Source organism: Marinococcus halophilus, from assembly GCF_900166605.1.
Lineage (GTDB): Bacteria > Bacillota > Bacilli > Bacillales > Marinococcaceae > Marinococcus > Marinococcus halophilus.
The window spans coordinates 115343-216814 of record NZ_FVZD01000003.1 but is presented as its reverse complement, the minus strand read 5'-3'; the positions used below and the strand labels follow the sequence as shown (position 1 = coordinate 216814).

Below are 101472 nucleotides of genomic sequence, written 5' to 3'. Positions count from 1 at the left end.
TAAAAGCAGTTTCTTGTGCCAATATTGTCCCTCCACCATTAAAGTAATTAGTCTAATGAGAGTACTCTGTAAGAATGTTTTTCACAGTGTGATAATAAAAATTTGTGCCTTCAATAATGTCTTGTTCGGAGCTATATTCTAGTGGGTTATGACTAATCCCGTCTTTGCATCGCACAAAAATCATCCCGTAATCACATACTTTAGAGAGTGGCATAGCATCGTGAAACGGCCCGCTCATTAATTTCGTGGTTTTTATTTTCAAGTGCTCGGCTTGATTTGTCATGATATTTTGTATCCAATCGGCGCAGTATCGGGGCTCGCTATTAGTATCCTCTTGAATATCGAGTTCTAGATTGTGGTTGGAAGCTATTTTTTCTAATTCTATTCGTAACTCTCGCTCGCATTCATTTCTGCGCTCTAAATCAATATCACGCAGATCGATTGTAAAGCTTACTTCCTCTGGGATAATATTGCGGGAATTAGGGAAAACTTTAACGTGTCCGACTGTCCCTACTGTTGAAGCTGGCTGGCGTTTTTGTACTATAGTGTGCAATGCTTTTGTGGCTTCACTAGCGCCGAGGAAAGCGTCTTGACGAAGGTGCATAGGGACTGACCCTGCATGGTTAGATGTTCCCACCATATGGGTTGATCTTTATTTAAAGCCTAAATCATAAGACATTACCAGCGAGCGGTGACCACCTTCTTGCGGGTGTAGAACTCCACGCCGTCCTTGCCGTTCGCATGCAGATCACCGTAGAAGGAATCCTTCCAGCCGGAAAACGGGAAGAACGCCATCGGGGCCGGCACGCCCACATTGATGCCGAGCATCCCGGCGTCGATCGTTTCCCGGAATTCACGGACGCTGTGCCCGGAGCTCGTGAACAGGCAGGCACCGTTCGCAAACCGCGACTCGTTCGCCCAGGCAATGCCGGCGGTCAGGTCCGGCACGCGCACAATGGATAAGACCGGCGCGAAGATTTCGTCCTGCCAGATCGTCATCGTCTGCTGCACGTGGTCAAAGATGGTCGGACCGATAAAGTAGCCGTCCTTCGCCACCTCGTCCTCGCGGCCGTCGCGCACGAGCGTCGCGCCTTCTTCCACGCCCTTGTCAATGTAGGCCTTCGTTTTCTCGAGGTGGCCCTCGCGGATCACCGGCCCGAGGAACACGTCCTTCTCGCGGCCGTTGCCGATGGTGACGTCGTCGGCATACGCCTGGATCTTTGCCACCAGCTGGTCGGCGACGCTGTCCTGCACCGCGACGACGGAGGCGGCCATGCACCGCTCCCCGGCGGAGCCGAAGGCGGCGTTTAAAATCTGCCAGGCGGCGTTATCCAGATCCGCATCCTCCATGACGAGGGTGTGGTTTTTCGCCCCGGCGAGCGCCTGGACGCGCTTGCCGTGCGCCGTGCCGGTGGTATACACGTACTCGGCGACCGGCTGGGAGCCCACAAAGGAAATCGCCGGCACACCGTCGTGCTCGAGCAGGCCGTTCACGACGTCATGCGCGCCGTGCACCACCGACAGGACGCCCTTCGGGAGTCCCGCTTCCTCGAACAGCTCGGCGAGCCGGTTCGCCAGCATCGGCGTCCGCTCGGACGGCTTCATCACGAACGTGTTGCCGCAGGCGATCGCGAGCGGAAACATCCAGCACGGCACCATCATCGGGAAGTTGAACGGGGTGATGCCGCCGACCACACCGATCGGGTAGCGGTACATCCCGGACTCGATGTTGGTGGCAATGTCCGGCAGCTGGTCGCCCATCATAAGCGTCGGGGCCCCGGCGGCAAATTCCACGCATTCGATCCCGCGCTGCACTTCGCCTTTGGCTTCCTTCAGGTTTTTGCCGTTTTCGAGCGTAATGATCTCGGCCAGCTCGTCCCAGTGGCGGATGAGCAGCTGCTGGTAGGCAAACAGGATACGGGCCCGCTGCGGGACGGGCTTTTGGGACCAGTCGCGGTACGCCGCCTGGGACGCCTTCACGGCCTCATCCACTTCGTCCTTGGAGGAAAGCGGGACGTGGGCGATCACTTCACTGGTGGCCGGGTTGTACACCTTGTCGGTGGCGGACCGGGACTCCACCCATTCGCCGCTGATAAAATTCTTTAAGGTCGTTACTGCTTGTTCCTTCATCATATCGCTTCCTTTTCATTATTAGTTTAGAAGTAGTACCCTATTTCAAAAAACTAAAGTTCTGTATTAAAGCCTTTATCAATTTTTTCTACAATTGCCTCAAGATCTTTGTCTGAAATAGATAAGGGAGGAGCTAATGTGATAATATTATTGAAATCTTTGACAGTATCTCCATTTTTGCCAACAATCAAGCCTGCTGACTTACAATTTGCAATAATAGAAGCTACTACTTCGTTAGAAGCAGGAATTTTTGTTTCTTTATCTGCTACAATTTCAAAGCCAAATAGCAAACCTTGATGACGAATGTCACCTACATTTTGATGTTCTTCTAAAAAAGAAAGTTTGGACCGTAATTTATTACCAAGTTCATTTGAGCGTTCTGGGAGGTTTTCTTCTTCCATAATTTCTAAATTTCTCAAAGCTACCTCACAAGCGGCAGGATTTCCACCAAACGTATTAACATGACGAAAATGAGCGTCTTCCTCTTCAGTGGCAAAAGCTTGATAAATTTCTTCTTTAACTGCGGTAGCAGCTAAGGGCAAATATCCACTAGTTATTCCTTTAGCCATAGAAACAATATCGGGTTGAACATCGAAGTGCTGATAACCGAATTTCTTTCCAGTGCGACCGAAGCCACAAATAACTTCATCTATAATTAGTAAAATTCCATATCGTTGGCATATTTCTTGTACTTTTTTTACGTAAGAAGGGTGAGGAATAAGAATACCGCCGCCTGTAATTATCGGTTCCATAATGAAGCCCGCTACTGTTTCAGGACGCTCGTATCGTATAGTTGCTTCTAATTTCTCTGCACAGATTATGCTCCATTCTTCAAATGTATATTCAGGAGGTTTTCGGTATTCGTCAGGTGCTTCAACGTGGATAAAGCCAGGAGCTAACGGCTCATACATATATTTTCGTTGAGACTGTCCTGTAGCTGATAGGGCCGCAAATGTATTTCCATGATAAGAACGGTACCGGGAGATGAACTTGTAACGTCCTGGTTTAGAATTTTGATGGTAGTACTGTCTAGCAATTTTAAAAGCAGTTTCGTTAGCTTCAGAACCGCTATTCGAGAAGAAAATTTTATAATGACCTTCAAGCCACTCGTTTAATTTTTCTGAAAGCTTAATGGCTGGGAGATGGCTGCTAGAGAGTGGATAATAAGGTAAAGTATTCATTTGATTCTTGGCTGCCTCTGCTAATTCTTCTCTTCCATAGCCAACGTTTACGCACCATAGTCCAGACATACCGTCTAAATATTTGTTCTCTTCAATATCAGTTATCCAAGCATTTTGAGCACTTTTAACAATCATAGTGTTTTGGTTTTTTTTGTAGGGTTTTAAGTGATGCCACACGTATTTTTGATCTTTGTCATAAAAATTTGAATGAGTATTAGTATTCATATTGTCCTCCTAAGTATATTTTTAATTTTAGAAAGCGTTTACAAAAATGGCTTATGAATTTAATGTAAAATATATGTAGTGAAAATTCATTAGTCACAGTGTAAAAAAATTATAATTATTACTTAACATTTGGAGGTCTTATGAATTCGATAACTGTGAATGAAATATTGAAAAATAATTTATTTAAAAAAGCTGAGATCGTTTCGGGAAAGGAAGGATTGGAAAAGAGAGTACGTTGGGTTCATATTATGGAAGTTACTGATTTTTCGTCTTTACTTGACGGTCAAGAAATGATATTAACTACTGGCATAGGATTAAGTAATAGTGAAGTCTCTCCACAAGAGTACCTAGAGCAGCTAATAAAAAAAGAAATTTCATGTATATGCATAGAGTTGGGGACCTACGTTAATGAAGTAGATGCTAAAATGATTGATTTATCTAACAAATATTCCTTACCTATTATTATATTTAAAGAAGAAGTTAAATTTGTAGAAATTACGCAATCTATTAATTCTTTATTGATAAATCGTCATTATAATAATCTAAAGAAGTTAGACAGTTTGTCTCAACAATTCCAATCTTTTGCGGCAGTTCCAAATGGGTATGTGAAGGTTATTAAATGTTTACATGATTATATTAAATTTCCTACAGTATATATTTCTACTAATAATGATATACTCTTTTTTCCTGAATCAGAAAGGAAAGAATGGGAAACATATATTTCAAAAATTCAAGAATTAAACGACCATAATACAAAAAGTATTGATATTAATTTTAGGAATAAAAGAATAGTTTTGAAACGAATAGAAGTTCTAAATCAATTATGGGGAACCTTAGCGATAATAATACCTATAGAAGAACCTAATGAATTAATTAACTTAATGTTAGATAGAGCTTCTATGACTATTAGCAATCAACTATTATATAATAGATTCCAAGAAGAAAAAAAATTACACGAGGAACAAGCATGGGTTAATGAGATTATACATCAAAATATTACTGACGAGGCAACAGCTCGAGCTCAATTAGGCACCTTGAATATAGATAGAAATAAAATAAATTATTTTGTTTTCACGTTAGAAGGTCAAGTGTCAAAAAAGAATTTTGATAATTTTTCTTCAAACAATGCTTACTACCATTTGGCTTTAGTGTTAAGAAACTATTTCAAACAAAAGGGGTATTATCCTTTTATCAATCAAATGAAAGATTCCCAATTTGTAGCCATCATATTAAACTTCGAGTCTAGTAGTATTAATAAGACTGAACTATTAGATATAGAAAGTTTTCTTGAGAAAAATACAAATGAATTTATTAATTATGAATACGGAATCAGTCAAATATACCACCAATTAATTGAAGCAAGTAATGCTTATAAAGAAACCACACAAGTAATTCAAACGGAGCGAATGCTTCAAAATCAAGAAGTAAATCTTTCTCCTTTTTTCAGTGATCTAGGAGCCTACCAGATGCTATACAATTTAAAAGATAATTACGATATTAGCGAGTTTGTAACAGAACAGTTAGGGTCGACGTTTTGGAAGGAATTAAATAAGAATCCCTATCTATATAACACACTTCGTGAATACCTAAGGTGCCAATGTGTAAAGAAAGATACGGCCAAAAAACTATATATTGCTCGACAAACTTTATATTATCGCTTAGAAAAAATTGAAAATTCCTTAGGGTATAAAATAAAAGATAATTATCAAAAAAGATTAGGCTTGGAATTAGCTATCTTGTTTTCTGATATGTTGTCAACGAAAAAATAATTATGCATTATATTACTGCTTTTCCTTGGGGCCAGGGGTCTCAAAGAAAATCTTTTTACAATAATTGAGGTTATAAGTATTGGTTTCTGTATTATTAATCTGCTTAACATTCGCATTCACTTTCCAAAATCGAGCTCCTGACGACGATGGTGCGCCTAAGGATCCGAGAGCGCGAACTAGGCACAGGCGAATAATATTGATAAGGCTGGGAGGGAAGGGGAGAGAAGAGGCGGCTGTGGGAGAAATAAGAAGCTCAGAACTATATCCAGCTATCGAACGCCAGGATGATCACCTACGCCACGCTCGAGCAGTCCCTAGCCGAGGAACGATCAGTGGGTGACCACAAGATGTCTTCCATCGAGCAGCAGCTCTGGGATTATATGATCTAAAACCAAGCAGAGGCGCACAGCCTCTGCTTGGTTCAGATTGTAGACAAAGGCCTCCGAAATCCATTTTCGGAGGCCTTTGTTATGCCGTCGAGAGACAAAAGAAGCCTCCCAAGGGCAAGCACACGTCTGTCGCCACCGCCAGGTGGCGAGTTTTTTGAGGTTCATCGCCGCATAAACAAGCATCGCCTGCGCGGTGTTTCGTGCCCCTCCGGCGAGGAGCGTCCAGCGCAAGCCATGCTTTTGTTTGAGATCTGCAAAAACCCGTTCGATGGTTTCTTTTCGTTCCGCATAGGTCCTCCGGTTCCACGGGGTGTGCCGAAGGTGTTCAGCTTCGTCCAGATCGTCCTGCCAGACGTGGCGGAGGATCACCTTCCGGTGATCCCGGCTTTGGGTGCAGGTCTCGAGCAGCGGGCAGGACTGACAAATGACGGGATCTGAGGCATACTCCTGATAGCCCTCCCGATTCGTGGTGCGGTAGCGCAGGGCCTGATGTTCGGGACAGAGATACGCGTCCAGATAGGCATCATACACAAAGTCCTGTTTGCGCAAACGCCCCGGCGGGCCCTTGGGCCGGGTATAAGGCATCACCGGGCGAATCGCCTGCTCGCGAAGCAGGTGAGCAATCGCCGGGGTTTTATAGCCGGCATCCACCGCGACGGCGTATGGCCGGCCCGCCCGGGCCGTCACCTGGGCCAGCAGTTCATGAAAGATCCGGCTGTCATGCACGTTGGCTCCGGTCACGATCGCTCCGAGCACAAACCCGTGCCGATCGCAGGCGGTGTGCCAGCTGTAGGCAAACATCTTCTCGCGTTCATCTTTCACGTAATAGCCGCTGTCAGGATCCGTCGTGCTTTGTTTGACCTCCCGTCCGCCCGGTTCGCGGCGGGCGGGAGGCAGGGGCTTTTTTCCGTGGACCTCGCGGTCCCGGTGAATTTCGGCGTCCAGTTGATCCTGGTAGGCCCGGGCTTCGGCCGCCAACTGAACCCGATCAAATTTTTTCTTGTTGGCGTTCGCTTTCACGTGGGTGGCATCGATATAAAAGACGGATGGATCCACAAAGCCGGCGGCCACGGCTTCTCCCAGCACCCGTTCAAACATCGCTTCGAACAACCCGCTGTCCCGAAACCGGCGCGTGTAGTTTTTGCCAAAGGTGGAGAAATGCGGCACGGGCTCCAGGAGATCCAAACCGAGGAACCATCGGTAGGCCACATTCGTTTCGATCTCCCGAACGGTCTGACGCATGGAGCGAATGCCGAACAAATACTGGAGCAGCACCATTTTCATCAACCGGACCGGGTCAATACTCGGCCGGCCGATGGGGGCATAGAGGGACGCAACTTCGTCGTAAATAAAGGAAAAATCCAGCGCGGCCTCGATCTGGCGGACCAGGTGGTCCGCGGGCACTAACTGATCCAACTGAATGGTCGCTTCCCGATAACGAGCTTCTTCCGTATTCCGCCTCATCATGCGCCATAACCCCTTTCCAAGCTATTTCTTTTTATCATAGCATAAAAAAACTGCCGACACGCTCTCAATTTAGAGCCATTGTCGACAGTCTGCGGTGGTTCATATATGAAACCACCGTTCAAGTTGTGCTCTTTACTCTCCTTCCAATTCAACATGATATTTGTACCGATCCGCACGGTAATAGATTTCCGCAAATTCGATACCCTCGTGATGATCAAAAGAACACCGTTCGATATAAAGTAATGTCGCATGTTCTTCTAACTCCAATTGGTCCTGTAGCATGGAGGTGGCACTCATGGCTTCAATAGTTTCATTAGCTGTGGTTAAGCGAATATTATGCTCTCGGAGTACCTGATAGAGAGACGCTTGGGGAGAGGCCATGTCGTTTTGAGTGATTTCCGCTTTATCGATAGGAATAAAGGAGCGATGAAACCCTACTTTTTCTCCGTTTATGATGCGCAAGCGTTCAATTTTGTACACTTGAACATCTTCACGCAAATGTAATTTCGTCACCACTTGGAGAGGCGCATCCACAATGTCGAAGGATACTAATTCGGAAAGAGCGTCTCGATTCAAGTTGTCTTCACTAAAGCTTGAAATTTTCTTTAATTGTAGCCCGTGTTTGGTGTTCATCACAATGGTTCCAATGCCCGAATGTTTTTTAACATAGCCATTGGTTTGTAAAATGTCCATCGCCCGACGGATCGTGATACGGCTTACCCCGTACATGTTTTGCAATGCTGGCTCGGAAGGCAAAATATCGCCCTCATGATATTCGTTATGAATAATTTTTTGAAGCAATTCATTATAAATTTGCTTATACAGGGGCTCGTTCGTTTTCGTAGAGTCAATCATAGTAACCTCTTCCAGTCTTATGATATTCGAGAAGCAAGCCGCTGAGCTAGGCTTATGACGTTGAAATCATTTGCCTTCTCGATGAAGTCTATCATATCATAAAATTCCCTGTTTTTCTCACTCATAGCCCCGACGATGGCGCCGACAATGGTGGCTATCGTATCTGTGTCATACCCGATGTTCACCGCATCGATAACCGCTTGTTGAGCATTTCCGCGATTTGCTTTGATAATCCCAAACGCACATGGAACCGCTTCGGAGACATGTAAGCCGCTTCCGATCAGTTGATAGAGTTTTAACAGATTTTCTTCTTTAGAACCAGGTTTATCGACGATATCAAAAGCCAATTTCATTCGTTCAATGACGCTGGCTCCAGCTACGGTTCGGCTAATTTGTTTTCCTAAACGCTCGCCCTCGATAGCCCCATATAACCCCGCTTCCAAGACCTCGTCAAAGGTGATTCCTTCTTTTAAAGAAGCACTAACGGCTGAAGCAACGGCACTAGCTCCAGATATAGCTAAATGATTGTCATGCGTCACTCTCGTGATCGTGATGGCATCTTGGATGGCTGCATCTTGATGACCAGGATGAAATAAGCCTGCTGGAGAAATTTTCATGGCAGCCCCGTTGGTGGCTTTTGATGCATAATCAACGATAACCGCGCCTTCAAGGGGCTGCATTTCTTGTTTTTCGCCTTTGTACATGGCAATAGCGCTTTTCGTAGTAGGCCCGGCAAAACGGTTAAAGTAGATGGGCATGTTGGACCACTTGATCATGGCCTGTTTCACGATTTCGGTAGTAATGATTTGTTCTTTCGTTTCCAAAACCTCTTGGAGAATCAGATAAATTTGGGAAAAATCGTCCGTAACTTGACCTGGTTCATTCCCTAAAGCAAAGGCGGTGTCACCTGGCTTTTGGAATTCCGTGACCTGTCCATGAAATGTTTCTCGAATTTGATGAAACGTAAGGTTTTCAGTGGCGGCTCCCATCGCGTCCCCCATGGCTGCGTAAGCGAGACTCCCTAGAATGTTCTTTTCCATAATAATCTTCTCCTTTTTTATTCTTCTTCCATATTGTTGGATTCTTTAAATCCAAGGATCAACGTCAAAATCATCGCGGAAATAAATGAAATAGTTAATCCAACGATATACGCCCACAAGGTAGGCCCGGCGAAAGCTGGAATGGTTGTCAGTCCTCCAAAAACAAAAGCATATCCGACCACGTTAAAGAAGCCCATAAATGCGCCGCCAATAGCTGCGCCCACACATCCAGCAATTAATGGTGTTTTTAATTTAACGCCCAGACCATAAATGGCTGGTTCCACGATACCGGATAAAAACACCGAGGTGATGGAGGTAATGGAAAATGATTGGAGAGTTTTGCTTTTGCTTCGTAAAAAGACGGCAAACGCTGCACCAGCCATACCGAAATTAGCATTGGCGGCATAGGCGATAATACTTGATTCTCCCGTGGAGGCAATGTTCGGAATAACGACGGTGGTATTTGGAGCCCAGTGAATGCCAAACATGATGAATATGTTCCAAATACCTCCAATGATAGCTCCGGCGACAACACTATTTGACGAAATGATGAGATCAACACCTTGCGCCGATAAAATACTCAAGTAGTTGCCGATAGGTCCAATGACGATCGCCACTAACGGTACCAACAGGAATAATAAGACCGTCGGGATAACCACCATGTGCAAACTTTGCACCAATTTTCCTTTCATGAAGTGTTCTAATTTCGATTGAATCCATACTGTTAGGATAGCCGGTATGACTTGGCCACTGTAATCAAAAATGGGTACTGGAACGCCCATATAACTAATGGATTCCGTTTCGTTTTCTACTAGAGCTAAAAAATCAGGCATCAATAATGCTCCCATGATCGCTAACGCAATATAAGGGCTGGGTTTAAATCGTCTCGCCGCTGTAATCGCGACAAGCAACGGAAGAAATTGAAAAACGGAAGTAGCAGCCAAGGTCAGGATTAAGTTCGTATTACTATCTTCATTCAAAATACCAACCTGGGTGGCTAAAATCGTGAACCCTCGTAATAAACCGGCACCAGCAAATAAGGGTAATAAAGGAGTAATTATCGAAGATGATTTTAAAACATTTTATTTGAACCGTATGAAAAAGAGAATTCGATTGACCGTACTTTTTAGTGTCTTTACCGGTGCAGCTCTTATATTACAACTCATTAACCCTCCTTTTTTTCGTTTGATTATATATACCGCCATGTACGCTTTTTTAATTGCTCTTGGTGAAGTGATTTCTTTTAACTCCCAAGTGAAACAAGAATATCGAAGTAATGCTTCTTTAAAAATATGAACAAAAGTATCAAGCAATGAGCAAGGACTTCGTATGACACAAAAGAAGCTGATATAAAAACAATTCATTGAACAGAGGTATATAAAAAAAGAAAATTGCCGGACATGTTTTTAATTTATATGTCAAAAAACTATGCGTTTGTCATTCCAGAACGGTTTTTAGCTTCTACCTAAGACGTTTCGACGTTTCTGAATATTTTATATAAGCAGGTATATGTTTCTAATAGTTGAAAAAAATATTACATGTGATATATTACATTATACATACACTTAAGTTATATCGATCAGGAGCGAATAACATGAAAAAAACGACCGAAGCGTATTCGTACGTAACAAATAAAAATGTTTCTTCCACTACACATGAAGACTTGGCTTATTTTTCTGCAGAGAAAATCGGCAAAGTCTGGCGATTCCAACAAACTCATAAAAAATATACAAACACTCCGCTTTATTCGTTACGCCATCTGGCAAACTATCTTGGTGTAAAAGATATTAAAGTGAAAGATGAATCGACACGTTTTGGCTTAAATGCTTTTAAAGTCATGGGAGGTATTTATGCCGTCGCTAAATATTTAGCTGAGCTTTTAGATAAAGATGTTGATAACCTTTCCTTTGAAGAGCTGCAATCAGCAGAAACACGAAATGCCCTTGGAGACATTACATTTATTACGGCGACAGACGGGAATCACGGACGCGGATTGGCATGGGCAGCTAGAGAACTAGGCCAGGAAGCTGCCATATATATGCCCAAAGGATCGCAGCCATCTCGATTGGAGGCTATTCAAAATGAAGGAGCATTTGCTGAAATAACAGAGTTAAATTACGATGCGACTGTACGAATGGCTGCAAGACTGGCGAAAGAAAACGATTGGGTAATGGTTCAAGACACGGCATGGGAAGGTTACGAGAAAATCCCTCTCTGGATCATGCAGGGCTACGCGTCGATAGCACATGAAATTGTCCAAGAAATGGATAAAACAGATGAACCAGCACCCACCCATGTTTTCCTTCAAGCAGGTGTGGGTTCATTTGCTGCAGGGATTGCAAGCTATTTGAAGCAACATTATCAAGGTCAAGCGCCTAAAATTATTGTGGTGGAACCGGACAAAGCAGAATGCTATTATCGTTCTTTTTTAAATACTCATAATGAAATGGAAATAGTAGAAGGAGAAATGGATACCATCATGGCTGGTTTGGCTTGTGGAGAGCCGAGCAGTATTGCGTTCCGGCTCTTGAGCCATTATGCTGCTGCTTCGTATTCATGTGGTGACAGCATCGCAGCTTTAGGGATGAGGATTTTAGGTAACCCCCTTCAGGGTGACCCACGAATTATTTCAGGAGAATCAGGGGCGGTACCACTTGGATTACTGTATCGCTTGCGCACGAAGGAACGAGATAAAACATGCGAAGCGATTAACCTGGATCAGGATGCCAGAGTGTTAATTATCAGCACCGAAGGTGATACAGATCAACAGCATTACAGGAACATCGTCTGGAATGGTTGGTTTCCAAATGAGTGCATCTAATAATTATAAGACTACTTCTGCCATTATTAAAAATATTGATCGGTTTTGAGAAACAGCCAATAACTTTTTCTAAATATCGTCCTTTTATCCGGAAATATGGCCATTGTCTTTATACCTGAAAGGGCGTTTCTTTTTCATAATCACTTTGTGCCGTCAAATTGTTGAATGTCCTTATGATTTAAAGGAGGAGCCAGATGACTAGCGAGAAAATATTACGTTTATTGCAAGAATTAATACAAATTCCGTCTGTTAATCCCGGTTTATGCCCGCAGGAAGGTTATAACGAAGAAAAAATTGCAATATATATTGTAGATTGGTTGACCGCCAATGGCATAAAAGCTCGCTTGGAATATATAGAAGGTTCACGTCCTAATGTTGTTGCAGAAGTGGGTGAAGATGATGGGCCTACATTGTGTTTGTGTGCCCACTTAGACACAGTTAGCGCTATGGGAATGGAAATCGATCCCTTTGATCCAAGATTAGAGGCAGGACGTGTTTACGGGAGAGGGAGCTGTGATATGAAAGCTGGTATAGCGGCGATTATGGGTGTAGCCGTTGACATAGCCGAAGAAGGAAAAATAAATGGTAAATTAATCGTGGCCTTAGTTTGTGATGAAGAGTACAAAAGCATCGGAGCAGAGCATTTTGTATCGAAATATAATGCTGATGCATGCATTATCACAGAACCTACGGATATGAAGCTGGTAGCTGCACACAAAGGCTTTTTGTGGGGGAAAATTGCTACACACGGAAAGAGTGCTCACGGAAGCAGGTGGGATTTAGGGCAAAGTGCTATCACGAAAATGGGGCCTATTATTACAGCCCTGGGTCAATTTGATAAGAGTATATTACGCAATAAAACGCATGATTTATTAGGGCCGGCCTCTATGCATGTAAGCCTTATTGATGGAGGAACTGAAATATCCACCTATGCTGCCACTAGTGAGATGCATTTTGAACGAAGAACACTGCCATCGGAAGAATATCAACACACCACCAATGAAATAGAAAGCGTAATAAAAGACGTGGATGAATGGGCTCATATCAATTGGGTATTTGAACGAAAACCATCTGTATGCTCTTTAGATGAATTCATTGTTCAAACAGCTTCTTCGTCTTTTCAAAAATTAATAGGAGAGAAACCAGAGGTAGTAGGATGGGATTTCTGGACAGACGCAGCTGTTTTTCAACAACGGGGTATTCCTTCTATCAATTTGGGCCCTGTTGGTTATGGTTTGCACGAACCCGTTGAATGGGTCGAATTTGATTCTGTGCTTCAAATTCAACGAGTCTTGGTGGATACAGCTAAACGTTTTTTGAAATAAATCTAGTTGCTGAGGTTTTTAGTGAAGACTGGCTCATTCGTTTCGTAATCGCTCATACTACGTCATGTCTAATAATAGGAGTGCATTAAAATGGTGAAGAATGAAGGAATGAAGATAAAACGCACATTCATGCGAGATGAAGCATACAGTATTCTTCGTGAATGGATTATGATTGGAAAGCTTGAGCCTGGTTTTAAGCTTAGAGACCAAGAGCTTTCTGACATGTTAGGAATTAGTCGTACACCGGTTAGAGAAGCTTTGCTGCGGTTAGAAGATGAGGGGTTGGTTGTTACTTATGCTAACCGTTGGACTTTAGTGGCCTCTATTAACCTTGAAGAAGCTGAGCACATTTATCCTATTGTCCAATCATTAGAAAACTTAGCCGTTGAACAAGGGTTCAATTATTTCTCCGCTAAAACCATTGAAAAACTTAAAATGCAAAACGAAGATTTTAAAATAAAGATTAAAAGTGGAGATAAATTTGCTGCTCTACAAGCAGATAATGATTTTCACCATACTATTGTGGAGTTAGCAGCAAACCCGGAACTCACTAAATTACTAACAAATTTAAAAACAAAAGTGCAACGCATGGAGATCCATTATTTTAGTGAGGTGGATAATAGTCTTGAATCTTATGACGAACATGAAAAAGTAATTGAGGCCTTGAAAAGTAATGATAAAACTTCAATTAAAAAAACGGTGAGCGCTAATTGGGAAAATAGCTTACAAAGGATTCGCCAAACTCAAGGTTCTGAATAATCGAGTGATTGTTAAGGAAGGGAAGCATAGACTATATGGAGGAACTAAACTTTACAGAAACCGACATTCGTCAACGAGTACTCAATTGTCAAAAAAAGTTGAAACAAGAAGAATACACCGGTCTTATCCTTTCCGCAGAACCTAATATTAATTACTACTCTGGCTTCCGAACTCATGCGCCCTGGAGTACTATGGCTAGGCCGATATTTCTATTTATAGGTCACACGGGTCTTCCAATTCTCTATGTTCATGTATTTCAATACCCAGAGGCGAAAATGATCGCCAAAGGATGCGAGGTCCGCTATTATGAAAATTTATTTAGTGCCATAGAATCGGAATTGGCAGGGATCATGCAGGAATTAGATATGGCGAAGGGGAAAGTTGGCGTTGAAAAAGGGAAGGAACAATTGATTGGTTTTAATGTAAATGTGTATGAAACGTTAAAAAAGAATTTACCTCAAGCGACATTTTTTGATGCTTCTAAACTGATATGGAGTCAAAGAATGATAAAGTCAGAAAAAGAAATTAATTGCATAAAACGAGCCTGCGATGCCACAAGTTACGCCCATGAGCAAACCTTCGCTGCTATTCAACCAGGGATGACAGAATGGGAAATAGCTCGTTTGGCCCAACAATATATGTTAGAGGGAGGAGCAGACTATCCAGGGTTTGTTCTGATCACTTCAGGTGCAGGTAATTACGATCGTTTAAGCAAAACAGCAACCGAACGTGCGCTTTCCAAGGGAGACTTTATTTTTTTAGATCTTGGAGCCAAATACAATGGCTACTGGTCAGATTTCAGCCGTACAGGTTTTTTGGGCAAGAAAGATGAGCAGCGCAATTTTTATCAAGACAAAGTACATGAAGTAACCATGAATACCATAGAACATATAAGCCCGGGGGTGCCTATGACGGAGATAGTAGATATATGTACTACTGAAATAAGAAAAGCAGGTATTTCCACCAATTTTGAGTGTGGCCGGCTGGGACATGGCATGGGTCTCATGAGTACTGAGCCTCCGTCTATTATGAAAGAGGACAACGCGATTTTAGAGGAAGGAATGATTATTAATTTAGAGCCAGGAATAGTCAATGAGCTTGGGGCTTTCATTCTGGAAGAAGACCTTGTGATTACGAAAAATGGTTGTGAAATTTTATCCGGGGCGAATAGAAATGTTCATTTTATTGTATAGTATAAAAATTATTATGACTTATCTGGGCAAATGTATAAGTTAATAATGACTATTCCTCAGTTTTTGAGTACTCATGGTAGGGGGAGGCAAGTCTCTACTAAATTTAAAGTGATCCCAACAAAGGAAAAAACGCCTATGCGGGCACGATACGAACTCTCGCTAGACTGTTGTCATGTCTCTTGGTAAATGGTCTTATGTTATTATAATAATATATGTACGAATCAACTTTTTCGACTTTAATAGAATAGGTAAGGGGCGTACATCAACGGATGCTAAATGCCTTTAAATTTAGCTAAGGATAGAAGGGTCCGATCTTGGCATTTTTTATGATGTTATGAAAAGCACCTAAAGTTGATCCTAAAAAATTTCAATAATCAAACTGGAAAGGCTCAAAACAATGAAAAAATATCTTTTTTTATTGGGCATTAGTCTCATGTGGGCTTCCCAATTTTATTTCGCCGAACAAGTATTAGACACGGTGGAGCCGATGGCCTTGGCGGCAATTCGTTCGACGATAGGAGCATGCACGTTAACGTTACTTGCGATACTTCTCCCTCATTCTTCAGCTCCAGTGAAAACAGGCCTTCGCTGGCGTCGTTATACTTTATATGTTGTTATCGCTTTACTAGAAGCGGTGTTACCTTTCTTTTTAGTTGCCTGGGGTCAAAACCAGGTGAATAGTAGCCTAGCCTCTATTCTTATTGGGACCACTCCTTTATGGACAGTGTTGATTGTATGGCTATTATTTCGAGAACGGTTACATCGAAATCAAGCGTTCGGAGTCATGCTTGGTTTTATTGGAGTCATGATTATTTTCATTCCCCGTATTAGTTATGCTGAGGCAACAATCTTCTCTGGCGAAACCGCTGGACTGGTAGCTCTTTTGATGGCTGCTGTTAGTTATGCTAGCGCCCTTATTTTGATGCAATATCTTCCGACGGCCTCGGTTGTTCTGTCCATGCGAAATATTTTATGGTGCGCTGTCATTCTCTTATGGCCAGCGGTGTTAGTTATGGATAATTCTTGGCCAAGGCTCTATCCGGCGGATCTTCTCCCCTTATTCATTATAGGTATTTTTCAAACAGGACTCGTGTATTGGTTGTATACGCTTCTAGTTCACAGAGAAGGACCGGTGTTTGCTTCGTTTTCGAACTATTTGGTGCCCTTAGTGGGGATAGTTCTCGGTTCGTTTTTTTTGAATGAAAGCATAACAATATCGATGATCATTGGTGTTATCGTTGTTATTGGTTCAATAATGTTAAGCCGCACACAACCTTACTATTCTTCGTACAACGACAAAATTTAAAGTTCATTTTTCATGATGCTAACGGCAAAATTAAGCTAAACAATAAGAAGCTTATGCGCAAAATGAAATCTTAGTTTTCCGGGTAGTCCATAGTCAGTCTCGGAAACAGCCGCCCACGACTAAGGAAAAGCCTAAGAAGGCGCTGACGATACTCGTGCAAAACATTCAAGCCTGGGGTGGGGGGTTATAACTACTGGCGTAGGGGTCAACATCCAAGCCGTAAACTTGGCCGGTCGATCAACTAAAACGCCTGTACCGGCTCATGAAAATTTACGGTTTTAGGCTGTTGTGGAAAGCTACGACCTAAAAAGCGGTTTGTTCTTGTTCGGGGTATCCCGAGGTTTGAATAACGGTCCCCATGAAAATTTTTTTAAATCACTGAAATTCGAGGAATAATACCTGCCGGATTCGTTTTATATCATTTAGAACAACCTAGTGGAAGCGACTCATCGCTATATTGAATTTTGCAACCAGTAGCAATACCAGGAATATTTAAACGGCTTATTTCCGTTGGATTACCGGAATAAGCCGCTTAAAAGTTTTACTTGCTCTCATTTCTATTTAAAAGGGGGCAGTTTAATAATAAGAAGGTCGTTGTTTTTATAATTTTAGAAGCCTAATGATGCGATTCATTTACTGTTAATCGTTCCTTTAATCAATCAACTGTTGTTATAATTTCGATTTATTTTAATAGCATTCATTAAATAGCATAAATTATAAAAGCAACCGATGGCTCGCAAGGATCCGCCGGTTGCTTTTAGTGCTAGCCAAGTACTGACAAAAGAAAACATATGTTAACTCTAATATATTTAATGTAATTGGAACAGAATAAAGGGAATTATTGGGATGTGAAGCCACCATCAATGACCAGTTCAGCCCCGGTAATAAAGCTCGCTTCCTCCGAAGCTAAGAACAAGACCGCTTGCCCGACTTCTCGGGGTTTTCCTAAACGTCCAAGGGGAGTTGCTCCCACCAGTCGTTGAAGCGTTTCTTGAGATTCCTGCAATCCTTTTGTCATCGGCGTTTCAATCACCCCGGGAAATACGGCATTGACACGAATACCACTGGACCCATATTGCACACTGGCAGCCCGAGAGATGGCTCGTACCGCTCCTTTAGAAGCAGTGTAGACATTCAGTCCCATGCCGACCTGAGCGGTGTAACTAGAAATGTTCACAACGGCACCTTGTTGATGTTTTTTCATATAAGGGACCACGTGCTTCATTCCGGCAAAAGCGCCGAAGCCATTGATGTTCATCATTGTTTCCCAATCAGCTGCCTCTATTTCTTCGATGGTTTTCTCACTGGAAATACCAGCGTTATTAACCAGGACATCAATGCGCTGATACTTTTGATAAACGTCATCAGCTAATTGCCGCCAGTGTTCTTCGTTGGAAACATCCATATATCTAGCGTCAATGCCTTCTTTAGATAAGTCGTTCAGCCTCTGCTCACTCACATCTGCCGCGATGACTGTAGCTCCTTCGGCCTGAAACATGAAAGCCATTTCTTTTCCCATACCCGAAGCTCCGCCTGTAATCATAACTACTTTATTAGCAAATCGTTCCATTGTACCTTCTCCTTCATGTATCATCGTTTATGATAGTTTAAAAGCAATGTTAAACATTCTTTGGCTCGTCATTAGTTTTTCGGTTGATCCTTTCCCAATAGAATTCAGTATAACAAGATACGAACAAACGAAAAGGAGAGCAACATCAATGGCAATAAAAATTCTTATTTTGGGGCTTTTAGAGAATAACCCCTCTCATCCCTATGAAATGAAACAACGGTTGCAACAGCATGGATGGGACCAAATTTTCTCCCTCACAGATGGCAATCTTTATCATGCTACCCGGCAGCTACAAAAACACGAATACATTCAAGCCGTGAAAAGTGAGAAAAACAACAAGCGGCCGAGCCGCACCATTTATCAAATAACTGCGGCTGGGTTCGAGCATCTGCAAACGAGTATTCTCGAGGTGTTTCAGCAACGACGAGATGAGGCAAAGGCGTTATATCCAGCCTTATTGTATATTCATCTTGTTCCTATAGAGCCGGTGAAACAAGCGATTCAAACGTGGATCGAAGAACTGGAAATGGTTGAGCGACAGCACAACAAGTTAAAAGGTTCTATACCTGAACTAATAGCGGATCATTATATTTCTCACCACCAATTTCAAAAAAATTGGTTAGGAAGAGTACAGCAAGTACTTGAGGAGGGTAAGCTCTAATAGGCAGACCAGCCTCCATCCGCTGGAATAACGGCTCCATTAAGAAATGAAGCATGGTCCGATCCTAAAAATAAAGCAATATGAGCGATCTCCTCCGATGTGCCTGCTCGTGGCATTAGATTCAATCCTTTGGTAGCTGCTTTCATTCCGTAGGTATCTGGCGTTTTTCCGCTTTGGGTGATAGCTGTGGGCACTTGACTGGGAGCAATGGCATTGGCTCGTATATGTTGATCAGCATAATGGGCTGCTATATTTTTAGTCATGCCGACCACAGCATGCTTGGAAGCCGTGTAGGCTAAGCCGCTTCGACCTCCAGTAAGTCCTGTAATCGAAGCCATATTTACGATTACGCCTTGTTGCTGCTGTTGGAACAGCTCCAGCATTTTTCTGGTCACACGCATCGTGCCTGTCACGTTAACATTGAAGACGTGTTCCCATGTATCGTCGGGAACACGGTCTGCGGCCTCCATGTTATCCATAACGCCGGCATTATTAATCAGAATATCGATACCGCCAAAATGCTCATAAGCGTTAGTGATAGCGTGCTGCACATCGTTCTCGACGGTCGAATTCATTGGGAGAGTCTGAATCATCGATGGGCCGTATGTTTGGGCAAATGCTTCTTGTGTTTCCCGTAACGCCTGCTCATTGATGTCGGCCAACACGATGTTAGCTTTTGCTTGTCCATAGGCTTCACCAATGGCTCTGCCAATGCCATTAGCTCCGCCGGTAATAAATACAACTTTTCCTTCAAGGTCGGGGTACATAGGACTTCTCCTTTCGTCTTGTTTCCCTTAAAATTAACATATATTATATACTTTGCGCAAAGTATATAATATATTAGACTGAATATGAGCAATAGTTTGAGGTGTATGATGAAACAACAGAAATGGACCGTATGGACGGTTGTTAGTATCAATTTTCTTTTCTTGCTTAACCAATTTTTGCTGATTACAGCTTTCCCTACCATCATGCAGGAATTTCAGGTTAATGCTACCGAAGTTCAATGGTTAACCACTGCTTTTTTACTGACGGCGGCCATCATGATTCCTATTAATGGCTATTTCGTGGATCGCTTTACGCTCCGATTCTTGGTATTCGTATCGCTTGCTTGTTTTTTTGTGGGAACGGTGGCTGGTATTTTGGCCCCGTCCTTTCTACTATTAGTCGTGGCACGGATTATTCAAGCAATTGGCGCTGGCATTATGCTCCCGCTGGCCCAAACGGTGCTTCTATTGGTTTATTCATCGGAGAGACGCGGCCAGGCCATGGGTATTTTAGGATTGGTCATGAACGTAGCACCGGCGATAGGGCCGGCAATGTCCGGTTTGATCATTGATCTCTGGGATTGGCGCATATTGTTTTGGATGATTTTGCTCCCGCTTGTAGGATTAATAGTTATTACTTATTTGTTCCTCCAAAATATAACAGAAACAAAAGCAGCTCAATTCGACGTGTTCTCGTTTATCCTATCAAGTATCGGTTTTGTCGCCTTCTTATTAGGTGTAAGTATGATTAATATGTATTCCTTCGAGGACTTGCGGGTGATAGGTACGATCGGTTTAGGCGCCGGGGCGTTTGTATGGTTCGGGTATCGCCAACTCCGTCTTTCCATTCCTTTGCTTAATATAAAGGTCTTTGCTTATGGTCCGTTTTTATTCGCTACTCTGTCGATATTTTTGATCTCGTTGTTATTACTCTCCGCCGAAACGTTAATCCCATTATTTGCCCAAAGTGTTCAGGGACTATCTGCTTTTACCTCGGGCATGATTCTGATGCCAGGGACGTTCCTGCTGGCTTTATTTTCTTGGATTAGTGGCCTTTTATATGATCGTTACGGCAGAAAGGTGATTGGCGTGGGTTTCGTTCCTCTTTTGATTTCGGTCGTGATGTTTAGTTTGTTTCAGCCAACGACCTCCTTTCTCACCGTCACTGTTGCATTCATGTTTTTCATGTTAGGTATCAGCATCACTATGATGCCTCAGGTGGCATTTGCGATGAACCATTTACCAGCTTCTATCATGCCTCACGGGACAGCGGTGATTAATGCTCTTCGTCAATTTGCCATGGCGATTGGGGTAACAGCGTTGACGACTATTGTAACGGTTTCCAGTCAGGGGCAGGATCATTTATATGAAGGCACGAGAAATGCGTTTTTGACCATGGCTGTATTAGGTGTAATATCATTGGCCTTTTTTGTAGTTAGTAATAAAGGGAATAACAAGAGGGGGACTAGCAAGAATCGTCAGAGGCATGATGTTTAAGATATTGTTAGCTTCCCTGATAGAAAACAATGCCTCTTAAAAGAGTCATTACAAGCATATTGCTAACGGGAGGGGGTAAAAGATGGCTTGCACGACGACGATACAGTACTCTTTATAAAGCGAAAAACGGTGTTTCTATAATATTTTGCTGCGAAGAGAGAAACGTATAATCACGTCCGAGTTTTAAAGGGGCCCCTAGATTACCAGCCGAAGGATCCTTATGAGGAGGGATAATGATGGAAGAGTACCTGGGGCAGTGCAGCGTTTGTGGTAAAGAAATCTACTGCAGGGATGGTTTCTTTGAAGGTGTACATGAAGGTGGGCGTCTGTATTGCTTTGAATGTTTTAAGCAATTACGACAGCACTCGGTTTAGAACGTAACCAAGGGTATACCAATCTTAAAATGTGCTTCTAAGCGGCTTCCTCTGCAATCAAAAAGTTAACTTCTCGGAGAAGTATTTGCGATTGTTTTCTATCAGAGGCCTAAATGAGAAGTCTACAGGGTATAAGAATTTGAGCTTTGAAAGGTTTTCAATTGATAAACAAAGGAGAGGAGCACCATGGATCCTATTCATCGAACAATCCAATTAGCCGAACAAAATGTCGAACGCGGAGGCCGTCCTTTTGCTTGTGTCATTATGAAGGGTGACAAGCTTGTGGCTGAAAGTACTAATCAAGCGGCTCAAACGGATGATCCGACCGCCCATGCCGAAATATTGGCGATTCGGGAGGCCTGTCAAAAAGAACAGACCGAGCATTTAACAGATTGCACGATTTACATTTTGGCTAGCCCTTGTCCCATGTGTTTAGGGGCCATTTATTACTGTAGTCCCGAAAACGTTGTATACGTGGTCTCAAGAGAAGAATACGAACCTTTCTACCGGGACGATCGCAAATATTTTGAGTTAGACAATTTTTATGAAGAATACTGTAAATCCATGAATGAACGACGCCTCCCAGTCCAAAAACACTTTCTTCAAGCAGGTGTAGACGTCTACAAGCAATGGAATCAAAAACATGGCACCAAATACGCTACGTAATATCATCTTATGAATAAACAAGTCTTAAGAAATAATGATTAATGACGAAACCGAATGAGTATTAAAATCAAGACGTTGATTAAGGATTACCCTTAGGGAGGTTTGACGCGTATGCGTTCCCGGACCAGTGAAGATATTATCTTTGAGGAGGCTATTTGACGATGAAACCCTATGTACGCGAATACACGAACGACGAACAAATTCAGCACGATGTGCAAACATTGGCGAATAAAGGCATTGATCGCAACGATATGTACGTCATGAGCCATGACGACGACCGGACGGATCGAATTGCGGGTAGTGTGCATGCTAACGAACCCACCGATGATGAGCTTAATGTTGATTTGGCAAATCGTTTCTCCAAAAAAGGAGACGAGTTGCGCTATAAACTGCAAGAACTTGGTTTCAGCAGTCAGGAAGCAGAAGATCTGGAAGACGAGCTCGATGAGGGCAAAGTATTGTTAATGGTTCAGGGTGATCGAAACCCAGACGAGCTCTTAAAATAGAACAATGTAGTCCAGGCTGGCTTCTTGAAAAGAAGCTAGCCTATTTGTATGTATATTTGCATAAAGCTACTTGCCTAATAGAACGTTAGTTAAGTATCTTCAACCGCCAAACTTTAATAGTGACTGTTGCGGAAAATATCCTGGAGGAAAAGTAGAAAATTGTGCTTAACCGATAACCTCCTGAAGGTTCATTAAGCATTAGTATGAAAAACTTCGTTCCAAGCATTATTATGGTTTTGTGTTACCACTAAACGTATGTTACTTTACAATGATAACTGAAGGATTGTATAAAGGGGTACGAAAGGAAAGTGGTTGTATGAACAGCTTTGATCACGAAAAAATTAAACAAGGCGTCCAATTACTACTTGAAGGGATAGGGGAGGACCCCCGGCGGGAAGGCCTGTTGGAAACTCCGGACCGGGTCTCTCGTTTTTATAAGGAAATCTTTTCGGGTTTAAATAAACCCTCTCATACCTACTTGGACACAAGCTTTACTGACGATCACGAAGAACTAGTGCTCGTGAAAGACATCTCTTTTTTTTTCCGTATGTGAACACCATCTTGTTCCATTCTTTGGCCAAGCACATGTGGCTTACATTCCGAAAGAGGGAGAGGTTACGGGGCTTAGCAAACTCGCAAGAACTGTGGAAGCGGTCGCTCAGAAGCCCCAGCTCCAAGAACGAATGACCTACACCATCGCTAACAATATCATGTCGGTACTCCAACCACACGGGGTCATGGTGATTTTAGAAGCGGAACATCTGTGTATGGCTATGAGAGGCGTTAAAAAACCGGGCGCTGTAACCGTCACTTCTGCCGTTCGAGGCCATTTTGCTCAGGAGCTGGCAGCACGACAAGAAGTTCTTGAGTTAATTAGACATCACAAATAGGGGGCGGTGCTACCTGGATGGAGAGCGCAGCGATGTAGGTTGGGCATATATGAAGATTACAATGAAACGAAGAATAGGCAGAATCTCTACGTTAAGCTTGGAAGGCACGTTCAAGAAAAGCGGGTGATATCATCGCTATGGAACGTAGCATCGCCCGTCGTGAAAGTTAGATCCTGTCTACTTTTTGGCCTTTTAACCGTGAAACAAAGGGGGGGAAGCAAAGGAGAAGAAGGGGGAAGAGAGAAAAAAGAAGGCTCGTTAGAAGCAATGGATATGATGATGAAAAAACGCCAAGTCGGCACAGACTTGACGTTTTTTTTCCTTAATTTTACAAGGGTACATATGAGAATACGTTGATGATATCGTCGTTTGCTATAGAAAGCTATAGAAGACCAACAATGTTATTTTCCTGCATTTACTATGAGAAGTTCGAAACGGGGGCTCGATTACTATCTTTCGTTTTTCTTACGAAAAGAATTAAGAGCTCCGGAAATCTTCAAGCATTCGTTCGATTTGTTCTTTATGGCCGGTTTCATCATCAATCAGATCGTCCAATTGATTTTGGAGTTCGATCATTCCTAATTCTTCCGCCTGTTGTCGACGTTCCATATACCGATTAATGGTCGCTGCTTCGGCGTCTCGAGCGGCTTCCAACATCTCTTGAACGTTAAAAGTTTGTTGAACGGCTGCGGGTTCTGTTACCGGTGTTCCGCCGAGCGTTCGAATCTTGGCGGCTAGATATTGAGCGTGCCCTTGTTCATCCCCGATCTCGGCTTCGAAAAAACTCCGCAGCATTGGGGTATGAATCCCCGAAACTACCGCCGCGTAATTCGTGTACATGATGGCGGAGGCGTATTCGTTCGCCAAATCAACATTGAGCCCATCAATCAGTTTTTGTACCTTTGGATCAAACTGTCGTACTTGTACCATTCGCTTTTCCTCCTTAATGCATTAATCATTCTTTCCTTTTATACCCGGAGAGTGGGCAAGGCTACACATAATTAATCCATAAAAGCTTTGCCCGAACAATTTTTCAATGATCAAATATTCTTCACATGGGTGAAAATTTAAAGATCGCTGAGGCCCATGCTAAGAACTGCTTGGTCATCAGCGACGTTGCTTCTCGTTGGGCCTAACGATAAAGCAATGGCTAATAGCTTCGTGGAGAAGGAAAACCGTAACGACTGCCATCCGTATGCTGCACGTCGTTTTCCCATGGCAATCGATACGTACCGTTTTTTAAATCGTTCATGTACGTATAAGGGGCATCGGTCACTCCTTGCTCCACGGCCACGTACCCACGATGGCCTAATTGATATATATTGTTTTCCACGCCCCAGTGGACACGAGCTTCTTGGGCTAAATCAGGACGAATTTCTCCGGTGATAATCTCATCTGCTCGATTTCCCCCCTGCGTGGTGACGGTGCCTTCGAAATCGACGATCATTGCGTCTCCCATTGAATCATTTACCCCGTCCGTCCCGCACATAGCCACCGAGGCAGTAAAAGCCAAGTTAGTAAAGGCGTTAGCTCGATTCGTAATTTCCCAGGATTGTTGAATTGGAGGAGTGTAACCAGCTGTTCGTAAAATAACATTAGCGCCTTTATAGGCCAATTCTCGACTTACCTCTGGAAACATTCCATCATGGCAAATGGCGAGACCTAAAACACTGCCATTGGGGCCCTGGCAAACAGGCAGACCGGTGTCTCCTGGTTCCCAAGGCTCTGCAGGTACCCAGGGGTGCAGCTTGCGATAGTGTAATTGAATGACACCATGATTATCAATAATAAGACCGGTGTTGTATGGATTTCCATCTGGATTCACTTCCATAATGGAAAAACAGGCCCATTGATTGGTTCGACGACAACTTTCCTGTAGTTGCTGAACTTCAGGGCCGTCAACGCTACACATTAATTCTTTGCTCGTATCCATGGAGAGTCCGTGAAGCATATATTCTGGAAAAACAACAAGATCAATGGGGGCAATAAATTGTTTCGCTTTTTCCATCATGTCACAAACTTTTTGTGTTTGTTGTTGAAGATCTTCCTTCGAATGGATCGTGGGAAGGTCAAGCTGAACCAAGCCCACAACAACGCCATTTGGGGTTTTATTTAAGCCACCTAAACCATTCATGAAACTCCTCCTTATTTGGGATAATAAATATATACGCTCTTGGGTCAAAACTTCTCTGGTTTTTGGACATGATCTTACACCCTGTGTTTTTCCTCTCTATGGTTGATTCAAACCAATACTCTCCAAAACAAAAAGCGTGGAGCAGCGACATAAGTTCTTATACCTTAAGTCCCTTATAAGATGTAACGACTTTGTATTTATTTTTATCTTTAGCATTTACCCCTCTCTCTAACATTTCTAAGACAATTCATTCATGGACCACAGATAATGACGAATTGCGATAGAAGCTCTTGGATCAGTTGGTGAAGAGAAGGTACAAAGTACGGGCAAACTCTTAGCATTTGGCCCTATATTAGAACCATTATGTATCCTCGGGATTTTCAGTTAGCTGCTTAACAAAAACATCGATTGCTTTAGTATAGAAAACCATTTGAGGTATTGCTAAAGAAAATACACGTTTTAAAGGGAAATTCTTTGCTTTAAGAACTACTACTTTATTTAAGGATAATTCATTGTTTAATAATATTGCTCAACCATCAGAAGAATTTGACTTTTCAGCAAAAATGGTTTTTAAAGATCTCAATTGCTGAAGGTGAATGTCCATGTTTGTCTCCTTTGTCAAAAGAAATTATTGTTGAGATTATACGATGAGAATGCCAACATGGGTTCAAACAATCTCGATTTTCAGGGACTGCAAGACCACGGTTGTTAGTCCAGGGGTCATGGCTCGTAGTTGGTCGACGTTGTATATACTGGCGTAGTATTGCACAATCAGTCCGTCGACGGTCGCAACCAATAAAGAAGCTCCGTAAGAGGTGTGAAGCATAGGATACTCCCTTGTTTGATCCAAGTGTTCCAGTTTGGTTTGAAGGCACTGAACCATGTACTGAAAGGATCGGTTAAAGGTGCCTGGATCCATGGTTTGACCCGAATAGTGTCGGAGGACCAGTTGAATATCCGCGAGATGTTGGTCATTATACGTCCAGGAATCATACAAGAATTGTTCGATAAAGTGTTCCACGGTGGTACTCTGGTTATCATCAATGGCTTTGACATAATCGTGCTCGAGCTGCTGCAGGACACGCTCACTATCGCAAGGCTGATCATTAAGGCTCATAAAGGCCCTCCTTTATTAAAGGTGATTGTTGTTGGCTATGCTAATGTGTGAGTCAATCACTTTTGGAGCTTGTCCTTCTCTGAACATAATCAAAAAACAGAATCTAACGGGCCACATTTACGACTATTCGGCCACGGCTCTGGCCTTCGAGGATAGCGGATAAAGCTGAAGGCAGTTCCCGAAGAGATATTTCCCGGCTCATCGACTCGAGTGATGCCGGCTTTAAATCAGTGGCCAGGCGATGCCATAGATGCTTCCGAAGCTTGTTGGAGCAATAGACAGAATCAATGCCGAGCAGATTAACGCTCCGGAGAATAAAAGGAAACACGGTCGTGGGAACGTTAGCACCGCCGGTGAGACCGCTGACGGCTACACTTCCCCCGTACATGGTGTTGCTTAGAATAGAGGCCAGGGTGCGTCCGCCTACCGCATCCACAGCCCCGGCCCATTGTTGAGTTCCCAGGGAACGAATTTTTTCCGGGGCCACGTCTTCGCGGGACAACATGTTTTGAGCTCCCAGCTGCCGGAGATAAGCATGTTCGGACGTTTTCCCGGTGCTAGCGGTCACCTGATAGTGTTTTTTGGCAAGCATGGCGACAGCCATACTGCCGACCCCGCCCGTAGCTCCGGTGACTAATACGTTTCCTGATTCAGGAGTAAGTCCGTTGTTTTCCAGCTGGTAAATGGATAAAGCGGCGGTAAAACCAGCGGTACCAAGCGTCATGGCTTCCTTCAGCGTGAGGTTATCCGGAGCCGGAACAACCCAGTCCCCAGGGACGCTGGCATACTCACTATAACCACCGTGGTGAGAAACACCTAATCCATACCCGGTCACAATCACCCGGTCATCGATCTGATAACGCTCATCTTTCGAAGCAACCACCGTTCCAGCGAGATCCACACCTGGAATGAGGGGATAAGATGGAGCGACCTTGCCTTCCGGATGAGCGGCAAGGCCATCCTTATAATTGACACTGGAATAATGCACGCGTATGGTGACGTCTTCCTGAGGAAGATCGGTAAGAGATAAATGTTCCAATTGACTGGTAAAGTGATCATCGGTTTGGTTGACCATAAGTGCCTGAAACTGGGTTGTCATGGAAAAACTCCTTTCAACAATCAAGTATGAATTGATATTAGTATAACCGAAATTATACTGACTGGTCAATTTAATTCATCCGGATAAATTAAAAATTTGGTTTCGGTCATGTTCCTTTAGTACAATAAGAAAAAAAGCAATGGAGGTAATTGTCGATTATGGCCCAAAAAGCAGAAAGACGAAAAAAGCAACTGTTGAAAGCGGCATTTCAAGCGGCTTTTGAACATGGATATGAATCGGTAACCTTACAGGACATCGCCGATGAAGCAGGCGTGAGTAAAGGGGTGATCAATTATTACTTTCAAAACAAGGCCGACGTTTTTGTGCAGTTATTTTCATGGCTGACGGCGAAAATTTATGAAAAGGAAGCCGCTTCGGTGGAAAATAAATCTACGGCGGTGGAAAAACTGGAGGCATATATCAACCAGGTATTTATCAGTCCGGAAGAAAATAAAGCTTTTTACCGTGTATACCTGGATTTTTTGACCCAAATAAAGCATGACGCACGATATCAGGAAATTAACCAGCAATTTTATGAAAACTGCTGGTCGCTTGGAAGAACTATTATTCATCAGGGCCAGAAAGAAGGAGCATTTTACGTAGAGGATGTGGAACAGTCAGCCATTACACTCCGCTGTATGATCGACGGGAGCTTGATTCAATGGTTGATGCAGGAAGATGATGATTTGCACGGATATTACCGGCATCTTTGTTGGGATGCGATTCTCCGCATATTAAAAGCGTAATGACCCCGTTAACTATCAACGGGGCGACCTCCCCTATTAGTGTTTATCCTAATTGATTAAGTATTGAAATTGTTAATGAAACACGTTGGGTAAATAATTTCTTGAAACCATTCAATTACATAAAGCTTATGGGTGGCTGTTTTCCATAATGAATCGACTTTCAAAAAATTTCATTTATCGTAAAAATTTTCAAAATATAACGTTAAATTGCTATAGCCCCAGGCGTATGACCAGCCAGGGTAACCTAAAAAAGTGGCTGCACTAAAAAAGGTAGCAGCGAAAGATAAACCTAAAACGTAGGGACCAAGGTTCCCTCCGCTAATTGCAAAATCCTGGATTGTTTTTGTTTTTTTTGCAGCGTAAATACTTAAGAAAATCATAACGACAGCAAATAAAGCTATTTGACCCCATAATAAAATCTGTAAGTTTTCCATTACCTTCTCCTTTCTATACGTACTTGACTAATGTAATGCAATAACCATGCCAATGTTCCATACCTATACGTAGAGGGATATTACTGTGAATGAAAAAATATTATGCATTTGTACATAAAAAAGATAGACAATTCAATGTCCATCTTCATTAACGCTTCGTAATTTCGCTAGTTTTCGACTTATCGTTGATTGATTAACATGCAGGGCTTCAGCGATTTGGGTGATGGTAGAATATTTTTCTTGCGCAAGTTTTAGTAGTTGTTCCTCTGCTGATTCTAAGCATGCTTTCAAAGGCATAATATCTTGCACTAATGTAGTGCTCGAGGAGGAAATATTAGTTTTTATGATTTCTGGAAGGTCTTCTGGTTCAATAAGGTTTGATTCAGATAAGACAACCATTCGTTCAATAATATTTTGTAATTCTCTTACGTTTCCAGGCCAATCGAATAGCTGAAGTTCGTTCATAACCTTAGGGGAAAGTTTTTTTGAAGAATTATATTTATCGTTTAACTTATCCATAAAATGAAAAGCTAATGGTGAAACATCTTCTTTTCTTTTACGCAGAGCAGGGATAGATATTGGTATGACATTTAACCGATAATAGAGATCCTCCCGAAAGCTTCCTTTTTTTACTTCTTTTAGTAAATCTTGATTCGTAGCAGTAATAATACGAACGTCAATGGTTATAGGAGTTGTACTTCCTATTCGAGTGATTTCTTTTTCCTGCAGGACGCGCAATAATTTTACTTGGAGCGAGAAGGGCATTTCAGAAATCTCATCAAGAAAAAGCGTTCCATGGTGAGAAAGTTCCATCAATCCCTTTTTGCCAGAGGGGTGGGCTCCAGTAAAAGCTCCTTTTTCATACCCAAAAAGCTCTGCCTCTAATAATGTTTCAGGAACAGCACCACAATTAATCTTAATATAAGGTTTCTTTGAACGTTTACTATTTTCGTGTAAATAAGTAGCTATTTCTTCCTTCCCAACACCGGATTCGCCAGTAATTAATACCGTTGAATCAGCTTGAGCTACTTTATCTGCAATCCGGATGGTTTTTTCCATTTCTTGACTTCGGTAGATGATTTTATTTTCTTTCCGATGTTTTTCTCTTAATGATTCTAATTCGAGTTTGTAAGCTTCAGCCAAGTTTTTTGTTTCGGAAAGCTCAGATTGTAGCTGATTTATCTCTGTAATGTCTCGAGAAGCATTAACTACGCGTTTAATATTTCCTTCAGGGTCTTGTATAGGAGTACCTACGACCATAAGTCTTTTTCCAGTTTTAGTGGATTGGATCGTCGATACTTTTTTTCTTTTTTCTAACACGAGTCTAGTAACTGAGGGGGTGTATACGCCTTCGCTTTCAAGTCGTGAAGTGTTTTTCCCAATAATTTCTTTAGGTTCTTGATCCCATAGTTGTTTTGAAGCAGCACTAACACGAAGAGTTTTTCCTTTATAGTCAGAGACATAAATAACATCAAAAGAAGAATCAAAAATGGCTTTTAAGTCTTCACTATGCTCCTGATATGCATGAATTTGCTGAAGGACTGATTGGTTAATGATCTGAAATATGATTAGGACTTCTTTTTGGCCAAATGAAAAAAAAGAAAAAGTGAATTGTTCTTTTTCTATGGTTAATGTGATATTTTCGATTGATTTTCCCATAGATAAAACTTTTTTAACTTGTTTTGTTACATTGTCGTATTGCAAGAACTCTGTACAACTTAAATGATTTGTCCACTTACAGCGTAAATGCTCGTTGATCAATATGTATTTGAGGTTATTGAAAGTGAAAAGCTCTTGAGACAAATCTTGTTTCTGAAACTCAAAAAATTCTTGTTCGTTTTCCAATTTATTCATCTCCATTCCAATAAAAGGGTTTTAAGCAGTTTAGCACCAAAGAAAAAGAACTGCAATTTTCGTTATGTCTAAACGCATGCATTTAATGCGTATTTGCATAAAGATAGTATTGAAAAATAGAAATAGTGCAATTTATTTTTCATAAATTGGGGGCTTACACGTTTGGTCGATAGATAAATCCTATTATTAGCTTTCTTCGATTTCTATGAAGATTTTCAAAGAAAAACTTGAAAACCTTTATGCCACTGATTGACTTGAATTGAGGGTCTTTCATTTTATAAAAATAGAAGCCTGAAATAAGAAAATGTCAGAAGTCCACAAATAATGAAAACGCATTTATTTCTTTTGGCATAATTATTGCATTAATTTAAAAAGAATTTCTATTGAACAAAAAGGAGTGATATTTTAAAAATCTTCTTAGGCTGAGGAGTTATCTTATATTTATTAAAAGTAATAAAAAGGATGGACGAGGTGACAAGTTTGAAGCATGTAAAAGTAATTGCTACTGGGGGCACCATTGCCTCTCTTCCTAAAAATAATGAGGGGGTTTCTGCTTCATTATCAGGAAAAGAATTAATAAAAAAAATTGGCATTGAAGGAGATATTGAGGTTAAATCTTCTGTGACTCTTGGAAGTTACACTTTTGACTACAAAACTCTCTACTGTATTGCTGTGGATGTAATAGAGGCTTTGAAAGATCCAAATGTGCAAGGTGTAGTTATAACTCATGGCACTGATACTATGGAGGAAACTGCTTATTATTTATCATTGGTGACTAGTAACTATGATAAGCCAATCGTACTTACAGGAGCTCAATTGGATGCTTCTCATAGTTTTAGTGATGGAGCCAAAAATTTAAGCGATGCCATTACCGTAGCAAAAAGCGAAAAATCTATTGGAGTAGGAACATGCGTTGTTTTCGGAGGTTTTATATATGAAGCTCGGGATGTTCATAAGGTTGATACTAATGCATTGGAAGCTTTTTCATCACCAGGATGGGGACCGATAGGCAGAGTAGACAATCAAAAGCTCATATTTAAGAGAAGCATAAATGAATCAATCTTTATACCTTTGGAAGTGCCTGCTCCAGTTGCTCTAGTTCGTTTAGGTATCGGACTAGACGGAGAAGAATTTAAGCGACTAACAAATGGTTATAGGGGAGTGGTAATTCAAGCTTTTGGTAGAGGAAACGCTCATTCTACAATTACTGAGGTAGTAAAGGAACTTGTGTCTAAGGATATTCCTGTAATTGTTACTTCCAGATGTATAAGAGGCTCTGTTTTACCTGTATATAGTAATGGTGGAGGAATAGACCTTGAAAAAGCTGGCGCATGGTTTGCTGGAGATTTAGCAGGAGAAAAAGTTAGACTACTGCTAGGGTTACTAATAGCTAATAAAAAATCCTTCAATACTATGCAAAACATCTTGGAAAAAGTAGTATGAGACGAATTAATAAAAAACAAACGGAGGTTTTTTAATTGGCAGCTAAAGAAATTTATGTATCTTACGGAGTTGACGTTGACGCGGTTGCGGGTTGGTTAGGTTCTTACGGCGGAGAAGATTCACCTGATGATATTTCCAGAGGGTTATTTGCTGGAGAGATAGGAGCGCCGAGGTTGTTAAACCTTTTCAAAAAATACGATATTAAAACCACATGGTTTATCCCTGGCCATTCAATCGAAACATTTCCAGAGCAAATGAAAATGGTTCATGAAGCTGGGCACGAGATAGGGGCTCATGGTTATTCTCACGAGAACCCTATCGCTATGACACCAAAACAAGAAGAAGAAGTTTTATTAAAATCAATTGAATTGATAGAAAATTTGACTGGAGAAAAACCAACTGGCTATGTGGCACCTTGGTGGGAATTTTCGAATGTAACTAATGAGCTATTGCATAAGCATAATATTAAGTATGATCATAGTTTAATGCACGATGACTTTAGTCCTTATTATGTAAGAGTAGGGGATGAATGGACAAAAATTGATTATAGCAAAGAGGCTAGTGAATGGATGAAGCCATTAAAACGTGGCGAAAAGACAAGCCTCGTTGAAATTCCGGCAAACTGGTATCTAGACGACTTACCTCCAATGTTGTTTATTAAAGGCTCTCCAAATAGCCACGGGTTTGTCAATCCGAGAGATATTGAACAAATGTGGAAAGATCAATTCGATTGGGTATATGAGAACATGGATCAAGCGACTTTCTCGATGACCATTCACCCTGATGTAAGTGGAAGACCTCAAGTTTTAAAAATGCATGAACGTTTGATCGAATATATTAATTCACATGAAGGGGTGAAATGGGTAACTTTTAACGAAATTGCCAATAATTTTATTAAACGAAATCCAAAATAAGTATTAAATCGTGCCTCAAATATTATTAATTTGGGGCACGCTTAATAAGGGGTGAAAACATGTGCGTATTATGTGGAGAATTTATAGAACAAGTACATTGGACTGATATAGAGCGTAAAAAACTAGATACAATCGTTGCAGGAGAATCTCAACGAGAACGAAAAAGATCCAGGCTTTTAAGAACAGAAATTTGCAATGATGTGCTTGAATTTTATGGCCTTACTATTAGTGAGTGGAATAATAGTAAGTTTCTATTAAAAAGTAGAACAGGGAAAATGGCAGTCATTCATGATTTAGGACAAATATGGTTTTATGCTGAAAAAATGGCAGGGATGTCCATTGATCCACTAAACGAACATTTAATTAATAATTTAAATAAAGGGTGAGTTTTAATGAAAGCAAAAATCCCAGTCACTATTATGACCGGGTGTCTCGGAAGTGGAAAAACTACGGTGCTTAATTATTTATTACAACAAACAAATAATCAAAGAACGGCAATTATTGTAAATGAATTTGGAAAAGCTGGATTGGATCATCATTTGTTAAGAGAATCTCAGGAAAAGATTTCGTTAATTAACTCTGGATGCATGTGTTGCAACTCAAGGGAAGACTTAGAAAATGAATTAAAAACGTTGCTTTTTGAACATGAAAGATATGCGCAAGGTTACGAGAAAGTGATTATTGAAACTACGGGCTTAGCCGATCCTGCTCCAATTGTTTTTACTATTATTAACAACCCTATACTGAAGAATCATTTTGAAGTCAATTTAATTATTAGTGCAGTAGATGCTAAAAATGCACAATTGCAGTTGTTAAACAGCAAAGAATTCGTAAAACAAATTAGTGTAGCAGACCATGTCGTTTTAACTAAAAATGATTTAGTTTCAAATTCTATAACAAATCAAACAATAAAATCTATCAATAACATTAACCCGACTGTTTCTATATTCGAAGCAAATCATGGAATTGTCGACTTAAATGTATTAGAAAAAAACTTATTAGAAGAGCCAGATTACAAAAAATATGGAAAATATTCTAGTATTCATCAGGATGGCCAGGCTTCTCAAGTGAACTCCATATCTTTCACTTTTGACAATTCATTAAACTGGACAGCATTTACAGTATGGTTGAGTTTACTTTTACACACTCACGGCGAAGGTATATTAAGAGTGAAAGGAATTTTAGATGTAGGGGAGGAGGCTCCAATAAATCTCAATGGAGTCCAACATATTATCCATCCTCCAGAGCATTTAGAAGCTTGGCCTGAAAATACAAACCAATCTTTTATCGTATTTATAGTCAGAGAAATTGAGCCAATAAACATTCTTAATTCATTGAAAGCTTTTCAAAATAGAATTGGAAGCACAGTAAATTTAATGGAATACCAAGAAAGAGTATAAAATAAAATCAAGAGCTAAATAGGGTAAAAAGGCTCTTTGGCTGGAGAGTGTTGGACAAAAAGCATGGTGGGGAGCGATTCATCGATGGCAATGATCACCACCGTTTTCCCATTTGTTAACTGCACCGTGGCCCCTGCGGAAAAATACCCAGCAATTCACAGAACGCACGAACATACCGGGGGTCTAAGGGCCCCACTTCTTCTCGTATCATGTGTACCGCCCGATACGAAGAAAGGGCTTGAAGGTACGGACGGTCCAGGGTTAAAGCCGAATAGATGTCCACGACCGCCAAGAGCCGTGCCGGGTCTTCAAGGTCGGAGGCCAATGCCTCATCCGGATAGCCACTGCCGTCCAGGCGCTCATGGTGCTCTTGAGCCATGCTGATCGCGTTGGCCGAAAATCTGTTGGCCTTCAAAGGGTCATGCCCCTTTCGAGGATGGGTTTTGAGCGGTTGCCATTCTGTCCATATAGGTGCTTCTGTTTTCATTAAGACTGTTCGGGAAACAGTCGTCTTGCCTATATCATGAAGCAGCAAACCTGAAGCGATCTCCTGGATATTCGGCCATTTTAATCGGTGAGCAAGCAGTGAACCTAAGACAAAAACATTAAAGGAATGACGGGAAGTATACCTGTCCCACCTGGCCAATTGGTGAAATAACTGCCGGGTAGCAGCGTCCTGCATCAGCGAGTGAAAGAGCTGTTCGAACCATTGATAATGAGAAGGGTCATACAATTTCCCTCCTAAACGATAAGCCTCGTCCAACCCCAGAGTATTTTTAAAAATAAGCGTCGGTCTGTAAGGTTTATGGTCATACCTTCCCTCCTCGATGTCTAGCATAGACTCTTCCCACACCCTTTAGAATGACAATAGTCACGTAAGATAAAAAATCCCCAACGTAGGCTCAAACGCTGAGGATCCATAGAACTAATACCATGCTTATTCGTACATGCATTATAGCTATTGTTCGTTTCTTACCCTAAAGAGACATCTAGAATCATCATGATGCTAAACCCCACCATCAAAGCAGCAGTGGTAAGACGAACATGGCCGCGTTCCTGGGAAGCCGGAATGGCTTCTTTGGCCACCACAAAAATCATGGCTCCAGCCGCAAAACTCAACGCATAGGGAACCAAAGGTTCGATGACGACGACAGCCCAAGCACCAAGTAAGGCGGCTACGGGTTCGACAAATCCGGAAAACTGCCCATAAAAAAAGCTTTTCTTTTTGCTCATCCCTTCTCGTTGAAGGGGCAAAGAGACCGCTGTGCCTTCGGGAAAGTTCTGGATGCCAATACCAATAGCCAAGGCAATGGCCCCTGCTAAACCGGCTTCCGAAAAGTTGCCGGCTAAAGCACCAAAAGCAACCCCGATGGCTAAGCCTTCAGGAATATTATGCAGGGTGATCGAAGAAACAAGCATAAACGTCCGATGTTTGGAACGAGGATCTTTAATCTCGGGAAAGTAACGGTCCGGGTCAAGCATAGGAACGACTTGGTCTAATAACAAGAGAAAGGCCCCTCCTAGCAAAAATCCTATGACGGGAGGCACGAAGGGTAATATTCCTTGTTCTTCCGCCATTTCGATGCTTGGGGCCAATAGGGACCAAAAACTAGCGGCAATCATTACGCCCGCAGCAAACGCGAGCATACTATCCATAAAGCGCGTAGAATCTTTGTTGCTAAACCATACGAGGCTAGCACCAGCAGCAGTCATGAACCAGGTAAATAATGTTCCTATCAATGCCTGCCATACGGGAGATAATTCGATAAACCAGTCTACCACATTGAACAACTCCTTCGAGAAGATAAATGATATAAAAGCCCGTTTTATGATCGATATTCGTCTGAAAAACAGGTTCCATACGCAAACATTTCATTACTAATAAAATGTTGCTTTAGGGCAATACTATTACGTTAAGGAAAAAAGTACAACCGATGTAGGACCTGTTTGATGAGATGGATGAGCCATATGGCTGCTTCATAGTCAAAAAAACAATAATTTTGTCCGACGATGAACATGTGGATAGATGAATCATTCAAACAATGGTTTGACTAACAAAACGATATGATGTAAAGTTCAATTAAATGATTACTTAATTGTATAGGGGAGGAATATAGATGACTACGAACAAAGAAGCTTGTGATATTTATTGTTATGATCCGGAAAAAGTGGCTCGTATTCAGGCGCACCTGGCACCTGTAGAGGCCCGGGAGACGGCCCAATTGTTTAAAGTGTTAGCGGATGAAACGCGATATAAAATCGCGTATGCGTTAAATGTTGAAGGAGAGCTGTGTGGGTGTGATCTAGCAAATATTATTGGCTCTTCCACTGCTACGGTCTCTCATCATCTGCGTATTCTTCGCAACACGGGAGCGGTAACATACCGAAGAGAAGGCAAGCTCGTATTTTATGAACTGACGAGTTCGAGGCTTCAACAGTTGCTTGGGGGAAATAACCCACAGGCGAAAGGGGAGCCTCTTCATGTCTAACACCACGAACAAGAAGCAAACAGCTACGCCCGTGAAAGAACAAGAGACGCCGAGGGAGGGCTCCCGAGCTCAAAGGAAGCTCACTTTTGATTTGCAGCCCGCTCCCACGCAGGAGGCTTGTTGCGGGGAAGAGCAAGTATCTTCATGTTGCTCGTCTTCGGAGACCGCTTCGGCGAAGGAAGCAGACACTTGCTATGGATCTTCAGAAACCGCTTCGGTGAAGGAGGCAGACGCTTGCTGCTTGTCTTTGGAAGCCACTTCGGCGAAAGAAACAAACACTTGCTGCGCATCTTCGGAAACCACTTCGATGCAGGAAGCGGAAGCCAACTGTGCGTCTGCAGCTACGGAGGAGCCAAACACCTCGGCGGACGCGGAACCGTTGTCGTCGGCCACACTCTCGTATCGCGTGGAGGGCATGGACTGTCCGTCTTGTGCATCCACGTTGGAAAAAGGGCTGGGCCGTATTGCCGGAGTGAAGGCGACCGATGTGCGATACCCAAGTGGTCAAATGCATGTCACGACGGACGGAAGTGTGGAAACCGAGGCGGTGGAACGAATGGTCCAACAGCTGGGCTATACCCCTTATGCTTTTCAGGCTCAGGAAACAGAAACGTACCGGGTCCACGGGATGGACTGCGGGGCCTGTGCCACTACCATTTCTAAGCATATGGCAAACGTGGACGGGGTACGGGATGTTCAGGTGCATTTTGCGACAGGTAAAATGACTATCGCTCATGACCGGACGCCGGGCCTCATCGTCCAGGAAGTCCAGCGGGCAGGATACGACGCGGTGGCTCCGGAGGAGTCGAATTACGAACCGGCGACTTCTCGTCGCTCGCGGGTATCCACCACGATGCTTTCGGGGCTGTTGCTGTTGGCTGGCGTGGGGACTTCGTTGGCCCCTGGGCCCGAAAGTTTCTCCATCCTCTTGTATCTAGCTGCCATCGCGATCGGCGGGTTTAAACCGGCTAAAAGTGCTTATTATGCGGTGAAGAACCGCTCCCTGGACATGAATGTATTAATGATTGGCGCCGCCATTGGTGCGGCCCTCATTGGCGAATATTTTGAGGGTGCACTGGTCGTATGGCTGTTCGCGCTTGGCAATCATTTGCAACAGCGATCGGTAGCTAAAACACGGGACTCTATTCAGGACTTGATGGACTTAGCCCCTGCCCAGGCCTGGGTGCAACAAAACGGAAGATGGGTTCAGCAACATGTGGACCAAGTAGCGGTGGGTCAGACGATTCTGATTAAACCGGGAGAAAAGATTCCTTTGGATGGAACGATTCGCGAGGGCGATTCGATGATTGACCAATCTCCGATTACCGGCGAATCCCTGCCAGTGGATAAAACGACGAACGATCCTGTTTATGCGGGCACATTGAATGACTTTGGCACCCTGGAAGTGCAGGTCACCGCTCGCCCGAAAGATACGACACTGGCTCGGATTATTCATTTAGTGGAAGAAGCCCAGGAACAACGAGCACCGACAGAAACCTTTGTGGACCGATTTGCAGCAATTTATACGCCCCTGGTGTTTGCTGCGGCTCTCGGAACGATGGTGCTGCCTCCGCTCTTTGGAGCAGGGCTGTGGGGCGAGTGGGTGTATCGCGGTTTGGCTCTCCTAGTGGTGGCCTGTCCGTGTGCCCTGGTCATTTCCACTCCGGTAGCGATCGTTTCCGCCATTGGCAATGCGGCCAAACAAGGCGTGCTGATCAAGGGCGGGGCCTTTTTAGAAGCTGCTGGACGTCTGGATGCGCTGGCGTTTGACAAGACCGGGACGTTGACCGAAGGAAAGCCGGTCGTCGAACATGTTCAGGCCGTCGAGGGGGAAGACAAGCACTTGCTGGCCGTAGCGAGAACGCTGGAAGCTTACTCCAACCATCCTATTGCACGGGCGATCGAACAGTATGTGGAAGATCAACACATCGATCTGATGCCCGGGCAACAGTTTTCCACCGTTCCCGGGAAAGGTGTTCAAGGAACCATCGATGGCATCGAATATTTTGCGGGTAAACCGGGGTGGATGGAAGAGATCGGCGTCCCAGTAGCCGCCATTCAACAGGATGTTCAGCGGCACCAGGAGGAAGGCGTCACGATAACCATCATCGGCAGCCGGGATCATGTCATTGGTTATATTGGGGTGGCGGATGCGATACGTTCGGTGTCTTCATCTGCGATCGCGTCCCTGCATCGTCACGGGGTCCGCGAGTTAACGATGCTCACCGGGGACCATGAAGGTACGGCAGCCAAAATTGCTCAACAGGCCCAGATGGATCGATATATGGCGAATCTCCTCCCCGAGAATAAAGTCGATGCCATCCGTGCCCTGCAGCAGGAAGGCCGACGGGTCGGCATGGTCGGGGATGGCATTAATGACGCTCCGGCGCTGGCCACAGCCGATATTGGCATCGCGATGGGCGGCGCCGGAACGGCCACCTCCATGGAAGCGGCCGATGTGGTATTAATGGCTGATAACCTGGAAAAGCTTCCGTATACGATTCGGTTAAGCCGCAAAGCATTAACCATTATTAAGCAAAATGTATGGTTCGCGATTCTCATTAAAGTTGTCGCTATTGGCCTGATTGTTCCGGATGTCTTAACGCTATGGTTGGCCGTCCTGAGCGATACGGGAGCAGCACTTATCGTGATTCTGAACAGTCTTCGGCTGTTCCGGATATCTTAATCGAGAAACCAACCGGGGCCAATCGGATCAAACTACGCGTCGAGCAGTTATGCTTGGCGCGTTTTTTATCAGGGCCCCAATGGTCCATGGGAGAAGAAAGGAAGGGGGACCATGCTAACGACCATCGGAACAGCTTCGGTGCTTTATTTAGCCACGGCGATTGATCTAGTGGTGTTACTTTTGCTCTTTTTTGGTCAGGCTAACACAAAGAAACAGTATGGCCAGGTTTATCTCGGGCAGTACATGGGCTCGTTGGTGCTTATCGGTGCCAGTCTGCTTTTCGCTTTTGTATTACGCGTGGTCCCGGAGGACTGGATGTTGGGCCTATTGGGCCTGATTCCATTGTACCTGGGGATTAAAATCGCCCTCATGGGCGATGAGGATGACGTGGACCAGCAACTGCATCAGCACCAGCGAACAAACCTCTCCACGACGGTTGCCCTCATTGTCATTGCCAGCTGCGGCGCCGATAATATTAGCTTATTTGTGCCTTATTTTGTTTCCATCTCGGTGCCGGCCCTGATGACCACGCTGGCCACCTTCGCCGTATGGATTGTGGTATTGGTATTTAGTGCCCAGCAATTGAGCCGTCTGCCTGGCGTATCGCCTGTGATCGAACACGTGGGCCGCTGGGTCATGGTGGTGATTTACATCGGTTTGGGGTTCTACGTGCTGATCCTGCAAGGCACCGTTGCGATCGTATGGTCGTGGATCACTGGATAAAAAGCTTTGAGGAGGCAGGCCCTCGTTTGTCAAGGCGCATGCTCTATGGTTTGGGGAAATCATTCTCCTCCAAGTAATCTCCTTATCGTTCGACGTATCCTATGGTAACAAGCCGGAGAGTTGGTTTTTTCATACCGAATTAATGGTTAATAGACCGTGCCACCGTTGATCGAACGGTGGGCTTGCTGCCTAGGGCGCGCCCGTATGTCTTGTCGATTCCGGTGTGTGTCGTTATGATAGTCATACTGCCATTGTTAGTCCAAATGTAAGAACAACGAATGGGAGGGGCCCTGAATGAAGAAAATGATGAAGTTGACAATCGCAATAGTTCTAACTGTGGGATTAATAGCTGCTTGTGGGGAGAATGAAGAGAAAGATACAAGCTTTTTTGCTGAAAATGACTGGGCTGAGCTAGACGTAGTTGAGAAAGAAATAGGCTCAGATTTCGAATCTATAAACGTAGAAAATAAGGAAGGAAATAGTCGAGTGATTATTTATGCAAACAATGGCAATCCTGAATACAAATCAATATATATTTTGGACGAAGAGCGTTTAAAGATTGTTAGCATTGGGGAACAAGGTGAGGATCAAATTTATAATGACGTTATTCGTTGAAGTTGATCAAAAGCTGAACGATTGATTAAGTATAAATAGAAATATAAGCACGAATCGAACTCACATCATCAAGTAGATAGCGAAAATACGTCAAATTCTCAAACGGCTTGCCCTTGATATTCCAATGGGGCAAGCCGTTTAAAGTTTTTCGACGGCGAAAACCAAGTAGAGAAGGAATTATATAGAATTTGCTTCGCTATCAGAGAAATATAAACATCCTGCTTCAACTAGGTTCGCTTTGTTTCTAGCAGGTTAACTTTATCGAATGGTTCTAGTATTATCATAAGTGACTGACAGTCAGTCACTATTAGTGATAGAAGCACAAATTTACAGGAGGCAACCATGAAACAGACCACCTACGATCAATTATTGAAAGCGGCCATCACCGTCATTCATCGGGAAGGGTTCGATCAAACGTCGGTCTCCCACCTAGTGAAGGAAGCCGGCGTAGCTCAAGGAACATTTTATAATTATTTCGAGTCGAAAAAAGAGCTCGTGCCGGCCATTGCTTCTCATATCCTAAACGAACAGCTGGCTCGCATGAAAGCGCATGGAGATGCAGGCACCCTGACCGAAATCATTGATATCGTGATTGCCATAACGTTTCAGATCACGGAAGAATTTCAGGATTCGATCAGCATGTGCTATGGCGGGATGTCGCTCTATTACTCCTTTGAGCGTTGGGAAGCGATTTATCGCCCCTATTATGATTGGCTCCAAGCGCAATTCGTGCAATTACAACAGCACCATCAACTGACGCATGAACTGGAGCTGAAGCTGATGGTCAACAACACTATCGGTCTGGTCGAGCACGCAGCAGAGAGCCATTATTTATCCCAATCGGGGACGAACGATCAACGGCAGGCCAAGGCCGAACTGAAGAGCATGCTTGTACGAGCTCTCGCAAGATAAGGGGGTGATCGAATGAATGTGAAACAAGAAAAGAAAATCCTTTGGATCTCGATCATGGCCACCGTTCTGTTTTCAGGTACCGGTATGGTCTTGGGCTTATGGTTCCAATCGCAAATGATTGTCTTCGACGGATTATATTCGCTGGTCGGTGTGGCGCTCTCCTGTGTATCGCTAGCGGCGGCTACATGGATGGCAACGACTGACTGGAAACGGTACCCCTTCGGGTTAGACATCGTGGAACCTCTCGTAGTGTTATTCAAGTACATGGTTATTCTACTGTTGATCGCGGGTTCGGCCGCGGCCGCCCTGGTGTCCCTGTTCCAGGGAGGGCGGGACATGCAAGTCGGACCAGCGTTTGTCTACTCGTTTATCGGATTACTTGCGTGTGGAGCTGTCGCCCGTTATTTACACGTGCATGCTTCCCGTTCGCAGTCGGCCTTATTAAAGGCAGAATCCAATCAGTGGCTCATGGATACGCTCGTCAGTATGGGAGTGTTTGTGGGTTTTCTCGTCGCCTTTATGCTTGAAATCTTTCAGTGGTTCCCGTCGTTTATTCCTTATGTCGATCCAGTCATGGTACTGCTCGTATCCGTATACTTTTTGCGGTTTCCGCTGAAAGAAATGCGCCTAGCCCTTCGGGAGGTTTTGGCGATGAGCTCGCATGAAGGAATACGCCGTCGCATGGAAGAAACGTTAGAGGAGCTGGCTGGCGACTATAATGTCGAAGAAAGCTTTCTGCGGATGACCAAGGTCGGGCGAACCCTTTGGGTGGAAATTGATATTGTGGCGCTGGAAAGTAGCCCCCTCAATTCCTTAAAAAAACAAGATGAAATGCGAGAAAAACTGGCCGCAGTATTGACCGGCGCAGCGCCCAAAAAGTGGCTGACGGTTTCATTTATGGCCGATCGGCATTGGGCCCTGGATGACTAAAAGGTGGATAAGTTTTGGTGAGTTATTCTTACAGAAAAACCGCTCTGATGAAGGATCACCCTGATCTTTAAGGGAGGTAGCCGCCGGGCTCGGCGGCTGCATAAAGTGGAAACTGAAACATATGACGACGAATCAAGTCATTGACGTAGACCATTTTTCACAATGCGTTAACACAAAGTAGATTATTGGAAGCAGGTTCCGCTTTTGCTGGCATCGACTATGATCTATACCCTTATGATAGTATACATGCTATTACAAAGGTGTAGAGATTCTTATGAGAATGGAGGGACTAACGATGGTATATGAGGTAGAAGCATTAGGAAATGTTCCAGCGTCCGAAAATTGGCTGTTCGATGCAGCAACACAGGAATGGAAAAATTAGGTCTCCAGAGATTTTGGGACAAAACGGCAGACCAGTATGTTCGGTAGCGATCGACCCTCGAACATAACCGTTGCCCTTGGAAGAGAATCACACAGGGAGAGACGCTATACCGCTGTCGATCAAGAAAAACAATACCATTGGGAAATCGATGGCCTTAAAACGGGCAAGACCGTTTGTTGCTTGTGATTCATGAAGGGCAAGAGGTGCTGCTGTTGCACAATTTAATAAGACGTATAACGGGGCGACTCGACGACCGGACACTGGCCCAGCTGAACAGTGTTACGACGCTTATGGTGCGAATAATTCCAGATAACAACGATAAAGACAAAGGAAGACATTGAGATAAGCAAAGCATTCGATCGTTACCAGGAAGCTATGGGAAAAGCACATATTGATCGATTAAAGCTGGAAGCAGTCCTTGCGGCAACCATCAAAACTGAACGCCAACGTCAGGTTCTTTCCCAACAGGAGTTGGCAGATGCAATTGGAAAACCAAAATTTACGATCAAAGCTATTTTTGATTCTTGACTAAGAGAGGCGCTAGAATCATCGAAAAGACAAAACGTGATGGCAATGAATGGTCTACTAACTAAGGAGATGATACAAGCATTCTACTTATAATGCTTTAACAAATCCTCCATCAGCAAGAATAGTTTGCCCTGTAATGTACGTATTCGCTTCAGAACAGAGGTACACCATTAATTTTGCGTATTCCTCTGAGCTTCCGTAACGCCCTAAGGGAATGCTCACTATGCTTTGGTTTTTTATTTCTTCTGATGAAATTCCTAATTTCTCTCCTTTAGTTTCATCAAGCTGCTTTGTTCTATTGGTTTCAATCCGACCTGGGCCAATAACGTTAATAAGAATATTATCTGGTCCTAATTCTTGGGAAAGTGTTTTTGTTAAACCGAGTACGCCTGCGCGTAATGTATTAGATAATATTAAATTATCGATAACGCTTTTCACGGATGACGACGTAGAGTTAATTATACGTCCACCTCCCTGGGCTTTCATATGGGGAATCACAGCTCGAATGGATCGAATAAAACTTAATAAAACTAATTCATAAGCCTGCTGCCAATCTGCATCAGAAAATGCAGTGAAGGGGCCAGCAGGTGGCCCTCCGGTATTGTTTACTAAAACATCAATTCGACCTAGTTTAGAAACGCTTTTTTCTACTACCTCTTCAATATCTTCTTGCTTTGTCATGTCTCCTACGGAATAGAAAACGCTATTATTATTTGTTGTACGCTTAATTTCTTCTACTGTATCTACAAGTTTATCCAACGAAGAGCTAAAGAGCATCACTTTGGCCCCTTCTTTGGCAAATTCCATCGCTCCAGCTTTTCCCAAACCAGCACTTGAAGCTAAAACTAATACGCCTTTTCCTTTTAACCCCAAATCCATATCTGCTTGTCCCTCCTTAAACCAATCCATGCACCTAGTAAGAAAGCCTATTATATGCTTAGACCAAGGATTCCATTGAATACATAGTAACTCTTTTTAATAGAGCTTAAACATTCACGCTTGCTTTTTCTTTGCGTCCTTCTTCAGCGTGTATACGTTCTACAATATTCTTACCGATTTCTAGAGAAGCAGTTGCCGCTGGTGATGGGGCATTGCACACATGTAAACTTTTCTGGCCAGAAACAATGTAAAAATCATCAACCATTTTTCCATCTTTCGTTAAAGCTTGGGCCCGTACCCCACGTGGTCCTATCATAAGATCTTCTTCCTGGATTTCAGGAATCATTTTCTGGAGATTTTGTACAAATTTCTTCTTATTTACGGAACGGATCATTTCTCCTACGCCTTCTTTTAAGTAAGGTTTAGCAAGCTTCCAGAATCCTTTGTAGAGAAGGACTTCAGATAAGTCTTTGATATTGATATCCCGCTTTTTGTATCCTTCTCGCTTGAAACCAAGAACGGCGTTAGGCCCGGCATCAACATTACCATCCATCATACGAGTGAAGTGAGCACCTAAAAAGGGGAATTCGGGGTTGGGGACAGGGTAAATCAAATTACGTACGAGATCTCTTTTCTCTTCGACAAATTTATAATATTCCCCCCGAAAAGGCACGATTTTTAGGTCCAGGTGGTAACCAGCGAGTTCAGCTATCCTATCACTTTGCAAGCCAGCACAATTAATCAAGTAACGACCGCGATAGGTATTATTATTGGTCTCAATTTCTACATCATCAGCATTTTCTGAAATGGCTGTTACAGCAGTACCATATTTAATTTGGCCGTTTTGTTGTTCGATGAGTTCGGCAAGCTTATTGGAAACTTTCGAGTAATCAATAATGCCAGTCGAAGGTACGTGAATACCCGCTATTCCTCTTACGTGTGGCTCTTTCTCTAAAAGTTCCGATTTGTTTAATTTTTCAATGTTTAGTTTATTCTGAAGCCCCCGTTGGTAAAGGTTTTCAAGGTGGGGAAGTTCCTTTTCTTCTGTGGCGACGATAACTTTTCCACAGATGTCTATCGGTATCTGATGCTTTTCTGCAAATTGACGCATGGATTCGTTTCCCTGTTTAGCCAGACGAGCTTTTAGACTTCCGGGGGTGTAATAAATACCAGAGTGAATAACGCCGCTATTGTGGCCTGTTTGATGAAAAGCTACTTTCTCTTCTTTTTCAATTACAGTGACGCTTGCCTCAGGATGTTGCTTCGTTAGTTCATAGGCAACAGACAAGCCCACGATCCCTCCACCGATAATAATATAATCTTCCATACGTTTCTCTCCTTTATTGTTGGTTGGATTAATAGTTAAGATGTTTTATTCATTATTGGTGGCAAACCACCATCATAGAAGATTTAAATAGAAATAAGCAAAAGTTATGAAAAACATTGTATTTTTTCATTTTTCACAGGTGCCGGTTTGTTTTGGCTATTCATCCATCGATTTGATTTCTTCTAATTTAGTTTTAACATTCATTAAATGGGCTTTCATTACTGTTTTGATCGTATCACTATCTCTTGCACAAAAGGCTTCGTAGATCTTTTCGTGTTCTTGATACACCTCTTTTCGTTTTCTAGGCTTCCCAATGTTTTTTGATAGAGAAAATTGTAAAGAGTTTTGAAGAACGGTGCTTATATTAATAAATGTTTGCTCAAAAAAAGCATTTTTGGCCGCCCGGATTAAAACGAGGTGGAACTGATAATCTGCTTCAAACCCTATGCTTTCTCTGTTTGTTAGAGTATTTTGAAATTGATTGAGCGCTTGTAACAATTCAATCTCATCCTCTTTTTCGTGTCGTTGGGCTGCTAAGGCAGCAGCTTCTACTTCGAATACCATACGCATTTCGAGTAAATCAATAATTTCACTAACGTCAATAACGGAATAGGGAAGGACCTCCAGCATGTTTACCAGATGAACTTCATTGACTTGTCGACCTCCCCCCTGAAAAGAAGTAATTACGCCACTAATAGATAGAATATTTAAAGCTTCACGTATAGCCGTGCGACTAACCCCAAACTGTTTGGCTAAGGTTATCTCGGGAGGGAGTTTATCGCCAGGAGCGTATTCTCCTGTTCGGATTTTCTCTTGTAATGATTCTAGAACTTGAGTTGACACTTTTTTACGATAAAGGGATTCAGGCATCCATTAACCTCCTTTCTTAAAGACCGTATTATAAGATCGATCTTGGTAATGATAACGATATACTTGTATGGCTATGGCACCTCCCAGGAGTAAAATTCCGAGTATCACAGTAAATACGTTAGTAAATAACAATAATACTACAGGAAAGATAAAAAGTAGTTGTTCCCACCATAATAAAGGCTTTAAGAAAAACTTTGCTAATACTATGGTTAAAGCAAATATGATCGAGGACGCTATTAGCAGCATCAATAGGATATCAAGAAAGTTGATATTACTTCCTTGCATAACCATAGCTGGATTAAAAGCAATCAAAAACGGAATAATAAACCCTGGTAATGCTAAACGTAAAGCACTCCAAGAGGTTTGCATTGCATCCGATTTAGCTATACCTGAAGCGGTATAAGAGGCTAAAGCTACAGGAGGAGTAATGCTAGAAAGCACCCCAAACCAGAAGACAAAGAAGTGAGCTGCAACGTCATTGATTCCCATATCAATAAGCACAGGAGCTACTGTTACGGCAACAATAATATATAAAGCCGTAGAAGGCAGACCGAGACTCAATACGATACAGGTTAGCATGACTAGTAATAAAGCTATTAACAAATTGCCGCTGGAAATGGCTAAAATATTGGTACTAATAGCTTCCCCCAAGCCTGTCATGGATATAACGGCAATCATAATACCAATGGAGGCGCATGCCATTGTCACCTGCACGGTACCTTTGGCTCCCTCATAGAGACCCTGAATCAATTTTTTAGGTGTAATACGTGTTGAAGGGTCTAACGTTAACCAGCTTACAATAATGATACTTATGATACCAATAAACCCGGCGAATAGAGGCGTACGGCCTGATAATAAAAAGTATACAACTACTACCAATGGGAGCAACAATAACCCTCGTTCTTTGAGTACTTTAAAGACTTGAGGTATCGAGTCTTTGCTAATACCTTTTAGTCCTTGTTTCCTAGCTTCGAGATTGATAGCTAGAATTAACGCTCCAAAGTATAAAAACGTGGGAATAATTGCCGCTAGCACGATGACCGAGTACGGTACTCCAAGAAATCCTGCCATGATAAATGCTGCTGCGCCCATGATAGGAGGCATCATCATACCGCCTGTGGATGCTGTGGCTTCCACAGCTCCGGCGAACCGTGATTTAAACCCCACCGATTTCATTAAGGGGATCGTAAATGTGCCAGTTGTGGCAACATTAGCGACGGCACTGCCGCTTAACGACCCCGTTAAGGCACTCGTTAATACAGAAACTTGAGCTGGTCCACCGCTATATCTTCCAGCGACAGCTAACGCTAGATCATTAAACAATTTCGAAGCTCCACTAACACTAAGAAATGCTCCCAAGATAATAAATATAACAATATACGTAGCAGCTATGGATAAAGTCATACCGAATATACCTTCTGTAGTCATATATACGCGATATAACAGCCTCTCAATACTAAAACCAGCGTGGCCAAAGACGCCAGAGAAGTAGGGGCCAACGATACTGTATATCATAGCCAATATGATTAAAATAGGGATAAACAAGCCTAACGCACGACGAGTGGCTTCCAATAGAAAAACGATCGCTACAGCGGCAAAAATATAGTTAATCGTAACTGCTTGCGACAGGCGATCAATATGGATATTGGAATATCCAAATAGAATGTATCCAATGGCAATGGTACTACCAATGGCTAGCAAGACATCTATGAAAGAAAAGGGAGTATCTTCGTTCTTCTTTGTGAAAGGATACAAAAGAAATGCTAAAAATGAAGCCAACATGAGAAATACGCCATTTCGGTATATTTCCTGCATGTTCAAAAAGCTATTCGATACGATAGCGAATACTGCTAATACGACAGCTATGCTAACGACGAGAACCTTTCTCCAATTGCTAGAATACCTATTGGGCGGTTGGATCATCTCAGTATGATGGTTTGAATCTAGGTTTTCGTTGCTATTGGCCATTTACATACTCATCCTTTCTTCTCTTCTGGGGGCATTAAATTTTCTGGTACTTCTACGCCTTGTTCTTTGTAATACTCGTAGGCCCCTAAGTGTAATGGAACCGTTAACCCTTCCAGGGAATTTTCTAACGTTATATTCTTCGTCACGGAATGTATACCATGTACTTGTTCTAAATTCTCATACGTACTTTTCGTTAATTGGTAAACTCTTTCTTTATCTAAACTTTTATCGGTGCCCATAAAATTACCTTGTGCTACGGTATGGATCTCTTCAGACTGGTTGGGATAAGTTTCAGCAGGAATCGTATATCGATAAAAAACATCTGAGCTTTCTTGAATTTTTTGTAATTGTTCATCGGATACGTTGAGCAATGTCGCATTTACGCCACTAGCATACATGTCTGTAATAGCAGTGGTCGGTAACCCTGCAGAAACCGCTCCTCCCTGTAAAGTTCCATCTCTCATTGCAGAAATGGTGTCCCCGAATCCAAGGTAATCTTGATTGATATCCCTTTTGGACATGCCGAGGCTATTCATAATAATACGTGTTGTTTGTTCTGTCCCACTTCCGCGAGAACCCAAAGAAAAATTCGTTCCCTCTATATCTGCTAAGGTACCTGTAGTAATTTGATTATTCTTTAAAGGAAATTGCTCTGTATTAGGCCATAGCATGGTTACAGCGCGTAAATCTTCATAAGTATTATCATCATATATATCTTTTCCTTGGTAAGCAAAGTCTCCAATAACACCTTGGATAGTGGCGAATTCCGCTTCTCCTTCTCTTAATAAATCAATATTTTCTACGGACCCCCCTGACGATTGGCCTGTCACTCGGATATTTTCTCCTAGTTCCTCTGTATACAAATTCGCTAAACCCACGCCCACAGGGTAGTAAGTTCCCGACGTCGTTCCTGTAGCGATCGAATAATATTCATACTTTTGGTCCGAAAAAGCATTTAATAAAAGAAATGAAACCGGTATCAAAATTAATAATAAAAAAAGAATGCGTTTCATAATAAGCCCCTTTCAAGAAAAGATGTTATACTGTATAACAAATTCTAGTTGTTAACGCTTTCAATTACAATACAAAATTTTCAGAACTCTATAACCAAATTTTAATTGATAGGCGAATGATCTATATCTACAATTAGAATGAACTGAAGTAAAGGATTAATATTAAATAATGATTATTTTGAAAAGGGGATATACATATGAATAACGTAGTATTTATCGCAGGTCATGCTAGGCTTCCAGAAGGCATGGCTGCACAAAGTATGTTTCAAACACTCACAGTTACAGTAGAAATTGATCGTGAATACGGAGTGATTTTAGAATCTTCTTGTACGTTGGCAACTGCCCACGGAAGAGAATTTATTAACCGGCTTTTGAAAGGCTATAGCTTACAGAATGGTATTGAAAAACCTATTGATCTTATTAACCATAATTATTCAGGCAAGGCCAAAAATGCCATTGTTTCAGCTCTAAAAGATTTATACAAACAATATAAAAATTTATAAGGGCCTATTTTTAGAATTGATAAAAAGTAGAACGTCGAAAATTTTTTAAATAAAAAATGAATAAAACGTTGACAAGTCGATAAATTTAATTCACTATAATGTTAACGCTTACCACAAGAAGGAATAACTCCTTTTGTTCCGTGAGCGCAAAAAGTTATTATGATCATTTTAACGATAAAACTGTTTAATATGACGTGGACTTACTATTTGATAGTTTGCCATCCGTCTATTAGAGCCAGTCTTTAAACACAAGGAAATTTTTGTGTTAAAAGGCTGGCTTTTATTTTTTCACTTATTTTCAACTATCAAGGAGGAATATTAATTTATGGCTATTTCAGGAAACAACATTTTAGATTTTTCCCAAGAAACTCAGGAAATAAAGATTGCCAAACATCCACAGAACGCTCGTCTCTACCATATTGATATCAAAAAAGACGCTTTAGCAAGGTTCTTTGATCAAGTGAAAAACGTTGAAGTGCAAGAATTAGAATATGTGCCTTACACGCGATTTATTGTAGCTAGCGCCTTACAAGACGTGCTAAGTGAATCTTTTACTACAACTGTTCGTGGTATATTAATGGACCGAGCCACGGGAGGGTTTACGATTGGTTTGGATCAAGAGATCACAGATACCGATAAATACGTTCTCTTTTCTACAGCTCTTACGCATCTAATTGGAGAATGCAACTTCGACGCTATGTCTGGTAAATATTATGCTCGCTTTACTGTCGGCCATACGGACAGTAGTGATTCGTATCTACGACAAGCTTATCGGCGATTTACATTACACACGGATGGCACCTTCGTTGACGAATCGACCGATTGGCTTTTAATGATGAAAATGCATGAAAAAAATGCAGTCGGTGGAGAATCCCGCTTGCTTCATTTAGATGATTGGAAAGAATTAGATCAATATTATAAACATCCGTTTGCGGAAAAAGAAATTTCGTATAAAGCACCTGCCAGCAAAAACGTTGGCCAGGAAGTTAATAGAAAAACGTTCTTCCATAAAAATGGCGAGCCATGCATTTGTTTTATAGACCAATTTGCCAATCCTTCCTCTATTGAAGAAGCTAAATACTTGCGTGATATGTCCAAGTCAATGGAAGAAGACCAAAGTGTTACTGAATTAGAATTGCCGGTAGGACACTTAGTGATGGTGAATAATTTGTTTTGGTTACATGGAAGGGCTGCTTTCGAAGTCAATGAAGACTTAGATCGAGAATTACTTCGTCAAAGAGGAAGATTCCCAAGCTAAACTTTACATTGTACGACCAATTTCTATAGGAAAGAGGAGAATCAATATGTGTATATTCGTACCGAATGTAGAAACAGAAAGCGATAGCGAAATAGAATCTAAAATTATGAAAATCTCTTGTTCAAAAACATGCACCAAGTGTAAAAAACAAAAAAAGTAGTCTACTATTGTTAGCAGAAGAGACACTCCCCATGTCCATGTGTGAAAATGAATTTTTCGAATTAAACGTCTCTTCTACTACCAAAAGATTTTAAACTCTGATATTTTTTAGAGGTTTTATAACTAAAAAATCACCCTTCTCCAACCATTATAGGAGAAGGGTGATTTGCTGTTTGTAAAAAAGATTACATGAAATAAGTTGCTTCAAGTATCTCGATTCCTTGAGGATTAGAATGCTTATTTTTTTGATAAAAAGCTACTACTAATAACGATTATATTAATTAAATGGAAGCAAGTCATCGCTATCTAGAGTTCTATAATGACCATCATTATTCAGAAATATTTAAATGGCTTGACCACGATAGTATACTGGGGTTAAACCATTTAAAAGTTTTACATATTTTGATTGTCTACTTGATGCGGGCAGTTCTATGGATCAGTTTTTTAAGTGCAATCACCAATTATTCAACATGATTTTCATCGTTGATATACATCAGGGGCAAATTCTGATAGCTCTACCGGCCGCTGTTCTTGCCATGATCTATTAGCAGCATGGGCTAAAAGTTCAGCCCGATAGCCATCTTCCCCTGTCGTAGATATCGGTTTATCACTTAGGACCCTATCAATAAACTCAGTAACTTCATCTACATACGCTTCTCGGTATCTTTCGAGGAAAAAGTGCTTAGGTTTGCCTTGGGAGACTCCTTGATGATTTGAAATCTTCAACGTGTGATCTGTATCATTTTCCGTACTAATATTTCCTTGATCGCCGAACACTTCTATTCGTTGATCATAGCCATAGGAAGATCGACGGTTATTATCGATAATTGCTAGGGCTTTATTTTCAAAATTAATCATGCACATGGCCGTATCAATATCACCAGACTTTTCCACTTCTGGATTGATACAACAGTGTCCTTGAGCATAAATACTAGTTGGTTCACTTCCTACAATATAACGAATCATGTCATAGTCATGAATGGTCATATCAAAAAATAATCCGCCAGATTTTTTAATGTATTCAATAGAAGGTACTGCTGGATCTCGAGAAGTAACTTTTACGCTATGAGGGCTACCAATTTCTTTTTCTAACAGAGCTTCTTTAACGGCACGAAAATTATAATCGTAACGACGGTTAAAACCCACTTAGAATTTCACTTTACATTCATTCACCACTTTTAGAATTCTTCTTGTTTCTTCTAATGAAAAACTAATTGGCTTCTCACAGAAAATGTGCTTATTGTATTTAGCAGCTTTTTCAATGATCTCTGCATGAGTACTAGTAGGGGAACAAATAAAAATTGCATCGATACTTTTATCGTCGATGATTTCGTTATAGTTTTTAGTCACATAATGAAAGCCTAGCTTTTTGGTCCACTCCTCTAAAGAATCCACAAATAAATCGGAAACCGCTATTAATTCTACTTGTTCGTTATGCTTCAAGTTTTCTGCATGAAGCTTTCCAATACGTCCCGCGCCGATTATTCCTATTTTCAATTCTGCCAATGTTATTCTTCCCACCAATTAATACAAGGGGTTGTTATTGGGAAATGAATTTATCATACTTGTTTTGCTTGTGGTATTTTTGCTTTTTCTGCATGTTGATATTTCCAAATTAATATTTTCATCTATAGCTTTACAATGGAAAGATTCTTAAACAGAAGTTAGACGTTCCCACCAATTTTATCGAAATTAATAAACTTTAACATGATTTAACAACCACTCATGTTCAGGATCATTTTTAAAATTCCATGTTCGTATAGGACCGGCCATAACATTCAAAAAATAAACATCATAGCCTGGTGGCGCAGCAACAGGATGATAGCCTTTGGGGACAAGTACAGCTTCATCGTTCTTTACAGCTAAATTTTCGTCTAATAAATTATCATCTGTATAAACACGTTGGTAAGCAAACCCATTTTCCGGATTGATTTTATGGTAATATGTTTCTTCGAGTTTGGATTCATGGGGTAAATTATCTTCATCATGCTTATGCGGAGGAAAGCCGGACCAACTACCTTGTGGAGTAAGCACTTCCACTACAAGCAAACTATCCGCGTTAGCCTGCTCAGGCAAAATATCATGGATATATCTAGTAAGGTTACCCGAACCTCGCGTTGAAACTTTTACATCTTCTGGAGTGATAAGCCTGGCTTCGTAAGTCCCTTTACCCGGAGCTGCACATACTACGTATTCAACTTCTGTTAATGCCTGTATTGCATATTGGTCTTTAGGAGGGACATATACAGAATAGGGAGGAGTCCATTCAAAAACACTCATACGGTGACCGATGTTTTCGTATTTTTCTTTCTCAGTAGCAATATTCACTTTTCCGCTTAGTATTACTATACAAACTTCGTTACTCAATGTTTCTTTCTTCACGGTTTGACCTTGTGATAGTTTGAAAACTTCAAATCCGATGTATTCCCAGCCGGCGGAGTCTGGTGTGATTTTTAATACATTTCCTTCTTCATTTGGGTCCATGTTTTTCACAATTAGATCACTCATTAAGAAACTCCTTTCTCTTTCCAAACATATTAAACAAGTCGAAACATGCTTTCTATAAACCAGTTTTTATTCTAATATAATCGCGAGCTTTTATGGCATGTTCAAGAGGGTTTGCATTGTGTGGATCCTGTTCAGCTTCTACCACAATCCAACCTTGATATTTATTTTTATCCAGAATTTGAAAAATCGTTTCTAAATCAACCATGTCACCATCAGAGGGGACAGTAAATAAACCTAGTTTTACACCAGTAAGAAAACTCAGCTGCTGTGCTTTCATTTTTTGAAGAACTTCCTGGCGGACGTCTTTTATATGAACATGATTCACACGATGAACATATTTTTGCAATATCTCTGCCGGATCGTCGCCCGCTACCGTCGCGTGTCCAGTGTCAAATAACAAGTGCACCAGGTCAGGATTCGTGAGTTCCATCAATTTATCTATTTCTTCCAACGTCTCAATTCCAGTACCTATATGGTAATGAAAAGCAATCTCCATTCCCTTTTCATTTGCCAGTCGGCCTAGTTCTTCAAGACCTCTAGCCAGTTCGTGGAATTGTTGATCGGTTAAATAGGGGCGATCTTTAAAGAGAGCCAAACTTTCATCGCCGTGAACAGTGCGTCCAACTTCACCAACTCCAATCACATTTGCTCCCACGTCGTGTAAAAAGTCACGATGTTTTATAAAAGCCTCGATAGTTTCTTCTTTTGGTTTTGAAGTGAAATAACTGCTAAACCAGCCGTTGCATATTTCCAAATTGCGCAATTCAATAGCTTTTTTTAAAAGATGTTGTTCTTTAGGAAATTTGGTGCCGATTTCACTGCCATCAAATCCTGCAAGTGCCATTTCACTTAAACATTGCTCAAAGGAAATATCTCCGCCGAGTTCCGGCAGATCGTCATTAGTCCAATTAATAGGTGCGCACCCGATTTTTACCTCTTGTGGCGATAACATCATATTCCTCCCTTCTTTGTTGTTTAAAGCAATTTTATATTCTTCAAGTTTTCCCTCATTGTTTCGTGAGCTTCTTTCACTTTTTTACTTTCTGAAACCTCTGGCACACCTACGTGCCAAAAGCTTTCATAGTCTTCTGTCATTGTACCGGGAAGAACCTTCACGTGAATTAAAGTAGACGTCGTTTCTAACTTAGATTGTTCAATAGCATCGTTCAATTCTTGTAAACTAGTCACAGTGTATGCTTTTGCTCCATAACTTTCAGCATTTTTAGCGAAATCGATTGGGGCGTAACTGCCGCTTAAATCCTTTTTATCCCTATCTCGATGTCTGAACTCGTTACCAAAACTGTCAATACCATGAGCGCGCTGTAAATTATGGATGCACTGAAAGCCGTTGTTATCAAATAAAATGATATTAAATTTGATCCCTTCCTGGATACTGGTATATAGTTCAGTATGGCCCATTAAATAAGCTCCGTCGCCGACAAACGCATAAACTTCGCGCTCAGGGTGAGCGAGCTTCGCTCCCAATGCTCCCGGTACTTCGTAGCCCATGCATGAAAAGCCGTATTCGAGATGATACGTATCCGGGATGCTCGGCCGCCAGAGACGTTCCAGGTCAGAAGGCAAGCTTCCTGACGCTGATACAATTACAGCGTCAGAATCCAGCTGCTTATTTAACTCCATTAATACTCTTGTTTGAGAGAGTCCATTTTGTTCTTCGATAGATTCGAAATAGGACATTTCTTTCTGCCACTCTTCATTTGCTTGTTGGATTTCGTCAGTATAACTAGACATATAGTTGATTTTTTCTAATGCTTTCGAAAGCTTTGTGAGTGCTGCCTTAGCATCTGCTGTAATAGAAGAAGCATTCAATTTATTAGCATCTAAGGCATTGACATTGATCGTGAGTACGTCCACTTCATGATTTTGATAAGCTTTTTTGGAAGAAGTTACAAAATCATTTAAACGAGTACCAATCGCAATAATCAAGTCAGATTCTTTAGCTATTCGATTAGCAGCCAGCGTTCCACATATACCGACGCCGCCCAGATTATATGGGTGATCCCATGCTACATTTCCTTTGCCGGTCTGTGTTTCACCGAATGGAATATTGAATTTTTCTGCAAATATTTTTAATGTTTCTGAAGCTTCGCTGTACCGAACGCCACCCCCACAAATGATAAATGGTTTTTTCTTGGTGGAAATGAGTCGTACTGCTTCTTCGATTGTCTCGTCTGCTGCGGGGCGACGTTCAATATTATGCACTCGTTTTTCAAAAAACGATACTGGGTAGTCATATGCTTCTGCTTGTACATCCTGAGGCAAGGCTAGGGTCACTGCTCCAGTCTCAGCAGGGTCAGTCAGTACACGCATTGCTTGCAAACAAGCTGTGATAAGTTGCTCAGGACGAACAATACGATCCCAATACTTACTTACGGGCTTAAGCGAATCCGTCACGGAAACCGTGTAGTCAGAGCTGTCTTCGATTTGTTGCAGTACGGGATCGGGCTGCCGTGTAGCAAAATTATCTGAAGGTAAAAACAGGGCAGGCAGGCGATTCACCGTTGCTGTGCCTGCTGCAGTAACTAAGTTTGCTGAACCAGGGCCAATGGAAGCTGTAACAGCATAGATATTTTTACGTCGCTTTTGTTTTGCATAAGCCATAGCTGCGTGAGCAATTTCTTGTTCGTTTTTCCCCTGATAAAAGGAAAAGCTTTGCTTGTATTGTTCAAGCGCCTGGCCTAAGCCGACAACGTTTCCATGGCCAAAGATTCCCATCATTCCTGCAACAAATTTATGCTCTTCTCCATCTATTTTTATATACTGGCTGTTTAAAAATTTTATCAATGCTTGAGCCATGGTCAAACGGATTGTCTGCATCATAATCGCCTCGTTTCTTACATATATATAACGTGGAAATTTACTATACGTAATGTTTTCGTTCATATGTGGAATCTTCGAATCCTAATACATTCAATTTATGCTTGGCTACTATTTTCACTTTATCCATTGGTTTTTCAAACAATTTCAATCGGTCATACTGTTCAGGTAAGTGCTGAACCTCTTTGGTTAGCGTCTGGCCAAAAGCCATGCGCAGGGCTGTTCCAATATTTAACTTTGCGACGTTGTAATCGGTTAACCGTTTCAATTCTGCATCTTCAACTCCCGTTGAACCGTGAATGACAAGTGGTAAATTCACAAGAGTCTCAATAGCTTCCAGCCGTCCAAACTGTACAGCGGCCTTTTGCTTTTGCATTCGCTGAACGGTACCTATCGAAACAGCAAGCCAGTCTACGCCGGTTTGTGCAGCAAATGCTTCTGCTTCTTCAGGTATAGTATATTCGGTCTTATGACCTGCTAAATCATCGTAAGATAGTTTGCCAATTTCTCCTTCAACTGGTATTCCGAAAGCGTGGGCCATATTAGTGATTTCTTTAGTGGCTTTAACATTCTCTTCGAATGGAAGATGAGAGCCATCATACATGATAGAGGTGTATCCACTTTTAATAGCACGCGCTACAGTTTGATAATCTTTGGCGTGATCCATATGGATGGATATAGGTACGCTTGCTTCCTCTGCAAGAAGACGCAGTAAATTTCCCCAATGTTCCACTGGCATATGATCTATAGCTTGTTTATTAGTGGCAAGCAGAATAGGGGCATTCATTTCTTCTGCGGCACGGACAACAGATACTGCATCCTCATATCCAAAAACGTTGAACGCTGCTAGGGCATATTGTCCTTTTGCGGCCTTTTTCATAATATTATTAAAATCACAAATCATGCTGTTCACTCCATTTCCTTTCTTGCTTTAGCCTCGTCAATAAAAGTATAGAGTTCTTCTAAGGTAGGCATAGCTTCTGATGAGGAGTTTTTTGAAATGACAATTGCAGCAGCAGCGCTTCCGAATTCAAGGCATTTATCAATATCCCGGTCCTCCAACAAGCCATGGATTAGTCCTGCCGCATAAGAGTCACCAGCGCCAAATGTCTTTAAAACCTTTGTTGGAAAAGTTTTTCCTTTAAATTGAGTACCTTCATCTGTGTATGCCCATGAACCTTCGCTTCCGTGCTTTATTACGACAAGATTCGCTTGGCAAGACAACCACTTGTCAGCTAGTTGCTGGTCGCTTTGTGTATTGTCAGGGGCGTAAATACTCATGGTATCGAATTCTTCTCTAGTGCCTATAATGAGATCACATTTTTCCGCAATAAGATTGTAATATATAGCAGTTTCTTTTTTAGACCGCCAGGAATAGGGTCTGTAATCAATATCTAAAACGACTTTAGTATGATGCTTTTTAGCATATTCCACAGCAAGAAAAACTGCTTCTCGGGAAGGGCTTTGTGATAAAGCCGTCCCTGATATTAATAAGATTTTTGTGCTTTTAATGTAAGCTTCATTGATATCTTCGGGTGCAAGATTTAAATCAGCCACATTATTTCGATACAAAATGTGATTAGATTCACTCGGGCTTATGATCTCTGTAAAAGCAAGTCCGTTGACGGCTTTAGACTGATCTATCAACACATTGGAACGATCAATGTCATTATCTTTGAACGCTTTCAAACAATAGCGGCCGAGGCCATCATTTGCAACTTTTCCGATAAAACCAGTTTTAAGGCCCAATCGTGAAGTGCCGAATGCAATATTAGCTGGTGAACCACCGATCGTTTTTGTAAAAGATACTACTTCTTCCATTGGACAATTGATTTCGTTGGCATTTAAGTCAACTCCAATCCGACCTAAAGCTACTATGTCTAAGGTTCGATCTGTTGCAAACTTCATATTATTCATTGGATTGCGACACCTCTTTTTTGAATGTCATAAGTTTGTTTTCCCGAAACGATTCGGTAGCTGCATAGGCAACCTCCGTAGATTTTGTGCCATCATAAACAGAAACATCGGGTTTTCGTTCCTCTAAGATGCAATCAATGAATTCTTGCAATTCAAGACGATAGGCTTCTTCAAAACGTTCCTGGAAACCATTGACGCATTCTTGGCGAGCGCCATGATTATCAAAAATCATAACTTGATTTTCTTGAGGAACTGAACCAATTCGTAGTGTTCCATGTGTGCCTACAATTTCAGTTTCTACATGGTACCCGTGTGGAGCGTTCCTTCCTGAATGAAACATTGCCATGGTGCCATTTTCGAAATGCATTAAGGCAGCAACATTATCGCCATCGCCGTACTGTTCAAATTCTTCATGTAAGTAGCAACCACCTGTAGCATACAAAGATTTTACGTCCGATTCTAAGAACCATCTGGCTAAATCAATATCATGGACTGTCATGTCTAAAAATAATCCTCCGCTAGTGGCAGCAAAACGGATAGCTCCTTCGATAGTACTTTCCGGATCAATACTTGTGGCTCTTACAAGAATAGGCTTGCCTATGGAACCCTCTTGAATTCGTTGTTTTGCATATGCGTAAGATGGGTCGTAACGGCGCATAAAACCAAGCATAAAGACTTTGTCTTCATTTCTTTCTACCGCTCTTTCTGCTATTTTGCACTCTTCCATAGAAACACCTAATGGTTTTTCTGAAAAAACATGGAATCCGGCATCAAGAGCGGCTTCAATTTGCCAACAATGTTCAGGGGAGGGGGAAATAATAACAATGGCATCAAGTTCCTCATTAGCAAGCATTTCGTTGTAATCGGTGTAACCGTAAGGAATACCCCAATTTTGCTGTACTTCTTGTACTTCTTCTTTAATGATGCTATTTACCGCCATTAATTCTGCATTTGGTATTCTAAAAGCGATATTTCTTGCTTGATCTATTCCCTGTCTGCCTAACCCTACAATTCCTACCTTAACTTTATTCATCTCAATTCCTCCTTAAATGTAATTAATAGTATTTCAAAAGAGAGTGTATTCAAAAATACATTACTTGCTGTTCTTGGAGAGACTTATTTGCAGCTGAAGAAATCTCTGTAGCTTTAATGCCATCATCAATCGTGGTCCCGGGAGGACGATTTTCTTGGATAGCTTGTATAAATTCGTGCATTTCTAACTTGAAAGCGTTATCAAATCTATCTATAAAATTTGACACAATTGGATGGCTAGCACCATATTCATCGTAAACCATTACCTGATTCTTTTTAGGAATCGACTGTATTTGCAACGTGCCATGAGTACCGACAATTTCTGTCTCGATATGGTAACCATGGGGAGCCGTTCGACCGCTGTAAAAAAGGCCTATCTTATTATTCTCAAATTTTATAATAGCTGTACCGTTATCGATATCGTTAGTCTGCTTTAATTGATCATGCAAGTACGTTGCGCCTAAAGCATAGACACTATTAGCTTCGGATTCTAAAAACCATCTGGCTAAATCGATATCATGGACACCCATATCGATAAATAGGCCTCCATTAGCTTCTGAGGAATTTATTAAATCATTAATTAAATAATTTGGATCCAAGCTGTAACAACGGACTAAAAAAGGCGTGCCAATCGCTCCCATTTTTATTTTTGACTTAGCGTAAGTATACGCAGGATCGTATCTTCTCATAAAACCTACCATGAAAACTTGACCGGCATGTTTTTCGGCAATCTTCTGTAAATAATTACATTCTTCATTTGTAATGCCCAAAGGCTTTTCACAAAAAACATGTAAGCCTGCTTCTAAAGCCAGAATAACTTGCTTATAGTGTTCAGTTGATCGTGAAGCAATAACTACAGCATCCAATTCGTTATTTTGTATCATTTCCTCATAATTGGTGTAAGCATAAGCAATTTGCCAATCTTTTTGTATCGATTTTACTTTTTCTCTTGTGCGCGTAGAGATCGCGGCCAGTTCTGCATCAGGTAATTGGAAAGCTATATTTCGGGCGTGTTTTATTCCTAATTTGCCAAGGCCCGCCACACCTAATTTTAATTTTTTCATTCTATTCCTCCCGTATCTAAGAATAGTAGTGTGCACATTGATCACCAACCATGTGTAAATGGTTTAAATGAAAAACAAACAAAATAAAACCTTTCACATAGATTAACACTAGTTTTAGAAAAATAAAACAAGTAAATTAAATATTTTTTTATTTAATTTACTTGTTTTTGATTTAATTTAATTAAACGAAAGTAAAAGTGATCAACGAAAATTTAGAATGAAATGGTTACAAACTTGTTAAATATGGATATAGCAATTGGTTTTGAGTGTTTTATTCGATTACCTTTACGTTGTGTTTTTCTAAAAAGTTTTTAAAATCTTGAGGAACATTGTCTGAAATAACAAAATCAGGGGAATTCGGTTTTGCTACTTGATGAATGCCTCGCTTATAAAATTTGGTGCTTTCGAGCATTAGAAACCACTGTGAAGACATCTCTTGAATCTTTTTATAAATATAAGTGCTGATAATATGATTTACTGTTAGGCCAGCTATAAAATCCATGCCAGTTACACTTGTAAAAGCCTTATTGACATAAATACCCTGAAAATAATTATCTACTTTTTCAGAACTAGTAGAGATCATGCCATTCTGATTTACAATTTCTCCTCCAATAAAAAACACTTTTATATCTTTTTTTACCAATTCACTCAGAGCATTAATGTTGTTGGTTACTACGGTTAAATTAGAAACCTCTTTAAGTTTGTGAGCCAATAGATAACAAGTAGAACCAGAGCCTAAAAAAATCGTATCACCGTCTTGAATTTGACTAAGAGCTAGGGAAGCAATATATTCTTTAGCTTGTTCATTATCTATATAAATACTTGCTTCAGAGGAAGGAAGAGGAGTGTATTGATTTTGCTGTTGCTGCTGTTCTAGGAGTACAGCTCCCCCAAAGGTTGTTTGCAAAAATTTCTGGTTCTCGAGGTTATTTAGATCTTTTCTAATAGTTACTGTACTTACATTAAATATGTCTTTAAGTTCATTTGTTTTAATACTTTTTCTCTCTAATAAAATATTCTTTATATTTTGCAACCGTTCAGCTGGCATCATATTTATTCTCCTTTTTAACGTGATAGATTACTCTTATCAAAACATTAAATTAAATAAAAGTAAATAAATTAAACTAAAAAAAAGTTGTATTTCGCGAAAATAGTAATAAAATTAAATCAAATTAAATTATTGCAACTAATTATCTTAAGAAATGAAAAAGGGAGGTTTTCAAAAATAAGTAGAATGAAAATACTTTTTTGTAAGCGTAAACATTTTTATTAGTCTAGTCAGGGAATTTATGTTCTTAAATAGTTGAATTTAAATACTGAGAACAATAAAAGGGGGAAAAGGAAGAGTTAATCTTCCAATATTATGAATGCAAAACACTCTTACGTTATCTTAGTAGCTTTAGTAGCGTCTTTAGGTGGTCTATTATTCGGTTATGATACTGCCGTAATAGCTGGTGCAGAACAGTCAGTACAATTATATCTAGTTGAAAGTTTAGGATTTGGATCTTTAATTCATGGTTTGACCGTATCAAGTGCATTAGCTGGTTGTATTATTGGGGCCTTTTTATCCGGAAAATTATCAAATAACATAGGACGAAGAAATACTTTAATCATCGCTGCTATTCTATTTGCTATTTCTGCTTTGGGTTCTGCATATCCTGAATTGTTTTTCTTTACTGTTGGGGACCCTACGCTATCCTTGCTTGTCACATTTAATTTATATCGTATATTAGGTGGAATTGGAGTGGGACTAGCTTCTGCTATAGCACCTGTGTATATTAGTGAAATGAGTCCACAGCATATTCGTGGAAGACTGGTAGTGCTATATAATATGTCGGTAGTGGTTGGCCAAACGGTGGTATATATAGTGAACTGGTTAATTACTTTGGATCAACCTGTATCCTGGATAAACGAGACTGGTTGGCGTTATATGTTTGCATCAGAACTTTTCCCTGCTGCCTTGTTCTTCTTTTTACTATTCTTTATACCGGAAACACCACGCTATTTAGCTATTAAACATCAAGAAAGCAAAGCTTTTAATGTTTTAGAAAAGTTACATGGATCGAAACAGACGGCCGATGAGATTCTAGGCAGCATCAAGTATACATTACGTGTACAAAGTGAGAAGTTTAATTTGTTTTATTATGGAAAAAAAGTATTGATTGTTGGCATAACGATTGCAATGTTGCAGCAATTTATTGGTATTAACGTTATTTTATATTATGCGCCGAGAATTTTCGAAAGCCTTGGAGCCGGCCAGTCGACTTCAATGCTTCAGACGGTGCTTGTTGGTGTGATCGGTGTTGTTATTTCGCTTCTTGCTATAAGATTGGTTGATACTGCCGGAAGAAAATTTTTATTGCTGTTAGGGTCTGCAGTAAGCGCTATATGTTTAATTGCTGTAGCGACTTTATTTCTTTCAGGTGTTTATGGAATAAGTACGCTCATTTTTATCTTAGGATTTGTGGCTATTTTTCAAATGACTTGGGGCCCGATTACTTGGGTCATGCTTTCAGAAATATTTCCAAATAAAATTAGAGGACAAGCGATGTCGATTGCTGTAACGTTGCACTGGGGCGCTAATCTAGCGGCATCCTCTACTTTTCCACCTCTAAATGAAGCATTTGGAGCAGCTTCCTTTTTTATTTATGGCGCCATTAGTACTTTGGCATTTTTGTTCGTGTGGAAATTCGTTCCTGAAACTAAAAATAAATCTCTTGAAGAAATCGAAAATATTTGGCTTGATGATGTTAAAGTTAGTAAGGAAAGAGATTATGAAGAGAATGAAGTTGTATCTAAGCACGATTAACATAAATAATCTTAGTGTATAGGTTGATAAATAAGGACAAGGGTTATCCTAAATATAGGAAGACCCTTGTCCTTATAGTTTAAAATTTTAATTATGTAATTCTTTTACTATTAACGATTTGTTTAATTGATTGACTGTTGATAATCGCGATTATGTTAAGAAGTAGCAATAAATACTGAATTGAATCATTAAGGGAAACAAGAGTGATATAAGACTTCAACAGCTTTAGATACATATTCTTTTTCTAAAAGCGCAAAACCAATCACTAAGGTCGGCGGAGCTTGTTTGGGATATTTCATAAACCGATCGAGACCGTATAGTTCAAGTCCGTTTAAAGCAGCTCGATGTAAAATTGAAGGAAGTGTCTCATGAGTCTGAACATGAAGCAAAAAATGCAGGCCGGATTTTTCTCCTTGAATTACTGCTTTTTTTCCAAAAATGTCTTGAATTTCGTATATAAGGTGTTCACGGACTTCGCCATAATGGCGGCTCATGCGTCGGATATGCTTACGATATTCGCCGTTCTCTATAAAATGAGCAAGGGTTTGTTGATGGAGAGATGAAGCAGTTTGCATTAAGTGAGCACATTTTTGATGAAATAAATCTAATAAATCTGGAGGTAACACCATATAGCTGATTCTGAGACCGGGGAGCAGTGATTTGGAATATGTACCCATATAGATTACTCTTCCGTGATGATCAAGACTTTGCAAGGCAGGAATCATATCCCCTTCATACCGAAACTCTGAATCATAATCATCTTCGATGACATATCGACCTGTCTGTTCATAACACCAATTCAGTAATTGGATACGTCTAGAAATGGGCATGATAGCACCGACCGGCATCTGATGAGACGGAGTTACAATAACGGTATTAATTGTTTTTTGCTGTTGCAAAGCTTCGGTTTGAAGACCTTGGTTGTCTACTGACAGTAGTTCAGTACGTTCACCGTTTTGTTCAAGCATTTGCCGAATCCGTTGATAACCAGGGTTTTCTAGTGCATAAGAACGATCGGGACCTAAAAGCTGCGTGAGTTGCTGAAGCAATACTTGGGTACTGGCTCCGATAATAATCTGTTCAGGTTGGCATGTTACGCCTCGCATCTGGCGGACGGAGTAACTAATAGCTGTCCGGAGACGTTGCGATCCAGCCGGAGGATCAATATCGGCCCAAGAACGTCGGTTTGCCTCTGTAGCAGCTTGCTCAGATTTATACCACTGTTTGAACGGGAAACGAGAAGCATCAACACTCATATGAGAGAAAGAATATATATACTCATACGAAGGTTGCGGTGTAGATTCTGGTAATGCAAGCAATGGAGAGGCTCCTAAAGAAAGTGGCTCTAAACGTTCTACGAAATACCCTTTGCGTTCTATCGTATAAATGTAGCCCTCTGTATTCAATTGCATATAGGCGGCTAGCACACTATTTTGGCTCACGGATAAAGTTTGTGCTAGTGAACGTTTAGAAGGAAGAGGAGTGTCAGCAGATAATCTTCCAGACAAAATTTCTTGTTGAAACCATCGGTATATCTGCTTGTAAATAGGCTCATCTTTGTTGTGCCGGACAATAGAGATGTAAAACAATATTTTTTCCTCCATCTGGTACCATTTATTTTTTCTTTGTGGTTCTATTCATGATATCAAAAGAGTTATACAATTGCGAAAAGAAAAATGATAACGGTTCCAAATAAGCAAATATTCTTGAGGAGGTAGATTATGCAATATAAAAATTATACGAGTTCTGAATTACAGCAAAAAAGAGATCAATATGTCCCCCAAGCGATTGGTAACGGAAACCGAAATATAGCTTCTTATGCGCGCAATGCTACCATTACCGATATTGAAGGGAACGAGTGGATTGATTTTGCCGGAGCAATTGGCACATTAAATGTAGGTCACACACATCCAAAAATTTCTGCTGCGGTGAAGAATCAAGTAGATAAATTTTTGCATCCAGGTTTTAATGTGGTGATGTATGAAAGCTATATTTTGCTGGCTGAAAAATTAACTCATTTAATGCCTGGAACAATGGCCAAGCAGGCTATGTTATTCAATTCTGGGGCGGAGGCCGTTGAAAATGCTGTAAAGGTCGCAAGAAAATATACTAATAAGTCTGCCGTAGTTTCGTTTGAAAGAGGGTTCCACGGAAGAACCAACTTAACAATGGGGATGACGAGTAAAGTCAAACCGTATAAATTTGGTTTTGGTCCCTTTGCCCCTGAAATTTATCAAGCCCCGTATCCTTATATGGATCGAAAACCTCCTCAGTTGACCGAGGAAGAGTATATCGATGCTGAAATTCAACGGTTTCGTGATTTTTTTGTATCATTTGTCGCTCCGGAAACTGTAGCTTGTATGGTGTTAGAACCGGTACAAGGCGAGGGAGGCTTTGTTATACCTCCTAAAAAATTTATCAAGTACGTCGAGGCCTTCTGCCGAGAAAACCACATTGTATTGATCGCAGATGAAATTCAAACCGGATTTGGGCGAACAGGAAAAATGTTCGCTTCGGAGCATTTTGATCTTCAACCTGATCTTATGACTTTATCCAAGTCTTTAGCAGCAGGATTGCCTTTAAGTGCGGTCGTAGGTAACAAAGATATTTTAGCTTCAGCTTCTCCAGGTGAACTGGGGGGAACATATGCCGGGAACCCTCTCGCGTGTGAAGCAGCTTTAAACGTTATAGAGGTGATTGAAGAAGAAGATTTGCTTCAGCAAGCAGAAAAGCAAGGAGCAAAAATTGAACAAGCTCTAGCTGAAGTTCAAAAGAAGAATAGACATGCTGGGTCTCTTCGGCGTTTAGGGGCGATGGTGGCGATGGAAATTGTGAATGATCAACAAGAACAGGTACCTGATAAGCAAACGACCCAAAAATTAATTCAGTATGCCAATCAACATGGTTTACTCCTTTTGGGCGCCGGAATTGATAGTAACGTAATACGGTTTTTGGCTCCGTTAACCATTTCAGAACAAGAGCTCAATCGTGGTTTAGCCATTCTGCAAGAAGCGTTTCACTCGCTTCAATAATTAGTTTTTTATTTTCATATGATGTATTAAAATAATGGGCTTAGGTCTCGTGAAAGGGAGTAATAATGATATGTTTGGACAAATATATGTGAACGGGGAATGGAAACAGGCAGACGAAGGCACCCTGGACGTGGTGAACCCGGCCAACGGAGAAGTCGTGGGAGAGACCGCCAACGCAGGCGAAGCGGAAACGAAAGAGGCCATCAATGCGGCCCATGAGGCGTTTGATTCCTGGTCGAAGACGACGGCGTACGAACGCGCAGACATTCTCCGCAGGATTCACGGCCTGATGATGGAGCGCCAGGATGAACTCGGTGAACTGCTGACAAAGGAAATGGGCAAACCACTGGCGGAAGCCAAAGGGGAAGTAGCCTACGCGGCTTCTTTCATTGAATGGTATGCGGATGAAGCGAAACGGGTCTACGGCGAGACCATCCCCTCTAATTCAGAAAACAAGCGGCTGATGGTGATTCACCAGCCGGTCGGCGTTGTCGGTGCGATTACGCCCTGGAATTTTCCGCAGGCGATGATCACCCGTAAAGTAGGACCAGCCCTTGGCGCAGGCTGCACCATCGTACTGAAGCCGGCCAAGAATACGCCGCTGTCCGCTGTGCGTTTCGTAGAGATCTGCGAAGAAGCGGGCGTGCCCAAAGGCGTGATCAACCTGGTGACCGGCCAGAGCTCCTCGGCTATCGGCAATGAATTGATGTCGAACGAAAAAGTACGCAAGGTCACCTTTACCGGCTCCACCGAAGTTGGAAGCAACTTAATGGAGCAGGGTGCTCAGGATATTAAAAAGCTGTCGCTTGAACTCGGCGGCCATGCGCCGGCACTTGTCCTCGACGATGCAGATATCGACAAAGCGGTCAACGGCGTCGTGGCCTCGAAATTCCGCGCATCCGGCCAGACATGCATTTGTGTAAACCGTGTGTATGCCGAGGAAAAAGTTTATGAAGAATTTGTCGAAAAATTTGCGAATGCATGCAAGGATCTGAAGGTCGGCGACGGTATGGACGAAGACGTGAAGGTGGGCCCGCTGATTGATAAAGATGCTTACGAAAAAGTCGAGCGCCATGTGCAGGATGCCGTCGATAAAGGTGCAAAAGTTGTAACGGGCGGCAGCGGTTATGAAAAGAACGGCGGCTACTACTTTGAACCGACCGTGCTCCGCGACGTCAACCATGACATGATCATTATGCATGAAGAAACGTTCGGGCCGGTGGCGCCGGTGCAGAAAATTACAAGTGATGAAGAAGGCGTCAAGCTGGCGAACACCACACCGTTCGGTCTTGCTTCGTACTTCTTTACCGAAAACATGTCCCGGGGGATGAAAATGGCTGAAGGACTTGAATACGGTATTGTCGGCTGGAATGATGGCGGCCCGTCCGCGGCCCAGGCGCCGTTTGGCGGCTGGAAGCAGAGCGGTATCGGACGCGAAGGCGGCCGTCAGGGCATCATGCCGTTTCTCGAAACCAAATATATTTCGATGGGATTATAACGTTTTTTCTGAATGTTTTTGATTGAAAATAAAAATAGTGAAGCTTTCAAAAGAAGTTTAGGAAACATGGTCAAGAATTATCTTTTTGAAAATTAGACTGGTGGAATCAATAAAGGAACAATAGCAAATTTATGTTTTAAATCTATCCATAATTATCTAGAAAGGAGGAAGCGTATGAAAAGTACGTATATTAATGGAGAATGGTTATTGGGGGAAGATGCCAATCGAAAGTTGTACTCACTGCAAATTACTGAACAGGATGTTTATCAATGAGTAATTTCACGCAAAAAAACGCAGAAGTTTCTGCTGCAAGTGACCGGCAAATTTGGTCCTTGCCGAATAAAGCTAAATCACTCTCCGTTTCGTTATTGAGTTTATTTTTGTTCTTGGTCCCAGTTCCTTATAATGGTCAATGGACGATTGCTATTGGAATCATTGCAGAATGGATCCAAGTTTGGTTTGCTGAGCAGCTACCTACTTTCATGACAGTTATCCTTTTGCTATCTGCAGCGGTTACTTTGATTATCAAATCATCAACCACTCAAAAATCGCAATGGTTGGACCGTTATCCGTTCATTCAAGAATTATTCGACGTGGGGTGGTCTTGGGCCGTCCTCCGAATCATAGGAGCGACCTTTGCAGTGCTAACTCTGTTTGAAGTGGGGCCGGAGTTTTTATGGTCTTCAGCTACAGGGGGCACCGTATTATATGATTTGGTGCCTGTACTTACGACTTGGTTTTTAATCGCTGGGTTTTTTATGCCGCTTTTACTTCGTTTTGGATTGATGGAGTTTATTGGCACCATGCTTCGTAGTTTAATGAGACCAATGTTTAAGCTTCCCGGTCGTTCCTCTATTGACGCTACTGCTTCTTGGATGGCCAGCGGAACTGTGGGTGTACTCATTACTACCCAACAGTACGAAAGTGGTTATTATACAAAAAGAGAAGCAGCTGTCATTGCGACCAATTTCTCTGTGGCTTCGATCGCATTTAGTTTAGTGGTATTAAATACGATTGGTATGGGTCATATGTTTCTTCAATTTTATATTACTATTATAGTGGCGGGTGTTATTGCTGCTATTATTTGTCCACGAATCCCTCCTCTCTCCAGAAAACGAGAAGAATATTATGAACCTATAGGAAAACAAATCTCTGAGGAAGTACCAGAAAACACTTCAAGATTACATTGGGCCGTTGAAAAATCTTTGACAAAGGCCTCAGAAGTGCGGTCTGTTGGAAGTATTCTGAAGCAAGGAAGCCAAAATGTGTTGGATATTTGGTTAGGGTTAATTCCTCTTGTTATGGGATTAGGCACGATCGCTTTAATAGTGGCAGAATACACGCCCGTATTTAATTATCTTTCGTTTCCACTTGTACCAATACTCGAGTGGGCTCAAATACCAGAAGCGACAGAAGCGGCTCCCGCTATGATTGTAGGATTTGCGGATATGTTTTTGCCAGCGGTTGTAGGTAGTGGTATTGAAAGTGAATTAACAAGATTTGTGATAGCAGTTCTCTCGCTGACACAGTTGGTTTATATGTCTGAAGTGGGGATTCTACTTATACGCTCACGCATACCGATAAATATATTAGATTTGGCCATTGTGTTTATTCAGCGTACTATCATTACACTTCCGATTATCATCACTATGGCGCATCTGTTTTTCTTTTAAACTTGTAGTTAATCATTTGAAAAACGACATCCAGTTAGAAAAAGGAGAATTGACAATATGTATAAACCTAAAGATTCATCAAAAACCCCTCGTTATACAGGCGTTCGCACATTTATGCGATTGGAAAATATTCGTACGGTAGAAAACGTAGACATTGCAGTGATAGGAAATCCCTTTGACACAGCAGTATCTAATCGAACAGGTCAAAGGGGAGGGCCGCAGCACATACGTGATTTTTCCATCCTCCTCCGGCCGTATAATCCTGCCCAGGACATTAACATTTTTGATTACTGTTCTAGTGTAGATTATGGGGATTTTGACATTATCCCTCAAAATATACATGCTTCATACGAAGTAGTTGAAGAAGAGTTAAGTCACGTGCTTGCAAATGATATCACACCAATCATCTTAGGAGGAGACCATTCGATAACCCTAGGGCATCTCCGTGCCTTTGCCAAAAAATATGGACCGATAGCGCTTGTGTTATTCGATTCCCATAGTGACACTTGGGATAATTATTTTGGAGAAAAGTACATGCACGGCACTCCATTCCGTCGAGCAGTCGAAGAAGGGCTGATCGATGTCGATCATTCGATAATGATTGGCCTCCGTGGTCCTTTATACGGGCCAGAGGACGTTACAAACCCTGAAGATTTAGGTTTCAAGACAATTCCCATGCGAAAAGTGCATAATTTGGGCCAAGAAGAAGTGTTGCGCCAAATTCATGAGAGAGTAGGGGAGGCTGCGGCTTTTATCTCTTTTGATGTGGATTTCGTGGATCCAGCATATGCTCCTGGGACTGGGACCCCAGAAGTAGGCGGCCCTACTAGTTTTGAAGCATTGGAATATATACGGGGCCTCCACGGATTAAATATTAAAGGATACGACTTGGTGGAAGTGCTTCCTGCCTATGACAGTGGAGACATTACCGCTGCATTAGCTTCATCTGTAGCTTATGAGATGATGACACTCACGGCAATGAAAAAAAGAGACGGAAAATGAGAGAACCAAAGAGCATCTTATAAGGGTGCTCTTTGGTTTATATAAGGAGAGAACGAATAAATTTTTTTGAAGAAGGAAGCGACTGGCATCAACGGGCACTGGTTTTCGTGAAGAAGGTGGAGGATATTACGAAAGTGCTTGCTGAATTGGACGGGCTGCAGTTCACGAAGCCGTTGAATTACATGATTACTTACCAGCCCTCATGTCACGTGACCAACGTGCAGCGGATTACGAAAGAACCGAGGCAGTTGATGAATCAAGTCCCAGGGGTGTCGGTGAACGAAATGAATGATCCGGATTTTTGCTGCGGATCGGCCGGAATTTATAACATTGTACAATACGACGAATCGATGAAAATTCTCGATCGTAAAATGGGGGATGCCGAAGCCACGGATGCCCAAGTGATTGTCACCACTAATCCAGGATGCTTGCTACAAATGAAATACGGAGCGGAACGGGCTTCCACCGGCCAGCGGGCAGTGCATCTCATTGAACTATTGGCAGAAGCCGGGCCAATGGCTAGATGAAGATTAGATAAAACCCATTTATCTTAAAGTAATTTGTGAAGGCAATCAGTTACTCCAAGCATTTCGATCCCATGGAATCGAAATGCTTGTTCAACAGATTGCAGACAAAGGCCTCCGAAAATGGAATTCGGAGGCCTTTGTCTGCAATCGGAGCTTCTTCGTTCGCGAAGAAGCTTTCTTAAGGTTCTATTAAAAGTTATTACGTATGATCTTTCTATCTTAATTAAACTTTTACGTCAACTGAAATGTTTATGTAAAAGTTTAAGTTTAATACTCTAAGTTAAGAAGCGACTTCCGATAAGAGTCGCTATGTTTAGCTAGTGCTTATTTTTATTTTCTAAGTCTTGTAAATGAACTAGTCAAATTTTTGAGCACGGGTCAAATGACTGTTTAAGTTGGAGGAGTGAGATTCTTTAAAATTATAATTTCCATAAAAAGTATTTTATAACTTGGATTCTTTAATGTTGCAGTTTTAAAACAAATGTTGATCATGGTTATAAGTATTGGAAACCATCGACAACGCTTAAAATGCTTTTTTCTATCGATACGTTTCGCAGATGGTGGTCAGTCCGGATTTAAGGCACGAATAAGTCTAAACGAGTTTTCCAAGCGAGTCTCTTCTCTTGATTTCTGGAACCACAGTTTATGGAACTAAGAAATGGGAATATGAGAAATAAAGTTGAAAAGGAGGTAATTTTTTGAAAGTCATTTCTAAAGCAACTGTTGGGGCAGTCGCGACTTCCTTGTTTGTGATGGCTGGTTGTTCTGGCGGCAATGATTCTGCTCAAGAGGAGCAGACAGAAGATCAATCCAACAACGAAAACAGTGAAGAAGACACCGCTGATGCCGAAGCAGAGCTAATGACAGCAGACGAGACTTCCGCTGGCACCGTTTCATTTACTGAGCAAGCAGAGTACACGGAAGTGAGAGTAGAAGCGGAAAATCTGAATCCTGGGCACCACGGGTTTCATATCCATGAAGAAGCAGTATGTGAGCCCGAAGAGGAGGAACCATTTAGCTCTGCCGGAGGGCACTTTAATCCAGATGACGAGGATCACCCGAACCACGCAGGTGATATGCCTTCACTATATGTAAATGAAGATGGCACGGCAACAATGAGCTTTACCACTGATCGTTTTACTGCCGATCAATTGGTAGATGAGGAAACAGCAGTAATGGTCCACTCCAACGCGGATAATTTTGCGAATGTTCCGGAGCGTTACCAATCAGAAAATGCGGATGAAAGCGGACTAGACACGGATACTTTAGATACTGGAGACGCTGGAAGCCGAGAAGCATGCGGGCCTGTGTCTTCATAAACGTAAGATAAGGTAGACAACTAAAAGTGGCATTTCCTATATTCTTGAAGATGGCAAAATATAACGGGATATGAGGTTCCATGGATTGGTTCAGCGGGATTCGTGATTGATTTTTGAATATCGTACATGTAGATATCACAATGTGAAATATATTTATTGGAATAGCCGGCACTATCGTGGAAATTTACTTTGGCGGTAGTAGCTGCGCTGCAATGAGTTTAGATCTTTTTACGCAGAAGACCGGGCAGATTGTAGTTTATATTACTGAAAGCAAATAGTTTTTACTTCAATATGATAAGTGATCTTCGATTTTGAGAAGAAAAAACGCTCTTGTACTTCTTTTATTTGCACTTGTACTTCTTTTATTGCAAATGCATTTAATCTTTTTTCGAGCACAATCTTATGATTACCTGTCTGGCTCGTGTATGTTTCTATGACGTCAAAACCATATTTGATAAAACAAGCATCTTTGGCTTCGGAAGAGCCAAAGATGCTTGTTTTCTATATCCAACGACTTTTTAACACTAATAGCTATTGCTTCACTTGGAAATAAAGCTCATGAACCACCTCATCATGAGATTTCTTCTAGAACACTATCGTATGCTATAGTAACCAGGATTGATAATACCATTAAGATTTCTTAAATAAAGAAAAATGAAGAGAGCATAAAATAGTTTGTGTAAACGATCGATCACCAAAAAAGGAAGTCCTTTTCTAGTAGAATGAAGTTACCGACCACATCCACAGAAAAGAGGACTTCCCTATGAATAATTTTACTACAGATATTGCTCACGCTCTAGTCCAACATCAGGATATCAACGAGATCTTTCGATCTCATCTGGAACACGCCGTGAACCAGCTGCTTCAAACCGAATTGACGTCCTTTCTGGATTATGAGAAATACGATGCGTCCGGCATCGGTTCCGGCAATTCCCGCAACGGCACGTACGAACGCACCTTGAAAACGGAATTCGGGGAGCTGTCGCTGGCGATTCCCCGGGACCGGAACGGGGACTTTCACCAACAGACGGTCGCGCCGTACAAACGGACCAATGATACGCTGGAAGCCTTTGTGATGCATATGTACCACAAGGGCGTCACCACCGCGGAGATCGCCGATCTCCTGGAACGCATGTATGGCCACCATTACACGCCGCAGACGATTTCCAATATGACGCAGACCATGGAAGCCGAAGTGGAAGCCTTTCGACACCGGTCGCTGGCGAAACGCTACGCCTGCATCTATCTGGATGCCACGTTTATCGCGTTGAAACGGGACACGGTCGCCAAAGAAGCCGTGTATATCGCGGTCGGGATTCAGGAAGACGGCTCCAAAGAAGTGCTGGCGTATCTGCTGGCTCCGACTGAATCCGCGGGCAACTGGCAGGAGCTCCTGGAGGACCTTCAGGTCCGCGGCCTCGAAGAAGTACTCCTCGTCGTCTCCGATGGATTGGCGGGCATGACCGATGCGATCCACGCCGTCTATCCGAGTGCCCGGCATCAGACGTGTTGTGTGCATGTCTCCCGCACCCTTGCCCGCAAGGTCCGCGTGCAGGATCGTCCGGCGGTTTGTGCTGACTTCAAAACCGTGTACCGGGCCAACAGCCGCGACGAAGCCGCTGAAGCCCTTCAAGCGTTTATCGCTGCGTGGTCCTCGCGGTATCCATCGATTCGCCGGGTGCTCGACGAGCACCCCACCTTACTCACGTTTTATGATTTTCCCTCCGCGATCTGGCGGAGCCTGTACTCGACGAATCTGATCGAATCATTCAACAAGCAGCTCAAGAAATACGTCAAACGCAAAGAACAATTCCCGAATGAAGCTTCCATTGAACGGTTTTTGGTCAGCCGTTTTGATGCCTACAATCAAAAGTTTTCCACCCGCTGCCACCTGGGCTTCGCCCAGGCCCAACATCAATTGGAAGATATGTTTCAACGGCAGGGTTAACTTCAAGGCTGGAAAAGGACAGCCGTTTACACAAAATTATTGACGGTCCCTATTTTTGAAGCTCATTGACTTTGTAAAGATAATAGTCAATATAAATATTTATATTCGCTAATAAAACTTCCATTTCTAAATAAATTCTTTCTATTTCTTTCATTTGAAGAGAATGATTAGACGCAAATTCAAGTTCATTAAGTGAAGTGCGAAGGTGTATTAAGGGAAAATAAAGCAGATCATAAGGAAAATCTTTTATTATATTATCAAGCTTCAAATTATCTATTTCAAAAGCAATATTTTGGAGCAATTTTTGTTCGTAAACTTCTTCATTTTTTATTTTTGCCATGACTTTAAGCCATTCTTTAACTATAGATTGATAATTTTTAAGTTGTGTTATTTGTATTTTCATCTTGCACCCTCTTTTCGTCAGAAAAAGATAATATTAATTCTAAAAATTTTTGAGAAATTAAAGAGAGCTCTTTGTTTTTTTTATATACGATTTTAAATGTTCTGGTAAATTTGCTGTTTTTTATTAAAATGTTCTCAAATAATCCAAAACTTAGTTCCTTACGAATAGCACTTTTAGATAAAATGGAAAAACCAAGATGAGCTTCTACTGCAGATTTGATCGATTCTGTACTATCCAATTCTAAAATAATATTTAATTTCTTTGGATCGACTTGATGGTGTTTTAAATACTTCTCAGCTACGCTTCTCGTTCCTGAACCTTGCTCACGTAAAATTAATGGAAGACGCCTTATTTCCTTTAAATCAATAGGTTTATTTAAAAGCTCACAATCTTTTTTATTTCCAAATAAGACAAGTTCATCTTCCATAAAAGAATGGGTAATAAATGAAGGATCATCAAATTCTGCTTCTATTAACCCTATTTCTATTTCATTTCTTTGGATCATTTCGATTACATGCTTACTATTAGTGATAACAGTTTCTAGCTTTACGTTTGGATAGTGAGTTTTAAACGTATTTAAGTAAGAAGGAAGTACACTTTCACCAATAGTCAGGCTACTAGCTATTAATAATTTACCTAGTAAAGTATCAGATAATTCGCTAAGTTCATTTTCGGCTTTGGTAGTCATATTAATAATGTTTTCTGCGTAAGGATATAAGATTTCTCCAGCTAATGTTAAGTCTACCGAGTGATGTGTCCTTGTGAATAATTTAATCCCTAAATATTGTTCTAAAGATTTAATTTGAGAAGTAATAGATGGTTGAGATAAATAAAGCGCTTTGGCAGTTTCTGAAAAATTTTTACAATTTGCTAGAGTATAAAAAGTTTTAATATATTCAAAATTCATATTGTGTCTACCGCCTTTACTAAACGAAGACCCCTTTTTAAACTAAGAGGTCTTCGATCACTTTATACTACCAATTTTCATGGTCAAGATGGATATATTTGTCAAGATAGCGAGTTGGCATTTTCAAAGCATCTTTACGGAAAGGAGGGGCTAACTGGGTACCATCTACTTTAATATTTAAGATAGTTGGCTTTTTAGCCTGCAAAGCTTCAGAAAACGCTCTTTGAAGATCCTCAGGGTTGTCAATGGTTTCCCCATTTGCTCCCATACTTTTAGCTACTTCTGCAAAATCAGGCCCTTGTATATCTGCCCCTACGAAACGATTATTATAATAATCGACTTGATTTTTCTTTTCTGCACTCCAAGCCTCATTATTTATAACACAAGCTACCACTGGAAGATTTTGTTCTACTGCTGTACTTACCTCGTGTAAACTCATTCCCCAAGCACCGTCTCCTACTATAGAGATGACTGGTACATCAGGGTTCCCTTTCTTGGCTCCCAATGCTGCGGGATAAGCAAATCCGCAATTTCCAAACGTAAGTGCTGCTAAATGTTTACGTGGCTTATTGAATCTTAAATAAGAATTTGAGGTGGAGGAAGTATTACCAATATCAGATGTAACAATTGTATCTTCTGTAATCAAATTAGAAATTTCTAAAAGTGCTCTACGCGGGTTCATTGGTTGTCCAGGTTCCATTGCTTCTTTTTCGATTTCATGAATCCATTCGTTTTTACGTTCTTTTGTTTTTTCCCATCTTTCTTGATTCAATTTTCTTTCCGGATAGTGTTGCTGTATTCTTTTATTTAATTCTTGCGTGACATCTTTAGCATCGCCTAAAATTCCGCATTCAATAGGATGAGTTCTAGCGATGTTTCGATGGTTAATGTCAACTTGGATAATATCGGCTTTTTTAGGAAAATAGTCAATGTCATAGGCCGGTAAAGTTCCAAATACGGAAAGCCTCGTGCCGATAGCTAAAACGACATCAGCTTCTTCTAATGTATACATAGCTGATTTTGCTCCCATATAACCGATTGGGCCTACGGCTAAATCATGATCCCAAGGAAACGCATCATTATGCATGTATGAAGTCGCTACTGGAGCGGACAAATACTCAGCCATTTCTTGAACATCGTCGACAGCATCGGCATCAACAACACCACGGCCAGAAATTATTACTGGTTTTTGAGCTTGTTGAAGAAGGTTTACAGCTTTATCTAAAGCTTCAGAATCTCCAAAACCTTTTTTTGTTACGCGATATTGATGAGGAGAAAGAATTTGTTCTTCAATCTCACCAAAAAATAAATCTCTAGGGATGTCAAAAAGTACAGGTCCTCTTTCAGCATAAGCAATGCGAAAAGCTGTGCGTAAACACTCAGCTACACGACTTACGTGAGGAACTTGCACAGTCTCTTTAGTGATAGCTTCAAACATAGATACTTGATCTGCCTCTTGAAAGCCGTCCCAACCAATAGTAGGGGTTCCTGCTGATGGGGAAATTACTACCATAGGTGTATGTGCCAGATGGGCTGCAGCTACAGAAGTCACCATGTTTGAGATTCCTGGACCATTTTGTCCAATAACAACGCCTGCTTTTCCAGTAACACGAGTGTATCCATCCGCCATATGAGCTGCGCTTTGCTCATGACGCACTGGAATAAATTCAATTCCGGCAGTCGGGAGCAAATCTAACATGTCCATAAAAGCAGAGCCTAATATGCCATAAATTTGCTCGACATCCTCTGCAAGTAATGTTTCGACGATAGCCTCACTAGGAGTCATCTTAGTTTTTTGATTGAAGTGTTCTTGTTTACGCAGCTCGCTTAGTTGACTTTTAGTTTCCATGTCCATTAAATGAATCCTCCTTTTAGGTTAATAAATGTAAATTGTAAGCGATACCAAAATTATAAACACATTCATTTTGTAATTGAAATAAAATTATCAAACTTTTTAAATCAAATATTTTAATAGTGAACATTTAAAAAAATTATATGAAGTGACAAAAAATTGTAAAAAACCCCATCACGTCAATGTTAGCGCTTACAAATGCTTCTCAATATGTTTATTCGTTAGAGAAACACTATTTGTGCTAGCAAGATATCTGTGGTTTAAATAAGTCAAATCATCTAAAAAGGAGTGTTTGGATAATGCGTGTAGGAATTCCTAGGGAATTAAAAAACTATGAAAAACGAGTTGCAGTTACTCCATCAATGGTTGAAGAATTAGTTAATAATGGAAATGAAGTTTGCGTAGAAACACAAGCTGGAGAACAAAGTGGGTTTAATGACATTGAATTTGAAAGTGCTGGTGCTGCAATTATTAAAGACACAAAGAAAGTATGGGACTGCGAAATGGTAATGAAAGTTAAAGAACCTCTTCCTGAAGAGTACCAATATTTTAGAGAAAATCTTATTCTTTTTACGTATTTGCATTTAGCAGCGGAACCAAGATTAACCGACGAACTCCAAAAAAACAAAGTTACAGCTATCGCTTATGAAACATTAGCATTAAAGGATGGTTCTTTGCCATTACTTACTCCTATGAGCGAGATAGCAGGCAGAATGTCAGTTCAGATTGGAGCTAGATTTTTAGAAGGCACATTTGACGGTAAAGGAGTATTGTTAGGAGGTATACCAGGAGTGTCTCCGGCTACAGTTACTATTATTGGTGGAGGCGTGGTCGGAGTAAATGCCGCAAAAATAGCCACTGGTCTTGGCGCTCATGTAAAAATTTTAGATGTTAGTGCTAAACGCTTACGTGAAATTGATGATCAGTTCAATGGGAGAGTCGAAACACTTATGTCTAACGCTCAAAATTTAAGCAACGCTGTTGCTTCTGCAGATCTTTTGATAGGGGCTGTATTAATCGCTGGTGCTAAAGCACCGCAAATTGTAAAAGAAAGTATGGTTAAAACGATGAAAGCAAACTCTGTAATAGTGGATGTGGCTGTAGATCAAGGAGGGTGTATTGAAACAATTGATAAAATCACTACTCATGAGAATCCGATTTATCTTAAACACGAGGTGGTTCACTATGCAGTAGCTAATATCCCTGGATCGGTTTCAAGAACTGCAACTCTAGCATTGACAAATGCCACTGCGCCATACGCTAATTCACTTGCTACTCTAGGAATAGAAAAAGCATTAATAAAATACCCTGAATTACAATCAGCAATCAATATTTATGATGGTAATATTATTCACCCTGCAATAGCGAAAGCTCATAAAAAAGAATTTGTTAGTTTTAGTTAAATAAAACCTAGTAAGTATTATAAATAGGGAGTGAGTAAATAATGAAAACAAACGAAGAACAAGAATTAATTACAAAAGATAAAGAGCACCTTTGGCACGCTATGCACCGGCACAACCCTGATGCTTCGCCAATGGTAGCTGATTATGGAGAAGGCTCATGGTTTACTGATAAAAATGGGAATAAATATATGGATGGGGTTTCAGGCCTATGGTGTTTGAATTTAGGCCATGGACAACAAGAAATTGTAGATGCAGCCACTGAACAACTTTCAAAATTGGCTTATTTTCCATTAACCTTTAGTCATGAGCCAGCTATTGAATTAGCTTCAAAAATTAGTGAGCTTTTAGGCGGTAATTATAGAACTTTTTTCTCCAATGGTGGTTCAGATGCCAATGAAACAGCTTTCAAAATTGCCAGACAGTATCATAGACAAACTGGAAATCCTGAAAAATATAAATTTATATCAAGATACCGCGCTTATCACGGTACAACAATGGGGGCCATGAGCGCTACGGCGCAAGCACAACGTAGAACTAAATACGATCCTTTGGTGCCAGGTTTTTTACACGTTCCACCTCCTTATGCTTATAGAAGTACATTTGCTAATCCTGAGAGAGATGATGAACTAGCAGCTGACTTTTTAGAACAGACGATCATTTGGGAAGGGGAAGAGACCGTAGCTGGGTTTATCATGGAGCCCTTTATCTCAGGTGGTGGAGTAATCAAACCACAATCGGCATCCTATCTACAAAAAATTCGAGAAATCTGTGACAAGTATAATGTTTTATTGATTATGGATGAAGTAGTTTCGGGCTTTGGAAGAACCGGAGAGATGTTTGGTTTTATGCATAGCGAAAACGTAAAACCAGATATGATTTCGATGGCAAAGGGATTGACAAGTGGCTATATGCCTCTAGGAGCTACGGCTATTAAAAATGAAATTTATGAACCATTCAAGGAAGTTACAGGAAATAGTCATTTTCGCCACGTTTCTACGTATGGAGGCCATCCAACAGCTTGTGCTGTAGCATTAAAAAACATCGAAATTTTGGAAAGAGAAGGTATAACTAATCGAGTAAAAAAGTTGGGGACTAGTAAGTTAAGTAAATTGGAAGCCCTTGCTTCACATCCTAATGTAGGAGAGGTAAGAGGAGTAGGGTTTTTATATGGCTTGGAAATGGTAAGCAACAAAGAAACCAAAGCTCCTCTACAAGATGAATCAATGAACGAAATTTTGAGAGAGTGCAAAAATAAAGGTCTTATTATAGGGAAGAATGGGGATACTGTTCCCGAGCTCGGGAACGTATTAATTATAGCTCCACCGTTAACTTCAACGGAAGAAGATTTGGATTTTCTATTAAATACTTTAGAGCAGGTTTTAGAAACGATAAAACATTAGAGCGGAATATATTTCCGCTCTAACTTTTAACTCGTCAATGGATAAAAGAAATTAGGAGGCAATTTTAATGAAATTAAAAGATAATGTCTCTCCATTACCTCAAGAAAGTTTAGAAGGAAAAAATCCAGAAGATAATCAATTGAAAAAAACTTTAAAACCTAAATGGGTTTGGGCAATTGCACTAGGTTCAGCAGTTGGGTGGGGCGCTTTTGTTCAACCGGTTCAATGGTTAGGAACCGCTGGACCATTAGGGGTCATTTTAGGGATGACGCTTGGAGCATTATTAATGATGGTTATAGGTTTTTGTTACGGCTATTTAATACAAACATTTCCTTTCACCGGGGGCGGATTTACTTATGCTTACTACGGTTTTGGAAAATATCATGCCTATATATGCGGTTGGTTTCTTGCATTAGCTTATGCCTGCATTATTGCATTAAATGCGTCAGCACTAGGGCTAATGTTTAGATTTTTATTACCCGAGTTAGTGAGCTGGGGCTACATGTATAGTGTAGCTGGTTGGGAAGTTTACGCCGGGGAAGTTTTAATATCATGTATAGCGATTATTGTTTTCGCTATATTTAATATACGCGGTGCTAGTTTATCAGGTTCGATGCAATACTGGTTCGTAATCGTATTAATACTAGGTGCTCTTGCGATATCTATTGGTTTATTTTTCTCTTCAAGTTCTTCATTATCTTTTACTCAGCCGCTGTTTAATACTAATATTACTTCATTTGAAGCGATTTTTTCTATTTTGGCAATAGCGCCTTGGGCATATATTGGTTTTGATAATGTTCCTCAGGCTGCTGAAGAATTTAATTTCAAACCAAAGAAAGCATTTGCATTGATCGCATTTTCGCTCATTTGTGCATCTTTAATATATTCGCTAATGGTATTTGCTACTACCATTGCTGGTCCATGGCAAGACTTAGTAAGTGCGCAACATCAATGGGGCACAGGTGAGGTCGTTCGAAACACTTTGGGTGTTACAGGGGTATCTATACTAGCTATTGCTTTAAGCGCAGGAATTTTTACTGGCCTTAATGGATTTTATGTAGCTACTAGTCGTCTACTATTCGCTATGGGAAGATCACAAATTTTTCCAAGTGCTTTTGGTAAACTGCATCATAAATATAGAACTCCAAATATTAGTATAATGTTTATATGCTTACTTTGTTTAATTTCTCCTTTTTTTGGGAGGGAAGCTTTAAACTGGATTGTAGATATGTCTTCAATAGGAGTTACAGTTGCTTTCCTTTATTGTTGTTTAGCTTCATATAAAGTATTTGCCTGGAATAAAAAAGAATCACTCGCAAAGAATAAGTTTCAAATTTCTCCAAAGAAAAAAATTATTTCCGTATTAGGAGTATTCATTAGTGTGGGGTTTATTTTATTACTGATTGTTCCAGGTTCCCCCGGGGCACTGGCTTTCCCATCATGGATTGCTATGATTGTATGGATATTGATTGGTTTTACATTTTTTCAGATAAATCGTAAGAAAATTAGCCAATTAACAAAAGAAGAACTAGACATGAGAATTATTGGTAAGGATTCCAAGTAAAAATATCTTATTTATTATTTGAATAATAAGAAAAATTGAAATTTTTCTTTAAATCTTAAAAATTCTAAAGTGATCTTCAGTTAATGCTGAGCTCACTTTATATAAATTCGTGAAAGCATGGCTGACTTCTTATCTTTCGATCCGCCTAGTGACCAGGGACGGCTCCCGGGAGTATAACAAAACCATTACGAAAACTTGTCCCGAGGTCCTTTAAATATCGGGCCGGGGTTATCTTTATAATCACGGGAGTCGTTCGATCACTGAGTGAAACGAGTCTTTCCCGGAAAGGAGACCATGTCGGTCTCATTTGCTTTTTCCATGTCCGGCTCCAGCGACCCCATCTCACACCCGTTGCACAAAAAAGAAAAGCAAGTATGGCAGTTGATTTAACAATTGCAGGCCCCCCGGCATCGCCAGGGTGCTTCGATTTCACACATCAGCTGGAATTTGTTTCTGAACTAAAAGACGAGTCGGAAATAAGGTTCCGTCTAGACCCTCCCATGAGCCACAAACTCCAATGTCCTCCTAGCGTGGGAATGTGTCGATCGGTCATCCTTTCGTTTGTCAAGAAGAGAACATCTGCCAATCATATCTTCACGATCATTTAAGTCCAAGGCTACTAAAAAGCCTTCTCGACCTTAAAAAATTTTCTAGATCATTTACGAGCTAGTCCGGACGAACACTTCTGTACTCATGTATTTGTTCTGCCGTGAACTCCTCTGACTACATATCTTTGGTCTCCGTCAGCGCTTTCGTCGCAGGACGCAGCTGCCATCAGGGAATTGGAGGACTAATATCCCTTTCTCCGAGACGTGAATTATCTAATGGCAAAGTTTCAACGACGAATACAGCATCGAATCGACTAGCCGTCCATGTTAGCCTAAATCCAACAAGCGACTCCAAGGCCCATTTCCAAAATGCAAAACGGCAGTTCTGTTTTGTTTTCGTACGGGAAAGCCGTGGTCATTGCCTAGCATTTTTTCTGCAGTAACGGGTTGGTGGAAGATCACATGACTCGCGTTAAGATACTGAAACGCCAAATGTTTGATCGTATTAACGTCGATTTATTGCTTCAAAAAGTCCTCTATAAATGGCCGAAGGTATAGCAAAAAATAGTCGTTGATTTTACCTGTGCTCACATGTTTCTTCATTATTAGACCGGGAGATCCAAAGATTGGCTAACCTTGACACTTATGGTTGAGATTGCAATGAAAGAAAAGACAATTTTTTATTATATTAAATTATATCGTGTATTACGTATCTTTATTTCTAATTTTAAAACAATATAGCTAACATTAGAGTAGGAGGTGGCTTGTATGAATTCAGAAACTACTGCACACAGGTATTCTTCAAATACAGGCATGAAATATCGAAATAAATGGTTGCTAGGGGTTTTATTCACTTTTGTAATTGCTCTCCTAGGATTTTTATTAGCCCTTATTCCTGGTTTTAGCTACATTGGGCAATTAGCCTGTGCCATAATACTTGCCGTTTCTTACCGACAAATATTTGGATATCCTGAAAAATTAAGAGAGGGTATAACTTTTTCGACGCAGAAACTTCTACGTTTAGCCATTATTTTATACGGTTTGCAACTAAATATTGCTGTTGTTTTAACTGATGGTGCGAGTTTATTAATTAGAGATGCGGTTATTATTACTTTTGCGATTTTATTTACTTTGTGGTTAGCCAAGGTATTAAAAGCAGATTATTCCATTTCTATGCTATTAGGTGTAGGAACAGGAATTTGCGGAGCAGCAGCAATAGCTGCAGTAGCTCCTATACTTAAAGCAAAAAATGAAGACACTGCGATTAGCGTAGGGATTATTGCACTAATGGGGACTGTATTTTCTATTATTTATATTCTGTTGCGCCCCATTATTCCTCTTGAATCGATGGAATATGGTATTTGGTCGGGTATGAGTCTTCATGAATTAGCGCATGTGGCTATAGCTGCAGAACCAGCAGGGCAAGATGCCTTAGCTATCGCCCTTTTAGCAAAGCTCGGACGAGTATTTTTACTAATCCCTGTTTGTTTCGTCTTAATCTTTTGTATGAAAAAAATTTCAAAGGAGAAAAACGCCCCTCAAGTAAAAATCCCATTTCCATATTTTCTTTTAGGATTTATTGGCATGAGTTTAATAAACACATTTGTTTTAAATGAAGTCATTCCTTTCCCTAACGAAATAATGGTCGGCGTTGAAAATGCCACAACCTGGTTGCTTACTGCTGCTATGGTCGGTCTAGGCTTAAATGTGATTTTTAAAGACTTACGTAATAAAGCGTTTAAACCCTTAATTGCTATGTGCATTACGACTGTTTTTGTTTCAATTATTTCGTTTTTGTTGCTATAAACATTAAAAAGAGGTGAAAATATGTGGGAAGAACTAATAGAAAAAGTGCGAAAAAAGAGACCTTCTATACTTTTTATGGACGGGGAAGATAATCGAGTTGTTGAAGCTGCACTAAAGTTATCCCAAGAGAAAATTATTCACCCAATTTTGGTAGGAAATGAATACGAATTGTGGAGAAAACTAAAAAACGTAAAAAATACAGATGTTGAAATTATAGATCCAAGTACTTTTTACTCAAACAATAAAATTTACAATTATCTGTTCCAAAAATTACTAACTAAATATTCTCAAGACCACGCTAACCAACTAGTTCGAAGCACTAACTATTTTGCTATGGGTTTGTTAAATTACAATATTGGAGAAGGTTTAATAGGCGGAGCAACTTTCAAAACTTCTGATGTATTAAGGCCTGCGTTAGAAATCGTCAAAACAAAAAAAGGTATTCAACGAATAAGTAGCTATTTTTTAATGAATAATCAAGAAAAAACATTTTTATTTGCAGATTGTGCTGTTAATCCTTCTCCAAGTAGTTATGAATTAGCAGAAATAGCTTTTCTATCTGCAGAAGCGGCTGAACTTTATAGTTTGAATCCAAAGGTGGCCTTTTTGAGCTATTCTACCAATGGCTCTGCAACTTCTAGTGATACCGAAAAAGTTAGCGAAGCCACAAAAATATTTACTAATAAGCATGACGAATATCCCGCTGAAGGAGAGGTCCAATTCGATGCAGCTGTGACGCCAGCAATAGCCGCGCGCAAAAATCAAAATTCGGTCATTCAAGGTGAAGCGAATGTACTAGTATTCCCGGATCTAAATTCAGCAAATATAGCATACAAGATTACAGAAAGATTGGCTGGTTATCAAGCTATTGGGCCAATTATTCAAGGACTTAATCGGCCAGTGAATGATTTGTCTAGAGGGTGCTCAATGGAAGACATTTATTACCTAGGGATCATTACTGGTTGGCAAGCGATAAACAATAAGAGGCTTAGTCTTTCCTAAGACAATTAATTCCACATTGTATGATGCGTTTAAGTGAAGGGATGATCTGAAAATGATTTACTTACGACATGTTTGTTTAGATCACAAACTCATCTCTTTTCAAGAAGCTATATTAAAATTTCAAAAAAATTGCACGACAAGAACTTGGGAAGTAGTTATTGAAAATGGAAAACATTTCTTTTTTGAAGAACCTAATAACCATTTTTGTTTTATTTTAGAAGCCGTAGACATAAATAGGCATGTTTACCGTGGCCCTTGTGTGATTGAATTTGTGGCTCAAATGCTTAATATCGTCCATCTGCAAGGTATCAGGCCATTACAAGTACTATCGTAAATGTCTCTCTAAAAAGACAAAAAGAAAAGTAATTCATTGACCATTAGGGGGGTTTAAACCAACACTCTTAAGAGCAAAAAGCATCAAGAAGCAATGATTCTTTTTAACGTTTGAATGTTTCGGAAGGTGCGACGCCTTTGCATTTGTCTTCATTTTTTTCTTGATTAATGCTGCAATAATCCTCCGACAGGGCTAACGAATAATGATAAAATGCGATAGAAAACGTTCGAACTAACGAAAGAGAAGACAAGAGACTTAGCCGCCCCCGTGATCGTTGAGAAATATATTGGTAGTACTATGAATCATCAGAAAGGAAAAACCTTGGATACCTATGGGCTTGTTATTGGGAAGGAGATTTTATGATGAAAATGAGCTGGCAATATTATTATACGGTGATGAAAAGAGCTCATTTAGATCAATTAAAGCGGGAAGTATGGACAGCAGAGCATATTAAAATCAAACGGAGGATGCAAGGTCTATCGCAACGAGAACTGGCTGAAGCGGTTGGGGCATCCGTGCGTACGATCAGACGTATTGAAGCCGGTGTGACGATCCCTCACGAAGATCTTTTAAGAACCATTGCTCAAATACTTCCAATCTATTTCCCGCAAAAGAGAACCAATGAGGAAACTAGATGGTACAGGTGAATACCCGAAGCAGTTAAACGGATGGTGGCTCTGAGGTATGCTTAATCCCTAATCGAAGCATGCCTTGGAACAATTAAAAGAAAACATAGAAGAATTTATAAAAAAATAATAATTGAAAATGAAATAAATAATAAGTCAAAATAACTGAGTGTAAAAAAGCTAAGAAAAGCAGCAGTTTCCCTAAAAAGAGTGAGGGTTTATTTATATGAGTTATTGATACAGAAAGAAGAAAATTGACTATTTGTATTATTGAATAATTGAATTATTGTATGATTGTTTTATTTTATGTATTATAAACAGGCGTTTCAGCTTCGGAAAGAGCTGAAACGCCTGTTTTGTTGTGAGAAGCTGCTCATAATCGCGATTATGTTAAGGAAGCATCAAGCGCCGTTTGGCACACTGATGCTTCCTTTTTGTCGTGATTCTATTGATGGTCTTTTTTAAGCTTTAAGCGCCGTTAACTTAAGGGTGCGCGAAGTGGAATCATGCACCATGTCAAGCAGCTCGGGATTATCCTCAAGGGATTTACCGTACGACGGAATGATTTCCTTCAGCTTCGGCTCCCACGCTTCGAGGTGATCGGGGAAGCATTTGTTGAGTACTTCAAGCATAATCGACACGGACACGGAAGCCCCCGGTGATTCCCCGAGAAGCGCTGCCATCGTGCGATCTTCGGCATGAATTAGCTTGGTGCCAAACTGCAGGGCGCCCCGACCGCCCTCCTCGGTATCCTCAATCAGCTGCACGCGCTGGCCGGCAACGAGAAGCTCCCAGTCCTCACTGGACGCATCCGGCACAAAGTTGCGCAGCTCCTCCATCCGGTGTTCCTTGGTCATGCTCAGCTGCTGGGCGAGATACTTGAGCAGCGGGGTATTCTTTGCGCCGGCTGCAAGCATCGTCAGCACGTTTGTCGGCTTGACCGAACCAAACAGATCCATCGGAGAACCCTGTTTCAAAAACTTGGGCGTAAATCCGGCGAACGGGCCGTACAGAAGCGTATCCCTGCCTTCGATATGACGCCGGTCCAGGTGCGGCACCGTCATCGGCGGCGTGCCTTCCGGCTCTTTGCCGTACACCTTGGAATGATGCTTTTGGACGACCTCGGGATTATCACAGACAAGGAATTCGCCGCTGATCGGAAATCCGCCAATGTGTTTGCTTTCGGGAATTCCGGTTTTTTGCAGCAGCGGCAGCGCACCGCCGCCGGCGCCGATAAAGGCGAAGGAAGCCGTATGTTCTTCGAGCGTTTCCTGCTGGTGGTTTCGGACCTTTACTTCCCACGTGCCGTCCGGTCGCTGGGCAATATCGTCGACGGAATGATTGTAGCGGATCTCGACGTTACTTTGCTTCTCCAGGCTGGCAAGCATCTGGCGGGTGAGTTCCCCGAAATTGATATCGGTGCCGTGGTCGACCTTCGTGGCTGCGATCGGCTCGTCGGAGTCGCGGCCCTCCATCATTAACGGAATCCACTGCCTGATTTGTCCGGGGTCTTCGGAAAACTCCATGCCCTGAAACTGGGGATGGCCGTCGAGGGCCTCGAACCGTTTTTTTAGAAAGTTCACGTGGTCCTGTCCGTACACAAAGCTGATGTGGGGGAGGGGACGGATAAACTCCTCCGGGTTTTGAAGGTCGCCCTGGTCCACCAAATGCGCCCAGAGCTGTCGTGAAATCTGAAACTGTTCATTAATTTCGACCGCCCGGCCGGTCTTAAGAGAGCCGTCCGGCTGCTCGGGGGTGTAGTTCAGCTCACAGAGAGCCGCGTGTCCGGTACCGGCGTTGTTCCATTCATTCGAGCTCTCCTGTCCCGCGGAATCAAGCTTTTCAAAAATAGTAATGCGCCACTCCGGCTCCAGCTTTTTCAGAAGCGTGGCGAGCGTCGCGCTCACGATGCCGGCGCCGATCAGAATGATGTCGGTCGTTGTGTCATGATTACGCATCGTTTTCCTCCTTTGGATGATGCAACAAGTTGAGTTTATACAGAAAATAAACTTGTCATGCGTCTGTGACGCTGATTTTGCAGATGTTTATCTTGCGAAGGATTGGCAGACCTAATCCCTCTTTTAATGATTGTGATTGGCTTTCCGCTGAACCATGGCAATGAAGGCAGAAACGCATGGTAGATCGTCTACACGTTTCGATGTTTCATCCCTTGAGACAGCACATGCTCCACATTGATGAGGTGTCTGCTCATGGCCTCAGTAGCCAATTCGTTCTGGTGGTTTTCGATGGCATGAAAGATTTGTTGATGTTCGTCAATCAGGTTTTGAGAGGATCGTTGTTCGAAAAACAACCATACTTTTCTGGTTTCATACATGGTTTTTTGCAAGGTATCGGAAAGCCGACTCATCATTTGTTGGAGAAGGTAATTTCCGGAGGCTTCGGCAATGGCTAGATGGAAACGAACATCGCCCTGTTCGCCGAGACCCCCCGAACCGTTGGACGCCTGCGTCATTTGTTCCAGCGCGTCCCGCATCTGTTCCAGGTGACCGTCTGTCCGTCGAAGTGCAGCCAGTTCGGCAGCTCCTTTCTCCAGCACATGACGGACTTCAAACAGTTCTTTCATGGTTTGCGTCGAAAGAAGGGTAGGGCTGTTCATCATTTCTGTGATGGTGGAAGCATCGTATTGGTTCACAAAGGTGCCTTCTCCCTGACGAATCGTGATAATGCCGACGGCTCGTAATGCACTTAACGCTTCCCGAACGGCGGAATGGCTTACATCGAACTGTTCCGAAAGCGCAATGACGGAATCCAGTTTGTCCCCGGGTTGTACTTCTCCACGTCTGATCATGTCTTCAATTTTTTCTCGAACCACTTCAGCGATTTTTTTCGTTTCAATACGTTCGATAGGCATTAATGGCTTCTCCTCTCGTGGATGCTGGGATCGCTCTACGTTCTTGATCGTTTGTGCGTCAGCGTTGGTCTCGCTGCCCTGCTTTAGGCAAAGCATAAAAACGATAACTATTTTATTTTCTATAGATATGGTCATCAGATGAGGAGCATGAATTCATTGTATCATCAGTAGAAACCGCTTTCAATTATCAAGCTGTTTTTGAACAAAGAACTAGAAAAAGCATCTTTTAGTCACAAAACATATTGCAAATATGAATGTAAGCGATTACTATATGGAATATGGTCATCTGATGACCATATTACCCCTATCCTTGATGAGCGGTAAGAGCGAAAGCATCATGATATCAAAGAGGAGGAAATCAAATGTTAATGATCGTGGCCTTAAGCGCTGTGATTGTACCATTTCTGTTGTTGGTCCTGCTGCGAATGCCGGCAATTAAAGGGATGTCTATCAGTGCCGTTGTTGTCATTCTATTAGCGATAACCGTGTGGGGAATGGAAAGCCAAGTGATTGCTTCGTCGATCCTCCAGGGTGTACATAAAACCTTGACCATTTTATTCATTTTGTTTGGAGCTCTGGTTCTTTTGAATACCCTCAGGAACACGGGGGCAGTGAATCGCATTAATCAGGGGTTCCAGAGTATTTCTCAGGATATGAGGGTCCAATTGATCTTTGTCGCCTTTTTGTTCGGATCGTTAATTGAAGGGGCGGCAGGGTTTGGTACCCCGGCGATGGTGACGGCGCCGTTAATGCTCGCGCTAGGTTTTAAGCCCTTGGCGGCGGTGGCGACAGCGCTCATTGCTGACAGTACTGCCGTCGCCTTCGGAGCGGTAGGAACGCCCGTGTTGGTCGGCTTAAGCACTTTGCCCGAAGCGGATGCTGCCTTTTATCGGGATGTCGGTTTTACGGTCACCCTCATTGATTTATTCGCGGGCATGTTCATTCCTTTTATCCTAATGCTCGTTCTGACGTTGTTCTTTGGTAAAGGAAAGGGTATCAAGGACGCTATGGTGATGCTTCCCTGGACCCTGCTTATTGGGATCACGTATAACGGATCCGCATTAGTATATGCATATTTGTTTGGCCCGGAGTTTGTAGCGATTCTTGGTTCGTTAACGGGACTGGTGGTGGCCGCGGTGACTGCTAAAAAAGGATGGTTGCTCCCAACGTCCACATGGACCGATGCTATGCAGGAGGATTTCAAGATAAGTCACGAACGATCCGAGATGGGATTAATCCGGGCGTGGCTTCCGTATATCATTGTTGTTCTCTTATTGCTTCTCACCCGTATTGTTCCTTGGTTTCAGAAATTCACCCAGACCGCCATTGATTTAACCTGGACGAATATTTTGGGGGTGGAAGGGGTCACGTCGGAATGGGAACTGCTTTATTCTCCCGGCACAGTCCTCACGGTCGCGGCTATCTTGGCCGTCGTCGTTCAACGAAAACGGCTGGGCCACTTTGGGCGGGCAGCCACGCAGTCGTTGGCTACGATTAAAATTACCGCTGTGACTCTTGTGGCCACGCTTGCCATGGTTCATGTGTTTAGTAATTCCGGGATGAATGCGAGCGATTTGATGAGCATGCCGGAGTACATTGCGCAGGGGATGGCAGCCGCCTTCGGCCCAATGTGGATCTTTGCCGCCCCGTTCCTCGGGGAATTGGGGTCTTTTATTACCGGAAGCGCCACCGTTTCAACGCTTACCTTCTCCCCAATTCAGTACAATATCGCAGAGGCCACGGGCGCGAATGTCCACGTGGTGCTTGCTGCTCAACTGGTGGGAGCCGGCGCGGGAAATATGATTTGTGTGCATAACGTAGTTGCTGCTAGTGCTGTTGTAGGAATGCAGGGAGAGGAAGGAAACGTTATCCGAAAAACCTTGGGACCGGCATTTCTGTATGGGATCTTGGTGGGTATTGGCGGATTCATTTTGATGAACATTTTATAAAATGACTAATGGGTTGAAGTTGGACACTAATACCAACTTCAACCCATTATCTTTTAATACATTTTAAATCGTCAAAATGACACCGTGGAAGGACTGAACAACCAGACCGAGGTGATCAAACGGAACGCCTTCGGGTTTCAACGGTATGACCGTCTGTGAGCCAAAGTGTTATTGCATCATCAATATAAATGGTCGCTCGCCGGATAATAGAGAGGTCACCCCAACGTTAGACATAGAACCAAATTATTTTCATTCAGAAAAAAGAGAAGATTGTTGGTCTGGATTCCGTAGCTTGTATAGACGTGACGTCGTTACTTATTTATGGACGCTGTGGGGTCTATCCCGTCGAAAGCGATAGAAGTTATTGCCTTACACGACGATAGCTGCCATGCGTAAAATTTGTGAAAAAGGGAAAAGGGAAACGTTTCTTTAAGCTGTAATCCGTTATATTAGCCAGGAACGGCGGTATAATGGTGTAAGCAGGGATCGACAAATATTCGTAGCACTAGTTATCTGTGCGATATCGCTGACACAAGGAAGAAAGGAGCGCGAGAAACATGCTTCAGCCGACAAAAAAGCTAGGGTTAATAACTGCGCCGGGATATGCAGCGAAACTAGGGGAAGCGTTACAAAGAGACCTTCCTCCGTTGCTGGCCCGTGATGTCGATGAAGAATATAGCTGGCAAATTGAATGTACCGAAGACCTCCTTACAGGCGAAACAAATGACTCTTTGGAAGTGTTGGAGGCTTTGGAAGCTACAAATGTTCATAATAAATGGGATTTTGTTATTGCTTTGACGGATTTACCGTTATTCCAGGAAAAGAAGACGATCTTGGCAGAAATGGCTGAAGATAAAAATAGTGCATTTATTAGCCTCCCTGGTCTTGGTTTTATGCCAATGTATAAGCGTGTTCGAGAGGCGGTTTTACAGTTGGTGAATGAGATGTATTATGGAAGCTCAGACCAAGCCCGGGCGTACGTTGAAAAGCGAAATCAATTGAAAAAGGGCCCCTCCCTGAACAGCAAAAATCAATCGTCAACAAGGTTGATGAGCAAACGTCTGTTGGAGATTTTATCTCCTATTACACGTGAAACTCTAAACGATCCAGCCTCGAAGGTCCGTGTACGATACATGGTCAAGAATCGAAGTAGTGGAAGATGGCGTATTTTTTCGGGAATGGTGCGGGCGAACCGCCCGTGGGATATGTTTCCTGCTTTTATCAAGGTTGTAGTGGTGGCGTTCACGACAGGAGCTTATGCGCTGGTTTTCCCCACCCTTTGGCAATTGAGTCATGAGTACAATGCCTGGCGAATGCTCATGCTTTCGGTGGTTTCGATCTTAGCAATGGTGAGTTGGATCATTCTCGCTCATCGGTTGTGGGAACAAAAAGCCAAGGAAAAACCAGAGTATATCCGAAAATTATACAATACGACCACGTTTGTTACCTTATGTTGGACGGTCACGATGTTCTATATTTTATTATTTCTTCTATTTTCGGCCGCTGTGATGATCCTTATTCCCATTGGAATGTTGGAAGCCCAGTTATCCGGAACGGTAGGGTACCTGAACTATTTCTACGTAGCTTGGACCGCCACAAGTGTGGCGACTATTGTTGGAGCGCTGGGATCGGTGTTCGAAGAGAAAGAGATGATTTTGGAATCCACCTATGGATATCGCCAACGTTGGCGACATGAAAGAATCAAGAGATTCAATGAGGAACAAAAACAAGAAGAACAAGCGAAGAAAGAAGCGGTAGAAAGAAAGCACCAGGACTCTAAAGCGAAGAAAGGGACCGAAAAAACTAACATTGAGTATCACCGTGCGTTACCAAAAGAAGCGGAACCTCTCATCGCCGTAACACGTAGCAAAAGAGCATGAAAGTAACGCCCTGCTCGGTAAGTCAATGCTTACTGGGTTTAGTAAAATGATTGATATGAATGCCTGTTTCTTTCTTTAGTAAAAGGAAAAAGAACTGCAAGCAGGCATTTACTTGGAGTTCTTTGCTTCTCTACTAATGGTCAAGGGTACATGTTAGATTGTTTTCCCAACACCCGTTTGCTTTGTTCTTGGTGCCCTGTTTCATCATCAATTAGATTGGCCAGTTGATTATGGAGTTCAATCATGCCCAGTGCTTCCGCCTATTGCCAACGTTCCACTTACTGATCAATCGTTGCTGCTTCGGCCTCCCGAGCGGCTTCCATCGTCTGTCGAACGTTAAAGATTTGAGAAACATTTGCTGGCGCTATCACCGGCGTCCCGTCGAGTGTCCGAAAATTGGCCTTCCATAATTGAAAAATAGGCTCATTGGTTGGTTTGACAACAACTTTCCTGCAACCGCTAAACTTCTAAGATGTCAACGGTACATATTAATTCTTCGACCTTATCCATGGCGCGTCCGTAAAGTATATATTCGAGAAAAATAACAAGATCAATGAGAGCGATAAATTTTTTTCATCAGGTATGGTACAGACTTTTTGCGTTTGTTGCTGAAGATCTTCTATTGACGTTATCGTTGGTAGAACGAGCTGAACCAGGCCGACAGCAATGCCCTTGGGTGTTTTGTTTAACTCGCTCAATCCGTTCATAAAACTCCCCCTGGTTTCGAAACCCTAAATATACGTATTCAATGAGATCCACAGCCGATTGTCTGTGGGTTTCCCTTGTTTTTAAATATTTAAGTTGGCAAATAAAGTTAGACAAAACGTCAGTCCTCATGTACCTCATGAATACTTTTAACAAGAAATAATAATCCAACGATTTTCTTGAGAAGTGATTTTTCTGAAAGTGATAGCGAAAACATAAGGCTAACCAACGTCGTAGAAATTTATGTACTTGGATAGATTGTTCGAATATTCATTTAACCCGTGTTGAGCTAGTGTTCCCAGATCTGCAAAACAAATAACATGATCATGCCTGTTGCCGATTGATCGCCAATTGAAAAACTCCTTGCTGCAATCAAAGGAAATGAATTTGAATAGATGCTTAGGGAAGGAGATGTACTACCGATGCAGCGTAATTTCAATATCTCCGATTGATCGATCGGCTGAAGGATATCAAGCCCTTTCGATAAGCATTCGACTAGGATAATTATGGTACTCTTGTGGTGACGGCCGACATCGGTATCTTCTTCCAAGTGGTCAAATTCCTGTAAGTAAGCCGAATAGGCCCCTCTCGCGAATGTATTACCACATCATGAAGTATTTGACGGACTCGTCCCAACTGCTTGGCGATCTAGGAAACAAATGTTTCATTCTGCACGTCGGCTTCTATGAGAACGATTTCATTCGTGCTCAATCCTTTAATTCCTTTGGTCGGAAATTCACATTAAATATATTACGAATCACTTTTTTCGTTGTCTAGCTTAATTTTACAATCAGCGTAATTAAATATTTTTCTTGAAAAACATAAATTTATAAAATTTTCCGAAAATTTGTTTATGATTTTCTTTAAAAAGGGAATTAGGTAAAAAGGATTTCTTAAACTGACGGAGAGGGGGCACTATGGCTAAATCGAAGGAAAGACGACAAGGGAGACGCATACTTATTAAATCATGAGAGTGAAACGGTGCTAAAAGAATGATTTTATGTGCGGAGACCTAATTTTTTCGATTAAGTGTACAAATCGATGAATCGTCCTTCAGTGTTTTGCGCAACTTTAAATTTTGTTTGATCCCAGGCAACTCAGTGGGGCGGGTGACCTATACTTAAGTACGCCCCAAGCAATCTTTATAAATAGGAGGGGCTTTTCTATGCCGAAAAAGCTGTTTGAGGTAGATCTGAACAAAACGATGGACCAACAGACGACGCCGGGGCACAACCGCTGGCACCCGGATATTCCTGCCGTATTTTCCGTAGACCCGGGAGAGACATTCCGGATGGAATGCCTGGATTGGACCGATGGCCAGATAAGCAACAATGATGACCCCTCGGACATTAAGCACGTGAATCTCGACCGGGTGCACGTACTAAGCGGTCCGGTCCATGTAAACGGTGTGGAACCGGGCGATCTGCTTGTTGTTGATATTCTGGATATCGGAACGTTTCATTCACATGAATGGGGATTCAATGGCATTTTCGCTAAAGAAAACGGTGGAAGCTTTTTAGTGGACCATTATCCGGAAGCGGCCAAATCTATTTGGGATTTCGAAGGGATTTATGCCACTTCGAGGCATGTGCCAAATGTAAAATTTGCAGGTATTATTCATCCGGGGCTGATTGGCGTAGCGCCGTCGCAGGACATGCTGAATGAATGGAACCGCAGGGAAAAGGAACTGGTGGATACAAACCCTGACCGGGTGCCTCCGCTGGCGAATCTGCCGACAGAGCATTCGGCGGTGCTCGGGGAGCTCAAAGGTGAAGAGTTCGACCGGGTAGCAGCTGAAGGAGCAAGAACGGTACCCCCAAGGGAAAATGGCGGCAACTGTGACATTAAGAATCTATCGAAGGGCTCGAGAGTGTACTTTCCGGTATTTGTCGACGGGGCAAAGCTGTCGGTGGGAGATCTTCATTTCTCGCAGGGGGACGGAGAGATTACATTCTGTGGCGGGATTGAAATGCCCGGCTGGATTGACCTGCAGGTACATGTGATTAAAAACGGCATGGAAAAACACCGTATTCAACGAAATCCCGCGTTTAAGCCGGGACCGGTGATGCCGCATTACAATGAATTTCTAGTCTTTGAAGGTGTCTCTGTTAATGAATTTTCCGGAGGCCAGACGTATTTGGATGCCAATGTTGCTTACAGGAATGCCTGTCTGAATGCGATTGAATTTCTGAAAACGCTTGGGTACACCGGGGAGCAGGCCTATATGCTTTTAGGTACGGCGCCGGTGCAGGGCACGGTGGCAGGCGTAGTGGATATACCGAACGCCTGCTGCACGCTGGCCCTGCCTAAAGACATCTTTTACCAGAACATTCTACCGGAGTTGGATTAATATGGCCCATTTTACGTTTAAATGCCGGACGTGTGGTACGTTTGAGCGCTGGATGGCATCAAAGGGAGCGCGGGTCAGCGAAGCGCCGTGTCCCTCATGCGGGGAAGCCGCCGGAAGGGTCTTCCAGCCAGTACACCTGTCCAAGATGGATGCGAAGATAAAGGCCCGGATCGAGCAGGGCATGCAGCCGAAAACACGGCAGCGAAAAGATCTTCCCGCCATGCAACAGCCTCGGCAGCGGGCCCCTAGGCCTTGGCAGGCAGGCCATTAAAGAAGGAGACCCGAAAAAACCGGGTCTCCTTTTTCAGCTATTTTTCTCCCCGGTCTTTTCCAGCTATTCCAATAACCGCGATGGCAGCCAGCATCACACCGTAAACAATCGAAGAAGAGAGAAAGGGCCTTTTAGTAATTGTTAAAATACACGGTTCAACTTGGCAGCATCGTTCCTTATGTTCCTGATCATACATATTTCAAAAATGAACACCGCCTCCCCTCAGGCAGCGCGGGATGGCCGAGCCGCCATCGAAGACCTGGAGGATACTAGAAAAATGTTTAACCCTAAAACATTACATCGGCATCTACAAGGTGCTGGCTTCCATGTACGGAAAAGTGACGTTGTTTCCGGAAGGCTCATCCTGAAATACTTTCATCTGGTAACGGCTTTGCCGAAAATAGTGATTTCCAGCATTGAAACTGGGCTACATGAAGAAAGCCTCCATCCCGAAGCAGCGAAAATACAGTTGGCTCGTACTGTCGTGGCGATGTACCATAACGAGCAGCAAGCTGAATAGCAATTTGTTTTGGTTTTTCAACAAAAAGAAACGCCTTAGAACAAATGCATCATATAAGGTGAAATGCTTGAAAAGATGATGCTGTTAACGGCTGAGACCAGAAACTCCCTAACAAAATACAGCCATAAAATTTTCTTGGCGGAAAAACGAATTGAGCAGCTTTTGCAGCGACAGTGGATGTTATCGGTGCTTATATGATCTTAACAATATATAACCATGCCTATTAAACATAATTACGCTTATCAGTAGTCTATAACCACTTGTTGAGAACAAATCGTTCTCCACTGTTTGTATTTACGAATATCATAATGATGACCAATTTCTAAAATTAAAATGACAAGTTTTTCATCATTGAGGTGAGCAATGCTTAGGTGCCGCCTATGCAATATCGTCATTCTCCAGCTTTTGTGCCATTAACGTTTTTCTAAGCGCTCTAGAATCTGTTGTACCCACTAAGTTTTTATGAATTCAAGTCATAAGCATGCCGGCTTGATATCTATCTATTTTTAATGTTTTTGTGCTCTTTGTTCAAATGGTACTTCATATTCGCGCATTGTTTACATCTAATTCCTTTGTCAACTTATCAAAAGAAATATCGTCCCGAATCTCGTATTGTTACTGCAGGGCTTGATAATAGAGTTTCAAGTGTCTCAGTTATAGTTCAAGATAAAACTCCTTTTTCTAATAATTGTAAAACAAAAGCGGGAGTAGTAGGATAGTCATGAAACGGTAACGAAACGTCTCAGGATATAATTCGAAGAAGGATGGATTTCTATGAAACGAAAGCTGCTGATAAGGAAAGAAGTGTTCTTGCTTAGTCTAACGATTATATTTCTTATAGGGGCCCTTTTCTATGTGCAACGAGGACCGGAGACAATTTCCGATTCTACGGCTTCAGATAACGACTCTCGTTCATTTGAAACAGTAGAAAGAAAGGATAATGAGGAAGAAAAACCCAACGAGGCAGAAAAAACTAAGCCTGAGCAGGTATATAAGCCTGTAGAGCCAGAAGATGACAGTACACCGTTAAAAGATCAGTTGGAGCAGGAAGAATTGGAAATGATGCCTGAGCTTGAAGCAGCAGGGGAAGAAAGGACAAGGCTGATGCCGTTTGGAGAAACACTAATCACAGGAACGAAGGATCAAACGGACGGACCGTTGAAAAATCATCGACTTGTTACATATTATGGCCATCCCAACTCCACCAATATGGGGATACTCGGGCAAATGGAGCCTGACGCCTTCATGGCAAAATTAAAGACTCAGGCTCAGGCCTATTCCAACGCTGATCCATCTCATCCAGCTGTCCCCACCATTGAACTCATTGCCACCGCTGCTCAACGAGACCCTGGTTCGGACGGCAACTACGTTCGCATGACCTCGCCGGAGCAAATTGACAAGTATGCGAAGCTTGCCGAGGAAAACGATGCTTTATTGATGCTGGATGTCCAATTGGGCAAAGACTCTGTGTTAAATCAAGTGAAGTCGTTGGAAAAATGGCTGAAGCTCCCTTATGTTCATCTGGCCATCGATACCGAATTCCAGGTGGGAGAAGGAGAAACGCCGGGTATCGATCTTGGCCAGGTTAACGGAACAGAGATTCAACAAGCCGTGAGTTATCTCACAAAGCTCGTTGAAGACAACAACCTTCCGGACAAAATAGTTCTCGTTCATCAGTTTACGGACGTAGCGCTGACGAACAAAGAAGTCATTCAGCCAACCAGCCATGTAGAGGTGGCTTTAAACTTTGACGGGTGGGGAGGCGCTGCTGCAAAAATGACTAATTACAAAGAATATGTGCGGAATGAAGCTGTACAGTATGGTGGTTTTAAAGTGTTTTATGATAAGGATGAACCAGTCATGAGCCCGGAAGAAGTCCTTCAGTTGGATCCTGCTCCAGCTGTAGTCAATTACCAGTGAAGATTAGAGTGTCAATGTCTATACAATCGCCAGATATGCTGCTTTGTTATTTTCAAGGTGCTTTTGATTAGCTTAATTATACAAATTTAGCTAAGAAGCCCCCTAAGATGAAAGAAGAAGTTAGAATCAAAATAAACAAAAAGGTTATGTCTCTATGAAGCTTGGCCAAAAATACTAGGGAAGAGTTATTTAATATTTCATGAATCGCTTTATTGACTCAGGCAAAATTAGTTAATAAAAAATTAAGATGTTTGTTTTTTAGTTTAGAAATGAACCCAAGGTGTAATAAATAAAGTGGCAATTAAAGTCAGCATACTTATGATTGTCCCTATGTAAGTAGTCGTGGAAAGCGCCAGCCTCGCTCAGGCTGGCGCTTTCTTCTTTTACGAGTTAAAAAAGGGTCCAAATGCCAGAGCACGCCAAAATCAATAGCTTTCAGATTGGCTTCGAGATCCTCGACAGTATTGCTGATAGATTTCGATGTAGCTACGGTACAATGAAACAGGTCTTCCCTGATGGAAGCGACCAACCATCAACAAAAGAATATGTTGGACGTCTATCGGCAACAGGCGGAAGAACTAGGAACACCCCCCGACAAAAAAATAAGGGGGGAGGTATTCTAGATCAGCATTTGAATTCACATTTCCACGGCTACCCCCAGCAACAGTACCGCAAGGGCGCGTTGCAGCCATTTAGCTTGGACATGCCGGGCTGTTTTGGTCCCCAATGGGGCGGCCAGCAGCGACGCCACAATGAGCACGACGGCTGGCAGGAAGGGCACCTGGCCGGTGATCAGCTTGCCGGCACTAGTGCCGATAGAAGAAATAAGAGTGACGGCGAGCGAAGTCGCAATGGTAACCCGGGTGGGAATTTTTAAAACCACCAGCATGATGGGCACGAGAATAAAAGCGCCTGCCGCTCCGACAATGCCAGCGCTGATGCCTACGACAAACGCACTGCTGGCAGCAATCCACCGAGAAAACGATACGGATTCCTGTGCTTCCTGCTGCATGGGTTGCTGCGGAAGCACCATCATGATGACAGCAATGGTCGCCAGCAGAGCATAGGTGATGTTAATCATGTTTTCGGAAAACGCCCCGGAAAACAGGGACCCGAGTAAACTGCCGATGATAATACTGGTGCCCATGTATCCGATCAGGGAGGCATGCAGGTACGAGCCCTTTCGATAGCCCCATACGCCCCCAATGGTCGCAAACAACACCTGCACCGCAATCGCCCCGGATACATCATGGGCGGTAAACGAGCCAACGCCGAGCAGCGCCGGCACATACAACAGCAGCGGGTAATTGATAATGGAGCCGCCGACGCCAACCAGTCCGGAAATGTAGGAGCCCACCGCTCCTAACACAAAAACCGTAATCAAAAACGAGACGGTCATGCTTTCGCCTTCTTTCTATTCCTTCTCTTCCGATGCAGGCCGACGGCCAAACCAGGCAAACACCCCGAGAACGGCGCCAGCCAAAATCAAATGGGGAGCAATCATAACTAGAAAAAATTCCATAGGTTACTTCCTTTCTCCTCGAATGTAGGCGGCATCAAATAAAAATAACCGCATGAGCAAATACAGCGAGGGAATGAGTAATAAAAAGCCGGCAATAAACGCAGTGATCAGCGACCAGGCCATCGTCTGATTAACGAACCCATCATAAATGGTCAACTCATCATACAGAAGCCATGGCAGATGGGAGGCACCGTAGCCGAACCACGCGCTGAAATATTGCAGCATGACGAACACAAAAGCTGTTCCTAATCGCTTGCCCCGGTAGCTGAGATAGACGACCAAGGAGAAAAACAGGAACGAAAGCCCAAACATCCACCAGATATTCAGCATGCTGGAAAAATGTTCCGGGTTGTGCTGACGAATACCGATAAAGACGAGGCCGCTGGCAAGGATCGTTGGCAGGGACCAGAACAGGGTATACCGGCGAAATAATCGATACGACGTGTTATCACCCGCTTTGTGGGCGTAGTACTGCAAAAAGGCAGAAGAGATAAACAGCACGCTGATGATCGCCAGAATCACGACACTCCAGGCATACAAACTGGAAAATAATTCGCCGTATAACAGGCGAACCTGCCCGTTGGAAACATTGACGTACCCGCCCTCGGAAATGGTGAGGGCGATGGTCAGCGAAGCGGGGATTAAAAGACCCGTTGCTCCGTATAAAAATGAATAGACAGGGCTGTCTTTGGCTCCG

88 protein-coding genes and 2 pseudogenes (1 of these 90 running past the window's edge) are annotated in these 101472 nt (G+C 41.9%); 50 read left to right on the top strand and 40 right to left on the bottom strand.

The features are described from left to right. Positions 1–52: 52 nt before the first annotated feature. The 3 genes from B5066_RS01160 to B5066_RS01150 are packed head-to-tail and all read right to left on the bottom strand — an operon-like array spanning position 53 to position 3536. A complete protein-coding gene (locus B5066_RS01160; protein WP_079474129.1) occupies positions 53–640 on the bottom strand; it encodes a M20/M25/M40 family metallo-hydrolase in 588 nt (195 codons plus the stop codon). Between the two features lie 38 nt (positions 641–678). After that, positions 679–2130, bottom strand: coding sequence for a CoA-acylating methylmalonate-semialdehyde dehydrogenase (locus tag B5066_RS01155; protein ID WP_079474128.1), 1452 nt, complete (start codon positions 2128–2130; stop codon positions 679–681). Positions 2131–2183: 53 nt separating this feature from the next. Then, positions 2184–3536, bottom strand: coding sequence for an aspartate aminotransferase family protein (locus B5066_RS01150; RefSeq protein ID WP_079474127.1), 1353 nt, complete (start codon positions 3534–3536; stop codon positions 2184–2186). Positions 3537–3676: 140 nt separating this feature from the next. Between B5066_RS01150 and B5066_RS01145 the strand changes: the two genes are divergently transcribed. Next, the gene (locus B5066_RS01145) at positions 3677–5305 is read left to right on the top strand and encodes a PucR family transcriptional regulator (protein ID WP_079474126.1); all 1629 of its coding nucleotides are present in this window, start codon (positions 3677–3679) and stop codon (positions 5303–5305) included. 329 nt (positions 5306–5634) lie between these two features. On the opposite strand, the gene B5066_RS01140 is transcribed toward B5066_RS01145, so the two are convergent. The 4 genes from B5066_RS01140 to B5066_RS01125 all read right to left on the bottom strand — a co-directional run bounded on the left by B5066_RS01140 (position 5635) and on the right by B5066_RS01125 (position 10060). Continuing rightward, positions 5635–7161 (bottom strand): IS1182 family transposase, encoded by a 1527-nt coding sequence (locus B5066_RS01140; RefSeq protein ID WP_244897319.1) that lies wholly within the window; start codon positions 7159–7161, stop codon positions 5635–5637. A 132-nt stretch (positions 7162–7293) separates the two neighbouring features. After that, a complete protein-coding gene (locus tag B5066_RS01135) occupies positions 7294–8016 on the bottom strand; it encodes a GntR family transcriptional regulator (RefSeq protein ID WP_079474125.1) in 723 nt (240 codons plus the stop codon). Positions 8017–8033: 17 nt separating this feature from the next. Beyond that, positions 8034–9056, bottom strand: coding sequence for an ADP-ribosylglycohydrolase family protein (locus B5066_RS01130; protein ID WP_079474124.1), 1023 nt, complete (start codon positions 9054–9056; stop codon positions 8034–8036). A 17-nt stretch (positions 9057–9073) separates the two neighbouring features. Beyond that, entirely contained in the window at positions 9074–10060 is a 987-nt protein-coding gene (locus B5066_RS01125; protein ID WP_244897324.1) for a PTS transporter subunit EIIC, read from the bottom strand. Between the two features lies 1 nt (position 10061). Here B5066_RS01125 and B5066_RS01120 point away from each other — a divergent pair, with 1 nt between their 5' ends. The 6 genes from B5066_RS01120 to B5066_RS01095 all read left to right on the top strand — a co-directional run bounded on the left by B5066_RS01120 (position 10062) and on the right by B5066_RS01095 (position 16460). Beyond that, entirely contained in the window at positions 10062–10352 is a 291-nt protein-coding gene (locus B5066_RS01120) for a hypothetical protein (RefSeq protein ID WP_079474122.1), read from the top strand. Positions 10353–10650: 298 nt separating this feature from the next. Beyond that, complete coding sequence (gene dpaL, locus B5066_RS01115; protein ID WP_079474121.1) at positions 10651–11877, top strand: diaminopropionate ammonia-lyase; 1227 nt, start codon at positions 10651–10653, stop codon at positions 11875–11877. 194 nt (positions 11878–12071) lie between these two features. After that, positions 12072–13202 carry an ArgE/DapE family deacylase gene (locus B5066_RS01110; protein WP_079474120.1) on the top strand — a complete coding sequence of 377 codons (1131 nt, stop codon included), beginning with the start codon at positions 12072–12074 and terminating at the stop codon, positions 13200–13202. Between the two features lie 90 nt (positions 13203–13292). Beyond that, complete coding sequence (locus tag B5066_RS01105; protein ID WP_244897318.1) at positions 13293–13961, top strand: GntR family transcriptional regulator; 669 nt, start codon at positions 13293–13295, stop codon at positions 13959–13961. A gap of 35 nt (positions 13962–13996) precedes the next feature. Further along, positions 13997–15154: a M24 family metallopeptidase gene (locus B5066_RS01100; RefSeq protein WP_079474119.1), complete on the top strand. Its 1158-nt coding sequence runs from the start codon at positions 13997–13999 to the stop codon at positions 15152–15154. Positions 15155–15551: 397 nt separating this feature from the next. Further along, the gene (locus B5066_RS01095) at positions 15552–16460 is read left to right on the top strand and encodes a DMT family transporter (protein WP_079474118.1); all 909 of its coding nucleotides are present in this window, start codon (positions 15552–15554) and stop codon (positions 16458–16460) included. 838 nt (positions 16461–17298) lie between these two features. Here the strand turns inward: B5066_RS01095 and B5066_RS01090 are convergent. Continuing rightward, entirely contained in the window at positions 17299–18030 is a 732-nt protein-coding gene (locus tag B5066_RS01090) for an SDR family NAD(P)-dependent oxidoreductase (protein WP_079474117.1), read from the bottom strand. A 148-nt stretch (positions 18031–18178) separates the two neighbouring features. Here B5066_RS01090 and B5066_RS01085 point away from each other — a divergent pair, with 148 nt between their 5' ends. Continuing rightward, positions 18179–18691: a PadR family transcriptional regulator gene (locus B5066_RS01085; RefSeq protein ID WP_179124002.1), complete on the top strand. Its 513-nt coding sequence runs from the start codon at positions 18179–18181 to the stop codon at positions 18689–18691. On the opposite strand, the gene B5066_RS01080 is transcribed toward B5066_RS01085, so the two are convergent. Then, positions 18688–19458, bottom strand: coding sequence for an SDR family oxidoreductase (locus B5066_RS01080; protein WP_079474115.1), 771 nt, complete (start codon positions 19456–19458; stop codon positions 18688–18690). The two genes, B5066_RS01085 and B5066_RS01080, sit on opposite strands and share 4 nt — an antisense overlap. A 108-nt stretch (positions 19459–19566) precedes the next feature. Between B5066_RS01080 and B5066_RS01075 the strand changes: the two genes are divergently transcribed. From B5066_RS01075 to folE, 5 genes and pseudogenes are all read left to right on the top strand, one after another. Next, a complete protein-coding gene (locus B5066_RS01075; RefSeq protein ID WP_179124001.1) occupies positions 19567–20955 on the top strand; it encodes a DHA2 family efflux MFS transporter permease subunit in 1389 nt (462 codons plus the stop codon). A gap of 236 nt (positions 20956–21191) precedes the next feature. Then, positions 21192–21329, top strand: a complete 138-nt coding sequence (locus tag B5066_RS16640) for a hypothetical protein (RefSeq protein ID WP_179124000.1) — start codon at positions 21192–21194, stop codon at positions 21327–21329. A gap of 186 nt (positions 21330–21515) precedes the next feature. Further along, positions 21516–21995 (top strand): nucleoside deaminase, encoded by a 480-nt coding sequence (locus B5066_RS01070; protein WP_079474113.1) that lies wholly within the window; start codon positions 21516–21518, stop codon positions 21993–21995. Between the two features lie 161 nt (positions 21996–22156). After that, entirely contained in the window at positions 22157–22501 is a 345-nt protein-coding gene (locus tag B5066_RS01065; RefSeq protein ID WP_079474112.1) for a YflT domain-containing protein, read from the top strand. 316 nt (positions 22502–22817) lie between these two features. Continuing rightward, positions 22818–23391 (top strand): annotated as a pseudogene (gene folE / locus B5066_RS01060) (GTP cyclohydrolase I FolE). A gap of 477 nt (positions 23392–23868) precedes the next feature. Here the strand turns inward: folE and B5066_RS01050 are convergent. Continuing rightward, positions 23869–24321, bottom strand: coding sequence for a ferritin-like domain-containing protein (locus tag B5066_RS01050; RefSeq protein ID WP_079474110.1), 453 nt, complete (start codon positions 24319–24321; stop codon positions 23869–23871). Positions 24322–24541: 220 nt separating this feature from the next. Continuing rightward, positions 24542–25525 carry a formamidase gene (locus B5066_RS01045; RefSeq protein WP_079474109.1) on the bottom strand — a complete coding sequence of 328 codons (984 nt, stop codon included), beginning with the start codon at positions 25523–25525 and terminating at the stop codon, positions 24542–24544. Between the two features lie 841 nt (positions 25526–26366). Here B5066_RS01045 and B5066_RS16635 point away from each other — a divergent pair. Next, positions 26367–26693, top strand: coding sequence for a hypothetical protein (locus B5066_RS16635; RefSeq protein ID WP_179123999.1), 327 nt, complete (start codon positions 26367–26369; stop codon positions 26691–26693). A 52-nt stretch (positions 26694–26745) separates the two neighbouring features. Here B5066_RS16635 and B5066_RS01035 read toward each other — a convergent pair whose 3' ends face one another. After that, complete coding sequence (locus B5066_RS01035; RefSeq protein WP_079474107.1) at positions 26746–27741, bottom strand: acrylyl-CoA reductase family protein; 996 nt, start codon at positions 27739–27741, stop codon at positions 26746–26748. Positions 27742–27899: 158 nt separating this feature from the next. Between B5066_RS01035 and B5066_RS01030 the strand changes: the two genes are divergently transcribed. Next, the gene (locus B5066_RS01030) at positions 27900–28487 is read left to right on the top strand and encodes a TetR/AcrR family transcriptional regulator (RefSeq protein WP_079474106.1); all 588 of its coding nucleotides are present in this window, start codon (positions 27900–27902) and stop codon (positions 28485–28487) included. A 170-nt stretch (positions 28488–28657) separates the two neighbouring features. On the opposite strand, the gene B5066_RS01025 is transcribed toward B5066_RS01030, so the two are convergent. Beyond that, a complete protein-coding gene (locus tag B5066_RS01025) occupies positions 28658–28921 on the bottom strand; it encodes a sodium:solute symporter family transporter (RefSeq protein ID WP_143745365.1) in 264 nt (87 codons plus the stop codon). A 132-nt stretch (positions 28922–29053) separates the two neighbouring features. Further along, positions 29054–30766 (bottom strand): sigma-54 interaction domain-containing protein, encoded by a 1713-nt coding sequence (locus B5066_RS01020; RefSeq protein WP_179123998.1) that lies wholly within the window; start codon positions 30764–30766, stop codon positions 29054–29056. Between the two features lie 489 nt (positions 30767–31255). On the opposite strand from B5066_RS01020, the gene B5066_RS01015 reads away from it, so the two are divergent. Genes B5066_RS01015 through B5066_RS01000 form a run of 4 tightly spaced genes read left to right on the top strand, consistent with a single transcriptional unit; the run spans position 31256 to position 34532 of the window. Next, a complete protein-coding gene (locus B5066_RS01015; protein ID WP_244897317.1) occupies positions 31256–32218 on the top strand; it encodes an asparaginase in 963 nt (320 codons plus the stop codon). 35 nt (positions 32219–32253) lie between these two features. Then, positions 32254–33132, top strand: coding sequence for a polysaccharide deacetylase family protein (locus B5066_RS01010; RefSeq protein ID WP_079474103.1), 879 nt, complete (start codon positions 32254–32256; stop codon positions 33130–33132). Positions 33133–33191: 59 nt separating this feature from the next. Beyond that, positions 33192–33518, top strand: a complete 327-nt coding sequence (locus B5066_RS01005; protein WP_079474102.1) for a hypothetical protein — start codon at positions 33192–33194, stop codon at positions 33516–33518. 6 nt (positions 33519–33524) lie between these two features. After that, positions 33525–34532, top strand: a complete 1008-nt coding sequence (locus B5066_RS01000) for a CobW family GTP-binding protein (protein WP_079474101.1) — start codon at positions 33525–33527, stop codon at positions 34530–34532. A gap of 115 nt (positions 34533–34647) precedes the next feature. On the opposite strand, the gene B5066_RS00995 is transcribed toward B5066_RS01000, so the two are convergent. Together B5066_RS00995 and B5066_RS00990 are read right to left on the bottom strand one after the other, a co-directional pair. Then, positions 34648–35265: an HD-GYP domain-containing protein gene (locus B5066_RS00995; RefSeq protein ID WP_179123997.1), complete on the bottom strand. Its 618-nt coding sequence runs from the start codon at positions 35263–35265 to the stop codon at positions 34648–34650. 239 nt (positions 35266–35504) lie between these two features. After that, on the bottom strand, positions 35505–36314 hold the full coding sequence (locus B5066_RS00990; protein ID WP_079474099.1) for a ZIP family metal transporter: 810 nt from the start codon (positions 36312–36314) through the stop codon (positions 35505–35507). Between the two features lie 335 nt (positions 36315–36649). Here B5066_RS00990 and B5066_RS00985 point away from each other — a divergent pair, with 335 nt between their 5' ends. From B5066_RS00985 to B5066_RS16630, 7 genes are all read left to right on the top strand, one after another. Beyond that, positions 36650–37021 carry an ArsR/SmtB family transcription factor gene (locus tag B5066_RS00985; protein ID WP_079474098.1) on the top strand — a complete coding sequence of 124 codons (372 nt, stop codon included), beginning with the start codon at positions 36650–36652 and terminating at the stop codon, positions 37019–37021. Then, positions 37014–39707 carry a heavy metal translocating P-type ATPase gene (locus B5066_RS00980; protein ID WP_079474097.1) on the top strand — a complete coding sequence of 898 codons (2694 nt, stop codon included), beginning with the start codon at positions 37014–37016 and terminating at the stop codon, positions 39705–39707. Before B5066_RS00985 ends, B5066_RS00980 begins: the two co-directional genes overlap by 8 nt. Before the next feature lie 111 nt (positions 39708–39818). After that, the gene (locus tag B5066_RS00975) at positions 39819–40430 is read left to right on the top strand and encodes a CadD family cadmium resistance transporter (RefSeq protein WP_079474096.1); all 612 of its coding nucleotides are present in this window, start codon (positions 39819–39821) and stop codon (positions 40428–40430) included. Positions 40431–40724: 294 nt separating this feature from the next. Continuing rightward, positions 40725–41045 carry a hypothetical protein gene (locus B5066_RS00970; protein ID WP_079474095.1) on the top strand — a complete coding sequence of 107 codons (321 nt, stop codon included), beginning with the start codon at positions 40725–40727 and terminating at the stop codon, positions 41043–41045. 342 nt (positions 41046–41387) lie between these two features. Continuing rightward, positions 41388–41957 carry a TetR/AcrR family transcriptional regulator gene (locus B5066_RS00965; RefSeq protein WP_079474094.1) on the top strand — a complete coding sequence of 190 codons (570 nt, stop codon included), beginning with the start codon at positions 41388–41390 and terminating at the stop codon, positions 41955–41957. Between the two features lie 12 nt (positions 41958–41969). Further along, positions 41970–42887 (top strand): cation diffusion facilitator family transporter, encoded by a 918-nt coding sequence (locus tag B5066_RS00960; RefSeq protein WP_079474093.1) that lies wholly within the window; start codon positions 41970–41972, stop codon positions 42885–42887. Positions 42888–43644: 757 nt separating this feature from the next. After that, a complete protein-coding gene (locus B5066_RS16630; protein ID WP_179123996.1) occupies positions 43645–43797 on the top strand; it encodes a hypothetical protein in 153 nt (50 codons plus the stop codon). Between the two features lie 87 nt (positions 43798–43884). Here the strand turns inward: B5066_RS16630 and B5066_RS00955 are convergent, their stop codons facing one another. The 5 genes from B5066_RS00955 to B5066_RS00935 all read right to left on the bottom strand — a co-directional run bounded on the left by B5066_RS00955 (position 43885) and on the right by B5066_RS00935 (position 49854). Beyond that, positions 43885–44676, bottom strand: coding sequence for an SDR family oxidoreductase (locus B5066_RS00955; RefSeq protein ID WP_079474092.1), 792 nt, complete (start codon positions 44674–44676; stop codon positions 43885–43887). Positions 44677–44782: 106 nt separating this feature from the next. Next, the gene (gene lhgO / locus B5066_RS00950; protein ID WP_079474091.1) at positions 44783–46003 is read right to left on the bottom strand and encodes an L-2-hydroxyglutarate oxidase; all 1221 of its coding nucleotides are present in this window, start codon (positions 46001–46003) and stop codon (positions 44783–44785) included. Between the two features lie 156 nt (positions 46004–46159). Further along, positions 46160–46873: a FadR/GntR family transcriptional regulator gene (locus B5066_RS00945; protein ID WP_079474090.1), complete on the bottom strand. Its 714-nt coding sequence runs from the start codon at positions 46871–46873 to the stop codon at positions 46160–46162. Between the two features lie 3 nt (positions 46874–46876). Beyond that, positions 46877–48841 (bottom strand): TRAP transporter permease, encoded by a 1965-nt coding sequence (locus tag B5066_RS00940; protein ID WP_079474089.1) that lies wholly within the window; start codon positions 48839–48841, stop codon positions 46877–46879. A gap of 8 nt (positions 48842–48849) precedes the next feature. Then, positions 48850–49854 carry a TAXI family TRAP transporter solute-binding subunit gene (locus B5066_RS00935; RefSeq protein ID WP_079474088.1) on the bottom strand — a complete coding sequence of 335 codons (1005 nt, stop codon included), beginning with the start codon at positions 49852–49854 and terminating at the stop codon, positions 48850–48852. Positions 49855–50051: 197 nt separating this feature from the next. Between B5066_RS00935 and B5066_RS00930 the strand changes: the two genes are divergently transcribed. Both B5066_RS00930 and glaH read left to right on the top strand, forming a co-directional pair. After that, the gene (locus B5066_RS00930) at positions 50052–50357 is read left to right on the top strand and encodes a DUF3870 domain-containing protein (RefSeq protein WP_079474087.1); all 306 of its coding nucleotides are present in this window, start codon (positions 50052–50054) and stop codon (positions 50355–50357) included. A 325-nt stretch (positions 50358–50682) separates the two neighbouring features. Continuing rightward, positions 50683–51615 (top strand): glutarate dioxygenase GlaH, encoded by a 933-nt coding sequence (gene glaH, locus B5066_RS00925; RefSeq protein WP_079474086.1) that lies wholly within the window; start codon positions 50683–50685, stop codon positions 51613–51615. Between the two features lie 636 nt (positions 51616–52251). Here the strand turns inward: glaH and B5066_RS00920 are convergent. The 10 genes from B5066_RS00920 to B5066_RS00880 form a co-directional block, all read right to left on the bottom strand. Continuing rightward, complete coding sequence (locus B5066_RS00920; protein ID WP_342351573.1) at positions 52252–52920, bottom strand: Gfo/Idh/MocA family protein; 669 nt, start codon at positions 52918–52920, stop codon at positions 52252–52254. Further along, on the bottom strand, positions 52921–53280 hold the full coding sequence (locus tag B5066_RS17015) for a Gfo/Idh/MocA family oxidoreductase (RefSeq protein ID WP_342351572.1): 360 nt from the start codon (positions 53278–53280) through the stop codon (positions 52921–52923). Between the two features lie 186 nt (positions 53281–53466). Beyond that, a complete protein-coding gene (gene iolB, locus B5066_RS00915; RefSeq protein WP_079474085.1) occupies positions 53467–54282 on the bottom strand; it encodes a 5-deoxy-glucuronate isomerase in 816 nt (271 codons plus the stop codon). 52 nt (positions 54283–54334) lie between these two features. Beyond that, on the bottom strand, positions 54335–55234 hold the full coding sequence (gene iolE / locus B5066_RS00910; protein ID WP_079474084.1) for a myo-inosose-2 dehydratase: 900 nt from the start codon (positions 55232–55234) through the stop codon (positions 54335–54337). Between the two features lie 23 nt (positions 55235–55257). Further along, positions 55258–57120, bottom strand: a complete 1863-nt coding sequence (iolD, locus tag B5066_RS00905) for a 3D-(3,5/4)-trihydroxycyclohexane-1,2-dione acylhydrolase (decyclizing) (protein ID WP_079474137.1) — start codon at positions 57118–57120, stop codon at positions 55258–55260. Positions 57121–57163: 43 nt separating this feature from the next. Beyond that, entirely contained in the window at positions 57164–58024 is an 861-nt protein-coding gene (locus B5066_RS00900) for a class II fructose-bisphosphate aldolase (protein WP_079474083.1), read from the bottom strand. 5 nt (positions 58025–58029) lie between these two features. Further along, positions 58030–59037 (bottom strand): 5-dehydro-2-deoxygluconokinase, encoded by a 1008-nt coding sequence (gene iolC, locus B5066_RS00895; protein ID WP_079474082.1) that lies wholly within the window; start codon positions 59035–59037, stop codon positions 58030–58032. Then, positions 59030–60070, bottom strand: a complete 1041-nt coding sequence (locus B5066_RS00890) for a Gfo/Idh/MocA family protein (protein ID WP_079474081.1) — start codon at positions 60068–60070, stop codon at positions 59030–59032. Before B5066_RS00890 ends, iolC begins: the two co-directional genes overlap by 8 nt. A gap of 49 nt (positions 60071–60119) precedes the next feature. Next, positions 60120–61133, bottom strand: a complete 1014-nt coding sequence (locus tag B5066_RS00885) for a Gfo/Idh/MocA family oxidoreductase (RefSeq protein ID WP_079474080.1) — start codon at positions 61131–61133, stop codon at positions 60120–60122. 271 nt (positions 61134–61404) lie between these two features. Next, on the bottom strand, positions 61405–62184 hold the full coding sequence (locus B5066_RS00880; RefSeq protein ID WP_079474079.1) for a DeoR/GlpR family DNA-binding transcription regulator: 780 nt from the start codon (positions 62182–62184) through the stop codon (positions 61405–61407). Positions 62185–62496: 312 nt separating this feature from the next. Between B5066_RS00880 and B5066_RS00875 the strand changes: the two genes are divergently transcribed. Continuing rightward, positions 62497–63942, top strand: a complete 1446-nt coding sequence (locus B5066_RS00875; protein ID WP_079474078.1) for a sugar porter family MFS transporter — start codon at positions 62497–62499, stop codon at positions 63940–63942. Between the two features lie 188 nt (positions 63943–64130). On the opposite strand, the gene pdxR is transcribed toward B5066_RS00875, so the two are convergent. Next, positions 64131–65531, bottom strand: coding sequence for a MocR-like pyridoxine biosynthesis transcription factor PdxR (gene pdxR / locus B5066_RS00870; RefSeq protein WP_179123995.1), 1401 nt, complete (start codon positions 65529–65531; stop codon positions 64131–64133). A 132-nt stretch (positions 65532–65663) separates the two neighbouring features. Here pdxR and gabT point away from each other — a divergent pair, with 132 nt between their 5' ends. From gabT to B5066_RS00835, 7 genes are all read left to right on the top strand, one after another. Next, positions 65664–66974, top strand: a complete 1311-nt coding sequence (gabT, locus tag B5066_RS00865; protein WP_079474076.1) for a 4-aminobutyrate--2-oxoglutarate transaminase — start codon at positions 65664–65666, stop codon at positions 66972–66974. A gap of 70 nt (positions 66975–67044) precedes the next feature. After that, positions 67045–68472, top strand: a complete 1428-nt coding sequence (locus B5066_RS00860; protein ID WP_079474075.1) for an NAD-dependent succinate-semialdehyde dehydrogenase — start codon at positions 67045–67047, stop codon at positions 68470–68472. Between the two features lie 269 nt (positions 68473–68741). Beyond that, positions 68742–70145 (top strand): YjiH family protein, encoded by a 1404-nt coding sequence (locus tag B5066_RS00855; RefSeq protein WP_079474074.1) that lies wholly within the window; start codon positions 68742–68744, stop codon positions 70143–70145. A 57-nt stretch (positions 70146–70202) separates the two neighbouring features. Beyond that, on the top strand, positions 70203–71147 hold the full coding sequence (speB, locus tag B5066_RS00850; RefSeq protein ID WP_079474073.1) for an agmatinase: 945 nt from the start codon (positions 70203–70205) through the stop codon (positions 71145–71147). 32 nt (positions 71148–71179) lie between these two features. Further along, positions 71180–71674: a (Fe-S)-binding protein gene (locus B5066_RS00845; RefSeq protein ID WP_079474072.1), complete on the top strand. Its 495-nt coding sequence runs from the start codon at positions 71180–71182 to the stop codon at positions 71672–71674. 698 nt (positions 71675–72372) lie between these two features. Next, positions 72373–72993, top strand: a complete 621-nt coding sequence (locus B5066_RS00840) for a superoxide dismutase family protein (RefSeq protein WP_244897315.1) — start codon at positions 72373–72375, stop codon at positions 72991–72993. Between the two features lie 763 nt (positions 72994–73756). Continuing rightward, the gene (locus tag B5066_RS00835) at positions 73757–74941 is read left to right on the top strand and encodes an IS256 family transposase (protein WP_079474071.1); all 1185 of its coding nucleotides are present in this window, start codon (positions 73757–73759) and stop codon (positions 74939–74941) included. Between the two features lie 49 nt (positions 74942–74990). Here the strand turns inward: B5066_RS00835 and B5066_RS00830 are convergent, their stop codons facing one another. The 3 genes from B5066_RS00830 to xsc form a co-directional block, all read right to left on the bottom strand. Beyond that, positions 74991–75344: a hypothetical protein gene (locus B5066_RS00830; protein ID WP_079474070.1), complete on the bottom strand. Its 354-nt coding sequence runs from the start codon at positions 75342–75344 to the stop codon at positions 74991–74993. Then, positions 75319–76251, bottom strand: a complete 933-nt coding sequence (locus B5066_RS00825; protein ID WP_079474069.1) for a selenium metabolism-associated LysR family transcriptional regulator — start codon at positions 76249–76251, stop codon at positions 75319–75321. The genes B5066_RS00830 and B5066_RS00825 overlap by 26 nt, the downstream gene beginning before the upstream one ends. A gap of 67 nt (positions 76252–76318) precedes the next feature. Continuing rightward, on the bottom strand, positions 76319–78106 hold the full coding sequence (xsc, locus tag B5066_RS00820; RefSeq protein WP_425320073.1) for a sulfoacetaldehyde acetyltransferase: 1788 nt from the start codon (positions 78104–78106) through the stop codon (positions 76319–76321). A gap of 296 nt (positions 78107–78402) precedes the next feature. Between xsc and ald the strand changes: the two genes are divergently transcribed. The 7 genes from ald to B5066_RS00785 all read left to right on the top strand — a co-directional run bounded on the left by ald (position 78403) and on the right by B5066_RS00785 (position 86807). Continuing rightward, positions 78403–79506: an alanine dehydrogenase gene (gene ald, locus B5066_RS00815; protein WP_079474068.1), complete on the top strand. Its 1104-nt coding sequence runs from the start codon at positions 78403–78405 to the stop codon at positions 79504–79506. Positions 79507–79547: 41 nt separating this feature from the next. Then, complete coding sequence (locus tag B5066_RS00810; protein WP_079474067.1) at positions 79548–80906, top strand: aminotransferase; 1359 nt, start codon at positions 79548–79550, stop codon at positions 80904–80906. A gap of 67 nt (positions 80907–80973) precedes the next feature. After that, on the top strand, positions 80974–82470 hold the full coding sequence (locus tag B5066_RS00805; protein WP_079474066.1) for an APC family permease: 1497 nt from the start codon (positions 80974–80976) through the stop codon (positions 82468–82470). A 1316-nt stretch (positions 82471–83786) separates the two neighbouring features. Beyond that, entirely contained in the window at positions 83787–84824 is a 1038-nt protein-coding gene (locus B5066_RS00800; RefSeq protein ID WP_079474065.1) for a YeiH family protein, read from the top strand. Positions 84825–84845: 21 nt separating this feature from the next. Then, complete coding sequence (gene pta, locus B5066_RS00795; RefSeq protein ID WP_079474064.1) at positions 84846–85826, top strand: phosphate acetyltransferase; 981 nt, start codon at positions 84846–84848, stop codon at positions 85824–85826. A gap of 52 nt (positions 85827–85878) precedes the next feature. Then, entirely contained in the window at positions 85879–86160 is a 282-nt protein-coding gene (locus B5066_RS00790; protein WP_079474063.1) for a hypothetical protein, read from the top strand. 362 nt (positions 86161–86522) lie between these two features. Beyond that, entirely contained in the window at positions 86523–86807 is a 285-nt protein-coding gene (locus B5066_RS00785) for a helix-turn-helix domain-containing protein (protein WP_179123994.1), read from the top strand. A 440-nt stretch (positions 86808–87247) separates the two neighbouring features. On the opposite strand, the gene mqo is transcribed toward B5066_RS00785, so the two are convergent. Together mqo and B5066_RS00775 are read right to left on the bottom strand one after the other, a co-directional pair. Further along, the gene (gene mqo / locus B5066_RS00780) at positions 87248–88762 is read right to left on the bottom strand and encodes a malate dehydrogenase (quinone) (protein WP_280522694.1); all 1515 of its coding nucleotides are present in this window, start codon (positions 88760–88762) and stop codon (positions 87248–87250) included. 170 nt (positions 88763–88932) lie between these two features. Further along, on the bottom strand, positions 88933–89658 hold the full coding sequence (locus B5066_RS00775) for a FadR/GntR family transcriptional regulator (protein WP_079474060.1): 726 nt from the start codon (positions 89656–89658) through the stop codon (positions 88933–88935). Between the two features lie 362 nt (positions 89659–90020). Between B5066_RS00775 and B5066_RS00770 the strand changes: the two genes are divergently transcribed. From B5066_RS00770 to B5066_RS00740, 7 genes and pseudogenes are all read left to right on the top strand, one after another. Beyond that, entirely contained in the window at positions 90021–91607 is a 1587-nt protein-coding gene (locus tag B5066_RS00770) for an L-lactate permease (RefSeq protein ID WP_079474059.1), read from the top strand. A 75-nt stretch (positions 91608–91682) separates the two neighbouring features. After that, positions 91683–91766 (top strand): annotated as a pseudogene (locus B5066_RS17065) (transposase); the annotation flags it as partial. 398 nt (positions 91767–92164) lie between these two features. Next, on the top strand, positions 92165–93487 hold the full coding sequence (locus B5066_RS00765) for a YIP1 family protein (protein ID WP_179123993.1): 1323 nt from the start codon (positions 92165–92167) through the stop codon (positions 93485–93487). Positions 93488–95357: 1870 nt separating this feature from the next. Further along, complete coding sequence (gene fmdA, locus B5066_RS00755; protein ID WP_079474057.1) at positions 95358–96542, top strand: formamidase; 1185 nt, start codon at positions 95358–95360, stop codon at positions 96540–96542. A gap of 1 nt (position 96543) precedes the next feature. Further along, positions 96544–96813: an FmdB family zinc ribbon protein gene (locus B5066_RS00750; RefSeq protein WP_079474056.1), complete on the top strand. Its 270-nt coding sequence runs from the start codon at positions 96544–96546 to the stop codon at positions 96811–96813. A gap of 178 nt (positions 96814–96991) precedes the next feature. Next, the gene (locus B5066_RS00745; RefSeq protein ID WP_094908929.1) at positions 96992–97333 is read left to right on the top strand and encodes a hypothetical protein; all 342 of its coding nucleotides are present in this window, start codon (positions 96992–96994) and stop codon (positions 97331–97333) included. Between the two features lie 855 nt (positions 97334–98188). Further along, the gene (locus tag B5066_RS00740) at positions 98189–99253 is read left to right on the top strand and encodes a hypothetical protein (protein WP_233133458.1); all 1065 of its coding nucleotides are present in this window, start codon (positions 98189–98191) and stop codon (positions 99251–99253) included. Positions 99254–99890: 637 nt separating this feature from the next. On the opposite strand, the gene B5066_RS00735 is transcribed toward B5066_RS00740, so the two are convergent. The 3 genes in view from B5066_RS00735 to B5066_RS00730 are tightly spaced (at most 15 nt apart) and all read right to left on the bottom strand, a layout consistent with a single transcriptional unit that may run on beyond the window. Further along, the gene (locus B5066_RS00735) at positions 99891–100652 is read right to left on the bottom strand and encodes a sulfite exporter TauE/SafE family protein (RefSeq protein ID WP_079474053.1); all 762 of its coding nucleotides are present in this window, start codon (positions 100650–100652) and stop codon (positions 99891–99893) included. A 15-nt stretch (positions 100653–100667) separates the two neighbouring features. Beyond that, positions 100668–100775 carry a cytochrome bd oxidase small subunit CydS family protein gene (gene cydS, locus B5066_RS17060; RefSeq protein ID WP_407690195.1) on the bottom strand — a complete coding sequence of 36 codons (108 nt, stop codon included), beginning with the start codon at positions 100773–100775 and terminating at the stop codon, positions 100668–100670. Positions 100776–100778: 3 nt separating this feature from the next. Next, on the bottom strand, positions 100779–101472 hold the 3' portion of the coding sequence (locus B5066_RS00730) for a cytochrome d ubiquinol oxidase subunit II (RefSeq protein ID WP_079474052.1). Its footprint extends 323 nt past the window's final position; 694 of the gene's 1017 nt are visible here — the last part of the coding sequence; its start codon lies beyond the right edge, outside the window — the gene reads right to left on this strand; it ends in the stop codon at positions 100779–100781.

Bases quoted from the DNA above. Each gene is read 5' to 3' on its own strand.
- B5066_RS01160 (WP_079474129.1), bottom strand. From the start codon at position 640: ATGGTGGGAACATCTAACCATGCAGGGTCAGTCCCTATGCACCTTCGT.
- B5066_RS01155 (WP_079474128.1), bottom strand. From the start codon at position 2,130: ATGAAGGAACAAGCAGTAACGACCTTAAAGAATTTTATCAGCGGCGAA.
- B5066_RS01150 (WP_079474127.1), bottom strand. From the start codon at position 3,536: ATGAATACTAATACTCATTCAAATTTTTATGACAAAGATCAAAAATAC.
- B5066_RS01145 (WP_079474126.1), top strand. From the start codon at position 3,677: ATGAATTCGATAACTGTGAATGAAATATTGAAAAATAATTTATTTAAA.
- B5066_RS01140 (WP_244897319.1), bottom strand. From the start codon at position 7,161: ATGATGAGGCGGAATACGGAAGAAGCTCGTTATCGGGAAGCGACCATT.
- B5066_RS01135 (WP_079474125.1), bottom strand. From the start codon at position 8,016: ATGATTGACTCTACGAAAACGAACGAGCCCCTGTATAAGCAAATTTAT.
- B5066_RS01130 (WP_079474124.1), bottom strand. From the start codon at position 9,056: ATGGAAAAGAACATTCTAGGGAGTCTCGCTTACGCAGCCATGGGGGAC.
- dpaL (WP_079474121.1), top strand. From the start codon at position 10,651: ATGAAAAAAACGACCGAAGCGTATTCGTACGTAACAAATAAAAATGTT.
- B5066_RS01110 (WP_079474120.1), top strand. From the start codon at position 12,072: ATGACTAGCGAGAAAATATTACGTTTATTGCAAGAATTAATACAAATT.
- B5066_RS01105 (WP_244897318.1), top strand. From the start codon at position 13,293: ATGGTGAAGAATGAAGGAATGAAGATAAAACGCACATTCATGCGAGAT.
- B5066_RS01100 (WP_079474119.1), top strand. From the start codon at position 13,997: ATGGAGGAACTAAACTTTACAGAAACCGACATTCGTCAACGAGTACTC.
- B5066_RS01095 (WP_079474118.1), top strand. From the start codon at position 15,552: ATGAAAAAATATCTTTTTTTATTGGGCATTAGTCTCATGTGGGCTTCC.
- B5066_RS01090 (WP_079474117.1), bottom strand. From the start codon at position 18,030: ATGGAACGATTTGCTAATAAAGTAGTTATGATTACAGGCGGAGCTTCG.
- B5066_RS01085 (WP_179124002.1), top strand. From the start codon at position 18,179: ATGGCAATAAAAATTCTTATTTTGGGGCTTTTAGAGAATAACCCCTCT.
- B5066_RS01080 (WP_079474115.1), bottom strand. From the start codon at position 19,458: ATGTACCCCGACCTTGAAGGAAAAGTTGTATTTATTACCGGCGGAGCT.
- B5066_RS01075 (WP_179124001.1), top strand. From the start codon at position 19,567: ATGAAACAACAGAAATGGACCGTATGGACGGTTGTTAGTATCAATTTT.
- B5066_RS16640 (WP_179124000.1), top strand. From the start codon at position 21,192: ATGGAAGAGTACCTGGGGCAGTGCAGCGTTTGTGGTAAAGAAATCTAC.
- B5066_RS01070 (WP_079474113.1), top strand. From the start codon at position 21,516: ATGGATCCTATTCATCGAACAATCCAATTAGCCGAACAAAATGTCGAA.
- B5066_RS01065 (WP_079474112.1), top strand. From the start codon at position 22,157: ATGAAACCCTATGTACGCGAATACACGAACGACGAACAAATTCAGCAC.
- B5066_RS01050 (WP_079474110.1), bottom strand. From the start codon at position 24,321: ATGGTACAAGTACGACAGTTTGATCCAAAGGTACAAAAACTGATTGAT.
- B5066_RS01045 (WP_079474109.1), bottom strand. From the start codon at position 25,525: ATGAATGGTTTAGGTGGCTTAAATAAAACCCCAAATGGCGTTGTTGTG.
- B5066_RS01035 (WP_079474107.1), bottom strand. From the start codon at position 27,741: ATGACAACCCAGTTTCAGGCACTTATGGTCAACCAAACCGATGATCAC.
- B5066_RS01030 (WP_079474106.1), top strand. From the start codon at position 27,900: ATGGCCCAAAAAGCAGAAAGACGAAAAAAGCAACTGTTGAAAGCGGCA.
- B5066_RS01025 (WP_143745365.1), bottom strand. From the start codon at position 28,921: ATGGAAAACTTACAGATTTTATTATGGGGTCAAATAGCTTTATTTGCT.
- B5066_RS01005 (WP_079474102.1), top strand. From the start codon at position 33,192: ATGTGCGTATTATGTGGAGAATTTATAGAACAAGTACATTGGACTGAT.
- B5066_RS01000 (WP_079474101.1), top strand. From the start codon at position 33,525: ATGAAAGCAAAAATCCCAGTCACTATTATGACCGGGTGTCTCGGAAGT.
- B5066_RS00985 (WP_079474098.1), top strand. From the start codon at position 36,650: ATGACTACGAACAAAGAAGCTTGTGATATTTATTGTTATGATCCGGAA.
- B5066_RS00980 (WP_079474097.1), top strand. From the start codon at position 37,014: ATGTCTAACACCACGAACAAGAAGCAAACAGCTACGCCCGTGAAAGAA.
- B5066_RS00975 (WP_079474096.1), top strand. From the start codon at position 39,819: ATGCTAACGACCATCGGAACAGCTTCGGTGCTTTATTTAGCCACGGCG.
- B5066_RS00970 (WP_079474095.1), top strand. From the start codon at position 40,725: ATGAAGAAAATGATGAAGTTGACAATCGCAATAGTTCTAACTGTGGGA.
- B5066_RS00965 (WP_079474094.1), top strand. From the start codon at position 41,388: ATGAAACAGACCACCTACGATCAATTATTGAAAGCGGCCATCACCGTC.
- B5066_RS00960 (WP_079474093.1), top strand. From the start codon at position 41,970: ATGAATGTGAAACAAGAAAAGAAAATCCTTTGGATCTCGATCATGGCC.
- B5066_RS16630 (WP_179123996.1), top strand. From the start codon at position 43,645: ATGGGAAAAGCACATATTGATCGATTAAAGCTGGAAGCAGTCCTTGCG.
- B5066_RS00955 (WP_079474092.1), bottom strand. From the start codon at position 44,676: ATGGATTTGGGGTTAAAAGGAAAAGGCGTATTAGTTTTAGCTTCAAGT.
- lhgO (WP_079474091.1), bottom strand. From the start codon at position 46,003: ATGGAAGATTATATTATTATCGGTGGAGGGATCGTGGGCTTGTCTGTT.
- B5066_RS00945 (WP_079474090.1), bottom strand. From the start codon at position 46,873: ATGCCTGAATCCCTTTATCGTAAAAAAGTGTCAACTCAAGTTCTAGAA.
- B5066_RS00940 (WP_079474089.1), bottom strand. From the start codon at position 48,841: ATGGCCAATAGCAACGAAAACCTAGATTCAAACCATCATACTGAGATG.
- B5066_RS00935 (WP_079474088.1), bottom strand. From the start codon at position 49,854: ATGAAACGCATTCTTTTTTTATTATTAATTTTGATACCGGTTTCATTT.
- B5066_RS00930 (WP_079474087.1), top strand. From the start codon at position 50,052: ATGAATAACGTAGTATTTATCGCAGGTCATGCTAGGCTTCCAGAAGGC.
- glaH (WP_079474086.1), top strand. From the start codon at position 50,683: ATGGCTATTTCAGGAAACAACATTTTAGATTTTTCCCAAGAAACTCAG.
- iolB (WP_079474085.1), bottom strand. From the start codon at position 54,282: ATGAGTGATCTAATTGTGAAAAACATGGACCCAAATGAAGAAGGAAAT.
- iolE (WP_079474084.1), bottom strand. From the start codon at position 55,234: ATGTTATCGCCACAAGAGGTAAAAATCGGGTGCGCACCTATTAATTGG.
- iolD (WP_079474137.1), bottom strand. From the start codon at position 57,120: ATGCAGACAATCCGTTTGACCATGGCTCAAGCATTGATAAAATTTTTA.
- B5066_RS00900 (WP_079474083.1), bottom strand. From the start codon at position 58,024: ATGATTTGTGATTTTAATAATATTATGAAAAAGGCCGCAAAAGGACAA.
- iolC (WP_079474082.1), bottom strand. From the start codon at position 59,037: ATGAATAATATGAAGTTTGCAACAGATCGAACCTTAGACATAGTAGCT.
- B5066_RS00890 (WP_079474081.1), bottom strand. From the start codon at position 60,070: ATGAATAAAGTTAAGGTAGGAATTGTAGGGTTAGGCAGACAGGGAATA.
- B5066_RS00885 (WP_079474080.1), bottom strand. From the start codon at position 61,133: ATGAAAAAATTAAAATTAGGTGTGGCGGGCCTTGGCAAATTAGGAATA.
- B5066_RS00880 (WP_079474079.1), bottom strand. From the start codon at position 62,184: ATGATGCCAGCTGAACGGTTGCAAAATATAAAGAATATTTTATTAGAG.
- B5066_RS00875 (WP_079474078.1), top strand. From the start codon at position 62,497: ATGAATGCAAAACACTCTTACGTTATCTTAGTAGCTTTAGTAGCGTCT.
- gabT (WP_079474076.1), top strand. From the start codon at position 65,664: ATGCAATATAAAAATTATACGAGTTCTGAATTACAGCAAAAAAGAGAT.
- B5066_RS00860 (WP_079474075.1), top strand. From the start codon at position 67,045: ATGTTTGGACAAATATATGTGAACGGGGAATGGAAACAGGCAGACGAA.
- B5066_RS00855 (WP_079474074.1), top strand. From the start codon at position 68,742: ATGAGTAATTTCACGCAAAAAAACGCAGAAGTTTCTGCTGCAAGTGAC.
- speB (WP_079474073.1), top strand. From the start codon at position 70,203: ATGTATAAACCTAAAGATTCATCAAAAACCCCTCGTTATACAGGCGTT.
- B5066_RS00835 (WP_079474071.1), top strand. From the start codon at position 73,757: ATGAATAATTTTACTACAGATATTGCTCACGCTCTAGTCCAACATCAG.
- B5066_RS00830 (WP_079474070.1), bottom strand. From the start codon at position 75,344: ATGAAAATACAAATAACACAACTTAAAAATTATCAATCTATAGTTAAA.
- B5066_RS00825 (WP_079474069.1), bottom strand. From the start codon at position 76,251: ATGAATTTTGAATATATTAAAACTTTTTATACTCTAGCAAATTGTAAA.
- xsc (WP_425320073.1), bottom strand. From the start codon at position 78,106: ATGGACATGGAAACTAAAAGTCAACTAAGCGAGCTGCGTAAACAAGAA.
- ald (WP_079474068.1), top strand. From the start codon at position 78,403: ATGCGTGTAGGAATTCCTAGGGAATTAAAAAACTATGAAAAACGAGTT.
- B5066_RS00810 (WP_079474067.1), top strand. From the start codon at position 79,548: ATGAAAACAAACGAAGAACAAGAATTAATTACAAAAGATAAAGAGCAC.
- B5066_RS00805 (WP_079474066.1), top strand. From the start codon at position 80,974: ATGAAATTAAAAGATAATGTCTCTCCATTACCTCAAGAAAGTTTAGAA.
- B5066_RS00800 (WP_079474065.1), top strand. From the start codon at position 83,787: ATGAATTCAGAAACTACTGCACACAGGTATTCTTCAAATACAGGCATG.
- pta (WP_079474064.1), top strand. From the start codon at position 84,846: ATGTGGGAAGAACTAATAGAAAAAGTGCGAAAAAAGAGACCTTCTATA.
- B5066_RS00790 (WP_079474063.1), top strand. From the start codon at position 85,879: ATGATTTACTTACGACATGTTTGTTTAGATCACAAACTCATCTCTTTT.
- B5066_RS00785 (WP_179123994.1), top strand. From the start codon at position 86,523: ATGAAAATGAGCTGGCAATATTATTATACGGTGATGAAAAGAGCTCAT.
- B5066_RS00775 (WP_079474060.1), bottom strand. From the start codon at position 89,658: ATGCCTATCGAACGTATTGAAACGAAAAAAATCGCTGAAGTGGTTCGA.
- B5066_RS00770 (WP_079474059.1), top strand. From the start codon at position 90,021: ATGTTAATGATCGTGGCCTTAAGCGCTGTGATTGTACCATTTCTGTTG.
- B5066_RS00765 (WP_179123993.1), top strand. From the start codon at position 92,165: ATGCTTCAGCCGACAAAAAAGCTAGGGTTAATAACTGCGCCGGGATAT.
- fmdA (WP_079474057.1), top strand. From the start codon at position 95,358: ATGCCGAAAAAGCTGTTTGAGGTAGATCTGAACAAAACGATGGACCAA.
- B5066_RS00750 (WP_079474056.1), top strand. From the start codon at position 96,544: ATGGCCCATTTTACGTTTAAATGCCGGACGTGTGGTACGTTTGAGCGC.
- B5066_RS00745 (WP_094908929.1), top strand. From the start codon at position 96,992: ATGTTCCTGATCATACATATTTCAAAAATGAACACCGCCTCCCCTCAG.
- B5066_RS00735 (WP_079474053.1), bottom strand. From the start codon at position 100,652: ATGACCGTCTCGTTTTTGATTACGGTTTTTGTGTTAGGAGCGGTGGGC.
- cydS (WP_407690195.1), bottom strand. From the start codon at position 100,775: ATGGAATTTTTTCTAGTTATGATTGCTCCCCATTTGATTTTGGCTGGC.